At 46.1% G+C, this 115343-nt stretch carries 96 protein-coding genes (2 of these 96 only partly in view); 47 read left to right on the plus strand and 49 right to left on the minus strand.

The window, feature by feature from the left end; genetic code table 11:
• From GV64_RS13720 to GV64_RS13735, 4 genes are all read left to right on the plus strand, one after another.
• A protein-coding gene (locus GV64_RS13720) for a DUF2970 domain-containing protein (protein WP_020583496.1) crosses the window boundary here: on the plus strand, positions 1 to 105 show its 3' portion. The gene continues 99 nt to the left of window position 1, outside the view; only the last 105 of its 204 coding nucleotides appear in the window; its start codon lies off the left edge, out of view; the stop codon is at positions 103 to 105.
• A 311-nt stretch (positions 106 to 416) separates the two neighbouring features.
• Positions 417 to 2072, plus strand: a complete 1656-nt coding sequence (locus GV64_RS13725) for a nitrite/sulfite reductase (RefSeq protein ID WP_020583497.1) — start codon at positions 417 to 419, stop codon at positions 2070 to 2072.
• Positions 2056 to 2556, plus strand: a complete 501-nt coding sequence (locus GV64_RS13730; protein ID WP_020583498.1) for a DUF934 domain-containing protein — start codon at positions 2056 to 2058, stop codon at positions 2554 to 2556. The genes GV64_RS13725 and GV64_RS13730 overlap by 17 nt, the downstream gene beginning before the upstream one ends.
• A gap of 114 nt (positions 2557 to 2670) precedes the next feature.
• Entirely contained in the window at positions 2671 to 3843 is a 1173-nt protein-coding gene (locus GV64_RS13735; RefSeq protein WP_026258394.1) for a cation:proton antiporter, read from the plus strand.
• A gap of 26 nt (positions 3844 to 3869) precedes the next feature.
• Here GV64_RS13735 and GV64_RS13740 read toward each other — a convergent pair whose 3' ends face one another.
• Positions 3870 to 5021, minus strand: coding sequence for an OTU domain-containing protein (locus GV64_RS13740; protein WP_020583500.1), 1152 nt, complete (start codon positions 5019 to 5021; stop codon positions 3870 to 3872).
• Positions 5022 to 5190: 169 nt separating this feature from the next.
• Positions 5191 to 6240: a protease SohB gene (sohB, locus tag GV64_RS13745; protein WP_020583501.1), complete on the minus strand. Its 1050-nt coding sequence runs from the start codon at positions 6238 to 6240 to the stop codon at positions 5191 to 5193.
• A gap of 222 nt (positions 6241 to 6462) precedes the next feature.
• Between sohB and GV64_RS13750 the strand changes: the two genes are divergently transcribed.
• From GV64_RS13750 to GV64_RS13780, 7 genes are all read left to right on the plus strand, one after another.
• Positions 6463 to 6777 carry an SCP2 sterol-binding domain-containing protein gene (locus tag GV64_RS13750; protein ID WP_020583502.1) on the plus strand — a complete coding sequence of 105 codons (315 nt, stop codon included), beginning with the start codon at positions 6463 to 6465 and terminating at the stop codon, positions 6775 to 6777.
• A 239-nt stretch (positions 6778 to 7016) separates the two neighbouring features.
• A complete protein-coding gene (locus tag GV64_RS23840; protein ID WP_020583503.1) occupies positions 7017 to 7475 on the plus strand; it encodes a GspH/FimT family pseudopilin in 459 nt (152 codons plus the stop codon).
• 47 nt (positions 7476 to 7522) lie between these two features.
• Positions 7523 to 8074 (plus strand): type IV pilus modification protein PilV, encoded by a 552-nt coding sequence (gene pilV / locus GV64_RS13760; RefSeq protein WP_020583504.1) that lies wholly within the window; start codon positions 7523 to 7525, stop codon positions 8072 to 8074.
• Between the two features lie 27 nt (positions 8075 to 8101).
• Complete coding sequence (locus GV64_RS13765; RefSeq protein ID WP_020583505.1) at positions 8102 to 9034, plus strand: PilW family protein; 933 nt, start codon at positions 8102 to 8104, stop codon at positions 9032 to 9034.
• Positions 9035 to 9040: 6 nt separating this feature from the next.
• Entirely contained in the window at positions 9041 to 9598 is a 558-nt protein-coding gene (locus tag GV64_RS13770) for a pilus assembly PilX family protein (RefSeq protein ID WP_152554060.1), read from the plus strand.
• A gap of 70 nt (positions 9599 to 9668) precedes the next feature.
• Positions 9669 to 12974: a pilus assembly protein gene (locus tag GV64_RS13775; RefSeq protein ID WP_020583507.1), complete on the plus strand. Its 3306-nt coding sequence runs from the start codon at positions 9669 to 9671 to the stop codon at positions 12972 to 12974.
• A 23-nt stretch (positions 12975 to 12997) separates the two neighbouring features.
• Positions 12998 to 13393, plus strand: a complete 396-nt coding sequence (locus GV64_RS13780; RefSeq protein WP_020583508.1) for a type IV pilin protein — start codon at positions 12998 to 13000, stop codon at positions 13391 to 13393.
• Between the two features lie 23 nt (positions 13394 to 13416).
• On the opposite strand, the gene GV64_RS13785 is transcribed toward GV64_RS13780, so the two are convergent.
• The 5 genes from GV64_RS13785 to GV64_RS23850 all read right to left on the minus strand — a co-directional run bounded on the left by GV64_RS13785 (position 13417) and on the right by GV64_RS23850 (position 16811).
• Complete coding sequence (locus GV64_RS13785) at positions 13417 to 13767, minus strand: GFA family protein (protein WP_020583509.1); 351 nt, start codon at positions 13765 to 13767, stop codon at positions 13417 to 13419.
• Between the two features lie 118 nt (positions 13768 to 13885).
• On the minus strand, positions 13886 to 14719 hold the full coding sequence (nudC, locus tag GV64_RS23845) for an NAD(+) diphosphatase (RefSeq protein WP_020583510.1): 834 nt from the start codon (positions 14717 to 14719) through the stop codon (positions 13886 to 13888).
• A gap of 103 nt (positions 14720 to 14822) precedes the next feature.
• On the minus strand, positions 14823 to 15539 hold the full coding sequence (gene dnaQ, locus GV64_RS13795; protein WP_020583511.1) for a DNA polymerase III subunit epsilon: 717 nt from the start codon (positions 15537 to 15539) through the stop codon (positions 14823 to 14825).
• Between the two features lie 37 nt (positions 15540 to 15576).
• The gene (rnhA, locus tag GV64_RS13800; protein ID WP_020583512.1) at positions 15577 to 16017 is read right to left on the minus strand and encodes a ribonuclease HI; all 441 of its coding nucleotides are present in this window, start codon (positions 16015 to 16017) and stop codon (positions 15577 to 15579) included.
• Complete coding sequence (locus GV64_RS23850) at positions 16014 to 16811, minus strand: methyltransferase domain-containing protein (protein WP_020583513.1); 798 nt, start codon at positions 16809 to 16811, stop codon at positions 16014 to 16016. The genes rnhA and GV64_RS23850 overlap by 4 nt, the downstream gene beginning before the upstream one ends.
• A gap of 299 nt (positions 16812 to 17110) precedes the next feature.
• On the opposite strand from GV64_RS23850, the gene gloB reads away from it, so the two are divergent.
• The 9 genes from gloB (at position 17111) to GV64_RS13855 (ending at position 31342) form a co-directional block, all read left to right on the plus strand.
• Positions 17111 to 17893: a hydroxyacylglutathione hydrolase gene (gene gloB, locus GV64_RS13815; protein WP_020583515.1), complete on the plus strand. Its 783-nt coding sequence runs from the start codon at positions 17111 to 17113 to the stop codon at positions 17891 to 17893.
• Between the two features lie 42 nt (positions 17894 to 17935).
• The gene (locus tag GV64_RS13820; protein ID WP_020583516.1) at positions 17936 to 19555 is read left to right on the plus strand and encodes a lytic transglycosylase; all 1620 of its coding nucleotides are present in this window, start codon (positions 17936 to 17938) and stop codon (positions 19553 to 19555) included.
• Between the two features lie 107 nt (positions 19556 to 19662).
• On the plus strand, positions 19663 to 21537 hold the full coding sequence (locus tag GV64_RS13825; RefSeq protein ID WP_020583517.1) for an extracellular solute-binding protein: 1875 nt from the start codon (positions 19663 to 19665) through the stop codon (positions 21535 to 21537).
• A 31-nt stretch (positions 21538 to 21568) separates the two neighbouring features.
• Entirely contained in the window at positions 21569 to 23389 is a 1821-nt protein-coding gene (locus tag GV64_RS13830) for an extracellular solute-binding protein (protein ID WP_081622166.1), read from the plus strand.
• Between the two features lie 29 nt (positions 23390 to 23418).
• Positions 23419 to 25221: an extracellular solute-binding protein gene (locus tag GV64_RS13835; RefSeq protein WP_020583519.1), complete on the plus strand. Its 1803-nt coding sequence runs from the start codon at positions 23419 to 23421 to the stop codon at positions 25219 to 25221.
• Between the two features lie 136 nt (positions 25222 to 25357).
• Positions 25358 to 27367, plus strand: coding sequence for an extracellular solute-binding protein (locus tag GV64_RS13840; RefSeq protein WP_020583520.1), 2010 nt, complete (start codon positions 25358 to 25360; stop codon positions 27365 to 27367).
• 209 nt (positions 27368 to 27576) lie between these two features.
• Positions 27577 to 28665 carry a microcin C ABC transporter permease YejB gene (locus GV64_RS13845; protein ID WP_020583521.1) on the plus strand — a complete coding sequence of 363 codons (1089 nt, stop codon included), beginning with the start codon at positions 27577 to 27579 and terminating at the stop codon, positions 28663 to 28665.
• A gap of 6 nt (positions 28666 to 28671) precedes the next feature.
• Positions 28672 to 29703: an ABC transporter permease gene (locus tag GV64_RS13850; protein WP_020583522.1), complete on the plus strand. Its 1032-nt coding sequence runs from the start codon at positions 28672 to 28674 to the stop codon at positions 29701 to 29703.
• 37 nt (positions 29704 to 29740) lie between these two features.
• Positions 29741 to 31342, plus strand: a complete 1602-nt coding sequence (locus tag GV64_RS13855; protein WP_020583523.1) for an ABC transporter ATP-binding protein — start codon at positions 29741 to 29743, stop codon at positions 31340 to 31342.
• A gap of 290 nt (positions 31343 to 31632) precedes the next feature.
• On the opposite strand, the gene GV64_RS13860 is transcribed toward GV64_RS13855, so the two are convergent.
• On the minus strand, positions 31633 to 31926 hold the full coding sequence (locus GV64_RS13860; protein WP_020583524.1) for an RNA recognition motif domain-containing protein: 294 nt from the start codon (positions 31924 to 31926) through the stop codon (positions 31633 to 31635).
• A 481-nt stretch (positions 31927 to 32407) separates the two neighbouring features.
• A complete protein-coding gene (gene cysK / locus GV64_RS13865) occupies positions 32408 to 33379 on the minus strand; it encodes a cysteine synthase A (RefSeq protein ID WP_020583525.1) in 972 nt (323 codons plus the stop codon).
• A 334-nt stretch (positions 33380 to 33713) separates the two neighbouring features.
• On the opposite strand from cysK, the gene GV64_RS13870 reads away from it, so the two are divergent.
• The gene (locus GV64_RS13870) at positions 33714 to 34553 is read left to right on the plus strand and encodes an AAA family ATPase (RefSeq protein WP_020583526.1); all 840 of its coding nucleotides are present in this window, start codon (positions 33714 to 33716) and stop codon (positions 34551 to 34553) included.
• Between the two features lie 18 nt (positions 34554 to 34571).
• Positions 34572 to 35747 (plus strand): vWA domain-containing protein, encoded by a 1176-nt coding sequence (locus GV64_RS13875; RefSeq protein ID WP_020583527.1) that lies wholly within the window; start codon positions 34572 to 34574, stop codon positions 35745 to 35747.
• 52 nt (positions 35748 to 35799) lie between these two features.
• Here GV64_RS13875 and cobB read toward each other — a convergent pair whose 3' ends face one another.
• Together cobB and GV64_RS13885 are read right to left on the minus strand one after the other, a co-directional pair.
• Positions 35800 to 36507 (minus strand): Sir2 family NAD+-dependent deacetylase, encoded by a 708-nt coding sequence (cobB, locus tag GV64_RS13880; protein ID WP_020583528.1) that lies wholly within the window; start codon positions 36505 to 36507, stop codon positions 35800 to 35802.
• Positions 36508 to 36524: 17 nt separating this feature from the next.
• Positions 36525 to 37898, minus strand: coding sequence for a hypothetical protein (locus GV64_RS13885; RefSeq protein WP_020583529.1), 1374 nt, complete (start codon positions 37896 to 37898; stop codon positions 36525 to 36527).
• Between the two features lie 302 nt (positions 37899 to 38200).
• Between GV64_RS13885 and GV64_RS13890 the strand changes: the two genes are divergently transcribed.
• On the plus strand, positions 38201 to 39442 hold the full coding sequence (locus GV64_RS13890; protein WP_020583530.1) for an AraC family transcriptional regulator: 1242 nt from the start codon (positions 38201 to 38203) through the stop codon (positions 39440 to 39442).
• 76 nt (positions 39443 to 39518) lie between these two features.
• Positions 39519 to 41021, plus strand: a complete 1503-nt coding sequence (locus GV64_RS13895) for a hypothetical protein (protein ID WP_020583531.1) — start codon at positions 39519 to 39521, stop codon at positions 41019 to 41021.
• A 67-nt stretch (positions 41022 to 41088) separates the two neighbouring features.
• On the opposite strand, the gene GV64_RS13900 is transcribed toward GV64_RS13895, so the two are convergent.
• Positions 41089 to 41493, minus strand: coding sequence for a hypothetical protein (locus GV64_RS13900; RefSeq protein WP_020583532.1), 405 nt, complete (start codon positions 41491 to 41493; stop codon positions 41089 to 41091).
• Positions 41494 to 41755: 262 nt separating this feature from the next.
• On the opposite strand from GV64_RS13900, the gene GV64_RS13905 reads away from it, so the two are divergent.
• The 3 genes from GV64_RS13905 (at position 41756) to ade (ending at position 46814) form a co-directional block, all read left to right on the plus strand.
• Positions 41756 to 43111 (plus strand): NCS2 family permease, encoded by a 1356-nt coding sequence (locus GV64_RS13905; RefSeq protein ID WP_020583533.1) that lies wholly within the window; start codon positions 41756 to 41758, stop codon positions 43109 to 43111.
• Between the two features lie 116 nt (positions 43112 to 43227).
• The gene (locus GV64_RS13910; RefSeq protein WP_020583534.1) at positions 43228 to 45006 is read left to right on the plus strand and encodes an adenine deaminase C-terminal domain-containing protein; all 1779 of its coding nucleotides are present in this window, start codon (positions 43228 to 43230) and stop codon (positions 45004 to 45006) included.
• A gap of 89 nt (positions 45007 to 45095) precedes the next feature.
• Positions 45096 to 46814 (plus strand): adenine deaminase, encoded by a 1719-nt coding sequence (gene ade / locus GV64_RS13915; RefSeq protein WP_020583535.1) that lies wholly within the window; start codon positions 45096 to 45098, stop codon positions 46812 to 46814.
• Positions 46815 to 46938: 124 nt separating this feature from the next.
• On the opposite strand, the gene GV64_RS13920 is transcribed toward ade, so the two are convergent.
• Together GV64_RS13920 and GV64_RS13925 are read right to left on the minus strand one after the other, a co-directional pair.
• Positions 46939 to 47583: an ankyrin repeat domain-containing protein gene (locus GV64_RS13920; RefSeq protein WP_020583536.1), complete on the minus strand. Its 645-nt coding sequence runs from the start codon at positions 47581 to 47583 to the stop codon at positions 46939 to 46941.
• A 370-nt stretch (positions 47584 to 47953) separates the two neighbouring features.
• The gene (locus GV64_RS13925) at positions 47954 to 49792 is read right to left on the minus strand and encodes a beta-ketoacyl synthase (protein WP_020583538.1); all 1839 of its coding nucleotides are present in this window, start codon (positions 49790 to 49792) and stop codon (positions 47954 to 47956) included.
• A gap of 172 nt (positions 49793 to 49964) precedes the next feature.
• Between GV64_RS13925 and GV64_RS13930 the strand changes: the two genes are divergently transcribed.
• The 3 genes from GV64_RS13930 (at position 49965) to GV64_RS13940 (ending at position 52092) form a co-directional block, all read left to right on the plus strand.
• Positions 49965 to 50978 carry a GlxA family transcriptional regulator gene (locus GV64_RS13930; protein ID WP_081622168.1) on the plus strand — a complete coding sequence of 338 codons (1014 nt, stop codon included), beginning with the start codon at positions 49965 to 49967 and terminating at the stop codon, positions 50976 to 50978.
• Positions 50979 to 51112: 134 nt separating this feature from the next.
• Positions 51113 to 51556 (plus strand): DUF2147 domain-containing protein, encoded by a 444-nt coding sequence (locus GV64_RS13935; protein ID WP_020583540.1) that lies wholly within the window; start codon positions 51113 to 51115, stop codon positions 51554 to 51556.
• Positions 51557 to 51567: 11 nt separating this feature from the next.
• Positions 51568 to 52092, plus strand: coding sequence for a hypothetical protein (locus GV64_RS13940; protein ID WP_020583541.1), 525 nt, complete (start codon positions 51568 to 51570; stop codon positions 52090 to 52092).
• Between the two features lie 94 nt (positions 52093 to 52186).
• Here GV64_RS13940 and GV64_RS13945 read toward each other — a convergent pair whose 3' ends face one another.
• The 5 genes from GV64_RS13945 to GV64_RS13965 all read right to left on the minus strand — a co-directional run bounded on the left by GV64_RS13945 (position 52187) and on the right by GV64_RS13965 (position 57685).
• Positions 52187 to 52591 carry a hypothetical protein gene (locus GV64_RS13945; RefSeq protein WP_020583542.1) on the minus strand — a complete coding sequence of 135 codons (405 nt, stop codon included), beginning with the start codon at positions 52589 to 52591 and terminating at the stop codon, positions 52187 to 52189.
• 357 nt (positions 52592 to 52948) lie between these two features.
• The gene (locus tag GV64_RS13950; RefSeq protein ID WP_020583543.1) at positions 52949 to 53206 is read right to left on the minus strand and encodes a FeoC-like transcriptional regulator; all 258 of its coding nucleotides are present in this window, start codon (positions 53204 to 53206) and stop codon (positions 52949 to 52951) included.
• Between the two features lie 84 nt (positions 53207 to 53290).
• A complete protein-coding gene (gene feoB / locus GV64_RS13955; protein ID WP_020583544.1) occupies positions 53291 to 55624 on the minus strand; it encodes a Fe(2+) transporter permease subunit FeoB in 2334 nt (777 codons plus the stop codon).
• Positions 55621 to 55854, minus strand: coding sequence for a FeoA family protein (locus GV64_RS13960; protein WP_020583545.1), 234 nt, complete (start codon positions 55852 to 55854; stop codon positions 55621 to 55623). Before GV64_RS13960 ends, feoB begins: the two co-directional genes overlap by 4 nt.
• Positions 55855 to 56251: 397 nt before the next feature.
• The gene (locus tag GV64_RS13965) at positions 56252 to 57685 is read right to left on the minus strand and encodes a glyceraldehyde-3-phosphate dehydrogenase (RefSeq protein WP_020583546.1); all 1434 of its coding nucleotides are present in this window, start codon (positions 57683 to 57685) and stop codon (positions 56252 to 56254) included.
• Between the two features lie 296 nt (positions 57686 to 57981).
• Here GV64_RS13965 and mfd point away from each other — a divergent pair, with 296 nt between their 5' ends.
• Positions 57982 to 61452, plus strand: a complete 3471-nt coding sequence (gene mfd / locus GV64_RS13970; RefSeq protein ID WP_020583547.1) for a transcription-repair coupling factor — start codon at positions 57982 to 57984, stop codon at positions 61450 to 61452.
• 147 nt (positions 61453 to 61599) lie between these two features.
• Complete coding sequence (locus GV64_RS13975) at positions 61600 to 62424, plus strand: CsiV family protein (RefSeq protein WP_020583548.1); 825 nt, start codon at positions 61600 to 61602, stop codon at positions 62422 to 62424.
• Positions 62425 to 62470: 46 nt separating this feature from the next.
• Here GV64_RS13975 and GV64_RS13980 read toward each other — a convergent pair whose 3' ends face one another.
• The 8 genes from GV64_RS13980 to GV64_RS14015 form a co-directional block, all read right to left on the minus strand.
• Positions 62471 to 62911 (minus strand): ATP-binding protein, encoded by a 441-nt coding sequence (locus GV64_RS13980; protein WP_020583549.1) that lies wholly within the window; start codon positions 62909 to 62911, stop codon positions 62471 to 62473.
• 2 nt (positions 62912 to 62913) lie between these two features.
• Positions 62914 to 63249, minus strand: coding sequence for an STAS domain-containing protein (locus tag GV64_RS13985; RefSeq protein ID WP_020583550.1), 336 nt, complete (start codon positions 63247 to 63249; stop codon positions 62914 to 62916).
• 53 nt (positions 63250 to 63302) lie between these two features.
• Positions 63303 to 64472 carry a PP2C family protein-serine/threonine phosphatase gene (locus GV64_RS13990; RefSeq protein ID WP_020583551.1) on the minus strand — a complete coding sequence of 390 codons (1170 nt, stop codon included), beginning with the start codon at positions 64470 to 64472 and terminating at the stop codon, positions 63303 to 63305.
• Positions 64473 to 64511: 39 nt separating this feature from the next.
• Positions 64512 to 65546, minus strand: a complete 1035-nt coding sequence (locus GV64_RS13995) for a mechanosensitive ion channel family protein (RefSeq protein ID WP_020583552.1) — start codon at positions 65544 to 65546, stop codon at positions 64512 to 64514.
• 130 nt (positions 65547 to 65676) lie between these two features.
• Entirely contained in the window at positions 65677 to 66801 is a 1125-nt protein-coding gene (locus GV64_RS14000) for a mechanosensitive ion channel family protein (RefSeq protein WP_020583553.1), read from the minus strand.
• 310 nt (positions 66802 to 67111) lie between these two features.
• Positions 67112 to 68134 (minus strand): beta-N-acetylhexosaminidase, encoded by a 1023-nt coding sequence (nagZ, locus tag GV64_RS14005; RefSeq protein WP_020583554.1) that lies wholly within the window; start codon positions 68132 to 68134, stop codon positions 67112 to 67114.
• 33 nt (positions 68135 to 68167) lie between these two features.
• Positions 68168 to 68650 (minus strand): L,D-transpeptidase, encoded by a 483-nt coding sequence (locus GV64_RS14010; RefSeq protein WP_020583555.1) that lies wholly within the window; start codon positions 68648 to 68650, stop codon positions 68168 to 68170.
• Positions 68651 to 68683: 33 nt separating this feature from the next.
• A complete protein-coding gene (locus GV64_RS14015; protein ID WP_020583556.1) occupies positions 68684 to 69313 on the minus strand; it encodes a TetR/AcrR family transcriptional regulator in 630 nt (209 codons plus the stop codon).
• Between the two features lie 145 nt (positions 69314 to 69458).
• Between GV64_RS14015 and lexA the strand changes: the two genes are divergently transcribed.
• Positions 69459 to 70055, plus strand: a complete 597-nt coding sequence (lexA, locus tag GV64_RS14020) for a transcriptional repressor LexA (RefSeq protein WP_026258401.1) — start codon at positions 69459 to 69461, stop codon at positions 70053 to 70055.
• A 39-nt stretch (positions 70056 to 70094) separates the two neighbouring features.
• On the plus strand, positions 70095 to 70532 hold the full coding sequence (locus GV64_RS14025) for a hypothetical protein (RefSeq protein ID WP_020583557.1): 438 nt from the start codon (positions 70095 to 70097) through the stop codon (positions 70530 to 70532).
• Positions 70533 to 70538: 6 nt separating this feature from the next.
• Here the strand turns inward: GV64_RS14025 and GV64_RS14030 are convergent, their stop codons facing one another.
• From GV64_RS14030 to fadB, 5 genes are all read right to left on the minus strand, one after another.
• Positions 70539 to 70781, minus strand: a complete 243-nt coding sequence (locus tag GV64_RS14030; RefSeq protein WP_020583558.1) for a hypothetical protein — start codon at positions 70779 to 70781, stop codon at positions 70539 to 70541.
• A gap of 133 nt (positions 70782 to 70914) precedes the next feature.
• Positions 70915 to 71391, minus strand: coding sequence for a DUF6586 family protein (locus GV64_RS14035; RefSeq protein ID WP_020583559.1), 477 nt, complete (start codon positions 71389 to 71391; stop codon positions 70915 to 70917).
• A gap of 118 nt (positions 71392 to 71509) precedes the next feature.
• Positions 71510 to 74152, minus strand: coding sequence for a type I DNA topoisomerase (gene topA / locus GV64_RS14040; RefSeq protein WP_020583560.1), 2643 nt, complete (start codon positions 74150 to 74152; stop codon positions 71510 to 71512).
• A gap of 648 nt (positions 74153 to 74800) precedes the next feature.
• Positions 74801 to 75973, minus strand: a complete 1173-nt coding sequence (fadA, locus tag GV64_RS14045) for an acetyl-CoA C-acyltransferase FadA (RefSeq protein ID WP_020583561.1) — start codon at positions 75971 to 75973, stop codon at positions 74801 to 74803.
• A gap of 53 nt (positions 75974 to 76026) precedes the next feature.
• A complete protein-coding gene (gene fadB, locus GV64_RS14050; RefSeq protein ID WP_020583562.1) occupies positions 76027 to 78177 on the minus strand; it encodes a fatty acid oxidation complex subunit alpha FadB in 2151 nt (716 codons plus the stop codon).
• Between the two features lie 573 nt (positions 78178 to 78750).
• On the opposite strand from fadB, the gene GV64_RS14055 reads away from it, so the two are divergent.
• Complete coding sequence (locus GV64_RS14055) at positions 78751 to 79194, plus strand: universal stress protein (RefSeq protein WP_020583563.1); 444 nt, start codon at positions 78751 to 78753, stop codon at positions 79192 to 79194.
• An 89-nt stretch (positions 79195 to 79283) separates the two neighbouring features.
• Here the strand turns inward: GV64_RS14055 and GV64_RS14060 are convergent, their stop codons facing one another.
• The 6 genes from GV64_RS14060 to GV64_RS26135 all read right to left on the minus strand — a co-directional run bounded on the left by GV64_RS14060 (position 79284) and on the right by GV64_RS26135 (position 85275).
• Positions 79284 to 81185: an ATP-binding cassette domain-containing protein gene (locus tag GV64_RS14060; protein WP_020583564.1), complete on the minus strand. Its 1902-nt coding sequence runs from the start codon at positions 81183 to 81185 to the stop codon at positions 79284 to 79286.
• 120 nt (positions 81186 to 81305) lie between these two features.
• The gene (locus tag GV64_RS14065; RefSeq protein ID WP_081622170.1) at positions 81306 to 82472 is read right to left on the minus strand and encodes an MFS transporter; all 1167 of its coding nucleotides are present in this window, start codon (positions 82470 to 82472) and stop codon (positions 81306 to 81308) included.
• A 337-nt stretch (positions 82473 to 82809) separates the two neighbouring features.
• Entirely contained in the window at positions 82810 to 83259 is a 450-nt protein-coding gene (sixA, locus tag GV64_RS14070; protein ID WP_020583566.1) for a phosphohistidine phosphatase SixA, read from the minus strand.
• 2 nt (positions 83260 to 83261) lie between these two features.
• Entirely contained in the window at positions 83262 to 83579 is a 318-nt protein-coding gene (locus tag GV64_RS14075) for a DUF4389 domain-containing protein (RefSeq protein WP_020583567.1), read from the minus strand.
• A 93-nt stretch (positions 83580 to 83672) separates the two neighbouring features.
• Positions 83673 to 84722 carry an NAD(P)H-dependent glycerol-3-phosphate dehydrogenase gene (locus GV64_RS14080; RefSeq protein WP_020583569.1) on the minus strand — a complete coding sequence of 350 codons (1050 nt, stop codon included), beginning with the start codon at positions 84720 to 84722 and terminating at the stop codon, positions 83673 to 83675.
• 418 nt (positions 84723 to 85140) lie between these two features.
• Positions 85141 to 85275, minus strand: a complete 135-nt coding sequence (locus tag GV64_RS26135; protein WP_020583570.1) for a hypothetical protein — start codon at positions 85273 to 85275, stop codon at positions 85141 to 85143.
• Between GV64_RS26135 and fabA the strand changes: the two genes are divergently transcribed.
• Both fabA and fabB read left to right on the plus strand, forming a co-directional pair.
• Positions 85263 to 85787, plus strand: coding sequence for a 3-hydroxyacyl-[acyl-carrier-protein] dehydratase FabA (gene fabA / locus GV64_RS14085; protein WP_020583571.1), 525 nt, complete (start codon positions 85263 to 85265; stop codon positions 85785 to 85787). The two genes, GV64_RS26135 and fabA, sit on opposite strands and share 13 nt — an antisense overlap.
• A 96-nt stretch (positions 85788 to 85883) precedes the next feature.
• Entirely contained in the window at positions 85884 to 87101 is a 1218-nt protein-coding gene (gene fabB / locus GV64_RS14090) for a beta-ketoacyl-ACP synthase I (RefSeq protein WP_020583572.1), read from the plus strand.
• A gap of 927 nt (positions 87102 to 88028) precedes the next feature.
• Here the strand turns inward: fabB and GV64_RS25920 are convergent.
• Positions 88029 to 88253, minus strand: coding sequence for a hypothetical protein (locus GV64_RS25920; RefSeq protein WP_020583575.1), 225 nt, complete (start codon positions 88251 to 88253; stop codon positions 88029 to 88031).
• A gap of 825 nt (positions 88254 to 89078) precedes the next feature.
• Between GV64_RS25920 and GV64_RS14110 the strand changes: the two genes are divergently transcribed.
• The 3 genes from GV64_RS14110 to GV64_RS14120 all read left to right on the plus strand — a co-directional run bounded on the left by GV64_RS14110 (position 89079) and on the right by GV64_RS14120 (position 92811).
• The gene (locus tag GV64_RS14110; RefSeq protein ID WP_020583577.1) at positions 89079 to 90350 is read left to right on the plus strand and encodes an SLC5/6 family protein; all 1272 of its coding nucleotides are present in this window, start codon (positions 89079 to 89081) and stop codon (positions 90348 to 90350) included.
• Between the two features lie 232 nt (positions 90351 to 90582).
• The gene (locus GV64_RS14115) at positions 90583 to 91989 is read left to right on the plus strand and encodes an L-serine ammonia-lyase (RefSeq protein ID WP_020583578.1); all 1407 of its coding nucleotides are present in this window, start codon (positions 90583 to 90585) and stop codon (positions 91987 to 91989) included.
• A gap of 378 nt (positions 91990 to 92367) precedes the next feature.
• Entirely contained in the window at positions 92368 to 92811 is a 444-nt protein-coding gene (locus GV64_RS14120) for a hypothetical protein (RefSeq protein WP_020583579.1), read from the plus strand.
• 79 nt (positions 92812 to 92890) lie between these two features.
• Here GV64_RS14120 and htpG read toward each other — a convergent pair whose 3' ends face one another.
• Together htpG and GV64_RS14130 are read right to left on the minus strand one after the other, a co-directional pair.
• On the minus strand, positions 92891 to 94804 hold the full coding sequence (gene htpG, locus GV64_RS14125; RefSeq protein WP_020583580.1) for a molecular chaperone HtpG: 1914 nt from the start codon (positions 94802 to 94804) through the stop codon (positions 92891 to 92893).
• Positions 94805 to 94998: 194 nt separating this feature from the next.
• Positions 94999 to 95715 carry a DUF599 domain-containing protein gene (locus tag GV64_RS14130; RefSeq protein ID WP_020583581.1) on the minus strand — a complete coding sequence of 239 codons (717 nt, stop codon included), beginning with the start codon at positions 95713 to 95715 and terminating at the stop codon, positions 94999 to 95001.
• A 379-nt stretch (positions 95716 to 96094) separates the two neighbouring features.
• Here GV64_RS14130 and GV64_RS23855 point away from each other — a divergent pair, with 379 nt between their 5' ends.
• Positions 96095 to 96493: a hypothetical protein gene (locus tag GV64_RS23855; protein WP_152554063.1), complete on the plus strand. Its 399-nt coding sequence runs from the start codon at positions 96095 to 96097 to the stop codon at positions 96491 to 96493.
• Positions 96494 to 96615: 122 nt separating this feature from the next.
• Positions 96616 to 97383: a class II glutamine amidotransferase gene (locus tag GV64_RS14140; protein ID WP_026258403.1), complete on the plus strand. Its 768-nt coding sequence runs from the start codon at positions 96616 to 96618 to the stop codon at positions 97381 to 97383.
• A 61-nt stretch (positions 97384 to 97444) separates the two neighbouring features.
• Here the strand turns inward: GV64_RS14140 and GV64_RS14145 are convergent, their stop codons facing one another.
• Positions 97445 to 97813, minus strand: coding sequence for an RING-HC finger protein (locus GV64_RS14145; RefSeq protein WP_157237059.1), 369 nt, complete (start codon positions 97811 to 97813; stop codon positions 97445 to 97447).
• 131 nt (positions 97814 to 97944) lie between these two features.
• Entirely contained in the window at positions 97945 to 98616 is a 672-nt protein-coding gene (locus tag GV64_RS14150) for a hypothetical protein (RefSeq protein ID WP_152554064.1), read from the minus strand.
• 236 nt (positions 98617 to 98852) lie between these two features.
• Between GV64_RS14150 and GV64_RS14155 the strand changes: the two genes are divergently transcribed.
• From GV64_RS14155 to GV64_RS14170, 4 genes are all read left to right on the plus strand, one after another.
• Positions 98853 to 99992: an efflux RND transporter periplasmic adaptor subunit gene (locus GV64_RS14155; RefSeq protein ID WP_081622171.1), complete on the plus strand. Its 1140-nt coding sequence runs from the start codon at positions 98853 to 98855 to the stop codon at positions 99990 to 99992.
• A gap of 2 nt (positions 99993 to 99994) precedes the next feature.
• Positions 99995 to 103084 carry an efflux RND transporter permease subunit gene (locus tag GV64_RS14160; RefSeq protein WP_020583588.1) on the plus strand — a complete coding sequence of 1030 codons (3090 nt, stop codon included), beginning with the start codon at positions 99995 to 99997 and terminating at the stop codon, positions 103082 to 103084.
• 195 nt (positions 103085 to 103279) lie between these two features.
• Positions 103280 to 105166, plus strand: coding sequence for a trypsin-like serine protease (locus GV64_RS14165; RefSeq protein ID WP_081622172.1), 1887 nt, complete (start codon positions 103280 to 103282; stop codon positions 105164 to 105166).
• 159 nt (positions 105167 to 105325) lie between these two features.
• Positions 105326 to 106648 carry a hypothetical protein gene (locus GV64_RS14170; RefSeq protein ID WP_152554065.1) on the plus strand — a complete coding sequence of 441 codons (1323 nt, stop codon included), beginning with the start codon at positions 105326 to 105328 and terminating at the stop codon, positions 106646 to 106648.
• Positions 106649 to 107259: 611 nt separating this feature from the next.
• Here the strand turns inward: GV64_RS14170 and GV64_RS14175 are convergent.
• From GV64_RS14175 to GV64_RS14195, 6 genes are all read right to left on the minus strand, one after another.
• Positions 107260 to 108165, minus strand: a complete 906-nt coding sequence (locus GV64_RS14175) for an AarF/UbiB family protein (protein WP_020583591.1) — start codon at positions 108163 to 108165, stop codon at positions 107260 to 107262.
• 178 nt (positions 108166 to 108343) lie between these two features.
• Entirely contained in the window at positions 108344 to 109066 is a 723-nt protein-coding gene (locus tag GV64_RS14180) for a hypothetical protein (protein WP_020583592.1), read from the minus strand.
• 356 nt (positions 109067 to 109422) lie between these two features.
• Positions 109423 to 111897, minus strand: a complete 2475-nt coding sequence (torA, locus tag GV64_RS14185) for a trimethylamine-N-oxide reductase TorA (RefSeq protein WP_020583593.1) — start codon at positions 111895 to 111897, stop codon at positions 109423 to 109425.
• A 38-nt stretch (positions 111898 to 111935) separates the two neighbouring features.
• Positions 111936 to 113201, minus strand: a complete 1266-nt coding sequence (gene torC / locus GV64_RS14190; protein ID WP_020583594.1) for a pentaheme c-type cytochrome TorC — start codon at positions 113199 to 113201, stop codon at positions 111936 to 111938.
• Between the two features lie 218 nt (positions 113202 to 113419).
• On the minus strand, positions 113420 to 113575 hold the full coding sequence (locus tag GV64_RS24265) for a periplasmic nitrate reductase, NapE protein (protein WP_201772491.1): 156 nt from the start codon (positions 113573 to 113575) through the stop codon (positions 113420 to 113422).
• Between the two features lie 236 nt (positions 113576 to 113811).
• Positions 113812 to 114861 carry a potassium channel family protein gene (locus GV64_RS14195; protein WP_152554066.1) on the minus strand — a complete coding sequence of 350 codons (1050 nt, stop codon included), beginning with the start codon at positions 114859 to 114861 and terminating at the stop codon, positions 113812 to 113814.
• 266 nt (positions 114862 to 115127) lie between these two features.
• Between GV64_RS14195 and GV64_RS14200 the strand changes: the two genes are divergently transcribed.
• On the plus strand, positions 115128 to 115343 hold the beginning of the coding sequence (locus tag GV64_RS14200) for a multidrug effflux MFS transporter (RefSeq protein WP_020583596.1). The gene runs 999 nt beyond the window's last position; the window shows 216 of its 1215 coding nt (coding positions 1–216); the start codon lies at positions 115128 to 115130; the stop codon falls past the right edge of the window.

Raw genomic sequence — 115343 nt, forward strand, 5'->3', positions numbered from 1 at the left:
CAACAGGGTAAGCCAGCGCACTACATTATCGCTGGTATCATCGGTACAGCCTTATTTGTTGTGGTTCTAATGCTGATTGTACATGTGGTTCTACAAGGAACATGATCGTCTATTGAGTGCTTACCCAGTATATGGCAGTAACAACCACCAGAGTGATCAATGCTATAGCTGCAATCGCGTCAACAGTACTGTCTTTCATTTTGTAATCTCTCCATTCTTACCAGAATATATTTCAACTCACTCAAATTAGCGAAATCCTGACCAACCATCAACTGCTTGCTACTTTTTGAGTTATTACTTTTTCATCTACTTTTATTTAAAAATAGTAGTTTTACGTATAAGTAAAAGTCAGTATTCTTCTAACGTCCCAGGTTTCTGACCTGTTCCCTAGATGTGGCTAATCAGACGAACAATTCATGTATAAATACGATGATTACGACCAGCGTATAGTTGATGAGAGGGTCCTGCAGTTTCGGGATCAAACTCACCGTTATCTCGCAGGTGAGTTGCCAGAAGATGAGTTCCTGCCTCTTCGCCTTCAGAATGGACTTTACGTACAACGTTTTGCCCCCATGCTGAGAATTGCCATTCCTTATGGAATGGTCAGTAGCAAACAAATGCGTAAGTTGGCGCATATCTCCCGTCGCTTTGACAAAGGCTATGTTCACTTTACCACTCGTCAAAACCTTCAACTGAACTGGCCTCGTCTTGAAGATGTACCAGAGATTCTTGAAGAACTGGCCAGTGTTCAGATGCATGCCATTCAAACCAGTGGTAACTGTATCCGTAATACAACAACTGACCAGTTTGCAGGGGTGGCGCACGATGAGATTGTTGATCCCCGGCCCTGGTGTGAAATTATCCGTCAGTGGTCCACTTTTCACCCGGAGTTTGCTTACCTCCCACGAAAATTCAAGATTGCCGTTTGTGGCAGTGAGCAAGACCGGGCAGCAACTCAGGTTCATGATATCGGTATTCATGCCTTTTTGAATGAGAGTAACGAGGTACGATTTAAAGTTCTGGCTGGTGGCGGATTGGGGAGAACACCCATGGTGGGCTCAGTCATCAAATCCTCCCTAGAACCTGAACACCTCCTGAGTTACCTGGATGCAGTCCTGAGAGTGTATAACCGTTATGGGCGACGGGATAATAAATACAAAGCCAGAATCAAAATTCTTGTTAAAGCACTCACTCCTGAAGTCTTCTCAAATAAGGTGGAGCAAGAGTGGTCTTACCTGAAAGACACGAAAGCAAAACTCCCGCAGCAGGAAATTGATCGGGTTCAATCCTTTTTTACAGAGCCGGACTACCAGCAACTAACCAATATCGACTTAACGGATCTGGCGTTATCCGGTGAGCCTGACTTCCAACTCTGGCTCAAGAGAAATGTCCATCCACATAAAAAACCAGGCTATAGCGCTGTAACCCTGACACTCAAGGCGACTGCTGATGCTCCGGGTGATGCCAGCGCAGAACAGCTGGAAGCTATTTCAGACCTTGCTGACGAGTTCAGTTTTGGCGAACTCAGAGTCAGTCACGAGCAAAATCTTATTTTTGCCGATGTTGCGCAGAATAAACTTCAGGCGCTTTGGCGGAAGCTGAAACAGCTCAACCTCGCCACACCAAACCAGGGCCTGTTAACCGATATGATCTGCTGCCCGGGAGGTGATTTCTGCGCGCTGGCTAATGCCCGTTCTATCCCATTGGCAGAAAGTATTCAGCGACAATTTGAGAACATCGATTTTCTGCACGACATTGGTGAACTTGATCTGAACATTTCAGGCTGTATGAATGCCTGTGGTCATCACCATGTAGGTCATATTGGTATTCTTGGTGTTGACCGTAAAGGCGAAGAGTATTATCAGATTCAGGTTGGTGGGGCATCGGGTCATGATGCATCACTGGGTAAAATTCTTGGGCCATCTTTCAAAATGGATGAGGTACCTGGGGTGATCGGCAAGATCCTGAAGACCTATGTTGAGCTGCGAACTCCGGAAGAACGTTTTATTGATACCTGCCGACGTGTTGGCGTTCAGCCATTCAAGGAGAAGGTTTATGCCAAAGCTGCTTAAGGGTCAGCAAATCAGCAATGATCACTTTCAGATACTAGACCAGAATGAAAGTGAGGCTTCTTTACCTGAGGGCAATTTGCTACTGCACGTATCGGCAATTGATGCTGCCATCCAAGCCAATACTGATCACAACGGTCAGATCGGAATCTGGTTTGACAGTGCAGATGAGCCAGAAATGGTAGCGGATGCTCTGAATCAGTTCGAAGTTATCGCGGTTAACTTTCCAAAGTTTATGGATGGGCGAGGCTACTCCATAGCCCGCCTGCTTCGGGAACGCTTCAATTATCGGGGCGATGTGAGAGCGATTGGCGATGTTCTTGTAGATCAGCTCTACTATCTGCAACGCTGTGGATTCAGTAGTTTCAGGCTAAGAGAGGATCAGAATCCGGATTATGCAGTGGAAGCACTGACAACGTTTAGTACGGATTATCAAACTGCTGCCGATAATTTAACTCCTGTGTACCGGCTAAGGCATCAGTTGTAGCCACAGTTTGAAATCTCTTCCTTATGGAAGAGATTTACCCCTTCTGCTGCACGAAAACCAAACTGTTGGTTATACTGTTCTTTCCATAAATAATCTAAGAATGAGCCTTTAATGATGGAAAGCGGTTCCCTGCTCTTCTCTTTTTTTCTTATTTTCACAGGGGCAGCAGTACTCGCCACTGGCGCCTTATTCACCCGTCAACCATTACTGGTTGCCTATATTGCGCTTGGAGCGATACTCGGGCCGTTTGGACTGGAAGTTGTAAATGACACCAATCTACTGAATGACATTGCCCATGTCGGTATTATCTTTCTGTTATTTCTGCTCGGGTTGGATATGCAACCCAGTCACCTTGCCCATCTGCTTAAGAAAACCGCTACGGTTGGTCTGCTGAGCTCATTTCTCTTTGCACTTACCGGTTATGGGCTTGGCCTGGCATTTGGCCTGCCGCAGAATGAGTCGATCATCATTGGTGCAACCATGATGTTTTCCAGCACCATCATCGGCATCAAGCTCCTCCCGACAACAGTGCTGCACCATAAACATACCGGGGAAATCATGGTTAGCCTCCTGTTATTGCAGGATTTGATGGCGATTATTGCTCTGTTGCTACTGTATAATCTTGACCCGTCACACAGTGCCAATTACAGCGAACTGATCATGGCGTTTATTGCCCTGCCCGCTCTGATTTTCACTGCCATCATGCTGGTCAAATATCTTCTGCTGCCCTTAATGGCCCGTTTTGACCGTTTCCACGAATACCTGTTCCTGATGGCCCTGGGTTGGTGTCTCGGTTTCGCAGAGTTGGCGCACAGCTTGAACCTCTCTTATGAGATTGGTGCCTTTATTGCTGGGATCAGTATTGCCACCAGTCCGATAGCACAATACATTGCGATAAACCTGAAACCACTAAGAGACTTTTTCCTGGTTCTGTTCTTCTTTTCAATTGGTGCCAGTTTCAACCTTGATCTGTTAAGCCATGTTCTTATCCCTGCTCTTGTGATGACAGGCATCGTGATAGTCATAAAACCGGTGATTTTTGGTTTTCTGCTTCGCAAGGTCAGTGAAAAGCGTTCAACAGCCTGGGAGGTCGGTTTTCGTTTAGGCCAGACCAGTGAGTTCTCCATACTGATCGCTGCTTTTGCCAGTGGCCAGAACCTGATTGGTGAAGTTTCGGCTCATATTATTCAGGCTACGGCGATACTCTCACTGATCGTCTCTTCTTATATTGTTGTATTCCGCTTTGAATCGCCGATTGCTTTGTCAGAACGTTTGAGAAGAGATTAATACAAAAGAAAGAGGAGGTGTGTCGATTAGCTCCTCCTCTTTCCCATAAAGTGAGGACCGTCATGTACCAGAAGGACTGTATTCTGAGGAAATAGATCACGATTAAAATTCGCAGTCCAATCAATCACTTCACCATTTTCATTGACCGCTAAAGTAACATTTCCATTTATGTCAATGATAACTATGGGCCTTCTAATGACTGGGGCAGCAAAAAAAGCATCGACCTGATCAGAAAAACAGCCAGGAGTTTCTATTTCCTGTAGTCCACTAGAAATAATGTTTCCCCTATCAGGATAAAGAACGTCGTTTTGTAAGCGGGCATGGGCACTGGCTTCCAAGACTGAGAAGGTCGGGTCAGCAGCAGGATAGAGCTGCTGCCAGTTTCTGGCGTACTCAGCGACCTGACGGCGAAGCTCCCTCGCGTTTGGAGCTATTTCTGGACATTGGTGGGAAATGGAATCATAAAAGCAATTATTATCTCGACTGCTCTGGTAAAAGTGATAACCATAAGCTTCCAGCAAACGGGTGACATTATCTTCCTGGATACGGATACAGTCTTCAGCTGTAATAAGGATTTCTCCAGAACTATCAGCAACTGTAGCTGAACGAGATGGCGGCGGTGCTATCCCAGAAGTATTTACCACGGGTGGGGAAACACCAGCAGAGCTATATATCGGTGGAGGACCTGCAGGAGGAGTATAGGCCTGCGGTGGCTGTAATGTAGGTGAAAAAGCCGGTGCCATTGGTGCTGGATGGGGTTGCGTCCCAGAAAAAGAATATGCTGGTTGTGTAGACACAGCGGGTGAATAAGGCGCTGTTTGGACAGGTATCGAAGGTGGTGTATAAAGCGGCGGCTGTATAGATGCAGAAGTTTGAACAGCGGGAGGCTTTGAAGCCGTTGCAGTACTGGCATCACCGCTGTGATGGTAAAAATACCCAATCACTGCAATACCCAGTACCACGGCAACTGCTCCCGCAGCAATGATTGCTGCAAAAGGACTGACAGATAAAAATGATGCAACAGCCCCTGCAAGAGCCCCTAAGGCTAACACAGCAAGTCCGGCTACTGCTCTGACAGTCCGGGATTGTGTCCAATGCTTTGTCTGGCCAACCGTATTATCCGGTTGAGACTGGCTATGGATATAGCCAGCCGGTGCTGGTACTCCAACAGCATTCATTGCGTCATGCCTGTCTGAATAAATAGTAAATAGTCATGTATTGGACTATTTATTAGTTCTATAGTTCAAACCAAACTCGAATCAAGAAGAGACCCTAAAGCTCAGGAGTCTGTCGGCTAAGCCCGACATGCTCCTGGAATACTGTGTAAAATAGAACAATAACCACCTGTCAGGAAAAGAATCGACTGGTATTAAACCTTCCCCACCATTTCATCAGGGTATTATCCAGAGCAGACTCTGCTGCCAGTCCAAGTTTATCGGCAACACCTTTTTTCATCACATATTCAATCTGAACCAGGTCTGCCTCATCCACCTTTTGATAAATGTACTCATCACTGGTACTGATCTCATCAATCAGATTCAGTGATAGCGCTTTCTGGCCGTACCAGATTTCACCCGTAGATACCTGATCAATTTCAACAACTTCCCGCTCAGCCTTTACAAAATCTTTGAACAGTTCATGGGTATCTTCCATATCCTGGATAAACTTCTTCCGTCCTTTTTCGGTATTTTCACCCAGCATGGTTAACGTGCGCTTATATTCCCCAGCGGTGTGCAACTCAATATCAACATCGTGCTTTTTCAGCAGGCGATGCACATTTGGTAGCTGAGCCATGACACCAATTGAGCCTAATACGGCAAATGGTGCAGCAACAATATGATTAGCAACACAGGCCATCATATAACCACCACTCGCAGCTACTTTATCTACAGTTACCGTCAGTTTGATACCCTTATCCCGGATTCTCTTCAGCTGTGATGCTGCCAGACCATAGGAATGAACCATGCCTCCGCCACTTTCCAAACGAACAACCACCTCATCCCGCTCTTTATCAGCTAGGGAAAGTACGGCCGTAATCTCTTCACGCAGAGATTTGACGGCTGATGCCTTGATATCGCCGTGGAAATCGAGAACGAAAACTCTGGGCTTGATCGCTTCATCAGCCTCTTTATTTTTTTTCGCCTTTTTCTCAAGCTTTGCCTTTTCTTTCTCTTCCTTAGCTTCTTTTTTCAACTGTTCTTTATCAAATAATGCATGTTTCAGGTCATTCTGCAGGTGTTCGTAATGCTCGTTCAGGCGGGTAATCTCAAGATGTCCCTTATGCATTTTCTTTGCTTTCTGACCGATTGCGGTGACCAAGGCAACCAAAATCGCTACACCACCAATCAGCGTAACGGTTTTTGCCAGAAACAGAATAAAGTCTGCCAAATACTCCAAAAGGACCTCCTTATAAGGTGTATGAGTTCCAATATTAAAATTGCCTATAGGATAACTGATTTATCAGTGCTGGGGACTATAAAAAATCGTGAGGCAGGAAATACTTTACGCAAGTGAATTCATACAAGTGTTTGAATTGCATTGACACATTCGGCCAATACTCATAACCTTCTTTTTGTTGAAGACAGAAATGCTTAACGCCAAGAAAAAGGATAAGAGAATATGAGCACAGTTGCTGAAATCATTGAGTCCATGAAAACCCGTTTTAATGCTGATGCTGCAGCTGGCCTCGATGAGGTTTTCCAGTTTGATATTGAAGATGCTGATACCTACCATCTGGTTATTAAAGATGGCAACTTCGATATCGTTGCTGGCGTCCATGACGACCCAAGCGTAACACTGATCATGGACAGTGAAACCATGGTCGGCGTGATGTCTGGCGAAATGGATGGCATGCAGGCATTTATGATGGGTAAACTGCGCGCTGAAGGCAACATGATGTTAGCGACCAAGCTTAATGCCCTTTTCCCGAACTGATAGACGACTATTTACTGAAATATTGTCTTAAGAAAAACTCATCCCATAAAAGCCAGCCCTGTTCACTTCCCAGGCTGGTTTTTTATCCTCCAGGCCCTTGCATAATTGTGAAACGTATCTCACATCTAGGCACTACATTGCCACTTATCCGTAAATAGCGACCGTTTATCTCGAATGAAGTGAGAACTCAAGCGGGAAAAGATATACAATTCCTGACTTTTAATAACAATAAAAACACCATGGATGAAAAGATAAGAGAGCGCGTACCTGAAAAATCGGGTGGCTTTACTCTGGTTGAATTGATCATCACCCTCGCAGTGCTGGGTATACTGTCGGCTATTGCCTACCCTTCTCTTACCCAGAGTATCGCCAACAATCAGGTTCGCAGTCAGGCCGAAGAAATTCAAAGCATTCTGGCATTTGCCCGCTCAGAAGCAATCACTCGTGGTACGGATGTCGTAATTTCACCCGATAATGGCTGGGCGGGAAGTGATGGCACGGTAACCGCAAATGGCACTACCATTCTTCAACTTGCCCCCCTTTCCGGTAGCACCATCACGTCAACGGCAACCCAGTTCAGCTTTGATGCACGGGGGCTTTTCACCGGTGCCAATGTTTCTGTCAGTAATACCGATGCTTCTCATACCGCAACAGTGAGTATTGATAGCGGTGGAGCTACATCACTGTCCGTACAGTAAGTGCGGGGCTAGGAATGCCGGATACAACAATATGCAGGGAATGAATCATGAGAAGAAATAATGGCTTTACCATGATTGAAGTACTGGTGGCCATGATCATCATATCAGTAGGACTTTTAGGGATCGCTGGCCTGGTCGTCGAATCCAGAAAGAATATTGTTGAAGTACAACAGCGATCCACTGCCTTACAACTGGCTGAGGATCTCTTGGCCCGAATTAATGCCAATAATTCAGGATTGACGAGCTACAACGGCACTATTACTGCCACCCCAGTTCAGCCGGGAACGCTATGTAACGGTGCAAACTCTAACTGCACACCAGCGCAAACAGCCGCCTTTGACCTCTGGCAATGGGGCTCTGCCCTCTACGGTAATGAGGTACAGACTGCTGCAAATAACAATGCAGGCGGCCTCATTTCACCACTGGCATGCATCAACATCAATAATACCGACGTAACCCTGACCATCGTGTGGCGGGGAAAATTTACCCGCCCCGATACGCGGCCAGCGGTTACTTGCGGAGACGCTGACACTGACTATCGATCAACAGTGGATAATGATCTTCGCCGGGTAATGGTGATAGAAACCACCATCAGCTAGGTGCAGTACATGGATGCGAGGAAAGTCATGATTAAAATCTCATGGGTTATCACCAGTCATAATAGACAACAGGGGTTTACCCTGGTTGAACTGATGGTCGCTGTCACCCTGTCATTATTTCTGCTTGCGGGTGTCGCTGTTCTCTATCTGAACACATTTACTGCTCAGCGTGACAGCAGTGCAATGATTACTCTGAATGATAATGCCCGCACGGCATTGACGATCATTTCACGTGATCTTAGGTCTGCCGGGTATAACAATGGCTTACCTCCAGGAAGCATCAGTCAAAATGGTCTGACGGTTACTGATGATTGCAGCGGCATTGCTGCTGCATTAACCCCTTCCCCCGCATTTATGGCTGGCCGAGCCAGTAACGATATTTTCGGATGTGCTGCAGGGCAGACCGGTAACTATACGGCTACGGATGGCTTGCCTTCTGACTGGCTGCTTTTCAGGGGAACCGTCGGCGAATTGGTGAACACTCCTCTGACAAACACTAATTACCTGGTCGCCAATACCCAGGAAGGCCGTCTTTTTCGTTCAGCCACAGCCCCCTTGATTTCTGACGACCAGCAGGTCCGTGAATATCAGTTCAGCCTGTTTTATCTTCGGGACAATCAGTTAAAACTGACCCGTCTGGCTAATGACGCACTGGTTGAAACCACACTCGCCAACAATATAGAAGCCATGCGGGTATTTCTGGGCATTGATGATGACGGCGATGGCCAGATTAACCGTTACCAGGGAACACCGGCTAACACAAACACCTGGACTGAACAGCAATGGAATGAAGTACAGAGCATTAAGCTCTACCTGCTAACCACAACGGATCAGGTCAATAATTATGAGGACCATCGCACCTACCAGATGGGTGATATTACCGTTCAGCCCGATGGTGATAGTCGTCATCGTCGTTTAGCCAGTACCACCATCTATCTATACAACCATGCCTATCGGTGACCAGAGATGAAACAGTTCAAATCACAACAGAGCGGCATGATTCTGATGGTATCTCTGTTGTTTCTCATGATGCTGACCACGATTGCTGTCACACTGGTGAACCAATCCAGCAGGTCACCACGCATGATAGCCAATGCGGAAATAAAACTGATCACGTTTAATCAGGCGCAGGCAACGCTCAACCAGATTGCCGTTTTGGATATGACTGAATTTGACCGGGGGATCTGTGGCTCAGAACACGCTCCCTATAACCCAATCGATCCAGACAGCTCACTGACACAGGCTCAGCAGACGGCTCATACCTGTGGTGCTAATAATGCAGCACCCAGTCCAAGTATCCATTATCAGGCATCCAGCCAGACAGTACCCCGCAGTGAAGATGCCAGTGGGGTTGGTAAATACAGTGTTGAGTTTTATCAGATCCAAACGGACAGTGCGCAGTCAGGCATAACAACTTCGCTGGCCATGAACACCTATAAAGTGATGTTAGGTGAACAGGGCGGATCGGCGACAGGGGACCAGAACGTCATTGTCGGGATCTCAACGCCAGCGGCAAGTCCATAGAAAAAGATACGAATCATGTCAGGAAACTCTGACTTCAGCATAAAAAATCAATAACAAATTTGGTCGTGGAATGTGGCATAAAGAGATTTTACAACGCATCAAAATGGCAGCAATCGTTGCTGTCCTGTTACAGCATCAGCTTATAGCCAGTGCTGATGATACAGAACTATTTACCGGTGCCAATATTAACAATAATGCCCGCCCCCAAGTGATGATCATTCTTGACACTTCGGGGAGTATGGGCTGGGATGCTCCAAAGGCCGAATACAATTCATCGAATATATATCCATTGCATGACAAATATCCGGACCCTGATGCCTATTATAAAAAGCCAGATAATGCCCCGAAGAGTTCCAGTGAATGTAAAAAGAAAAATGGGAAGTGGAAGTGCCTAGGTAACTATTTAAATTGGTACAAGCAGCCTGTTGAGAAGCGAATTACATTAGCCAGAGAATCCATCAGGCAGTTAATCAACGATAATTCAAATGTTGATTTTGGTTTGGCTGCATTCATTGATGGTGATTATAGCGGTTACGGTGGTTATATTCGTCACCGTATCTCTGAAAATGGCGGTAATATTGTTAATGATTTAAACAACCTGGATCCTGATGGAGGGACTCCCTTGTGCGGCGCCTACTATGAAGTTCTGAATTTTTTCACTGGACGGGATCTGTACAGAGCACAATATACCAGTAGTCGGGACACCAGTGTTGAGAGTCAGGTTGGCAGTCAATACAAAACAACGAATGAATATGGCGATATTCCTGTAATAAAACCATGCCAAAACCTGTATATCATTTATGTCACTGATGGCGAACCAAGTACAGAATCCAGTGTTAACAGCACAATAAAGTCAGACACAGATTTAAAAATTGGTGGTACTACGCGCATTACTTCATGTGCCAAATACGAAGATAATGGCGGTGACATGAGTGAAAACTGCCTTCCGAAACTGGCTGAATATTTAGCTAACCCCGGAGCAGGCGGACTTGATAATGACACCGCTACAGGCAATCAGAAAGCATTTACTTATACAATCGGATTTGCGACTGACCAACAATTATTGAGAGATACAGCAGACAAGGGAAATGGTGTCTGTTACACAACAGTAGGAACCAATACAGACTCAACCACCGGCTGCGTTGTCGTTAATGATATAGCAGCCGCATTCCAGGGAGCGCTTGGAGAAATTCTGCAACAGACAAGCACCTTTGTGTCTCCTGCCGTTGCCGTGAACAGTTTCAAAAGAACGGAATCACTGGATAACGCTTACTATGCAATGTTCCTGCCCTCAGAATCGTCACGCTGGACGGGTAATCTCAAGAAACTGAAGATTTATAAAGGAGACTCAACAACCGGTTGTAATGCCCTTGATATTCATACACAGGGTATAGTGGTTGATCGTGGATGTGACCCAGCATTAGACGATGGCAGCAATCGTATTGCCGATGGCCGCAGCACCTACTGGAATACCATAAATGATGGCAGTGAAGTCGGCAGCGGTGGACTGGGTGCGGCACTGTTAAATGCCCGTGGGACTTTCTACACAAACATTGTTAACAACTCAGGCAATGAATATCTGGGTTCGGTGGACAATATTGATGTTTCAAGATTTGGTATTAGTGATAGCGCAAACTATACCACCGCTAACCTGATTAACTGGATCAAGGGACTCGATAATGATGGCAATACACTCAGTTGGGTGTTGGGTGACATTCTTCACTCCAGACCCGTTACTTTGAATTATGGAGATACCGACGGAACCGGTACCGAATACAATGACACCAACCCAAATTTACGTCTGGTTTTTGGTACAAACTACGGAATGCTTCATTTTATAGAAGACCAGGGTAATTCTGTTGTTGAAAACTGGTCATTCTTTGCGGGTGAAACAGCAAGCAACATTCCAAAGCTCTATGAGAACCGTGATGACGTTGGCCACCCCTATGGGCTTGATGGTCAGGTGAGTGTTATCCGCCTTGATTACAACAATGATGGTAATATCAAGCATACCGATGGTGATCGAATGATCCTCTATTTTGGTATGCGCAGGGGAGGCAACAGTTATTACGCCATTGATGTATCCAATCCGGACGGTGCCCCCACCCTGCTCTGGCGTATTGACAATCAAACTGCTGGATATTCAGAACTGGGGCAAAGCTGGTCCACTCCAGTACCTATGATTATTCCGGGTCATCGTGAAGTTATTTCTACAACAGAATCAGGCATCACAACAAACACCATTAATTACAAGTATGTACTGGCATTCGGTGCAGGCTATGACAGTACAAATGATGATGATCGTATTGGCGAAGCTTTCACAGATGCCAATGGTGATACGCATACCGTCAGAAAGTATTCTCAAAAAGGACGAGGGTTATTTTTTGTTGATGCGGCAACAGGAGCGCTCGTTAAATCGTTTACAGCACCGGATGATATCTCAACTGCAAACTCGGTACAGTACGAAAGCAGCCTTCTCAAATGGAGCGTTGTCTCATCACCTGCCCCCATGGACAGTAATGGGGATGGCCTGATTGATCGGGTTTATTTTTCCGATACTGGCGGCAATGTGCTCAGGATTGACATTGGCAAGGTTTATCTGGATGCGAACGCACCTAATGCAGAAAGCTCAATATGGTCAATGATAAAACTGGCAAAACTGGGTGCTGATGAAACTGATGTACGACCTTCACCGGATCTGAGCAGTGATCGACGCTTCATGTACCAACCGGAACTTGTCAGAACCACCTATCGTGGCACCGCTTATGATGCTGTTGTGCTAGGAAGCGGTAATCGAGCTAACCCTATGGCAACTACCAATACTGACCGCTACTACGTCATTCGCGATAGGAACATTTTTTACACTCGGTTTGGCAACTGTAATAGCTGTACCACTCCGCCCGGAGTGATTACCAATAACGACTTGTACGATGCCAGCAGTAATCTGATACAACAGGGAACTGATGAACAAAAAGCAGGAGCTCTGTCATTACTGGACACTAAAAGTGGCTGGTATATAAACCTTTCTGCTTCAGGTGAAAAAACAACAACAACGGGCGATGTATACAGCGGCCAGTTACTGTATAGCACCTATTCACCGTCATCTGCCCCTGGCGCAAATATATGTACTCCGAGTGTTGGGTCCAGTCGTTTTTATGTTTTAGATTTGCATACTGCATCAGCCATACGTGATGTTGATGGGGATAATGACAAGCAGGCTGATGATCGCTTTTCTCTGCTTTCTGTTGTTGGTACACCGGGTGATGCCACCATCGTCTCCCTTGGAGAAGGCAGCAACCTGATCGATTTGAATACCGGATACAGCGGTGCTGCTAACGAGGTTGGTATTCATCGCAATGGCTGGATCGAACAATAACAAGACAACAGGAGTACAATAACATGCGAAATGCATCAGGCTTTACGCTGATCGAATTGATTATTGCGGTGGTTATTGTCGGTATTCTCGCCTCTATTGCACTGCCAAGCTATCAGAGTTATATGCAGAATGGTCGAAGAGCCGAAGGTCAGTCGGCACTGCTGGACATTGCTGGAAGACAAGAGCAGTTTTTCCTGGATAACCATCAATACACTTCTAATTTGACCAACCTTGGCCTGAATGCTAACCCCTTTATTTCTGAGGATGGCTGGTATTCCATCAGTGCTGCCTGTGGCAATGCTGGTGATGCATTTGCCTGTACTGATGGGTTTGTCTTGATTGCCACGCCCCAGGGGGGCCAGGTATCCGATGGCAACCTGGGTCTGAACTCATTAGGCAGCAAATCGGGGAAGTGGTAAGTTTCAATATTGATCAGCTGATTTTATAGCGAAGCACCATTGAAAATTTCATACGGTATTGATAACGAATCGATGTTTTCCAGGCAGCCAATATTGATTCGGTAGTGATCTTTCTTACGCAGTGTCTGGTGAAAAGGATAGATTCCACAGGCACGGCAAAAGTAATGCCTGGCAACTCCACTGCCAAATTCATAGTGTTCAAGTAAACCCTGTTTATCGTCAATGTACATCTCGTCTGGATCCACTATAAATGCCGTCATGACGGCACCTTTGCGAACACAGATCGAGCAGTTGCACCTGAGCCCTGAGTCAATTTCCGGCCCCTCAAACTCAAAGCTGATTGCTTTGCAATGACAACTTCCTGTGTGCTTCATTTAATCTCCTCCTTTTTGTTTTATTTATCAGCCAGAAGTCAGCTTAATCTTTCATGATCAACCTGTTGCAGGATTTTGAGATAGTGCTTTATTGATTGATAAATATGATTGGATAATATCACACAAAAACATCCACCAGCTTTCTGGCGATGGTAAATTCCGGTGGCAGGTCTGGCGGGTTATCTCGATGGAACCAGCCACCAAAACAGAGCTCTTCCTCTTCGAGAATAAGTTCACCACTTTTATATTCCGCATGAAATCCCATCATCAATGAGTGAGGAAATGGCCAGCTCTGACTGAAACAGTAATGGAGGTTTCCCAACCTAAGACCCGTTTCTTCAAATACCTCTCGATGAACGGCATCTTCAGCACTCTCACCTGGTTCAATAAAACCCGCCACCAGCGTATGCATGGTCGACTCTTTACCATGGCGATGATGTCGAACCAGAAGCATTTGATCTCCCCGCGTCACCAGAACAATGACACAGGGAGAAATACTGGGGTAAGCATGGTGTCCGCATTCAGGGCAAACCATTGCCCACTCCCCCTCCTTTTCCCGCGTGTGATGACCACAACAGCCACAAAAGGCATGTTCACTACGTGATGTCAGGATTTGCAGGCCATGGCTGATAAAGCTATAAGTCGTTGAGTCTGACACGGACAGTAATGACCTGAAACTTACCGTTTCAGCTTCGATCGCCAGAGTTGTGAGTTCAACAATTCCAACGGCCTTTCCATGAATATAACCCGTGACTATCTCATCTTGTTTTATCACCGACTGAAACTTTTCAAGACGGTACCAGAGGAAATTTTCTCCAGAGCCTTCGTCATTAAGAACAACCTGCCCTTCAAACAGGACCAGCCAGCACTCAGCACTTAGTTCCGTTTTCATACCTTGCAAAGGCAAATAGTTCACGTTGAATACACCGTTATGATCATGATCCAGCTGCAAAGCTGACTCCTTGATTCCGTTCCATATATTGCAGGGTAGAAATATTTGTAGCAGGGCTATACGACCGTACTAGAATAGTCAGCCCTACTGAAGTGGCAGCCGCCTAGTCGTTAGAAAGCCAGAGGCAATTGCCAGACTGTTTCTGAATCTGTTCCAGCTTGGTTTGATGGTTCTGCAACTCAACCTCACTGGCAGAAATAACTCGAAGTCCAGGTCTGCCAGCAGCAAGACGTCGAATCTTACTGCCTCCCTCCTCCGAATCTTCATCACCATCTTCACTGTTGCTGAGAGACAGAGCGGTCTGCCCACCAGTCATCGCAAGATAAACTTCAGCCAGAATCTCGGCATCTAACAGTGCGCCGTGCAATGTCCGTGAAGAGTTATCAATAAAATAGCGCTTACATAAAGCATCCAGGTTGTTTTTCTGTCCTGGATGTTTTTTGCGGGCAAGAACAAGCGTATCAAGTACGCCACAACAATCTTCTACCTTTGGAAAACCTCGGCGAAGCAGCGAAAATTCATGATTAATAAAGCCGGTGTCAAACGGCGCATTATGAATAACCAGCTCAGCACCACGAATAAACTCAAGAAACTCATCAGCAATGGCACTGAACACCGGTTTATCTATCAGAAATTCATTGGTAATACCATGAACGTCAATGGCTTCCTGCTCTACGACCCTCTGAGGATTGATATAGACATGATAATGATTGCCCGTCAGTTTACGGCCGATCATCTCTACACAGCCTATTTCAATGATTCTGTGCCCCTGTTTGGGGTCGATACCGGTAGTTTCTGTATCAAGAATTATCTGTCGCATGGATCAACTTTTCTCAAAACGGTTTCAAAGTAGCTGCTCACTTTTTGAAAGCTTCAGCGCCCTTACAGGCCAGCTGATCTGCAATTTCATTTTCACGGTGCCCTGCATGGCCTTTAATCCAGCGCCAGTCTATGTCATGTCGTTGACTCTGCTCATCAAGCAGTTGCCAGAGGTCCTGATTTTTCACTGGCTGCCTTGATGCCGTTTTCCAGTTTTTACGTTTCCAGCCTGCAAGCCATTCCGTAATCCCCTTACGTACATACTGAGAGTCAGTGGTAAGAATAACGGTACAAGAACGCTTTAAGGCTTTCAGGCCCTCAATAGCTGCCATAAGCTCCATGCGATTGTTCGTGGTTTCTGGCTCACCACCATAAAGCTCTTTCTCAACATTGCCGTAACGGAGCAATACACCCCATCCACCAGGACCGGGATTGCCCTTACAGGCACCGTCTGTGAAAATTTCAACTGTTTGACTCAAGAAGAACTCCAGTCCTTACTAACTCTACCTGCACTGGGCCGTGAGAGAGGTTGACCAACAAACCGTCTTCTCACATCGGACCAGACCTTTCTAACTGGGGTTAACCCTGGCGTTTCACGAGTTGCAATCATCATATAAAAACCACCAACCGGCAGCTGAAATTGCTCGAGACGCTCTTCAATCAAGTCACCTCGCAACCCCGTGAAAAACTTTTTCAGAGGGTATACATAACCACCATAAACCACTTTTTCGACACTGAAATTTAGCAGTGCCAGCCAATCTCTGAGCCTGGATGGTGATATAAAATGAGCATCCCTCAACAAACTGCGTTGACCGGGTACACACCAGCGAGTGATATTACTCAGGCTGTATGGGTTAAAACCAATAATTACCAGTTTGCCATCCGGTATGATGGTATTGGCTGCTTCACTCAGCAGGCGATGAGGGCTGTCCGCAATTTCCAGTGTATGCTGCAACAAAACCAGGTCAAGGCTGCCTGGAGACACTGGCCAATAGAGAGGGTCTGCAATAATTTGAGGTCTTGGACAATCAGCAAGGTGAGCTGAACTCAGTATAAACTGCCGCCGAACCGGACTGCTGGACATAAGATCAGCTCGCCAGGACGCGGAAAACTGCCCTGCATGGAAACCAAATATCGTACTGAGTTCTCTCTCCAGAAGACTCCGTTCATAACTCACCAGAATTTTTCCGGAGTCGGTCTCCAGCCAATGCCGCAAGTCTCCAATTCGATCAGAGAGACTGCTTTTTGTCCTTTTTCCAAAACATCGAATCATGCAAATTATTGTACCAATAGAAAGCCAGCGTTTTTTCAAACCTAATGTATATAAGGGCCAGCAGAGTAATTACAGTATTCGAGCAACCTTCTCAAATCAACAGGGGCAAAACAGGCTACTTTTCATAACCATGTTTCTTCATGTTAACCTCACTGCTTCCCAGTTTACACTGAAAAAATTCATTAATGTTGGGTTAACGATGACTCCACATGATACCGACATTCTTATAGTATGTGGTTCATTCAATGACCTTCCCCGTGCAATGACGATCACAGGGATGAAAGTAAGGACATAAGGCAATGCTGATCATATCTCCGATACCTGCATTTGATGACAACTATATCTGGATGTTTCATTCACCGGATAGCAGGAATGTTTATGTTGTTGATCCTGGTGATGCCAAATCTGTTCAACAGGTACTGGACGAACGTCAACTAAACCTTTCCGGCATTTTGATCACCCATCACCACTTTGATCATACCGGAGGGGTCAAGGAACTCACCATAGGCAAAAATATTCCGGTATATGGGCCTGACAACAAGAATATTGATAGCATAACCAATACGCTGCAAGATGGTGACACCATCAACCTGGATGGAAATCTGTTCAACATTGCTGCAACACCAGGCCACACGCTTGACCATATTGTGTACTTTACAGAAACTGGTGAAAAAGGCTGCCCCGTACTTTTCTGTGGAGATACACTCTTCGCAGGTGGTTGTGGCCGGTTGTTTGAAGGGACTGCAGAGCAAATGTATGCCAGTCTGTCGCGCCTGGCAGCACTTCCCGGCAATACCCGCGTATACTGTGCTCATGAGTATACTCAGGCCAACCTGAAGTTTGCCCAGGCTGTCGAGCCTGAAAACCGGATCCTGAAGGACTATGTGGAAGAAGTAGCTGAACGCCGGTCTGAAAATCAGCCAACAGTACCATTCACACTTCAGAAGGAGCTGGCAACTAACCCCTTTTTAAGATCCAATCAGCCCGATGTTATTAAGGCTGCCTGTAACAGGGGAGCACCCTCAAATGCCGAACCCGCTGAGATTCTAAGGGTAATCCGAGCATGGAAGGATAATTTTTGATAGTGGTAAAATAATGAGCTGATAACTCTCAGAAACAGATATATGACCAAAACCCCCTACTCCAAAGGCCAGCGAAATTTTCAATTTGGCCCTACCGTTCCAAAACGTGCACTGCCAACGCTGGCCTTTTCCCTGTTTCTGACGGGTTGCCAACTGGTTAACACACCATCGACCTCGTCGACTCTCTCTTCAGAGAAAAAAACCTCAAAGCCTGTTGTAGAAAAGGTTGAAGCCCAAAAGCCGGTGAAGTTGGTCCCTGTTAAAGCACCCGTGGTGGTTGATAATCTCTGGGTTCGGATTCAATCCGGCTTAGCCATGGACCTCAATCAGAACAACAGCCGAATCCAGGCCGAACTGGAGTGGTACAAACGACACAAGTCCTACTTCAGCCAGATTTCCAAACGGTCAGAGCCATACCTCTATTTCATTGTTAAAGAAGCAGAGGCCAGAAATGTTCCACTGGAACTGGCACTGATGCCTATTGTTGAAAGCAGCTTTGATCCTTTTGCCTATTCCCATGCTGGCGCTTCAGGACTCTGGCAGTTTATGCCGGAAACTGGCGAGTATTACGGACTCAACCAGAACTGGTGGTATGACGGTCGCCGGGATGTTGTGCATTCAACACGCGCTGCACTGGATTACATGCAGAGCCTGTACAATATGTTTGGAGACTGGGAACTGGCACTGGCCGCCTTTAACTCCGGACCAGGTCGGGTTCAACGAGCCGTACGAAAGAACAAAAAACTGGGTAAATCAACACGCTTCTGGGCGCTGGACCTTCCCAGCGAGACCACAGCCTATGTTCCCAAGCTGATCGCCCTTGGAAAAGTGGTTCGAAACCCTTCGAAGCATGGCGTCAAGCTCGACCATATCCCAAACAAACCCTATTTTGCCAAGATTCAGACCAGTGGTCAGCTGGACATGGCAAAAGCATCAAAGTTATCGGGTGTTGATCTTGAGGAACTTTATCGACTCAACCCTGGACTGAATCGATGGTCCACCCCCCCTGAAGGCCCTCACCATCTGGTGGTTCCAGTAACCAATGCTGAACACTTCCGTACGCAACTGGCAACCCTGCCTCCGGAAGAACGTTTAACCTGGCATCGATACACGGTCAAGGCGGGTGATACGCTTGGCACTATTGCCATGGAGTACCGTACCAGCGTTAATGTCATAACCGATGTTAACAAGCTCAACAGTACGATCATCCGTATTGGTCAGGGATTGATGATACCAGTGGCAGCCAAAGCCTCTGAATCTTATACACTCAGTGCCAGCCAGCGCCTTGCAACCAAGCAGAACCGTGCGGTGAACGGTCGTAATAAGGTGGAGTACCGGGTGAAGTCCGGCGACAGTTTCTGGACCATTGCGCAGAAATACAATGTCGGCGTTAATGAGCTGGCCCGCTGGAACAATATGTCGCCCAGAGACACACTGCGGATTGACCAAAAGCTGGCTATCTGGAAGAAACGGAGTACCGATAATGCCGTTGTCCGAAAAGTGAACTACAAAGTTCGCTCCGGTGACTCTCTGGCGAAAATCGCCTCAAAGTTTAACGTCAATGTCGATCAGATCCGGGACTGGAATACTGATATGAATGGAAGATACATTCATCCCGGCCAGCAGGTAACATTATTTGTGAATGTAACCCGCAACTTCTGATCTTTAGCTTCCCACTGACTAGGTGAAGTCAAGTAATCCGGCTCCATCTATCTCCACCTTCCGGCAGCTGCTATCCTGATAGCTCTGCTGCCGGAAGGAACAGTTATTTGACCGATCAAAAACAACAACAAGCCTGCTTCCTCTTTCTGTTACTATTCAGCCCCTTCATGCTTGCCATCGTGCATGCAGAAAACAAAGAAAGCTCGTGGCAACATGCCTTGTACCTGTTTGATTCACCCAAATACTCCAACGGCTTTAATGCATTCGATTATGTTAATCCCAGTGCTCCCAAGGGAGGACATCTTCGGCTGGCTGTACATGGAACCTTCGACACACTAAATCCCTACAATGGCAAAGGTGTTCCGCCCTCCAAAGTAGCCGCAGTCCTCAAATACGGTTTCAGTGAATTAAATGAGCCCTTAATGGCAGGCAATGGAAGCTATGCTCCCTCTATGGATGAGCAGGAAATTGCCTACGGTTTAATTGCTGAATCAGTCCGTCTTGACAAAGATAAAGGCCTGCTGGAATTCAAGCTTAATAGAAAGGCCAGATTTCATGATGGTCAGCCAATTACCAGCAGTGATGTAGTATTCTCATTCAATCTACTGGCATCGTTACCCTATGGTCGCTTCGCAGGGTTAAATAACCAGATAGAAAACATAACAACCCCCTCCCCTTCACATGTTATTTTCCACCTGAAAAAGCCATCTCCCATCGCGCTTCCGCTCCATATTGCCGAGTTACCGGTATTGCCTGAACATTATTGGAAAAATAATGACTTTCATAAAACAACACTAACCCCCCCATTACTGAGCGGCCCTTATAAAATCAATCGCATTGCTGCAGGCCAATGGGTAGAGTTAGTCAAGGTTAATGACTATTGGGGTGAAGCGCTTTCTGTCAACCAGGGGAAATATAACTTTGACCGGGTAACACTCTACTTTTACCGTGACCTGAACATGGCCTTTGAAGCATTTAAAGGAGGTAATGTAGACGTTTACCAGGAAGTGCAAGCCAAAAACTGGGCCACAGGTTATAACTTTAATGGCGTCAAAGAAGGCAATGTCATTCGACAGGAAATACCACATAAGATGTCTTATGGCACACGCGCCTATGTATTTAACATGAGAAGGCCTTTTCTTCAGGATCGAAACGTCAGACAAGCCATCAGCCTGATGCTTGACTGGAATTGGACCTCCAAAGCCATCTTCTACAATGCCTACACTCGAACAAAGAGCTACTTCCCACGTATCCCCGAAGCTAGCCTGAGCAAACCTTCTGCTGCTGAAAGCCAATTGCTGAAGCCATTTTCTGAAACCCTTCCTCCGGAGTTGTTTACCAGCCCATTCCCTTTTCAAGAGACACCTGGAAATGGCGTTCAACACCCGCAAAGGAGGCAGGCATTAGCCCTGCTGAAACAATCAGGCTGGCAATTAAAACAAGGCAAGCTTATCCATAGCGTTACACATCAACCCATGAAGCTGGCCTTTATCCATTACGGCGATTCACAATTTGAGCGAATCATCTTCCCGTTTATTCAAAGCCTGAAAACCATCGGTATTGAGGTAACCCTGAGCCGTACGGACCTGACTCAGTATTACCGGCGTCTGAAGCAACATAACTTTGATATGACGCAATTTATCTACCCATTGCGCCACCATCCCGGTGAAGAACTGATGGATTTTTTTCACTCCAGCAGTGTCAATAACAACGATGGCAGAAGCTTGATGGGTATTAGAGACCCGGCAGTTGATTACCTGATTGAGCAAATCATTAATGCAACGGATAAAAATGCATTAGAAACTGCCACAACAGCCCTTAACCGGGTTTTGCTCTGGCAGCATTACGGAATACTGAACTGGAATGGTACTACTCACCGCATAGCCTGGTGGGATCACTTGAAAAATCCGGGAAAATTTCCACCTTATGGTTTCAGCCTGAATACATGGTGGACTGAAAAAAATAACTCAATCAGTCGATAAGCCTATCAGCATAGGCATTGAGGTTCTCCAAATGCGGTTATCATTATCAAGGCTCAAGACACCGCTGCTTCTCCGCGCGTTGCTTAACGGCATCACTCTATTCGCCATTTCAGCATCTACCATGGCTGAAACGATTAAGTTACAACATGCCATCAGCCTTTATGGTCAACCCAAATATTCCGAGAATTTCCAGTTCTTTGATTACGTAAACCCCAGGGCACCAAAAGGCGGTGAATTGAAACAAGGCGTCATTGGCCATTTTGACAGTCTAACCCCTTACATAGACCGTGGTACAGCAGCCGCTGGCAGTCACCTTATGTACGATACGTTGTTGGCCAGATCCTGGGATGAACCACTCACAAAGTATGGTTTGATTGCCGAGAAGATAGAGCTGGACCCGAAAAATGAGTGGGTGGCCTTTTACATCAATCCCCTGGCCAAATTTCATGATGGCCAGCCGGTTACTGCCGGGGATGTTAAATTCAGCTTTGATCTGCTCCGGGAAAAAGGCTCAACATTCTACAAACACTTTTACCAGGATATTGAAAAGGTCGAGGTCACCAGTAACAACAGGGTGCTCTTCATCTTCAGACACAGTCATAATAAAGAACTTCCCCTGATACTTGGCCAAATGCCAATCCTCCCAAGACATTACTGGGAAAAAAGGGATTTCTCATCACCAGGCATGGAAATACCCGTAACCAGCGGCCCATACAAACCGATACGTATAGAGCCAGGACGGTCCATTACCTTTGTCCGCGTTAATAATTACTGGGCAAAAAACCTGCCCGTCAATGTTGGCCGACACAACTTTGACCGCATTCAGTATGAATATTATCGAAATACCAATGTTCTGCTCGAAGCGTTACAAAAAGGTGAATATGACCTTAAAACCGTGAGTGATCCCCGTGTATGGCATGACCAGCTGAGAAATGAATCACTGGAAAAATATCAACTGATACGATCCTCGCTGACCAACCATAACCCACAGACGTTAACGATCACCTATAACTCTCGAAGACCCCTGCTGTCTGATCCAAACGTCAGAGAAGCACTGGGTTACGCCATCGAGTTTGAATGGATTAATCAGCACTTATTCCACAGTATGTACAAAAGAGCTGACAGCGTGTTTGCAGGGACTGAACTGGGAGCATCCGGAAAACCTTCCGAGCAGGAGATAGAACTGCTTTCAACCTGGCAATCAGAAATCCCGCAGGAAGCACTTAATCAGGTATGGGTGCCGCCCGGCAGTGAAGCAGGCATGACCCGTCGTGAGCGTAAAAGGAGAGCCCTGTCACTACTGAAGCAAAGTGGATGGAGCATCAAGAAGAACCAATTGGTCAATAGTGACGGAAAGCCACTGGAGCTTGAGATCTTATTATCTTCTCCGGAAGATGAGCGCATTTTTATTCCAGTACAAAAAACACTGCAAGGTATGGGGGTCAGACTCAATATTCGGACAGTGGATGTGGCCCAATACGTAGAAAGGGTTAGAAGCCAGGACTTTGATATGGTCATGTACACCTTTCCCCATACCCCCTCACCCGGTACAGAGCAGGCAAGCCTATGGGGCTCAAGTACTGTTGATCAGCACGGTTCAAGAAATATTGCAGGCATAAAACTGAAATCCATCGACACACTGACAGAAAAAATACCCCAGGCCAACTCCCGCAAAGAACTATTATCACTGATCAAGTCAATGGATCGAATTATTCTGTGGAATCACTATGTCCTTCCACTCTGGTATCAGCCGGACTGGTTGGTAGTCCATAAGAAACAACTGAAATACCCAAAAAATCCTGCCCCCTATGCACTGGATTTGAGCACCTGGTGGTATCAATCGGACTTGTAAGTGGTAAACCATAAAAAGGAACCAGTCATATGGCTGACTTTTTAAGAAAGGGATTTGTTTTAATAGCCCTGACATTATGGCTAAACACTCAGGCAAGCCCTATAGAAAAACACTCAACTACTGCTCATGGTCTGAGTTTTCACAATACGCTTAAGTACAGCAATCACTTTACACATTTTTCCTATGTTACCCCCAATGCACCTAAAGGAGGCATCCTCCGTAAAGGCGTCACGGGAACTTTCGATACATTCAACACTTTCGCGCCAAAAGGGATCTGGGCAGATGGCAGTTACTTTCTCTATGACTCATTAATGGTGAAATCGGGTGACGAACCCTACTCAGTTTACGGGCTGATCGCTGAACATATTGAATACCCCAATGATTTCCGGTGGGTCATTTACCACCTGAACCCTGATGCCCGATTTCATGATGGTACTCCAATCACCGCAAGTGATGTGGTATTTACCTTCGAGTCACTGAAAAAGAGAGGACCGCCTCACTATAAACATCTTTATGGAATCATTAATAAAGTGGAGGCTATCAATGCCAAAACAGTCCGTTTCAGCTTCTCAGAATCACCGGCTAAAAGTCTGGTTTTACGACTGTCTCAACTTCGTATTCTGCCCGCTCATTACTGGCAAAAAGAAGAGAATGATCTCTTTAAAGCAACCATGAAACCACCTCTGGCCAGTGGTCCTTATAAGGTTAAGGACTTTAGTCCAGGTCACTATGTCGCCTATGAACGGGTTAAAGACTATTGGGCCGCTGACCTGCCCATTAATAAGGGTCGGCATAATTTTGATATCATCAGGACCGACTACTATCGGGATGATGGCATTGCCCTTGAAGCCTTCAAAAAGGGTGAATTTGACCTGCGCATCGATGCCAATCCCCGAAACTGGTCTCAGGCGTACAAAAGAAACAATGTAAAGCACACGACATTCATTCAGGAAAAGATTTTTAACAAAAGCCTGGGAATGCGAGCCTTTGTATTCAACTTGAGAAGACCTGTTTTTGCGCAGAGAGATGTCAGAAAAGCGATATCAATGGCGTTAGACTTTAACTGGATGAATCAGCATCTCTTTTTTGGGATGTACTATCAAGCGTACAGCCTTTTCTCTAACTCAGACCTTGCTGCTACAGAGCAACCTTCTTCTAAAGAAAAAGCACTTCTGACTCCGTGGAAGTCGGAGCTTCCTCCGGAACTGTTCGACATCCCCTGGACACCGGTGGAAACGGATGGCACTGGAAACTGGCGTAAGAATAAAACCCTTGCTTTGCAGCTGTTAAAGGCTGCAGGCTGGTCCTACAAAAATAAGAAGGTACTGGATAAAGATAACAAACCGCTTAAATTTGAAATTCTTCTGACAGATCCAGACTATGAACGTTTTGTGATTCCATTCGCTCGAAATCTTCGTGAGCTTGGTATCTCTGCCACAATAAATACCGTTGATACGTCCCAATACATTAACCGCGTCAGGAAGTTTGACTTTGATATGCTCATTCACGGTTTCTACCCAAGTGTTACACCAGGCACCGAGCTGAAAAACTTCTGGAGCAGTACCAGTGCTGACAGTGAGGCAGGGCAAAATTTGAGCGGAATAAAACTGGATGTATTGGACAACATGATTGATAAAGCCATCAATGCAGAATCCAGAGAAGAGTTAATGTTGTATACCCGGGCAATTGATCGCATTGTGCTCTGGCACTATGCAGTGATTCCTCAATGGTACCTGCCCTATTGGCCGATGGTCTATCGGCCAGGCCTGAAACACCCTGATGTTGCTCCTCCCTATGAAAATGGCTTAAGCACCTGGTGGCGGGAATTTTGAAAAGCACTTAGCATAAAACCAGTCACGATTACAAAAGCATTACTGGTACTTAACAACAATCCATGGTTAAGTCTATATTAGAACGATTGCTTATAAACAAGACTCCTCAGAGATTTTAAAACACTAACGGTTTCTTATGATGGTAATGAACTCTGGCTCTCTCAAAGCGGCAACACTGACCTTGGGAGTTTTACTCTCCTTTACTGCCTATTCTTCAGGCAGTTCTTCAGCCAGATCGTCCGAAACAGCATCCGATATATTATCCAGTACTGACGCAGAAACAACGCTGGTCCTCCACGGCGATGCAAAGTACGGACAGCCGGGAACAACCTTTACACACTTCGACTATGTCAATCCTGATGCGCCAAAAGGTGGCAGTGTGCGAATGGCTGCCAGCGGTACTTTTGACAGCCTGAATCCCTATACCAATAAAGGAACACCCGTCACCGGCATAGGTCTTGTTTACGATACGCTGATGACCCAGAGCCGGGATGAACCCTTTTCTCTTTACCCTCTTATTGCAGAGTCAGCAGAAAAGGCAGCGGATAATAGCAGCATCACTTTTAACCTAAACCCACGCGCACGTTTCCACGACGGAAAAGCCATTACGGCCAATGATGTAAAATACACGTTCGAACTGCTTACTCAAAAGGGGCACCCCTTTTATCGCAGTTATTATTCCGACGTAGAATCCGTAACAGCACTTTCTGACAGCCGCGTTCGCTTTAACTTCAAACATTCTAACAACCCGGAATTACCTTTTATTCTCTCAGAGCTTCCAGTCTTGCCAAAACATCACTGGGAGCTGGAGGAAAACGATTTCTCCTCAGCCTCTCTTAAGCCGCCTCTCGGTAGCGGCCCTTATCAGGTCATGAACGTTGATGGTGGTCGCAGCATTACCTACCACAGAGTGAAAGATTACTGGGCACAAGATCTACCCGTGAATGTGGGCCGTTACAACTTTGATGAGATCAGTTATGACTACTACCGGGATGAACATGTTGCCCTTCAGGCGCTGAAAGCGGGAGAGTACGATCTGCGATATGAGAATGTGGCCAAAAACTGGGCTACTGCCTACGATGTTCCCGCTGTACACCGGGGTGATCTTATTCTGGCAACAATCCCAACCCGTAACCCTGCGCCCATTCAAGGGTTTGCTTTTAACCTGAGACGTGACTCTTTTCAGGATCCACTGGTTCGCAGAGCCATTGGTTATGCATTGGATTTTGAGTGGTTAAATCGCAACCTTTTTCATAACAGCTATATGCGCTCACGCAGCTATTTTGGTAACTCTGGAATGGAGGCATCGGGCATTCCTGAAGGCGAAGAGCTTAAGTTGTTACAACCCTGGCGCAGTCAGTTGCCTGAAAAGCTGTTTACTGAGCCTTATACACTGCCAGTTACAGACGGTTCTGGAAATATCCGCCCACAGTTGCAGAAAGCCCTGACACTTCTGAAAAGCGCAGGGTGGTCTCTCAACAAGAACAAGCTGGTTAGTTCTCAGGGCCAACCTCTTAAGATCGAGTTACTGATCGCCCAGCCTTCCCTTGAACGAGTTGCACTGCCTTTTAAGAAAAATCTTGAACAAATGGGTATAGAACTTAATATTCGTACAGTTGATCTATCCCAGTACATTAACCGTATCCGGGACTTTGATTATGACATGATCGTTGTGGGCTATGGTCAGTCTGCATCTCCAGGGAACGAACAGACCGGTTTCTGGGGCAGTAAAGCAGCCGACACCAAGGGCAGTAGAAACTATATGGGCATTCAAAGCCCAGTCGTTGATGCCATGATTGACAATGTTATTAACGCCGGTAGCCGGGAAGAACTGACCACTGCCGTTAAAGCGCTGGACCGTGTCTTGCTCTGGGGAGAGTACCTGATCCCACAATGGTATTACCCTTACGACCGGATTGCGCACTCCAGCAGATTGTTGAGACCAGAAACAGACCCATTGTACAGTACCGATATTTATACTTGGTGGATCGACAATACAACGTCACCAAAGAATGCGGTAAAGGTGAAAGATGCTCCAGACTCTTCCGCAAGTTCACCACAAAGCAACATCCCATGGCATTATTCAGGTCTGATATTGCTGGGCCTGATCCCGCTCTGGATGTATCGACGTAGAAAAAACGGTTAAATTCACCAATTAGCGCCAGAGAGCCGTGAGGCTCTATAACTAGAGGTTTTTTAGTTACAAACAGGCGACGCCCTGGAGCTTAGACAAACTAAGTGACCGGGCCGGGCTGGTGCTCCAGTCAGTGACTGGAGCCAACGCAGTAGTAACGTCAAAGCCGACGTGTATAAAGAAAGTCTAGGAGAATCACCAATGCATAACAGGAAGTCTCCATGAGCAGTTATATATTGCGACGACTTGCTTTGATGATCCCGACCCTGCTCGGGATCATGCTGGTTAACTTTGCCATTATTCAGGCAGCACCCGGTGGTCCGGTAGAGCAGATGATTGCCAAGCTTGAAGGTTTTGAAGTCAATGCGATCAGTCGTATTGGTGGTTCCAGTAATGCGGAAGTCCAACAGATGAGCCTGGATGAAAGTGGTGAGTACCGTGGACGCAGGGGGCTTGATCCTGAACTGATCAAAGATATTGAGAAGCTCTACGGTTTCGATCAGCCGGCCCATGAACGCTTTCTGAAAATGATCAAAAATTATCTCTCCTTTGACTTTGGAGACTCCTTTTTCAGAGATGCCAAAGTTATTGATCTCATCAAGGAGAAGCTACCGGTTTCCATCTCTCTTGGACTCTGGAGTACCTTGATTATCTACCTGATTTCTATCCCCCTGGGTATCCGCAAAGCCATTAAGCACGGCAGTCGCTTTGATATCTGGTCCAGCGCCATCATTACCACGGGTTATGCCATTCCCAGCTTCTTATTGGCTATTTTATTGATCGTACTGTTTGCCGGCGGCAGTTACTGGAACTTCTTCCCACTCAGGGGGCTGGTATCAGATAACTTTGAAGAGTTGAGCTTTTTCGGCCAGATCTGGGATTACATCTGGCATATGATTCTGCCTGTTATCTGCATGGTCATCAGCGGTTTTGCCACGCTGACGATGCTGACCAAAAACTCCTTTCTGGATGAAATCCATAAACAGTATGTGCAAACTGCCAGAGCAAAAGGCCTTGATGACCGGCGGGTGCTTTACGGTCACATCTTCCGAAATGCCATGCTTCTGGTCATTTCCGGTTTTCCCGCAGCCTTGATTGGCATCCTGTTTACCAGCTCCCTGCTTATTGAGATTATTTTCTCTCTGGATGGTTTGGGTCTTCTTGGGTATGAAGCAGCAATAAACCGTGACTACCCGGTGGTTTTTGGCTCCCTCTACATTTTCACGCTATTAGGCATGCTGATTAAGCTGGTTGGCGACCTGACCTATGTAGCAGTTGATCCCCGTATTGATTTCGAAGCCAGGGACTGACGTTGAATGATCAAGTTTACTCTTAATCCGCTGAACCAGCGTCGCTGGCAAAACTTTAAGCAGAATCGACGTGGCTATATTTCACTCTGGGTTTTCTCCATCCTCTTTGCCATCACCTTGCTGGCAGAAGTGGTTTCCAATGATAAGCCACTGCTGCTCTGGTTTGATGGCAGCCCTTACTTTCCAACTTTTGTCACCTATCCTGAAACCACCTTCGGTGGTGAGTTTGAACTGGAGATGGATTACCGTCAGGACTTTGCCAGAGAATTGATCGAGCCGAAAGGCTGGATGCTATGGCCCCCCATCAGATACAGCTATGACACCATCAATTATGCTCGAATTGCCCCCGCCCATCCGACTCTAGACAACTGGCTGGGTACTGATGACCAGGGACGTGATGTTCTGGCCAGAGTGATTTACGGCTTCCGAATCTCGGTACTGTTTGGTCTTGCCCTGACATTGTTCAGCACCATTATTGGTGTCGCTGTCGGAGCACTACAGGGGTTTTATGGTGGAAAAATTGACCTGTTTGGTCAGCGTTTTATTGAAATCTGGTCAGGTATGCCTAATCTCTATCTCCTGATCATTCTGTCCAGCTTTGTTGAGCCCGGCTTCTGGTGGCTATTGGGAATCATGCTGTTATTCCAGTGGATGGCATTAGTAGACGTGGTACGTGCAGAGTTCCTGAGAGGTCGAAACCTGGAGTATGTGCGAGCGGCAAGAGCCCTGGGTATGACCAACGGCCGCTTGATGTACAGGCATATATTACCCAATGCAATGATCGCCACTGTTACCTTTATGCCCTTTATTCTGACAGGGGCCATTACCACCCTTACCTCTCTGGATTTCCTGGGTTTTGGCCTGCCTGCTGGCTCGCCATCACTCGGAGAGCTGATTGCCCAGGGTAAGAACAACCTTCAGGCTCCCTGGCTGGGTATCACTGCATTTCTGGTTATGTCCATCATGCTCACTTTACTGGTTTTTATTGGTGAAGCCTGCAGAGATGCCCTGGATCCCAGAAAATACTATTCCAACTAACGAACCTCCATTAAGAGCCCCAGATAAGAGAAACGTTATGGACAAACCGTTACTGGCAATTAACGATCTGAAAATCCGTTTCCAACAGGGAGACAGTGGTGTTGATGCCGTTAAGGGGGTTACTTTTTCTGTCAATGCAGGGGAGACCGTCGGACTGGTGGGTGAGTCAGGTTCTGGCAAGTCCATTACGGCATTGAGCATTCTGCAGCTACTCCCAGAGAATGCCAAATGCTCAGGTACTGTTCAATTTAATGATGAAGCTCTGCAGGACTATTCAAAGTCACAAATGCGGAAAATCCGGGGCCATAAAATCAGTATGATTTTTCAGGAGCCCATGACGGCATTAAACCCTCTGCATACCATCGAAAAACAGATATGCGAAGTACTGGGTATTCATCTTGGCCTTAAAAACAGCGAAGCAACGGCGAAGGCTCTTGAGCTTCTGGAACTTGTTGGCATTCGGGATGCAAAAAATCGCTTAAAGGCCTATCCCCATGAATTGTCGGGAGGGCAGCGGCAACGGGCAATGATAGCCATGGCCCTGGCTTGTGAACCCACACTGTTAATTGCCGATGAACCAACAACCGCCCTGGACGTCACCGTTCAACGACAGATCCTCAGTCTGCTGGCCGATCTGCAGAATAAACTCGGAATGGCCATCCTGTTTATCAGCCATGACCTGAACTTGATTCGGCACGTTTCCGATCGCATCTGTGTTATGAAAGATGGGGCCATTGTTGAACAAGGGCCAACAGAAACCGTCTTTACCACGCCTCAGCACCCTTACACCATAGACTTGCTCAATGCCGAGCCTTCCGGAGAACCTGAACCTCTAAACGAATGTCCGATAGAATTAGTGTCAGGTGAAAACATAAGAGTCTGGTTTCCTATCAAAAAAGGCTTTTTCAAAAAGACGGTTGGCTATGTCAAAGCCGTAACCGACCTTTCTCTGGATATTCACCAGGGTGAAACCCTGGGTATTGTCGGAGAGTCCGGTTCTGGCAAAACGACATTAGGAATGGCACTGCTTAAGCTGCAAACTTCAGAAGGCCTGATTCAGTTTGAAGATCAACGTATAGACTGCATGAATCAGAAGCAGTTTCGCCCACTTCGTAGGGAAATGCAGATTGTCTTTCAGGACCCTTTTGGCAGCCTTAGCCCTAGGATGACCATTGCTGAGATTGTGGGCGAAGGCCTTGATATCCATAAACTAGCCACTGAAAAGAACCGGGAGCAGATGATCATCTCTGCCCTGACTGATGTAGGTCTGGATCCCGAATGCCGTCACCGTTACCCCCATGAATTCTCTGGTGGTCAACGTCAACGCATATCCATTGCCAGAGCTCTGGCTCTCAAGCCAAAGTTGATTGTTCTGGATGAACCTACGTCAGCACTGGATAGAACCGTCCAGTCGCAGATTATCGACTTATTGAGAACATTGCAGCAAAAGTACAATCTCAGCTACATTTTTATCAGTCATGATCTTGCTGTGGTCAAGGCAATGAGTCATCGCATCATAGTAATGCAGGACGGCAAGATCGTAGAACAGGGGCTTACAGGGCAAATTTTTAATCAGCCTAAAGAAGCGTATACCCAGGAACTTATTAATGCTGCTTTTGAATCTCGACAGCATGCATAGGACTTATAACAATCGCATTTTCTAAATCCCTATTGCGTTGCCTGCCTCGAGGGTAATCCTACCAGTCATGCTCATAACGGATTTAGAAAATTTGATTGATATTAATTAAATATCACGCCACAACCCATGGATGGTAATTTTAACAATCAAATGCAATTATCAAACAAATAGCAGCCAGGGAGATTAAGTTTCTCATTTTAAAACTCAAAAAAATCTTTTAACACTATTTATCGGATAGTGTTAACCAGTGAGTACCTGTACGCTGTTACACGGTAGCTCTGCTTAAACAGCTATTGATTAAAACTGTTAAAAGACTTTTGAGACTTTCCAGTAGATTGCTTCTGACGAGCGTCATTCACTCGTATTGGGCGGCCAGCAACTTCCTTTCCATCCATTGCTCGGGCAGCTTCTGCTTCAGACTCTTTTTCAAAAGTAATAAATGCAAAACCTCTTGAACGATCAGTCTCCCGATCTCTCATCAACTTGATATCTTCAATGACACCAAATGATTCAAAAGCCTGTTCAAGATCTTCCTCAACTGCGGTATAAGCGAGGTTGCCGATGTATAAAGTCCTTTTTTGCATGGAAAAACTCTGATTTTTCTCTTGTTTACACGCAAATCCTTGCGTAGTCAGGGTTAAATTACCTCAATGAATACATCCATGTTCAGATTCTCACATCACATAGTTGTTGTCCACTGGCTTATCGGCAATCCGCTGGTGTTCATTAATATCTATGAAAGGTAGACATTAAGCATCTATCCATTAATTTCTTTGAACCACGAAGCACACGAAGAGCAGAAAGGAAAAGAAAAGCTTTTCTCAGTCCTCTTTATGTGCTTCATGGTTCCAATTGAAGTGCCTGCAACACGTATCAAGCAACATGTCTGCACCCGTTAAAAAGCCAAAGAACGAGGGTAGAAGCAGAGGCAGAGAAAACAAAACCCTTTTATTTCTACCCTAAGAATATCTATTAACTGGGCATAGTATTTAACGTACGAAGCACACAAACAAAAAGATAGAGTCATTCCTTTGTGCACTTTGTAATTTCAATGATTCAAATTAACTATTGAACACTTTCATTTTCCGAGAAGACACCTTCAAACAGTACCGTTGAAAGGTAACGCTCACCAGAGTCAGGCAAGATAACAACTATGGCCTTACCTCTATTTTCAGGCTGCTCAGCAACTTTCAGTGCAGCACTGACAGCTGCCCCGCCGGAAATACCAGCAAGAACCCCCTCTTCACGCATCAAGCGATGAGCCATCTCTATTGCATCTTCATTGGACACCTGTTCAACCTGATCCACCAGCCTCAGGTCGAGATTCGCCGGGATAAAGCCTGCGCCAATTCCCTGAATCTTATGAGGTGCAGGCTTTACTTCTATACCTGCCAAGGTCTGACTGATAACCGGTGAAGCACTGGGCTCGACGGCAACGGATGTAATTTTCCTGCCCTGAATTTCCTTGATATAACGGGATACACCGGAAATTGTGCCGCCAGTACCGACACCAGCTACAAAGATATCAATGTTTCCATTAAGGGCGTTCCAGATTTCCGGGCCGGTTGTCTCTTCGTGAATCCGTGGATTAGCTGGATTCTCAAACTGCTGAAGCAACAAATACTTCTCAGAATTTTCTTCGGCCAGTTCTTTTGCCTTTGCAATAGCCCCTGGCATTCCTTTAGCAGGCTCGGTAAGAACAATGTTCGCCCCGAGAGACTTCATGACTTTACGACGCTCAATACTCATGGAGGCAGGCATGGTCAACGTCAGTGGAATCCCTCGGGAGGCCGCTACAAATGCCAGCGCGATACCCGTGTTTCCGCTGGTTGGTTCAACCAGCTCCATACCAGGTTTCAACTTGCCAGAACGTTCTGCATCCCAAATCATACTGGCGCCAATACGGCATTTGACACTGTTCGCAGGATTTCTGGATTCTATTTTTACGTAAATCTCATGGCCTTTTGCCAGACGATTCAGTTTAACCAGTGGCGTATTACCAATAGCCTGAGAATTATCCTGATAGACCTGCGTCATAAAAGTCCCTTCCTTAATCTTCTGTAAATAATTATGTTCCTGTTTAAGGCATAATCATTGCCTTGAACTTTCTTATAGCGTGAGACTATCTCGTTCAATAATATTTCGTAAAGTAATTTAAAATTATAGAGTTATATAAAATATCTATAACATTGAATTATCTACTTTTCAGCAAGGTCCCATCACCCAAGGGCCTCAAATGGCTACCCATTATCCTCCCTTTTGAGTTACCCTTACCCGCAACTCAATTCCCCCAAAGACATAAACGAAATACGTCTGCTTTAACGAGTAATCAGTTAACGCCCTGTTTCATAATAAAAAAGACAATTGACCTATGAGCTTCGAAAGTACCGACCAGTATATTGCTACAGAAGACCTGAGAATGGCCGTCAATGCAGCAGTAACATTGCAACGCCCTCTTCTTATTAAAGGTGAACCCGGCACCGGTAAGACCATGCTGGCAGAACAGGTGGCCCGTTCACTGGGGAAAGAGCTTCTGCAGTGGCATATCAAGTCAACCACCAAAGCCCAGCAGGGACTCTACGAATACGATGCTGTCTCCCGCCTGCGGGATTCTCAGCTGGGTGATGAGCGTGTTCACGATATCAGCAACTACATTGTGAAAGGCAAGCTCTGGGAGGCCTTTGAGTCACAAGAGCAGTCCGTTTTGCTGATCGATGAAATAGATAAGGCCGATATCGAATTCCCCAATGACCTGCTGCAAGAGCTGGATAAGATGGAGTTCAATGTTTACGAGACCCAGCAACAGATCAAAGCCAGACAACGCCCTATCGTCATTATCACCAGCAACAACGAGAAAGAGCTGCCCGATGCCTTTCTGAGACGGTGTTTCTTTCATTACATCAGCTTTCCTGATGCAAAAACCATGAGAAAAATCGTTCAGGTTCACTTTCCAAACCTGCAACAAAAACTGGTGGATGAGGCTCTGCAGGTATTTTTTGAACTCAGAGAGATTCCGGGCCTTAAAAAGAAGCCCTCTACTTCAGAGTTGATCGACTGGCTGAAACTGCTCAACTCAGACGACATTCCTGCAGATATTCTGCAAAACCGGGATACCCGAAGTGCCATTCCCCCCCTGCATGGTGCACTGGTAAAAAATGAGCAGGATGTTTACCTGCTGGAGCGCCTGGCCTTTATGAGTCGACGTGGTTAACCGGCCCGAGGAACCACCATGCTGACCAATTTTTTTGAAACCGTTCGGGCATTTGGTGTACCTGCCACCACCCGTGAGTACCTTGACCTGCTGGCGGCGCTGGATGCAAAACTGATCTATGCCGATCAGGAAGGCTTTTATCAGTTATCTCGAACCATTCTGGTCAAGGATGAGAGGCATTACGACAAGTTTGATAAAGCCTGTCAGGCATTTTTCAACGGCCTTGAGTCCATGGACGACATGCTCGAAGGCATGATTCCGGAAGAATGGCTGAGGCAGGAGTTTATCCGACAGCTTTCCGATGAGGACAAGGCAAATATCCAGGGCATGAAAAACCTCCAGGAGTTGCTCGAGACGTTCCGTCAGAGAATGGAGGAGCAGAAAGGTCGTCACCAGGGCGGTAATAAGTGGATTGGCACCGGTGGCACCTCACCTTTTGGGGCATATGGCTATAACCCCTCAGGGATTCGGATTGGCCAGAATGAATCGAGACATCGTAAAGCCACCAAAGTCTGGGATAAACGGGAATTTAAAAACCTGGATAATGACGAGCAACTCGGTAGCCGCAATATGAAAATGGCCCTTCGCCGATTGCGCCGATTTGCCCGTCAGGGAGCAGCAGACCAGCTCGACCTTGATGACACGGTTCGCTCAACCGCCAGCAAGGGTATGCTGGATATCAAAATGGTGCCGGAACGCCATAACGCCGTGAAAGTACTACTGTTCATGGATATTGGCGGCTCTATGGACGATCACGTCCGCCTGTGCGAAGAGCTCTTTGCCTGCTGTCGAACCGAGTTCAAACACCTTGAGTTCTATTACTTCCATAACTATCTCTATGAAAGTGTCTGGCAGGATAACCGTCGCCGCCAGCAGGAGCGTATTAACCTCTGGGATGTTATTCATCGCTACGGCAAAGACTACCGGGTTATTTTTGTTGGAGACGCCGCCATGTCTCCCTATGAAATTACCTCACCCGGTGGCAGTGTTGAACATTTCAATGAAGAAGCTGGGCATGTCTGGATGTCACGGGTGAAAGCCCATTTTGACCGTGTCGCATGGTTGAACCCCACACCGGAACATGCCTGGCAATATACTTCTTCAACACGGCTGATTGATGAGCAGATGGAAGGCAAAATGTTTCCCCTGACCATCAATGGGCTGGAAGAAGCGATGAGCTATCTTGCTGGATAACTGAATACCCGATAGGCAACACTTGGTGTTGCCTGCCAATAGTATAAGATCACTACTTGAGTGAACTGAAGAACCGCTCAACCACTTCGGTAGCTGGCCCGTAATGCTGTTCATCAAACAGTGAGCCGTGATTCCCAGGCTCAAGGTTTAATTCAACGGTCTTTGCTCCTGCCGCAGCCGCCTCCTGAACGAAACCTGCCGCTGGATACACATTTCCAGAGGTGCCAATGGAAACAAAAAGATCACAGTTTGACAGTGCCTGATAGATCTCGTCCATCTGTAAAGGCATCTCACCGAACCAGACAATGTGTGGGCGGAGATTTCCCGCAACACCGCAGCATTCACATTGAGTATCAACGGTAACATCCTGATCCCAATGAAAAACCTCCTCGGTGTCCTGACAGTGAACTTTCAGCAGTTCACCATGCATATGAATCAGACGGGTGCTCCCCGCTCTCTCATGGAGATCATCAACATTCTGAGTCACCAGAAGAAAGCTTCCAGAGAACTGACGTTCAAACTCAGCAAGTGCCTGATGAGCACGGTTTGGTTCGACTGAGTTCAGCTGACGCCTTCTATCGTTGTAAAATCGTTGTACCAGTGAGGGGTTTCGAGCGTACCCTTCAGGTGTTGCCACATCCTCAACAGGGTGATTTTCCCAGAGTCCGTCGCCGGCCCGGAATGTTCTGATTCCGGACTCAGCCGAGATTCCCGCACCGGTCAGTACTACTATGGATGAATAGGGGGATGAACAGTGCAAGCAAACCTCCTGGTCAATCAGCGACGATATTTAGCAGTAAAGTGTATAATTTTCTGGGTACCGGCAGAAACCTCAACACGAAGCTGATCCATTTTTTCCAGTGTTGCACCCTTAACACTCTCAAGCTTAATCAGATTAGGATCACGCTCCTTTATTAGCAGTGTAATGCTGTCTTCCTGATCATTTGAGACCGTCGCCTGCCATTTAACCACCAGCTCTTTGTCACTCTTCTGTTCAACGTCCAGTCGTGTACGCTCAACACGCACAGCCAGCGCTTCTCCCATGGTCAACCAGGCGTGATCACCCGCGGTTGTTTTGGGCAACCATGAGTTACCACTGATGATATAGCCGCCATCCGGGTCCTGTTCATACATACGAACCTGTGCTGGTGGAAGGTCCAGCGGTGCCTCAAACTTCCAGGTCAACCTGGGACGCTCAGCCATGGAAGTTCTGCCACCGGTCGAACGGCCATACACGTCAAGGGTGTATAGCTTTTCAAGGTGCAATGCTTCTGAAAAAAGATCAATCAGCTGCTTGCTATTGGCAGGCAGGACGGTGTCCTTTGGCAAAGTAGAAAGCAATACTTCACCGACACGCTCACCGTAGTCACCCGCATCAGCCACCACCGATGCTTCAAGCATCCGGTTCTTACGGTAAAAGCCAGGAACACCACCCTCGCCACCGGCAACCAAACGAATTTTTGCCTGATTGAAATTGATATTGGAACTGTTGGTCAGCAGTGTTTTTAATTCCAGACGTCCCTGGTTCTGCGATAAAAGCGTTAAACGATAATGGCTGTCATAGCTTAACTGAGGGGTGATATAAGTAAGCTTCAGAGGCCCACTGACCGGTTGCTGGCCAAAATCCGCCGTCAGGTATTTGAGACTTTTACCCTGAGTCTCCGAAGAAACCCGTGACAGTATCCTCAAGCCCTGGGGGTCGTGATAATCGATAAAATACTGACGGCCATTACTGCCTTCCACCAGCCCGATTCCCTGCTGATAGCTGACCAGTTTACCCTGAATGGCTACGTTCAGGCCGCCACCAAACACTTCAACATTTTTACCCACCAGATTCCGGTAGTAATTATCCCGGTCCAGACCTCCCTGGTACCAGAAGATTTCCTCAGGCCGGTAAACGGTTTCACCATTAACGTATTCAAGGTTCAGACTGCCATCAAGCCGGTTGATTGGCAGACCGGAAATCTCAAGGCTGCCCTTTGCATCGGGTCGGGAATTGAACGTCTGACTGATCAGGGCCTTATCACTGTAGAGCGTCACTACTGTCGACTTTGGCTGCTCAACATTCAGCTTGCCAGGTAATGCCTCGCCCGAAGCCTTGGCCACCATAAATCCGGACACCAGCAGAACCAACAATGAGTGCTTAAACATATTGGGCTCCTGTAAACCACCACTGAATCGCTTGTTTTGCGACAACTGTAAAACGAACAAAGAGGCTTGTCTTCCAAAACATCAAAAATCAAAGCATCATTCTGAAAATGATGCGGAGCGTGAGGGAATTTCGAAATTTTTTGTGGAATATCACAAGAAATCTGCAACCTCTATCCGGTGTGTAATTTGTTTCAATAAGCAGGTATCCTATTGAAACTTAACTATCTATCAGCCGACAAAAACACAAAAACCGTCAGCATCCAACACAATCAGACAAAAAAGATCAGGATCAGGATACGCGAGTGAAGTATCTACTTTGGGGCACATTCATCACCGAGTTTATTCTCTTATTTTCTCTCTTTATCAGAAGTAGTCGACAAGACAGCCTCAGGTTAATCGACCGCTTTCTTTGCCTGCCAGTATTGGTGAGCATGCTGCATCTGGTTATGTATATCGCCACGACAGGTAACCACCAGGGGCAGATTATCGCCAGCACCAGCTATCTGGTTTTACGATCTTTGCTTCACCCGATTTTATTCCTGACAACACTGATATTAGTGAATCATCAGAAAAAAACTGAACTCCGGGATATCGTTCACTTCTGTCCTTTTCTTCTTCTACTGATCGTCGCCCTGGAAGGCAGTTGGATCCAGCAACTGATCCCAACCCAGGAGTGGCATGCCTTTATACCCGTACTGGCACTGCCTCCCATGGTGAACCTGGCGTTACTGTTAATGCTGAGTATGATCTTCGCAGGTTACCAATGGGCCACACTGAAACTCGCATGGCCCTCAATCACCACCGTTTGGCAGGACACCACAGAGCACATCGGCTTACGCTGGGTCTGCTTTTTCTCAATATTCAATATCTTATTTACAGTGCTTGCATCACTTTTTTACGTGGGAACTCGTATCAACCACCCCGACAGTGCGCCCGACTCGGGAGGCGAGGTTTACACGCTGCTCTCCAGCCTGTTTACTCTGGCCTTCTGTCTGTTTTACCTGAAATCGACAGCACTAATAGTGATAGAAGATTCTCCGAAGGAAAGCGCGGTAAATCTGCCCGACGATGACGACGATACCGAAGTAACTTCGGACTGTATTAAATATCGACACAGTGGACTGAGTGATACGGAGTCCATTCACTATTTTCAAATGGTTGATGAGCTGCTGCGCAACAAAAAATTGTATCTTGAACAAAACCTGAAAGTCGCAGACCTCTCCAATGAGCTGGGGCTTGGCAGTTCATACATCAGCCAGGTGATCAATCAGAATACCGGCCACTCTTTTAATGACTATATCAATCAATTCCGGGTTGAAGTTGTCAGAGCCAAGATAGAGGCGTTGGCCAATACGGGGACAAGGCTGCTTCCCAAGGACCTTGGCTATGAAGCAGGGTTTGGTTCGGGCTCAACCTTATACAAGGCGTTTCGACAAATCACCGGATCAACCCCCAAACAGTACCTGGTTTCCTGTCTAAATCTGGAAAATAAAAAATTACAAAATCCTGAAAATTCTTTGCAATCTCTAGAACCGGTAGATTAGAAAATCTTTTTTGACTGAATATGGCTTCCGAACCGGGCTTTACCAAAGCTCGAGAATAAAAATGAGGAAGTCGACAATGAAAAGAAAAATACTGGCCAGTGCCGTTGCTTTGGTCATGGGGACAATGGCAGCCCATGCCAGCACTATTCTTGATGGAACAAAAGATCAGCTCCGTGCAAATGGTATGATTGTACAGGACAGAAACAGCATGTCCGCCTATGTGGATTGCCTGGTTAGCGATGCTGAAGTTTGCCAGAACTACGCTAACACATCTCTGCTCTACAGTGGCAACCTCTTTCCCTGTGCGGTTGATGGTTGTAATGAAGCAGGTCCTGGGATGCCCATAGAATTACCCGGCAGCGAGCCAATTGAGTTCAAGGCTTCCGCCACCTGGACCATAGAAACCAACGAGGCCATGGTGATGTATGGCATTCTCCCTCCAGGTGTCACCCACTTTGGCTATGAAACTCTGGTTTATGAGCGTTCAGAATCTGAAATTCCTAACCCAGGTGGCAAAACGCCATTACAGGAAGGCGAGAACCCACCGGATAAAAAACGAGTCAATGGTGTCATTATTGATGCTGCGGTTGGCGAAACACGCAATGAATTCACCATGAAAAATGTTCCTAACCCCGATGCATTGGGTGAAGGACAGGTGTTTGTTCATATTGCTACCCCAAACCAGCTGCTGGCGGCCAAAATCAAGCAGGCCTTCATCGATAATGGCTATCCTGAAGAAGGCATCAATATCAAGGGGTTACCTGAAAAGCACTTTACTTTCAGTAATGATCCAGCCATTGGTGATAGCTTCAGAACCATTGGCCGGTTTGCCCGCCCATTTGAAAGTGAAGATGCTGTTATGGACTGGACCAGTAGCAAGCCGGTTCAACTGATGCGCGTCACCGCCAATGAAGATACCGGTTATATTCCATTTCCTGTAGAAGAGGAAATTGATCGCCTGACAGGACGACAGGAGTTGAAGCCCTGGCAAAGAGACAACTATCGCAAATGGCTCAGAGAAACCAAGCATGAGTACGGAAGATATGATGCCAGTGCCGTCATTAAGGCGAGAGATTACAGTGCAGAGCACTGCATTGAAACTGGCAGCTACTGCTGGGGCAATAACCTGGATGCGTTATATGTCGACATCAATGACCCTGAAACCGATAAAATGATGATTGTGGATTTCAGTAATCCTGATAGCCAGCTGGTCATTACCGGTGTTGATCATGTTGCTACAAACTATGCCAAATTCTGGAACTTTGGCTTTTATCACCCCGAGACTGGCAGAGCTATTGCGACCATTGATTTTGACAAGGTGCAGCTTCAGGAATACGACAACAGAAGGCCTAACCCGAGAAAGCCAGTCACTTTCATAGAGCGGAGTGCTGACAAGAACTTCTTCCGACTGGCAGTTAAATCCGATTGTACCGGTGTCAATAATTGCTTTGAAGTTGATACCAGCCAGAGTGATGGTAAGTTCAAAATCATGATGCGGACTTACGTAAATCCTCAGACTGGTACCGGTCCTGACTTCTCTGAAGTTGTTAATCCTGAGTTCTGGGTTTATAAGAACTGATATTTAGTCCAATAGGAAAACAATACGAACTGGCTGAGGTCTGTTCGTATTGTTATAAAATGAATGGCTAGTACATATCATCAGGCCCCAGCCTGTATGGTTTTTCATCTTTCACTGTGGAAGGCTCCTTTCCGTAGGCTATATCACCAGATTGCGGCATTGCACTGTCTTGATTTTCATCCACTTCATTAACCTTTCCGAAAGTCACATCCCCTGATAGAGGAACAACAAGGGGCTTAGAATCATTGCTGAGTTTTATGTCTCTCTTACACAACCCTTCACAAAACTCCATTCCGTAGCGATTATGTTTGCTCTCAAAGTATGAAAAGGCGTTATCGGCGGAAATAACGACTGATTTTCCGAAAAACATTCGGAGCTGATTAAAAAAACCAATCGATTGATTCTCATTTTTATAATTTACAGCATCCTGCCCAGTAATTTTTACATGTGTCGATCCATGTCGCTCAATCATGCTTGATTCTCCTTAATCATCAAGTCTCCTATAACTCTATCTGTCACACCCTCTAGCTACTGCTTGACCGTATTTTTTTAGAACTATAGCACCCATAAAAATTTGAACTATGGACAGCCAAGCACGCAAAATCCACCTACAGCTTTAAGTAATTTACGTAAGTTATTGTTTTTATGGATGCAATTAATTTGCACGATCGTATAATAATTTTGAACGGAACGATCGTTCATTATCATCCATCGATTTCCCATCCGAGTTTGTAATGACTACTGCGGCTATTGAAGCATCCCGTCATATTACTGAATCCCAATGCCCTCCACCGGAAAAGACCGGATGGATAGACCGTCAGTTTCAGCTTCAGGCCAAAGGCACCCATATCCGTCAGGAAGTCATGGCCGGCATAACCACCTTCCTGACCATGGCCTACATCATCTTTGTAAACCCGCAGATTCTTTCCGCTGCGGGTATGGATGCTCAGGCCGTGTTTGTCACCACCTGCCTGATCGCCGCCATTGGCAGTATTGCCATGGGTCTACTGGCTAACCTGCCCATTGCCATGGCACCGGCTATGGGTCTGAACAGCTACTTTGCTTTTGTTCTGGTGGGCGGTATGGGACTGGCCTGGCAGACCGGTATGGCCGTGATCTTCTGGGGCTCGTTACTGTTTGCGGCGGTTGCGGGGTTTCGTACCTACATCATCACCAGTATTCCCTTAAGCCTGCGCATTGGTATTGCCACTGGCTGTGGTCTGATGATTGCTCTGGTGGGCCTGCACAATGCCGGCATTATTGTGGCCACGCCAAGCACCATGGTGACCATCGGTGACGTTCGCTCCATCCCGTTTGTTCTGGGTTGTGCCAGCTTTCTGCTGATGATGGTTCTGGTTCAACGTGGCTTTAAAGCGGCAGTTCTGATCTCAATAATCGCCATTACTTTTGTTGGCTGGTTACTGGGTGATGTGGAATACCAGGGCATCGCTTCATTACCGCCCAGTATTGCACCAGTCCTTGGCCAGCTTGACCTGATGGGCGCTCTTGATCTCAGCCTGATTGGGGTCATTATCTCCGTTATGCTGGTCAGCCTCTTTGAGTCTGCTGGGACCTTTGTTGCGGTAACGGATAAAGCCGGGCTTGCGGACGAAACCGGCAATTACCCGAACGCCACAAAATCCCTGTTTGTGGACAGCCTCAGCTCTGCTGCCGGTGCATTTATGGGTACGTCTTCCGTCTGCCCGTACGTTGAAAGTGCAACCGGTGTCGTTGAAGGCGGCAGAACCGGTCTGATGGCTGTAGTGGTTGGTCTGCTATTTTTGATGGCCATTTTCTTCTCACCCCTGGCCGCGATGATTCCAGCTTATGCCACTGCAGGCGCCCTGATTTATGTTGGCCTGCTGATGACCTCCGAGTTAACCCGAGTTCAATGGCACGATCTGACCGAAGCCGTTCCTGCCTTTGTGGCCACCGTGATGATTCCCTTCAGCTTCACGCTGACCGAAGGAATTGCCACCGGCTTTATCACCTACACCGTAATCAAACTGGCGTCTGGCAGAAGACATGAAGTCTCGCCCGTATGTGCCTTATTAACTGTGGTATTTCTGGCTCGATACGCCTTTTTATAGACCACTGTTTTAGAAATTTGTAACACGCGGCCGTTTGCGTCATCAGGTAATGAAACCAGAGACCACCACCTTAAAAAGCCGTATTGAAGACCATTATTTGAGTTGAGTGAAACACAATGATTAAAGAAAACCTGCGCGATCTGATTGACGCTGGCGCTGCCCGTATTCCTGCTGACCTGGTGATCAAAAACGGTCAACTGGTGAACGTCACCTCGGCAGAGATCTACCCTGCTGATATCGCCGTTTACCGTTCAAGAATCGTTGCCACTGGTGATGTTGAAGCCTACATCGGTGAAAACACCCAGATTATCGACGCTGAAAACAAATACCTGGTTCCCGGTCTGATCGACGGCCATCTGCACATTGAGTGCAGCAAGATGTCCATGACCAGCTTTGCCAAAGCCGTGGTGCCCTGCGGTACCACCAGCATTGTCTCTGGTCTGGACCAGTATCTGGTGACTGCAGGTCTGGAAGGCGTTCGCGAAGTTCTTGACGAAATCAGCCAGGGACCACTGAAAGTGTTCTGGGGCCTGCCGTTTACCGCGCCTTACACCCTGCCAGAATCCACCGTTGGCTTTAACGTGACCCCGGAAGTGCACCAGGAAGTTCAGAAGTGGCCTGAAGTCTATGGCGTCTGGGAAACCGTTTCCGAGTTTGTTGAAAACAAACACGACGGTGTGATGAAGGCCATCGAGCTGGCCGGTGAAAACAATCTGCCTATCTTTGGTTGCGCACCCATGACCACAGGTACACGCCTGAACTCGGTTCTTTGTGCCGGTGTCCGTCTGGACCATGAAAGCTATGACCACAACGAAGCCATGGAAAAAATCCGCAAGGGCATGTTCCTGCTGATTCGTGAATCATCCATCTCTCACTTCCTTAATGAAAACATGAAGGTCGTGACGCATATCAATCCGCGTGTGGCCCGTCGTGTCAGCTTCTGTACTGACGACGTGATTCCATCAGAAATTCTTGAAAACGGCCATATGGATAAACTGATCCGTATGACCATCGCGGCGGGTGTTGACCCGATCACTGCCATCCAGATGGGTTCCCTGAACAGTGCCGAAGCCTATCGTATTGATCACCTGGTGGGCTCTATCTCTCCAGGAAAAATCGCCGACATTTTGCTGGTGGAAGACCTGCGCAAGTTCAATATCGATAAGGTCATCGCCAAGGGCAAACTGGTGGTTGATGGCGGCAAGATGGCGATTGACCTGCAACCACCAGCACGCAGTGAAATTCTATCTTCCAAGCTGAGAATCCCATCCATTACCCCTGCTGACATGAAGGTATACACCGACCTCACAGCAGACAAGGTGAACGTACTGTCCATGGAAGTGGATTTTGATGTACCTTTCGTCCGTCGCCGCCGAGATGTTCAGCTCAACGTTGAAAATGGTGTGGTGCTGCCGGATGTTGAAAACGATGTTCTCTACGCCACAGTGGTTGAGCGTTTTGGCAAGAATGGTAATAAGCCAGTGGCCTTTGTTTCCGGCTGGAAGCTAAAAGCCGGTGCCATGGCCAGCTCCAAAGCTCCGGATGACAACAATATTGTCTGTATCGGTACCAACTCTGAGGATATGTCCACTGCCATCAACTATCTGGCTGAAAAAGGTGGCGGTCAGGTGATTGTGAAAGACGGCGAGATCATTGATTTCATTCACCTGCCAATCTGTGGTGTTACTTCCGATATCAGCCCAGAGGAAATGGCCGCAGCAGAACTGAATATGAAGGCAATTGCAAGAGAACTGGGCTGTGACCTGCCTGACCCTGTTTTCTACATGTGCTGCCTGGAAATCACAGCCATCCCTGATTACGCCATGACCGATCTGGGTGCCGTGTGCTTTGCTACCCAGAGCGTCTTTGATCCGGTGTTAAGTGCTGCTGAATAACGCACGCTGAAAGACAAGTGATTGCATGAGTCATCGACCGGGCACCCTGCCCGGTCTTTTGCCAGATAGTTTACGAGTAGCCTTAACGTATGAAACAACTGATTGATATGGCCGCTGGCCGCATCCCCGTAGATACACTGATTATCAACTGCAAAGTCGTTGATGTTTTTAACCAGCGCCTTATTGATGGCCCACTGGCCCTGGGGATGGGCAAAGTCATTGGGATTGGTGATTATGAAGCGCGTGAGATCATAGATGCCAATGGCGGTATTGTGATGCCAGGCCTGATCGACAGCCATGTGCATATCGAGTCGTCGTCCATCACGCCACCTCAGTTTGCCCGTATTGTACTGCCTCATGGCACAACCACTGTTATTGCCGACCCACACGAAATCGCCAATGTCTGTGGTCTCGATGGCATTCGTTATATGCTGGATGCATCAAAGAACCTGCCACTGAATGTGAAGATCATGCTGCCCTCCTGTGTACCCGCGACACCCTTTGAGGAAGCTGGGGCCAAATTGATGGCAGAAGACCTGGCCGAGCTGATTAGCCACCCGGATGTCCTGGGCGTTGGGGAAGTCATGGACTTCCCTGCCGTCATCAATGGTGATGAAGCCATGCTGGCCAAAGTCAAACTGGCACACGACCATGGCTATATTGCTGATGGCCACAGCCCCGGGCTGAAAGGATTGGATCTTCAGGCCTATGCCATGGCGGGCATTAAAACCGATCATGAGTGCTCCAGTATTGAAGCGATGCTCGCACGTATCCAGATGGGTATGTACATTCAGATCCGTGAAGGCTCCGCCTGTAAAGATCTGCTGGAACTGGTGAAAGGCGTCAATGCCGCAAATGCCAGCCGTTGTCTGTTCTGTACCGATGACCGAGAGCCCAAGGATATTATCAATGGCGGTCATATCAATAAGAACCTTCGCCTTGCGGTTGAAGCCGGCATTGATCCGATCATGGCCATTACCATCGGCACCCTGAATGCTGCGGAGTGCTATGGCCTCAAAAAGAAGGGAGCCCTGGCGCCCGGTTATGATGGTGATGTGGTGATTGTTGAAAACCTGCAAAGCTTCAAAGTACGCCGTGTGTTCTGTGCGGGTCAGGAAATCTCACGAAATGGTGAATTGCTGGTCGATATTCAGGACTATCACTGCCCTTCGGTACTGAACACCGTGAACCTGGCTCCCCTGAGCATTGAGAATTTCCACCTTCCACTGACTTCCGATAAAGCAAGAGCAATGGGTGTATTGCCCGGTGGTGTTTTAACCAAAGCTTTGGAGGTCGATGTTCAAGTCAATTCGCACGGTTTATTTGACCCTCAGCTCAACCCTGGCCTGAATAAGCTGGCAGTGATTGAACGCCACAAAGCGTCTGGTAATATGTCGCTCGCCATACTCGCTGACTATGGACTGACTGGCGGGGCTATCGCCACGACGGTTTCCCATGATTCACATAATATTGTGGTGGTGGGTGACAATGACCAGGACATGTTAGCTGCCGTTAAACAGGTGGAATCCATCGGTGGTGGGTTTGTTCTGGTCCATAATGGCGAAGTGATTGGAGAGCTGCCTTTACCGATTGCTGGCCTCATGTCTGACCAGAATGCTGAAACCGTTGCAAAGACGATGGGAGACCTTTTAGGCAAGGCACGAAACACACTGGGCGTGAATACCAATATTCAGCCGTTGATGACGCTGGTCTTTATGAGCCTGCCGGTGATTCCTGAGCTAAAGCTGACATCGAATGGATTGTTTGATGTCAGAGCGTTTTCTTTTACTGACACCAGCATTATTTGAAATTTTATACATCTGGCAATGATTAATCATTGTCAGATAACAGTTTGTATATAGAATATCTGATATCACAGTTTTACTGATTCAATTTTTTCCTCTGGGTTTATTAACGCTTTCAAGGCACGCGTTAAAAATATACCTCTTCCAAATTTTCTGGTCTACTCGCATAGATCTTGTTTCTGACAACCTCTTCAGACAACCCCATGCTCTTGGCCAATTCATCCAGTTTCGCACCATTTTTGATTAAATATTTGCAGCACTCTATGTGACCATAATTATAAGCATAATAATTTGCGTTATTCCCTGAGAGATCATTATGATGGATATCAGCATTACTCTGGACAAGGATTTCTACAACCATGTAATGACCATTTGCCGCGGCCTGAATCAATGCTGTTCGCCCATATTTATTAACATGATCCACTTTTGCATGAGCTTGAAGAAGCATTCTAACACTGCTTAATTCACCTAATTCAGCTGCATAGATAAGTCCGGTAGAACCATGATAATCATAAGCATTTATCATCACTTTGCACTGAATCAAGTGATCTACTACTCGGGGAAACCGACTACACACAGCTTCATGCAGGGCTGTCCTTCTGAAATCATCCGCAGCATTAATATTACTGTCATGCGCCACTAACAATGCTACCGTATCAACATGACCTTTCTGTGCAGCCAATATTAACGGTGTTCGCCCCATGAACCCGACAACGTTTGGATTCCCCCCCTGATTAATAAGTGAATAAATTTTTTCATTTTGACCCAACATTGAGGCTTTGAGTAGCTTTCTAGAAACTGGGTTATCAATACACTTTATATAAGGGGAGACTGTAGCAGTGGAACTTCGTCTAAGTCCCTCAGTAAATGAAGTATTTACATTGCAAGTTTCCCTGCAACCAAATGAGAAACCTGCTGAGGTAGTTCTAGAACTTATACCCTCAAGATTCAAGGCAGCGAGAAAAGAAGATAGAAATTGAGATGAGGTACTTCTATTTGGAAACATAATTTGCAATGAACGTCTAATCGAAGGTCATAAAAAGATCTCCTGAAGTCATATAAAGTTCCCAAAGAAATTCAAAAAATATTTTGATAAATAGAACTTCAGGCATTGCAGGTCACAATGCCTGAGCTTATTTCGATTAAAACTCCCAGAAAGGGTTTTCCATCTCCAAGTTTAAAGCCTTTCCATAACCCGGGACTTTAACCTGTTTTTCAGTAAACTCCAGGTCAGAGCCATCCAATACACCTTCTCCAAACTGATAAATAGGGCTCACTTCACCTGTTTTACAGAGCCCCTCGTAATTATCCTGCTGACGAGCAACTGACTCGTTTTTCTGCTGCCACTGAGTCATGGCTTTACCACCATGACGCACCGTTAGCATCTTCCGTGTCATTTCAGGGCTAAGTAACAGTGCTGTAGCATTATTGCCACCAAAGCCCTTGGCATTGACCAAAGCAAGATCCATTTGATCGGAACCAGTTTCAAAGTGATTGAGCAGAATATTCAGACGCTCTGAATGAACATCTTCTGCCAGACCTTTAATTGTCTGAATTCCTGGAATCACACCATGCTTCCAGACACCCAGCGTCGCCATAATCTGATCACCACCAGCAGCACCAATGGAGTGACCAACATAGCTTTTCACCGCGGCAACAGGCCAGTTTTCAATACCAAACGTTTTAGCTGTTTCGCTGAGGATCTGCGACTCAGTCACCCGGTTCTGAGGTGTTCCTGTACCATGGGCCTGGACAAAACTGCGATAACGAAGGGCATCATCACCCGCGATGGCTCTGCCAAGTGCAGCTGCTCGCGCTACAGTCAGGTGATTCCCAGCGCCAGGAGCTGAAATGGATTTTTTGAACCCATCCGCATTAATGAACACATCAGCCACGGCTCCCATAATCTCAGCGCCACACTCAAGCGCGAGTTCATCATCCATCAGTACCAGAAACTGACTGGATTCAGCAATGGTAAAACCGGCATTATCGCCAAATGGGCGGCAAGCTCTTCGCCAGTCGGGATTATCCGAATCTGATAGTCCATCCAGATTTCTCAGCGCTGCATCCGTGGTTAACGCCCCCATCGTGGAATAACCTTCCATGATTTCAGGTGTTATTGGTGCTTCACTGTTACCCACTATAACCAGACGTCGCCGACCACTGCGAATCTCAGATGCTGCCTGCTCAAGATTATAGAGCATCGTGGCGCAGGCTCCCATGCCTGTACCCGTTCCACCCAGCGAGCCAAGTACATAAGCATTGATGAAATCTGCAGACATTTCTGCAAAGCCTAATGGACACTGTTTGGAAGTAACTCGCTTACCCAGCAAACGGGCCTGCAGCATACCGCCATTTCCGTTGTAATCCATCTGGCTCATTGCACTGCCAGCGTAAACAGCTATCTCCTCAGGGCTCAGCTTCTGCTTGATAGCATTCCAGTCCATACCTGAAGAAAAAATGGCATCTGACGCACCAAAGACAGTCATTGCCAGTGATCGGGGATGATTTCGGGACTGATAAAGTTGCTCCGGTGAAAACCCTGTAGGAAGCTGACCTGCCGAACTTACCAGGGATTGCCTGGTTGCTGGCACCATCAGCTGCTGACTACCCTCGATACGGACTTTTACACGGCCATCTTCCAACTTTTCCAGCTGCCAGCCTGTGGGTAATGGGTCGGGCAGGCGGCGCCCTCGAAGAATGATTTCAGTTCCATGCTCAGCTTGAATCATCTGATGTACAGGGATCGCCTGACTGTCAAAGAGGTTTTTTTCCAGCTGCCGAATAAGTGTGCCCGAGAGAATATCATCCCGGCTGCTGTCAACCGGCAAGTTTCTCAGTGTTCGAAGCGCTGAAAGCGTATCACGCTGGGACTGGTCATCCAGACATTCAAGAACCAAACGACGATAGCCATGAAAACCAGAAGTTCTTCCAGCCGAGCTGACCCCACCTTGAGCAACAATAACGGGTAATCTGGACAAACCACACTCCTGTATAACAGCATCACCTGCTACTCAGATTTTGAGTTCAAGTCGATGGTCATGAATGCAAATTAAGAATTAAACGAAGTTGGCACTAGTTTAATGATTTCGTGATAAAGTAAACCAGATTAAAAAGACATAAATCCAGACAGATAAGACATACGTTTGAATAATGTTTAGACAACCCCCCCCATTAAAGCTGAACCGGGTGTTAATACCTATGGTGGAGCATATGATCAGCACCAGCGTAACATTGCCGCTGGAAATGCTTGAAGCAGCAATGACTTATACTCGCCTAACGAGCACAAAGAAAACTATTGAGGTTCACTTTTGCGCTCTGAAACCAGAACCTGTGACCACCACCGGTGGGTTGCGACTCACACCGGATCGGACCTTCAAGCAAAGTGGCATTGGCGATTTGATACTGATACCAGCGCTCTGGCGGAATCCGATCCCGGTCGTTAGAAAGCACCCGGATATTATTGAATGGATCAAACTGCAATACGATGCAGGCGCTGTATTTGCAGCGGCTGGAACCGGCGTAACCTTTATGGCTGCTGCCGGCTTGCTGGACAACAAGCCCGCCACTACCCATTGGTTCTACATGGAAAAGCTGCAACGTTTCTTTCCGGAAGTCGATTTCAAGCCGAATCACCTGATCACACGGGCTGATCGTATTTATTGCGCGGGCAGTGTTAACTCGGTTGCTGATTTGATGGTGCATCTTCTGGGTGTGTCATTGGGAGAATCGGTTGCCCAGAGGGTTGAACAGCAGTTTTCCCATGAAATCAGAAAGCCCTTTAAAGACACCCACTATGCAGATGACCACACCACTGCCCATCAGGATGAAATTATCGTTTCGCTTCAGGACTTCATTCACCATCAGTTTGTCAGTGATATTTCTATTGAAGACATGTGCAGACTATCAGGCCTGAACACCCGAACACTCAATCGCCGCTTCCAGCAGGCCACCAGCTCAGCCCCTATGGAGTACGTTCGCAAAATCAGACTTGATCAGGCGAGAGACCTATTAAAGAATACAAATCTGAGTATTGCCGAGATTGCCTTGCAGGTGGGTTATTCTGACGCCGATTATTTTTCCAGACTGTTTAAACGTCAATACCAGCTCACGCCTTCTGAATTTCGCAGAAGTGTTCGAGGCAAATTGTTTTATCTTAATGATTAGGAATTGCTCTAATTACAGCAGCAAGGTTATTCTGTATTGGATTTATCATGGATGAGCACAATAGCTGCCCAGTCAAGATTGCTCAATAAATTTTATAAACACTGGAGAAACCGGTGTATTGGAGATCGACTCTCATGTTCTTGAAAAAACGCACCCTGGCAGTTAGCTTGCTTGCTGCGTGCCTGTCATCTGCTACCTTTGCATCCTCCCCGCTGGGTATCTGGAAGACAGTTGATGACAGTTCTGGTGAAGCCAAAAGTTATGTCACAATCTATGAAGAAAATGGCAAAGTATCTGGCAAAGTGACTCAGATCCTTGACCCTGCCAAACAGGACAGTATCTGCGACCAGTGTAAAGGGGATCTGAAGGATCAGAAAATTCAGGGTATGACGATCCTTTGGGGTATGGAAAAACAAGGCAGTAAGTACGACGATGGTAAAATCGTTGACCCAGAGTCTGGAAAGGTATACAGCGCTAATATGAAAGTTCTTGAAGATGGCAAAAAGTTAGAAGTCCGGGGCTACATCGGATTCTCTTTGATTGGCCGCTCACAAACTTGGGAACGTGTTGAAGAGTAAAGTCTAATCCATTGAATTCACTAATAATTACAATAACTCTTATGATTTCAGCCGGCCTGATCGCCGGCTCTATTATTTTCTGGTCTCTCAAACTCGGGATTGGCCCCACCCCCACGTCCAGCAAGGTCAGATCCAGTATACGAAGAATTATTCCTGATGACGTGTCTGGTGAGATTATCGAGCTAGGCTGCGGCTGGGGACATCTCATTCCAATATTAAGAGAAAAATACCCTTCAAAAAAAATTCACGCTTGGGAGCGCTCACCAATACCAGCCATATTTACACAGGGAGTTTATAGGATTGAAGTGAAGAGAGATGATTTCTTTAAAGCCAACTTTGAAAAAGCAGGATTTATTATTTGTTACCTTTTTCCAGGGGCGATGGAGAGAGTCGAAAAAGAAATAATTCCTCAATTACCGCCAGGTTGCTGGATACTCACTCATACATTCAGCTTATCGAAAAGAGTCCCGGTAAAGACCTTAAAGGCTAACGACCTTTACCAGACACAAGTCTACCTTTATCAAACTCCCTTGTAATATCGATCACAAAAGATACGAAAAATCCTTGATGACTTCTAAACCTCTATGAAGAAAATAGTTAGTGTAAGCTGAACCTATCTGCTCCTAAAAATTAATCCGCTATAGTTGAGTTCTTCATTTCTGTACCCGCATCATCAGCACTTCCAACAAAGTATGTCAATAAAGCGCCAGATATTATGGCCCAACCTCGTGTGAAGACACCTTCTTCAGGGTTGCCAACGGGCCTGGCATCATACAATGCAGCAAATACCTCAGGATCATTATTTCTCAGATCCATAAGCTCTTTTCTGCTCAGAACCTTAACAAAGCCATTATCATCTGTCTCCTTAAAAAGAACAGAATTCATCTCTTGTGTTGCACCTAAAACTGGGCCAGCTTCTTCTCTTTTTTTAACGCTTAACCCAAATACACTTCCAGTATTCTTACCGGCAGGCTTTGAAACTTGATTCACCTGATTAAACTGATGAACCGAAGTCAATGTGTTTTGCGTATCCATAGTTCTTACCTCCCTTAACAACATACTTTCTGAGAAAGCAACAAAAAAACTTAGATTTATCTTGAATATCAACCTATTAACAACAACTTCGTCGATCAAGAACTGTTAATTAGTTAATAATAAGACCAACGTATGTTTTAAAAGTTCCAGATAGGATCATTCTCGCAGACAATATTGAACATCGTCAGAAGTTAACTCAGCCAAAATAAGTGCAATGAAATAGATTGGGAGGCGACCTCAATTAGCTATGAGATCTCCCCAAGAGAAATGAGTGGTTTCGCAAGAAATTGTAAGGAAAGTGAACGGTAGAATGTATCACCCCGTATTCAGCGGAAATGGGGTTAGTATTTTTTAAAATCAACCTGCAGCACACAGCGGAATAAGTTGTGACTTGCCTTGCCAGCGATATATTTCCAGCTCCGCTGGGTCACAGGAAACACATCCCTTTTTACAGGCTACAAAACAACCTGGCTGCTCACAACTTAATTGCCCTTTCCTTAGCCAGTGAGAGAGCATCCCTCTCATAGCTTCAGGGGTTGTGTTGAATTTCACACTAAGATCTGCCAGAGAACAGATTTTCTGCTGTTTCAAATAATCCCGAATTTTGATCAGCACAGTCAGCTCCAGTCATATCCAATTTAAGGCTCAGGCCAAAGGCTAGAGAACCTTCCTTTGGCCACACAATCTCCTTCCACTAAGTCACTGTGTACTTACGTCCATTCGACCCTGAAGTACCGTTGCCCCCATCCGTTTCATCATGCTAACCACGATAAACATCATAAGGGTTACAGAGACAACCCATACCAAAGTTTCACCCGGTTGTACGGACAGTAGTGACAATTGATAGTAAATCGTTGCAACTGCATATCCAAGAAAGAATGTCCAACCCGCAATGAATAGGGTCCAGCCTAAACTGGTTTCACGATAAATAGCCCCAAGCGCCGCTACACAAGGTGTATACAGAAGGATCATCAATAAGTAGGCAATGACAGCCGCGTTACTTGGGAACAGGCCAGCCATAACGGAAAACGTACTGACAGTGACGGCCTGCTCTTCAGCAACAGCATCCAGATCTGTAAGATCTCCAACCTGGACACCCAGAGGGTCAGTAAGCGCACCACCCAAGCCACTCAAGTTTGCAGGAATAGTAGCAACTGCCTCTTTTAAACCAGCCACCAGATCAAAAGAACCTTCAGTCTCAACATCCGAATTTTCAGAAGCAGCGATGGCACCGTACATAGAGTCCAGAGTACCCACTACAGCCTCTTTCGCCAGAATGCCGGTAAAGAGCCCAACTGCTGCTGGCCAGTTTTCCTCGGTCATACCCATGGGTGCAAATGCAGGCGTAATGGTTTGGCCGATCTTGCTGAGCATCGAGTCTTGAGTATTCTGATGCCCGAATGAACCATCAGTACCAATCGCATTCAAGGTGTTCAGTACGACAACAACCATAACGATCGCCTTACCGGCACGTAATATAAAAGACTTCAGGCGATCCCAGGTACGTAATATCACTTGAGTCACAGATGGCATGTGATAATTGGGCAACTCCATAATAAATGGCGAACTGTCACCGCTTAAAATGCTTTGCTTCAGTATCAGTCCGGTAAAAATAGCGGCCAGAATACCCACCAGATACAGAACAAATACAACATTCTGACCTGACTCTGGGAAAAAGGCGGCGGCAAACAGTGCATAAACCGGTAAGCGGGCACCACAGGACATGAAGGGCGCCATGGAAATAGTTAACAGTCGATCTTTCTCATTATCCAGCGTTCTTGCCGCCATAATGGCCGGCACATTACAACCAAACCCCACCAGCATGGGTACAAACGCTTTCCCCGGCAGCCCCAGAAAGCGCATCAGTCGATCGACGACAAAAGCTGCACGGGCCATGTAACCCGAGTCTTCCAAAATAGAAAGAAACAGGAACAGAAAGGCAATGACTGGAATAAACGTAGAAACCGTCTGAATACCGCCACCAACACCATCTGCTAATAACGTAACAACCCAGGCAGGCGCACCAATGGAACTCAACCAATGCCCAACACCATCTACCAGTAGCGTACCTGTAAAGATATCGAAAAAGTCGATAAAGGCACTACCAAAGTTGATCGTGAACATAAACATCAGGTACATGACCCCCAAAAAAATGGGGAAGCCAAGAACCCGGTTCAATACCACACGGTCAATGGATTCAGTAAGGTGATGACTCGCCACACCTCGCTCACGAATGACAGATTCCATCACATGACCAACCACATCATACCGGCGACTGGCCAGTATAATATCCAGATCTTCTTCCAGCGCAGCTTCAATTATATGCCGCTGCTGTGTGGCTATATTAACCACCTGCCAGGTCAGTTCCGGCAGAGGAACGTTGTCACCTTCCAGCAATTTAAGGGCATACCAGCGCTGAGACAGGGGGTTATCCAGAGCAGTTGACTCCTTAAGGGCCGACTCAATAGTGGTAACCGCCTGTTCCAGCTGATCACCCAGATTCAATGCAGGAGCAATGGAAACCCCCTCATTCAAAAAGACATTAACATCTCTCAAAAAGCCCTTGATGCTTCCTGATTTACTGGCCACCAGAGGCAATACCGGACAACCCAGTTCTTCAGAAAGCTTGTCAACATCAATATCCATGCCCTTTTCTCTGGCAACGTCCATCATATTGAGTATGACGATAACCGGAGCCCCCATATCCAGTAGCTGAGTCGTCAGATAAAGGTTTCTTTCAATATTGGAGGCATCAAGAATATTGATTATCAGGTCGGCTTCACGCTTAAGGATATAGTCACGGGCAACCTTTTCATCCAGAGAGACATCACTATCAACAACATCAAGGCAGTAAGTACCCGGAAGATCGACAACTTCTACGGAGTTATCATCAAAGGTATAAAACCCACTACGCTTCTCAACGGTTACACCAGGCCAGTTACCAACACGCTGGCGAGCGCCGGTTAATGCATTGAATAGAGTGGTCTTCCCGCAGTTTGGGTTTCCTACGATTGCAACAATATGTTTTTTCATACTCTGGAAACCTCAACGACAGCAGCTTCATCCCGTCGAATAGTTAATTGAAAACCTCGAACCTCCAATTGAATTGGATCCCCCAGGGGAGCAACACGACAAACCGTGAACCGGGTTCCGGGGGTCAACCCCATAGCCAACAGTTTTCGCCGATAGGAACTGCCTGCATCCAGAAAAGCCGCTACCCGGCCGCACTCACCGGTTTTCAGCTCACCCAATGTCACCTTCATCTACTGCTCTCCACTGGCATCAGGGGTCGATCTCAGAAGCCATTTTACCTGCTCTTCAGGTATTCACTCCCATACAGCGACCAAAACAATTTGGATCTACATCTTGTGCCAGGAATAAAGCCTATTATTTTTAGGGTCTTTAGTATGAAATTGTTGGAGCCTGGCAAATTTTCAACTCATCTGAATATATACGCAAATGAGAATGGTTACAATTTAGAGGACCACTAACTATCCATGCCATTGATCAGTGTCAATTTGCGTCAATAGTACGTATATAGATGTAAGTTGAGATCAGGTTGGATCAACTCAAAAGTTAAGCAGTGTAGACCGGCTGATTAGAAGGACAACTAATCAGCCAGTTTTTTCAAGAAAAGGAATTGCTAAAGGACTGGTAATTTTATGGGACAGATGGGTACATCGCACCCGACATAAACTGCAGAATCCGGTTTACCTGACAACTGTAACCAAACTCATTGTCATACCAGACATAGAGAACGCAGCGCTGGCCATCAACAATCGTAGCCTGACCATCCACAACACCTGCCCGACGGCTACCAACAAAATCACTGGAGACCGCTTCAACCGAAGTCACGTAATCCACCTGTTTCTGAAGGCTGGAATACAGTGAAGTCTCCCGAATATAGTTATTGAGATCTTCAACCGTTGTAGCCTTTGCCAGAGAAAGATTAAGAATTGCCAGAGAAACATTTGGCGTCGGTACCCGAATAGCATTCCCTGTCAGCTTGCCCTCAAGTTCAGGTAGCGCCTTGGCAACCGCTTTGGCAGCCCCCGTTTCGGTAATCACCATATTCAGGGCTGCGCTGCGTCCACGACGCTCACCTTTGTGGTAATTATCAATCAGGTTCTGGTCGTTGGTATAAGAGTGGACAGTCTCAACATGACCATGCTCAACACCAAACTCATCATGAATTGCCTTAAGAACCGGGGTGATTGCGTTGGTAGTACAGGAGGCGGCCGATAGAATCTGATCATCCTGCTGAATATCTTTATGGTTAACGCCATAAACAATATTCTTGATATCCCCTTTCCCAGGTGCTGTTAACAAGACTCTGGATACGCCATTTGATTGCAAATGAAGCCCCAAACCCTCTTTATCACGCCACTTACCGGTATTGTCGACAATGACAGCATTTTGAATACCATACTGCGTGTAATCGATAGAATCCGGGGAGTTCGAGTAAATAACCTGTATAGCGACGCCATTGGCGTAAATAACTTTATTCTCTTCATCTACAGAGATTGTGCCCTGAAATGAGCCATGGACAGAGTCACGACGAAGCAGGCTGGCACGTTTTTGAAGGTCATTTTCTGCACCACCGGGTCTAACGACAACGGCCCTGAGGTTTAGACCGGAGCCACCGCCCGCACGCTCAATCAGGATTCTGGCCATCAGACGACCAATGCGCCCAAAGCCGTAAAGCACAACATCCTGACCAGCACCGAGTTTCTGCTTGTGACCGTTGGTCACCGATGCCACTTTCTGAGTAACGTACTCTTTAAGTGACTGGCCTTCACCTTCGCTTCGGTAACCAACAGCCAGCTTACCAATATCAATACGAGATGGTCCCAGGTCCAGGCCGCTTAGAATGTCCAGAACCGGGTAAGTCTCGCGAACAGACAGACCATTATCTTCAATCTGCCTGACAAATTTATGCGCTTTAAGGAGGTTAATAACTGAGCGGTTAATGACGGGACGCCCAAAAACGGACGTGACAACATTGTGATTTCGATATAACTGGCCAATCAGGGGGATCATTGACTCAGCCAGCGCTTCACGCTCTTTCCAGTCCTGAAAACGGTCTGCTACCACGATAAATTCCCGTTTATTATGTCTATTTTAAATCGAGCCCCTTCACTGGGACTAATGTTTCGGGGCTATTATCCTTCCTGAACGGCTTCAGTGCAACAAAGAATACCAAACTTTAACACCCTGGATTATCAGGATTATTTCTTCTGTCACAACGCATTTATCGGTGGGAATGCTGGGACAAAGGGGCTACAAACGCTACAATTCTCCTCCTGTAGCCATCTTGGCATCAAAAACAATCCATACTGCAAGGTTATCTCATTGTCTTTGGGGTACTCAGGAGGACGTTCAGAATATTCATGTTTCAACTCACCATCCCTCTGCCTAACCACCCCGGCGATAAACTGGAGTGGGGAAATCTCTCACAAGCAGGACCTGCATTTGTTATTGCCAGCGCAGCACAGGCTGACAATCACCCTCTGATGATCATTACCCCAGACAGTGCCTCAGCAAACCGTCTCGAAGAAGAGCTTGCGTTTTTTCTGGCGGGTAATGAATCAGTCAAGCTCCAGCAAATGCCTGACTGGGAAATCCTCCCTTATGATACGTTTTCCCCTCATCAGGATATTATTTCCCAAAGACTGTCCACGCTTTACCAGCTACCCACATCGGGTAGTTCATCGATAAAAACGATTCTGATAGTCTCGATCAGTACTTTACTGAACCGACTCTGCCCAAAGAGCTTCCTGTTAGGCAGTTGCCTTTCGTTACAACCTGGAACCCGGTTTATCATTGATGATCGCCGCAACCAGTTTGAACAGGCTGGTTATCGCTGTGTTGACTCAGTAATGGAACATGGTGAATTTGCCATACGGGGTTCTATTGTTGACATATTTCCTATGGGGGCTGATATCCCCTACCGAATTGACCTGTTTGATGATGAAATTGAGTCGTTAAGAACGTTTGATCCGGAAACGCAACGTTCAGTCACGAAGGTTCCAGAAATACAGCTATTACCAGGCCATGAATTCCCAATGGACAAACAGGGACAGGAGCGCTTCCGTAGCAACTTCAGGGAAACCTTCGATGTAAACCATCGTGATTGCCCTCTCTACCAGGACATTGGAGAAGGGATTGTCAGCCCGGGGATTGAGTATTACCTCCCCCTCTTTTTTAAAGAAACCGCAACCCTTTTTGACTACCTACCTGAAAATACCCGTGTGCTTGTCTATGACACGGTGAATGCGGCATTGGACCATTACTATGCTGATGTAAAAGCACGCTATGAAAACCGGAGGGTCGACCCGCTCAGACCCATCCTACCACCATCGCAGGTGTTAATGCCCCCTGAGGAGCTATACAGCAGACTCAATGATTTCCCAAGAGTGACACTGTTTGACCAGCCGGTTCCAACCAAGGCTGGACGATTTAACCTCAGTAGAGCAGACCTGCCGGAACTTACCATCAATGCCCGACTTGAACAGCCGTTGAGCCACCTCAGGTCATTTATTGATGATGTCAGCAATGTCTTGCTGGTAGCAGAGAGCCCTGGCCGGCGGGAAGTCCTTCTGGAACTATTGGCTCAAAATGATATTTTTCCGGAACTGTGTGACAACTGGTCAACCTTTGTAACCGATAAGATAACTGAAAAGCCAACGCTGGCCATCAGCATCGGGTTATTGGAGAACGGCCTTTACCTTCCCGACAATCATCTTGTGATCATTCCCGAAGCACTCCTGCTAGGTCAACGGGTACAACAGACCCGTCGCCGCAAGAGCGGCGAGGAGCAAAGTGCTGATCAGGTTATCCGTAATCTGACGGAGCTGAGAATGGGGGCGCCTGTGGTTCATATTGACCATGGCGTGGGGCGTTACCGTGGATTGGAAACACTGGCAGTAGATGGCCAGACCACAGAATTTCTTTCGCTGGAGTATGCCAACGAAGCCAAACTCTATGTTCCGGTTGCTTCGCTCCATCTAATTTCCCGCTACACCGGTGCTGATGACGACCTTGCCCCGCTACATCGTCTGGGCAGTGAACAATGGAGTAAAGTTCGTCGCAAAGCCGCAGAGAAGGCTCGAGATGTTGCGGTGGAACTGCTCGACATTTATGCCCGCCGTGAAGCAAGAAAAGGATTTCCTTTCGAAAAACCGGAGCAAAATTATCTGGCGTTTGCTGCGGCGTTTCCCTTTGAAGAAACGCCTGACCAACAGCAAACAATTGCCTCTGTTATTCGCGATATGTGTGCACCTAAACCAATGGATCGACTGGTTTGTGGCGATGTTGGCTTTGGTAAAACAGAAGTCGCAATGCGAGCAGCCTTCCTCGCCGTTCAAAGCGGGAAACAGGTGGCTATTCTGGTACCTACGACACTGCTGGCACAGCAACACTATGAGAGTTTTCGAGACCGGTTTGCTGACTGGCCCGTTGAAATTGAAGTCATCTCCCGCTTTAAATCTCAAAAAGCTATTGATCACATTAAAGAGCGCCTGCCTGAAGGCAAGCTGGATATCATCATTGGTACCCACAAAATTCTTCAAGGTGATCTCAACTTCAAAGACCTTGGACTGCTGATTATTGATGAAGAACATCGTTTTGGCGTCCGCCATAAGGAAAAGTTGAAATCCCTCAGATCAGAAGTCGACATACTCACGCTAACAGCAACACCAATCCCAAGAACACTCAATATGGCCATGTCTGGAATTCGGGATCTTTCCATCATCGCTACACCACCGGCAAGGCGCCTTTCCGTTAAAACATTTGTTCGCCAATATGACCAGCCCTTGGTTAAAGAGGCCATTCTCAGGGAGCTCCTCCGTGGAGGACAGGTTTATTATCTGCATAATCAGGTTGAAACCATTGAAAAAACAGCCAGCGACCTTCAGGAATTGATTCCAGAAGCACGGGTGATTACCGGGCATGGCCAAATGCGTGAGCGACAACTTGAACAGGTGATGTCTGACTTTTATCACAAACGTTATAATGTTCTGGTCTGCACCACTATTATTGAAACTGGCATCGACATTCCCAATGCCAACACTATCATCATTAATCGCGCTGATAAGTTTGGCTTGGCACAATTACACCAGCTTCGTGGCAGAGTTGGCCGCTCTCATCATCAGGCCTACGCCTACCTCCTGACACCTTCTCCAAAGGCAATGACGGCTGATGCGGTAAAAAGGCTTGAAGCAATTACTGATGCTCAGACACTTGGGGCTGGATTCATGCTCGCATCCAATGATCTGGAAATACGAGGTGCAGGTGAGCTACTCGGTGAGGGACAAAGCGGGCAAATTCAAAGTGTTGGTTTTACGCTTTACACCGAAATGCTTGAACGGGCGGTTTCATCCATTCGCAATGGCGAAACCCCGAACCCGGATCAACCCTTAAACCATGGAACGGAAGTCAACCTGCGACTCCCCGCTTTGTTGCCTGAAGATTATATTCATGACGCTCACAATCGTTTGATTCTATACAAGAGAATTGCGGCTGCTACCAATGAAGAAGGTTTGAAAAACCTGCAGGTTGAACTGATCGATAGATTTGGCCTATTGCCCGATCCAGCCAAACACCTCTTTCGCCAGATGAAGTTAAAACTTCACGCTCAAGAGCTGGGTATCAAAAAGCTTGATGCTGGTAGTAAACAGGCCCGCATTGAGTTTGAGGAACAACCCAGCGTTGATCCTATGGTCATTATTAACCTGATTCAATCAAGTCCCCAACAGTTCAGGCTGGAAGGAAGCAGCATCTTAAAGTACATTGACACAATGGAAACTCCGGAACAGAGGTTTACTGCGACAGAAGCGCTATTGAGTAGACTGGCTCGTTAGATACCTTCCTAACATCAATGCAAGCTGGTGAATTTTCAGACAGCATTTCGTTACAATGCTGTTTGGAAACGGCTGAACTCAATTTGAGTCCACTGCTTGAATGTATATGGCCTCTGCTTTTGGATTGGAATACCCTAGGAATCCCGTATGAAAAAAGTTCAGCTTATCGCACTGTCGATAGCGCTATTTTTTAATTTTTCGCTTTCTGCTTCAGAAAATGAGAGCAATCCAAGGCCAAAGGATCAATGGTACCAGATTGATCTTGTGGTATTTCATTACGCCAAGAATGACAGTGGTGAAGCATGGCCTCCCGTTACAGAGTATAGAACGCCTGCAAATGCCATCAGACTACGAACGCTAGCTGGAGAGCATAGTGAAAACAGCCCTCTATTTGAAATACCGGAATCTGGCAACCCACATTTGAGTTATCATGACATTGTACGTGATGCCTACATCTCTTTACCTGTGAGCGAAATGATACTGAATAAACAGGTTGCCACTCTGGAGAAAAACCGAGGCTATCAGGTTCTTGCTCAGAAAGCCTGGCGAATGCCTTTAAATCCCGGAACACCAAAACACCCAGTTGAAATTCGGGCTGCTATCAGCGGGCAGGATAGCCTATTACTTGATGGTACAGTCACTGTCAGTGAAGAGCGGTTTCTTCATGTAGATATTGATTTATGGCTGAATAAGCTAAGCCCAGAATCACTGTACTCGACACTATCAGGCAAGACGTACAATCATGGGCCGAGTTCATCTGATGTTCTTACCTCCAATAGAGGCTCAGATAATTTAATCAGACTTCATGATGGCTCCCCCCCTCTTCGAATAACTGAAAACTTTCAGGTAAAACAGAGGAGAAGGATAAAAAACACTAATGAGATTCAATACTTTGACAGCCCGGAAATCGGAGTAATCTTAAAACTGACTCCGTATCAGCGCCCAAATGCACTGGTTGAGACCGGCGTCTGACTTTCAGAAGAAAGTAGCTAAAGGCGGGGTTGAATGAGTAAGCAGATTAACTCCTGATCTGCTTACTCATTATGAAGCTGTTTTTATCATCAACACTTTGATACTCAACTTTATCCATCAGGCTCTGAACGATTGGCAAACCTCTACCACTGCATAGCCATGCAGCGGGGTCATCCGCATCAACAGGGAAATTTTTGTCTCCCAGCTTTCCCTCATCCATTGGCTTACCCCAGTCACTGATTGTGAGCGTTAAGTAGGATTTCAGAAGGTTAACACTCACCTCAACCTTATGCCCTTTTTCACTACCATAGGCATGTTCAATTGCATTATTAACAATCTCAACAACACACAACTCCACACGGTTTACTTCGACCGGTGACAGAGTTGTCATAGCGCAAAGACCGCGAACAGCCATAGCAACCAGGGTTGTATTAGCCAGCTCACTGTCAATTTCCAGCCTGACCGTCTGGCCTTTTTCATCCATCATGATTACTTCTCCTCAATGGCCTCTGTCACTGTAGGGAGAATGGTAAACAACTTATCCATAGAGGTAAGATTGAAAAGATCCAATACCGCGGGCTGTGCAGCCGCCAGTTTCAGAGTGCCTTCGCCACCCATCTTTTTCAGGGTTGCAACCAGCGCCCCCAAACCACTACTGTCCATAAAACGAACCAGAGATAAATCAATCACCATCATGTTGTTTGACCCGTTTTCAATCTGATCAAACAGATAAACTCTGAACGGCTCAGAAATAGATGCATCAAGCCGGGTTTCATCAATAGATACGATGGTATACCCAGCTTCGCTTTTTGATTCAAATGGCATGTCGCGCTCCTTGCGTCATTAATTTTTTAATAAACAGGTTGCCATATTTAATTCTATGGCTGCCACTCTAATACTAAATAATTTACATCATCTTCAAAAACATCGGCTTCCGTCCAGCTGTGTATACCCTGATCAACGAGACTGATTATGCCTTCAATTGAATTATCAAAAGTGTTTTCCAGCAAAGACTCCAGTCTCGCCTCCCCAAACATTTCACCTGTACTGTTTTCACATTCTGTTACCCCATCGGAATACAGAAAAAGTCTGTCCCCAGGTTGAAGCTGAATAGTTACATTCTCATAGGTCATACCAGGCATCATGCCTATAGGAACCCCACCACTGGAAATCTTCTCAACCGTTTTTGAATGGCTCTTAAGCCATAATGGAGATGGATGTCCTGCTTGCGAAACAGTCACCGAACCTGTGCGACTGTTAATTATCCCGTAAGCTATGGTGAAATAGAGCATCGCCTCAGGTTTGGCCTGGAACTGCTCATTGAGGCTAACCAGCACTTCATCAGGACTTTTAACACGATAAAAGGGCGGCTCGTTAAAAGACTCCTTAACTAAAGAGTTACTGCCATCCTCACGAAGAATATTATTAAGAGAAAAAGAGAATAACGCCGATGGAATTCCGTGACCGGCTACGTCCAGCTGATAAAAGCTAAGGGTTTCTCCATCAAGCGCCTGGTAGCCAAACATGTCCCCACCAAGAAAGCGGCTTGGCTTGAAATACCAATTAAAATCAACATGTTGAATTTTGGCAGGTTCAGAAAGAAGGCGAGCCTGAGTCTCTGCTGCAGACTCCAGATCTTTCTCAATCGTATCAATTTTGTTTTCAAGAGCAGCCTTCAATTCAATAATGCGAATGCCGGCATTTAAACGGGCACTAAGCTCATCAAAATCAATAGGCTTATTAATAAAGTCATCAGCACCACGGTTAATCCCTTCAACCATTGCCTGACGATCAGATTTGCCTGTTAACAGCATGAAGTAAACATAGTATCCAATATGGCTCTTTCTAATAGCTTCACAGAGCGCTATGCCATCCATATTGGGCATCATCCAGTCACTGATAACAATTCTGATATTAGGATGGCTTTCTATAATATTCAGTGCTTCATATCCATCTGATGCTTCAAAGACACGGTGCCCCTGCTTTTTCAAAACCACAGCAAGCATCATTCTCTGATCACGTGCGTCCTCAACGATCAATATATCCATCAGTATTCTTATCAGTCTGCATTATATTGAATATAGCTACTATGTTATCGGCCCATTCGACAAAATCCTTCGAGTCGGGTAGGCAAATGATGCACCAGCCTCAGTTACAGCCTTTGCTATTAATAGAAGAATAGACTCTTGAACTTTGAGAAAACCAACACGGTCTGTTCTCGTGATATGAGCCCGAACCTGACAAAGCAAAGCAGAATCGTCATAACGAATGAACACCGCGTAATGTGGCTCTTTATTATCAACCTCAGAAACCAGCTGAAGAAGTTCATCTATACGTCTGAGGATATTAGGTATTTTTTCAAAATCTTCATAACGAAGATAAAAATTTTCAACCATGCGTCGATTGCGCATACGAGTGGCATTTTCGACAACAATGCCTGTAAAAATTGAGTTAGGGACATAGATTGGTCTACGGTCAAAAGTCCGAATCTTTGTCAACCTCCACCCTACTTTTTCAACGTGTCCCTCAATCGCGCGATCTGGAGAACGAATCCAGTCACCTTCAGTAAATGGGCGATCCAACATTAGCATCAGCCCGCCAAAGAAGTTAGCCAACCAATCTTTGGCCGCTAGACCAAGAATAATTCCACCAATACCACCAAAAGCTAAAAGCGTCGAAAGCCTGTATCCAAAGACTTGAGCGAGGCTCAATAACGTAGTGATAACGATAAGCAATTGAATGGATCGCGCAATAACTGAATAGGATAGCCTCCCCGCCCAACGACCATCCGCAGTATTCAGCAGCCCTTCCATATTCAAACTGACTTCCCAGATAAACCAGGCTGGATAGACGACAAGAAGAATTTTCTGGATCAGTATTAGTGATTCATTAAACTCTGAGCTTTCAAGTCCTGGCCAGAAATGCGCTGAATACAAAATAAAAAACAACCAGGGAATCGTCAGCACGGGCCTGCGAAAGGTATTCGCCACAAGAGGCCTTATGCCTGCCTGTTGTTCAGCTCGCCACCTCATGATCAGCCACTTAAGCCCATAGAACGCAACGGCTGCGAGTAAAAAAGCGATTAAAAGGTGGTAGTAAAAAGTGATAAATCCAGTATTCATTCCAAAAACTCAACAGCCAGCTTCAACTTATATTTTAATAAATTGTAGCTGGACTGATTTTCAGAGCCTTTTTATAAACACCAGAAGTAGAGAATTAAACAAAAAAAAACAATATAATTGATTGAAATACCTAAACTTTAGCACCTTCCTGGATAGATGTTTTAATTCGATATTCAAAAGATTCCTGCTCTTTCTTAGTCTCTACAGGAACATCGAGGGTACGTGTCGGAAAGGCAATATCAGCGCCATTACGATGAATAATCTGAACAATTTCCAACAAAACTTTTTCCTGTATCAGAAGGTAAGTCGCCCAATCCGTCGTTTTAGTGAAACAATATATCTGACAATCAAGACTGGAAGCACCAAAACGAATAAAGTTGACCATAATAATCTTGTCCTGATCGATACCATCGTGCCTCTGCAGATAACTTCTAACCTCTTCAAGTATGGGTCCAACGTTTTCACTGTCACAGTAACGTAATCCAAAAACCTGTTTAATTCTGCGGTTCTGCATTCTGGACGGGTTTTCAACCGAAATATTCATGAACGTTGCGTTTGGAACGTAGAGAGGCCGCCGTGAGAATGTCAGAATTCGGGTTTGACGCCAACCAATATATTCAACCGTCCCCTCTATGTTTTTATCCGGAGAGCTAATCCAGTCTCCCACCCGAAATGGCTTATCAACATAGATCATCCAACCGCCAAAGAAGTTGGCCAGCATATCCTTAGCGGCAAAACCAACAGCAAGCCCGCCAACACCACCGAATGCCAGAATACCTGACAAACTGTATCCCAGCGCCTGCATTGCAACCAGAACACCTGTGATTATCACGGCAACCCGCATAAGCCGCCCCAAAGCAACGACCGATGTTTGATCCAGTTTCTTTTTATGCTCAACCTGTAGGTAACGATACTCTAATGCTTTGATAAATGAGATAAAAACCCAGCAGAAAAGGATGATAACCAGTAGATCCCGAAAACTGAGCAACTTTTCAAAAATAGTATTGCCTGTCCCTTCCCATATTTCTTCTGCTGACCAACTAAGTCCAGCAACCCAAATAAAAAGATAAACTGGCTTTTGGCCTGCAGAGAGCAGTGCGTCATCCCAGAAATTCTGAGTAGCTTCTGCTTTCGTCATCAACTTGCTAAACAACTTGCCAGTAAGAAATCGGATAACTGCAGTAAGAATGACAGCAATTACAGCCTGAAATAGCCATTCAGGAGTGTTACCTGCCATAAGTGAAGAAAAGTCCATTGTTACACCATAAATCGTAATGGAAAACCTTAAAGAAATGGGATGGAGCAGTGACAGAAGCCTAATGGGAAATGCTGAAAGTAATATAAAACGCTAAAAAAATTAAAGTTAATTTTATGCTATTGAGACGCAGCCAGTAATAACCATGAGCTTCCACATAACAAATGTCTTTAAGTACCCAACAAGTCAAATCATATTTCCTGAGACACTGAACAGCCGCTCTCGACAACTGCTCCTGCCATTGAGCCTTGCATAACAACTGTCCAATAAGCCAGAAATGTTCGATTTCATATGCTGGGTACTTAACACCTTAGCAATGATGTGCACTATTGATTAGTAACTGCTGAATATCCTGATAACGACTGGATGAAACAAGCTGTTCCCAGTCAGGATAACGACCAGGCATCAAATGAAATGGACCCGGACCTTTCAACTTAAGGGGTTCCAAACCATTCAACACATCCAGAACACCTTGCCGATCACAAACAATCAATAAATCACAGCCAGCCTCCAGAGCTGCTTGAGCACGTTCGGAATAGCCACCAAGAGCGGCCGCACCTTCCATGGAAAGACAATCACTCATGATCAGGCCATCATACCGAAGTCGACCTCTCAAAATAGTTTGCAACCACTTTGATGAAAAACCGACAGGCGCTTCATCAATAGCGGGAAAAAGTATGTGAGCAGGCATCACTGCCTCAACCCCCCCCCTGTCAATCATGGCTTTAAACGTTTGCAAATCTGTCTGTTCAATTAGTTCAAGCGAGCGTTGATCGACAGGTAAACTCAGATGAGAGTCATCATCAACATTGCCATGTCCCGGAAAGTGTTTAATGACCACAGACATTCCTGCATCATGAACACCATCAATCCATGCCGCAGCCAGCTTAACAACTTGTTCATGAGAATGACCAAAAGCCCTATTCCCCACGATATCGGTTCGACCGTGGTCAATATCTAGAACCGGGCCAAGACATAGATCAACACCACAAGCAAGAAGTTCCGACGCCATCAGCCACCCTGACTCAAGGGCAATTTCCTGTTGAAGGTATTGATCATACTGACTGTATGCCATTGCAGGTGGAAGCCGTGTAAACCCCTTAATAAAGCGCTGAACTCGTCCACCTTCCTGATCTACGCATATCAAGATGTCAGGACGTAACTTACGTATTTCACTGGTCAGGCTGATTAATTGCCCCCGACTTTGGTAGTTTCTCGAGAAAAGCACTACACCTGCGATACTTTCAAGAAGCAGTAACGATTCTTCTTCTGTCGTTAACTGTGTCCCCTCAAGATCAACCAGAAGAACACCTCTGTTTTGCCCTTCAGGCATCAGAGCCTCCTGCGAATACGTATAATAAGGGTATCAGGTAAGCTGTATATCGATTTTAACGCCTGCATCAATACGATCATACAAATCAAGAATATCTTTGCCATGCATACGAATACACCCCCGGGAGCCTGGTTCACCCATAACTGCAGTATCCGGAGACCCGTGAATATAGATATACCGCCGCATAGTATCGACATTTCCATGCCGGTTATACCCGGGCTCCAGACCACTGAGCCATAATATTCTGGTTAATATCCAGTCCTTTCTTCCAGGGTACTGTTTTCGGAGTTCAGGCGAATAAATCTCACCTGTAAAACGGCGACTGACAAACACTGAGTTAACAGGCAGCCCACCACCAATTTTGGCCCTGATAACATGAAGTCCAAGAGGGGTTTGCCAGCTACCCTCCTGCTGCCCGGTTCCTTTGCTCGCTGTAGAAATAGAATAAACACTGCGCTTGCCGTCCTTCTCGTGAAGCACCATCTCCTGGCTGGCAATATGAACAGTAAGATGCATCGGTTATAAACTCTCTTATCGCTAAATGATATGTCAGGTGTGTGCCCTAAGGCCTGCTGCCATGAAAGGAACCATCTTCCTCATGATCTCTTCCAGCTCATAGTCGACTCCGTAATCACTTTCAGCGATAGCTCGCAGCGCATTTGCCCCTGAAAGGGTAAAAACGGCTGACCCGAGTATAAAGTAAACTCTCCAGAACAAGTCACCCATTGGTAAATCCGGACATGCTTTTACCAACAACTGAAGATAGGCTTGGAATACTTCCCCGTAGACCTCTCGCAAATATTTTTTCAGATGACCCTGCCCCTGGGTGTATGCCAGCCCAATGAGTCGCATACAGACTGAAAGATCTTCTGGACTACGTGGCTTAACGGCCATGATCTGATCCACCAGCAAATGGAGAATTTCTTCCAGATCAATCGCATCGTTATTATCCTGATATTTGACCAGTGCCTGGGAAAGATTGCTGACAAAAGGATCAAGAAACCTGGAAAAGACTGCCTGAATGAGGGATTTTTTTGAACCGAAGTGATAATTAACAGCGGCCAGGTTAACACCAGCCTTACTGGTAATTGAACGCAGGGAGGTCTCTGCAAACCCATGCTCAGCAAATAACTTCTCTGCAGCGTCCAGAATCCTGTCTACTGTCGCTGACTGTGACATGCCTGAATAACCTCCATTGTAAACATTTGTTTAAAACTAACGTTTGCCAACTGAAACATCAAGTTAGATTAATAAGTTCTGATAGTTGCAGCCAACAAAATACTGTATATAATTACATGTACTGTATAAAAACACAGACCTAAACATGTATAAATTGACCAAGCGCCAGACTGAGATCCTAGAACTGATCAAGTCACATATAGAAGAAACCGGTTTTCCTCCAACTCGTGCAGAGATAGCACAGACATTCGGTTTCAAATCGCCCAACGCTGCGGAAGAGCATCTCAGAGCCCTTGCCCGCAAGGGAGCCATTGAAATCACCCCTGGAGCATCAAGAGGTATTCGTGTGCCTGGCACAGAACTCTCTGGCCTCCCTATTGTAGGACAGGTTGCAGCAGGAAGTCCCATTCTTGCCCAGGAACATATAGAAGACCACCTGTCAATCAATCCCGATTTTTTTTCACCAAAAGCAGACTTCATGCTGCGCGTCAAAGGCATGAGCATGAAAGATATCGGAATCCTTGATGGCGACCTACTGGCCGTCCATAAAACATCAACAGCATCCAATGGTCAGATTGTCGTAGCCAGAATTGAAGATGAAGTCACCGTTAAGCGTTTCGAACAAATCAAGAACAGGGTTTACCTTCACCCGGAAAATGAAGAGTTCCAAACGATTGAAGTAGATCTCAGCGTTGATGCCTTTGCCATCGAAGGGCTGAGCGTGGGGGTTATCAGGAACTAGAGCTTTGTCCCTAACGATCCCTGTTGTAGAGGACCTGACATGCAAGCATTAACATCATCATTCAACCAGAGCGGAAGCTGCGCCTTCCTTGACAATGAGCCTGCAAGCTTTATTGATGAGCTGATTCTCTCAGGGCCACCATGGCAGTCAGGACGTTTTTTAAAGTCAGTTCTGAATGAACTGGCCAATGATCAGGATCAGCGCTGGCTTACTTTGATATTGTCCAGTGAACAGGCCAGAAGCACAATAAACTGGCTGAAAGCTTCCGGCATCAGCCGACATCGTCTACAGGTTCTCAACCCTTCTGCACAATCAGATCCGTTAAAACTCACACGCAAGGCTCTGGCCTCAGGAACCAGTCATACTGTAGTCAGTTGGATTAACCAAATGGATAGCACAACACTCTCCGAGCTGGAGTCCGCTGCCCGCTCAGGTCGCTGCCAGGGTTTAGCTATCCGAAACAGGGGACAGGGTTAAGGCAGATTAATGAAGAATACGGTTTTCAGGGATGTGTTCTTCAGCTTCAGCTTCTGTTTTTCGTCCTACTTCAGCAATACAGGCATCCAGCATTGCTCTGGCAACCTCTACCTGATCACCCTGAAGAAAATCAAGGAGTTCCTGAGAAAATGACATAGTCACTAGTGGCTCAGCGCTCTCTTCATCGCTGCGACGCAACACGATTTCACCTGAAGGTAACTCAACAATTTCAAGAAACGACGCTGACATAGTTAGTGACACCAGAATTATGTGATTAGCAAAAAAGCATTGTGCATGAGCCTTTAGTGGCTTTCAAGACACTGAGCAGGATCTGCATTTGAATATCAACTGGCAACAATAAAACCAGCATCTTTACCGCAATTCACCACTCAAGACTGAAGTTACGGCTATAGGTGACCAGCTCTTTCAGGAATCCAAGTACAGAAAGAAAACCCTCTGGCTGATCAAGCCGGACACTATTGGCATTGAAGAGCGGAATTTCATTACAATTGATACTCTTACGCTGGATAGGCATCGAGCACTCCTGATGATTCTTCAATAAAGCCGATAACCAGGAATCATGCTGTTCAAGCTTCTCAATGTACTGTAATTCAGAAGAAACCTCTCCTTTATGGTGAACACTATTTATCGCTTCATCCAGGGTAGGTAGCTGGTTTACCGGTAAACGGTAACTAGTCATGATTTCAGCAAGCAGTGACTGATAAGCCTGAACCATAGCATTCAGACACGCTTCACGAAACGCAGGTTTGGCAAGCTCATCAGCATCCTCCCAGGCTTCCATCAACAAACGGGAGTGAAAGAGCATTTTATTGGTATATCCCTGCCAGTTGTTTGTCATAACCAACTCCAGCAATTTACCGGACACACTTTCGAGCAGCCCGGCAAACAGTTAACAACAGCCATAGTACAACAGGGCTTAATAGCCCTGTCTGATGAATCAAAAGTTTGAGATAAATCTAACTGGATTGACGCTTTTTGGTCTGCTTTTCATTCCACCTACCATCCTCATAGGTAGCACTCCAGCCGGTAGCCTTACCCTCTACTTCAGACATAACATATTGCTGTTTTGTCTTACGACTGTATCGAATAATTGAAGGGTTACCATCAGGGTCCTGGCGGGGAGCATCCATAAGATAGCCATATTTAGGATCAATCATAGCCTGATGAGGCAATAGCTCAGCAACAAGAGGTGCCCGGGTTTCCCGATTCTTGGGAAACTGACTGGCAGCCAGGAACAGGCCAGAGGCTCCATCCCGCAGGATATAGTGATCTTCAACCTTGACACACTTAAGCTCTGGCATTGGAACAGGCTCCATTTTAGGTGGAGCTGCTTCACCACTTTTAAGTAGCTTCCGCGTATTTTTACACTCACTGTTAGTACAGCCAAAGTACTTGCCAAAACGGCCTGTCTTAAGCTGCATCTCACTACCACACTTATCACATTCGAGAATTGGACCATCATAGCCTTTCAGCTTATAACTACCCTGCTCTACATCATAACCAGAGCAATCGGGGTTATTACCACAGACATGGAGCTTACGATGTTCATCAATAAGGTAACTCTCCATGGCAGTAGAGCATTTCGGACAACGATGCATAGCACGCAGAGCATTCACTTCTGCATTTTCATCATCCGCATCTTCCGCTTCTTCACCCGGAACCAGATTGATGGTCGTTTTACAGCGCTCTTTCGGAGGCAAAGCATAACCAGAACAGCCCAAAAACACACCAGTAGAAGCAGTGCGAATCATCATGGGGCGACTGCAGGTCGGACATTCAATATCCGTCAGGGAGGGTTCATTAGCCCGCATCCCACCGTCAACCTGTTCAGCCTGCGCCAGCTGAAGGGTAAAGTCAGAGTAAAAATCATCCAGGACCTGCTTCCAGTTTTTTTCACCTTCAGCGATATCATCCAGCTTTTCTTCCATCCGAGCTGTAAAGTGATAATCCATAAGCTCATGGAAAGACTCATTCAAGCGGTCAGTAACGATATCCCCCATCTTTTCTGCGTAAAAGCGGCGATTTTTAACCGAGGCGTAACCACGATCCTGAATAGTTGAGATAATGGAAGCATAAGTCGATGGTCGGCCAATACCCTGCTTCTCTAACTCCTTCACAAGAGCGGCTTCACTAAACCGAGCAGGTGGTCGGGTGAATAGCTGCTTCGGGTCGATCTTCTGAAGATCAAGAGGAATACCTTTTTGAAGGTCCGGCAGGATAGTATCCTCTCCCTTACGAGCCATTGGCTTCTGTACCCGGGTATAACCATCAAACTTCAGGGTTCGCCCCTTAGCCTTAAGCTGAAAACCTTTAACATCGACAGTCAGTGAGGTACTGAGATACTCAGCTGGCGTCATCTGGCAAGCTACAAACTGGCGCCAGATAAGGTCATAAAGCCGCTCAGCATCACGCTCCATCCCGGAAAGGCTATCTGGCTGTAATGTAACACTGGATGGACGTATGGCCTCATGAGCCTCCTGAGCACCCTTTTTACTGCTATAGATGTTCGGATTATCAGGACAATAGTGCTCACCATACTGCTTGGTGATAAAAGAACGGGCACTGTCCACAGCATCCTGACTCAAATTGGTGGAATCCGTTCTCATATAGGTAATATACCCAGCCTCATAGAGGCGCTGGGCCAGCATCATCGTCTTTTTGACACTGAATCCAAGTCGGGTACTCGCAGCCTGCTGCAGAGTTGATGTGATAAATGGGGCAGAAGGTTTACTCTGTGTCGGCTTATCTTCACGGCTTGTCAGGGAGTATTGACCCTGCTCAAGCAAAGCCAGCGCTTTATCTGTTTCAGCCTTATTGGTTGGCCTGAAGTTAACCCCATTCTCTTTCATTACCTGAAAGCGAACAGCATCTTTCCCTGCTGCAGAAAGGTCTGCGTAAACTTCCCAATACTCCTCTGGAACAAAGCTACGAACTTCTCTCTCGCGTTCAACAATCAACTTAACAGCAACAGACTGAACCCGCCCTGCAGACAACCCCCGGGCAATCTTTGCCCAGAGAAGCGGAGAAACCATATAGCCAACAACACGATCCAGGAAACGGCGTGCTTGTTGGGCATCAACACGATCCTGGTTTAGCTGACCGGGGGATTCAAACGCAGATTGAATGGCTTTCTTGGTAATCTCATTGAAAACAACACGCCGAAAACGCCCTGGCTCTCCGCCAATAGCCTGCTGCAGATGCCAGGCAATCGCTTCTCCCTCCCGGTCCAAATCCGTCGCAAGATAAATGGTGTCGGCACCTTCAGCCAAACGAGTCAGCTCATCAACCACCTTCTCCTTGCCAGGTAGAACCTGATAGTGTGCTTCCCAGCCCTTATCAGGGTTAATACCCATGCGTTCAATCAACTGCTCACGGGCTTTAACCTTTTTACGACGCTCACGTTCCTCAGGTGAGAGCTTCTTTGACTCAGCAGCAGCCTTCGCCCTGGCCTTTGCATCCACGGTTTTTTTAGGACCACCCGCCGTTGGCAAATCCCGGATGTGACCCACGCTGGATTTGACAACAAAGTCTTTGCCCAAATATTTGTTGATGGTTTTCGCCTTGGCTGGCGACTCCACAATAACTAGCGATTTACCCATGCTGCCTTACACGTCCTGTCATCTGTTCCAATGTTCTGGCTGGTCAGATCTGCGAGCAGATAAATCGCCCATCATACTGAATATTCAGATCTGCTGAAATAGAGCTTATCGCCAGAACAAGAAAAGCCGGGATAGAAATTGCTTCAATATATAAGGCGAAGTCAATAATCGGTCAAGGAAAACCATCAACCTCTTTCCCGTAAAGCTCTGGGTTATTCCTCTGGAAGAATCCAGAGAAAGCCTTGTTTCTTGCACGCTGAAGCCAATATCCAACTCGAATTTTCCGCTGACATTTTAATCAAACCATCCTCTGCACAAATGGTCTGCCAACAAGTAATTCCACCAATCATCACATCAAAACTGCTTACACGTGATAATATTTTCTTGATAATCAGTAGCGGCAGAAGCCATTAAACGCTTAGCATGAATTTACAAGACTCTCAACCATAGGAAAAAATCCGCTTTTTTCCAATACAATCATTGTCATTCATTAGCTCACAAATCAAGCACCTTAAACCAATGAAAGCAAAAAGATGATTCAATGAGTCGATAATGAAACGAAAAAGCCCGGGAAACCCGGGCCACAGATTCAGTGTTGTTGAGGTCATGAGAAAAGAGTCCCCGACCTCAACTCATCCATCTGAAGTATCAAACGCGCTCAAAAATGGTTGTTATACCCTGACCAAGGCCTACACACATGGTTGCCAGTCCCAACGTTCCACCATTTTGCTTCATGACATTCAGCAGTGTTCCGGATATACGTGCCCCAGAACAGCCAAATGGATGCCCAAGTGCAATAGCACCACCATTCAGGTTTACTTTTTGATCCATTTTATCGAGTAGCTTCAGATCTTTCAGCACAGGCAATGCCTGTGCTGCAAAAGCCTCGTTTAACTCAACCTGATCAATATCGTCAATGGTCAGCCCCACACGTTTCAATGCCTTTTTACTACTTGGAACCGGACCATACCCCATGATCGAAGGATCAACACCCGCCACTGCCATAGCTCTGACCACAGCCATGGGTTGCAGGCCGAGATCTTTTGCCCGCTGTGCAGACATTACGATCATACAGGAAGCACCATCAGTAATCTGGGAAGACGTTCCAGCGGTTACTGTACCTTTCGGGTTAAATGCTGGCTTAAGCTGAGACAAACCTTCTGCCGTAGTCTCTGGACGAATAGTCTCATCCTGCCTGAAAAGACTAAGATTGCCATCAGCATCGTGCCCTTGCATTGGAATAATCTCATCTTTGAAATTACCGGCCTCAGTCGCTGCCCAGGCCCTCTGGTGTGAACGAGCACCAAATTCGTCCTGTGCCTGACGACTAATACCATGCATCGTTCCGAGCATTTCCGCCGTCAGCCCCATCATGCCTGCAGCTTTGGCGCCATACTTAGAAAGTCTCGGGTTTGGATCAACACCATGCATCATGCCCACGTGTCCCATATGCTCGACACCACCCACAACAAAAACGTCGCCGTTATTGCTTTGAATGGCTTGCACGGCTGTGTGCAGAGCACTCATGGATGAACCACACAGACGGCTTACGGTCTGGGCACTTGATGTATGAGGGATGGGTGTCATCAACGACGCCATCCGGGCGATATTCCACCCCTGCTCCAGAGTCTGGTTAACACAACCCCAGATAACATCTTCCACTTCAGCAGGGTTCAACTCAGGATTTCGGTTAAGCACGCCAGTAATCAGCTCTGCAGATAGAGTATCTGCCCGCACATTACGGTACATCCCACCCTTGGAACGCCCCATCGGGGTACGCCCATAATCAACAATTACAGCATCTCTTGGATTCAGGCTCATGGTATTCTCTCTCTTATATTCCCTGAAAATGGTTCAAAATCGTAGAAGAAGGCCTATTGACCGTAAAACGTCCTGCCTTCACGAGCCATTTCCCGAAGCTTGTCAGTCGGTGCATACAGTGGACTGATGTGAGCGTACTTATCTGCCAGCTCAACAAACTCGGCAACGCCCATACTGTCCATATATTTCAATGCACCACCCCGGAAGAGAGGGAAGCCAATTCCCATAATCAGTGCCATATCCGCCTCTGCCACCGATTCAACAATACCATCCTCAAGCGTCCGTACTGTCTCCATGCAAAGAGGGATCATCATACGGGCAATGATTTCCTCATCATCAAAAGCCTTGCTCTGTGCACAGACTTCATCCAGCAAAGCATAAACCGACTCATCAACGACCTTCTTCGGTTTACCTCTTTTATCCTGCTCATACTGATAGAAACCAGCACCATTTTTCTGGCCAAAACGCTTATTCTCAAACATCACATCCAGTGCCGTTTTGAAGTCACGCTTCATTCGGTCCGGATAGCCTTCGGACATAACCCCTTCAGCATGAATACCCGTATCAATACCCACCACATCCAGCAAATAGGCAGGCCCCATTGGCCAGCCAAAGCGCTCCATGACCTTATCAACCTGTTTAAAATCCGCACCATCACGAAGCAAGGCAGAGAACCCACCAAAGTATGGAAAAAGGACCCGGTTCACCATAAATCCTGGGCAGTCATTGACAACCACCGGTGTTTTGCCCATTTTCCGAGCGTACTCTACAACGGTCGCGACAGACGCTTCACTGGTTTTCTCACCACGAATCACCTCAACCAGAGGCATAGCATGAACAGGATTAAAGAAGTGCATACCACAGAACTGTTCCGGCCGCTTCAGATCACTGGCAAGTTCAGTAATTGAGATGGTCGAGGTATTGGATGTCAGCACGGTATTTTCTGAAACCTGGCTTTCAACTTCTGCCAATACCGCTTTTTTAACCTTGGCGTTTTCAACAACAGCCTCAACCACCACATCGACGGAGCCAAAATCGCCAAACGACAATGTAGGCACAATGCTATTAAGCACTCCCCCCATCTTACCAGCATCCATACGGCCTTTAGCCACCCGTTTGGAAAGCAGCTTAGTGGCTTCAGCAAGTCCCAGATCAAGGCCATCCTGATTGATGTCCTTCATTAAAATAGGCGTACCTTTCAGGGCTGATTGATAGGCAATACCACCACCCATAATACCCGCACCAAGAACAGCAGCCTTATTGGTTTCACCGGCCAGCTTTGACGAAGCCTTTGCTTTTTTCTTCAACTGCTGGTCATTAAGGAACAGGCCAACCAGCGCATCACATACAGAAGATTTAGCGAGCTTGATAAAGCCTTTCGCCTCAGCTTCAAGCGCTTTGTCACGCTCCATAAAAGCATGCTTCTGAATCGTTTTGACGGAAGCAATGGGTGCAAGCATATGTGGCCCCGCCTGCTGTTTAACCACAGCAGCGGTTGTTTCAAATACCATCATCGCTTCAACAGGCGGCAGTTTCAGCTTATCTTTCTTCTCCTGCTTCCGGGCTTTGTAATCCAGCTCCCCGGCGATACAGCTGCGAATCAGGGCAACAGCTGAGTCTTTCAACTTCTCCGGAGCAACCACCCCATCAACAGCCCCGACCTTCAGAGCTGAATCAGGACGGTATTCCTTACCACTGGCAATCCATTCCACCGCATTATCAGCACCAATAATACGTGGCAGCCTGACAGTACCACCCCATCCCGGGTAGATGCCCAACTTGACTTCAGGCAATCCAACTTTTGCGTCTGTTGAAAGTAACCGGTAGTCCGCACACAGGCAAATCTCAAAGCCGCCACCCAACGCTATACCATTGACTGCCGCAACGGTCGGCATATCAAGATCTTCAAAACTGGAGAATACATTATTTACCGACATCAATTCGGCAAATAATGTTTCATCATCTTGCTTGAACGTCTGTGTGAACTCATTGATATCAGCACCAACGATAAAAACGTCCTTGCCACTGGTGAGTATCAGACCCTTTATACCCTTATCAGCACGAATGGCATCCAGTGCCTCGGCAAGGTCCTCAATGGCAGAACGGCTGAATTTATTGACACTTTCACCGTCGAGATTGAACTGCAGTTCGGCGATACCATCTTCCACAGGCAGAACCCTGAACGCCTTCCCCTGGTAGATCATGAACTTCTCCTTTCGGATTTGAAGATAGATAGACAAGCCACATGCCTGTATGAGAGCAGTTTTTTAATCCCCTCAAACCTTTATATGACATTAACTATGGCAGCTATCTGATTATTATTGCTTTACTTCCTGACTTTACACGGGAGCCTGACGGACTTGAGACTGTCCTACTGACCCTGGGCAGAAACAAAGTTCCTTCATGCAAATTCATACGCTTGTTTGAATTCAGTGCTTACCTTCTGTGAAATGGTGTTTAAAGTCAAGCCTGAAAGCCTATGAAGATGCCGCATTTTCCCATACTTACACAAGACTATACACACAGGAACGTTGAGATTCAGAATCTGGATCATTGTTTCTGATAATTACCTGACAGAGAGCGAATAAAACCATGAATAAAACCGCAATTGGCCTTACAATAGAAATGCCATGGCTTGAGAAGCTTTCACACAAACGCTGAAACATTCAAGCCATTCGACTGATTGTACTGAGGAAATCGCGACAGCGGTCTGGCCATCCAGGTGTTAGAAAACGGGCGGATCACTTTTTGCATTTATTGAAGAAGGAAGACAGCTTATGAGCCTTTACAAGCACATTCTGGTTGCGATTGATTTGTCCGACGAAGCCGACGAGGTGCTCGATAAAGCCAAATCCATTGCCGAAAAAAACCAGGCCAGGCTTACCATGGTTCATGTGGTAGAACCACTGAGTGTTGCTTATGGCAGTGACATTCCCCTTGATCTCACAACACTGCAAGATGAGATCACTGAGCAGGCGAGAGAGCGTATTGCCCGTCTTGCGGACTCAATCCATCTAAAGAAAGGTGAGCAACACGTCGTTTATGGACGACCAGAGCGTGAAGTTCATCGAATTGCAGAAGAGTCTGATGTTGACCTGATTGTCGTTGGTAGTCATGGTCGTCATGGACTGGCTCTTATTCTTGGCTCTACTTCAACCAGTATTCTTCATGGTGCCAACTGTGATGTGCTGGCAGTAAGAGTTGGCAAAAATCAGAGTTAACCCTTTTCCACCGTTTTTAGGACCACTGTAAAATCAGAAAAAAGCCACGTAGATCAAGAATAATCTCCGTGGCTTTTGGCTAAAGGGCGCTACATATTATCCAGCTCTTCCCAACGCTCCATTTTCTCTTCGATCAGTTCATTTATCTCTGCAAGTCTGTTCAGGACATCCTGAACCTCGCCTTGATCTCCCTGATAGAAAGCCGACTCAGCCGTTTTAGCTTCCAGCTCAGTCAACTCCTCTTCAAGCGTTTCAATTTCACCCGGCAAAGCATCCAGCTCACGCTGAAGTTTATAACTGAGCTTCTTTTTAGCTGGTTTGTTTTCAGCGCCTGATGGCGCAGGCACAGATTTTGTTTTTTCTTCTTTTTTACTAACTGCAGTTTCAGCAACCAGCCGTGAAATTGCACCACCCTGTCGCAGCCAATCATCAAACCCACCGACATAATCACTGACATGACCACCCGGCTCAAACACCAGTGAACTCGAAACTACATTGTCCAGGAAAGTTCTATCGTGGCTCACCAACAACATTGTGCCAGTAAATTCAACCAGTAATGATTCCAACAACTCCAGAGTTTCAATATCCAGATCGTTAGTCGGTTCGTCCATCACCAACAGGTTGGCCGGTTTACTAAACAATCGCGCCAACAGCAGTCGGTTACGCTCCCCTCCGGATAACGCTTTAACCGGAACACGACAGCGCCCGGGCGGAAACAAGAAATCGCCCAGATAGCTAATAATATGACGACTGGCACCGTTAATGGTGATGCTCTCCCGTCCTTCAGCCACGTTATCAATCACCGTTTTCTCAAGATCCAGCTGATTTCTCAACTGATCAAAGTAGGCCACTTCAAGCTTGGTTCCCATTTTGACAGAACCCGACTCAGGACTCAGATTACCCAGAAAAATACTGAGTAACGTTGACTTTCCCGCCCCGTTTGCGCCAATCAGGCCAACTTTGTCACCACGCATAAGACGAAGACTAAAGTCTTTGATAACCGTATGATTATCAAATGACTGGGAGATATTCTTCGCTTCGAGTACTAACTTGCCAGAAGACTCACCCTGCTCCAGCCCAAAGCTGGCATTACCCTGAACTTCACGACGCTGACTACGCTCTGCTCTGAGCTTTTCCAAGTCACGAACCCGACCTTCATTACGGGTACGACGGGCTTTAATGCCCTGGCGTATCCAGACCTCTTCCTGTGCCAGCTTTTTATCAAACAACGCATTCTGCTCAGCCTCAACCTCAAGGGCATGGGCTTTGCGTTCCAGGAAAGTGGCATAATCACATTCCCAACTGGTCAATTGTCCCCGATCCAACTCGATAATACGTGTTGCCAGAGACTGTAGGAATGAGCGGTCGTGAGTGATGAAAAGCAATGCCCCGGAAAAATCTTTCAGTTGCTTCTCAAGCCAGTCAATGGCGATGATATCCAGGTGGTTAGTGGGCTCATCCAGTAACAAAAGATCGGGGTCGCCCACCAAGGCTCTAGCCAACTCAACTCTGCGCCGCCAGCCACCAGATAACTCTTTCATCTGTTTTTCAGCAGGCAAGCCAAGCTTTTGAATGACGGTATCCACTTTCAGGCTCAGACTCCAGCCATCCACTGATTCCAACTGCTGCTGAACTTTTTCGAGAGCTTTCATATCAGCATCGGTGCTGATATTCATAGACAGGCTATGGTAACGGCTGATTAAATCACCAACTGCTTCCAGGCCAGAAGCCACCACATCGTATACCTTCTTCTCATCCTGATCAGGAAGATCCTGATTAAGAACCCCAACCTTCAGCCCCGGCTTCCTCCATAACGTGCCATCATCTGGCAAGATAGCCCCAGATACCAGCTTCATCATGGTGGACTTACCCGCGCCATTACGCCCCAGCAAGCAGACTCTCTCACCTTTCCGAATCTGAAACTCCGCATGATCAAGCAGAGGCTGGTCACCATAGGCCAGACTGACTTTTTCGAATCTAAGTAACGGCATTATCCATCCAAGAGGTACAACCCTTCGCCAGTTAAGCGTTCTGGCGAAGGTTTATAAGCTGAAAGCATTGAATAAAAAACGGGTTAGGATAGCGCCAACCACCAGCAATGGGTAGAAGAATTACTGTTTTTTCAGGCAAACCGCTACGATCAGCGCCAGCAACTGACAGAGCAATAAAGGAACAAAGGCCAGTTGATAGTCCTGAATTGATAAAGCACTCAAACCATCATGTCCAATTCCTTCCAGAATAAAGCCAATCAATAGCTGCATAACAGGGCCCGCCAAGAGCATGGAACCATTGGTGATCGCCAGCAAGACCCCCACCCGTTCAGCTGGACTAATACTTTTGACAACAGAGAATGCCAGCATATACCCTCCACTGCTGATCCCGCACATAAAGCAAATGAGCGCCATAACCAGCATTGAACACTGGCAAAAAATCAGCATACTGAAGAAAATCGGAGAAATGACAGCACACGCCATCATCACTTTTCGTGTAGAGCCCACTTGACAGGCCAACCAGCCTAACAAGGGAGCACCAATAGCAGCACCGACAAAAACCAGGGCAACCATATCAGCAACCGCTTCCTGCTCACCTGGAAAACGCTCATAAAAGAACGGTATTCCCCACAACCCACCAAAGCTGGTAATGACGGCAAAAAGCCCAAAACCATACATGCAACACAGTGAAAAAGAGACTCGATCAAATGGAGATGTATCCACCTTCTCGATCTCAAGGTCAGCCCCGCATGTTACTTCGTGCAGTCTCACATCACTAACGGATACAGGCGGAGTACTTTTAACAAAAATGGCGATCATGGCCGCAAGAACGACACCAAATATTGCCGCTGCCTGCATAGCACCCTGCCAGCCAAATGCCTCCATGAGATTAGGCAGAATCAGGGGACCAAGCCCACCGCCCGCTAAAGCAAAAGCCTCTATCAACCCTGCCAGAGTTGGAAAATAGCGTTCCGGAAACCAGCGACTTGCCAGGGTCATACAAACCACAATAACGGGTGAAGTTACCACCCCCATAAACGCACGGGATGCACTGGCAGATAACATGGTTTCAGAAATACTGAACCAGTAACAGGCAACAGCCATCAATAAACTGCAAATAACCAGCAATGCGCGTGCATTGCAGCGATCAGCCAGATAACCGCCGGGCACTTGAAAAATCAGGTATAAACAGAGGAAGCTACTGGTTAGCCAGCCAATATCAGCCACATCCAAATCGAATGCAGTCATCAGCTGAGGAACCATAACGGATGGAGCCCCTTGCAACATGAATTGATATGAGCAGAATAAGGCTGCTATTGCGCAGACCAGAATGCCTCTGAGGCTTATAAAACTTGTCGCCACCGTACTTTCTCCCTATCTATCCCTACACTCTTTCCCTGTCTAAAGCACCAGTAACATGGGACACGAGCATCATTAGATTAGATGGCAAAAAGAAAGTTCATTAATAAATCAACAGACAGCCAATAGATTCAAAGCTATCGCCCAACACAGTGTTAAATGAGGAGATAAATCAACTTATGTACTGCGGGAAACAACTGAATTTCCCGCAGAAAAACCAAAGACTAATGGCGCTGAATTTTTTAATGGCTAAGCAAATTGTGACTTACAACTGAGGTATTATGCGCTCAAGGACTCGGGCCATCCCGGGAGCCACAATATCCATCTCCAGGATCAGCGCCATTCCCGTTTGAAAGGATGGACCAGACTGGGGGACTCCCTCGCAAAGCAGACCCGAAAGATAACCAACCATGGGCATATGACTGGCCAGCAGGACAACTCCCGTCTCAGGCAACACCTGCAGTAAAGCCTGAGGGCTACCCTCAGGCTCCAACTCAGCAAGTGTTTCTACACCACAGCCAAAAGCCTCTGCAGCAATCCGGGCAGTTTGCTGGGCCCTGAAATAAGGGCTGGAAAAAATTCGGTCAACCTTCTGAGACGCCAGAGATGCAACCGTACTGGACACCTCTCGAGCACCCTGTTCAGTGAGTGGTCGTTCCCTATCAGATGGTGCCGACCATGAAGCCTGACCATGGCGCATAATGATAAGTTTCATGCTTAATCGTTACCCGGCTCGTTGACAACCTTACCTGCGGAGTTCGATGACTGAGGCCAGTCCGAGAAAGGATAGGGCTTAACATCAGAGTTATAGGTCAGGAACCCGGCAATCTGATAAATAAACCGGTTAACGCCAGCACTGAATGTTAAAAGACGCTCATTTGGCTCACTCATAACAAAACCGTGCACGGCCTGTATAAGAGCAATCAACATAACGAGGAATGCCGCAAGGTAGGCGACAACTCCAAAGACAACCATAAACACAAGTCTTAACCAGCGAGACTCCGATTTTAGATTATTAACGACTTTCTCATCCATTGATCTTCTCCACTCTTCCACACAGAATTGTAAAAACAAAGTTGTCAAAACAAAGCCCAGAATCTGACTCAACAGCCATGATCTTGATATAAATCATCTGGACATAAATTCCACATCTGTTTTCTGTTCCCTGAGCATCATCCCCTTTACGAGAACTCCAATGGCATTACCTTCAAAAATAATGCTGTATAAACTACCCACCAGAGGCATGTATACCCCCAGTTCATCGGCCTTTTGCTTCACCTGTTTAAGTGTATTAACCCCTTCAGCAACCTGCCCTAACTTGAGCTCTGCATCTTCTAGCGAATCTCCTTGACCAAGCGCATAGCCCACCCGGAAGTTACGACTTAAATCAGAAGTACAGGTAGCTACCAGATCACCAACACCGGCCAACCCCAGAAAAGTCATGGGGTTAGCCCCAAGCGTTACTGCAAAACGACTCATTTCTGCAAGACTCCGGGTGATCAACATACTTTTTGTATTTTCACCCATTCCCAGAGCTGCACCCATTCCAGAAACAATCGCATAAATATTCTTTAAAGCACCTGCCAGCTCAACACCATACACATCGCTGTTCGAATAGACCCTGAAATAGTCGCAGTGCAATACAGACTGAATGGTCTGGCATAACTCATCATCTTCACTGGCAATCACAGTAGCAGTCAACGCTTTGGCTACGATTTCACGGGCAAGGTTGGGGCCACTGAGCACACCAATTCGAGCATCATTGACCTCCTCTACCAGAATCTGACTCATCAGATCAAAGGTAACAGGCTCAATACCTTTAGTCGTACTAATCACTATCTTGCCTGAGAGCAATCCACCGGTTTTTTTCACCACTTCTCTGAACGACTTACTGGGAATTGCAATAAAAACGATATCAGCGTCCGAGACCACAGCAGCAAGGTCCGTGTCAGCGGTGACTGATGGATGAATCTGAAACTCCGGAAGGTATCTGGCATTAACATGATTATTGTTAATGCTGCCAACCTGCTCAGCATCTCTCATCCAGAGTTTTACCCGGTGCCCATTGGCTGCAGAAATATCAGCAAGGGCCGTACCGAAACTGCCACCGCCAAGAACGGCGATCGTATATTCACTGGCACCACCATTGTCAGCCGTGCTATCTGGCCTGTCTGTCATGCTGTTAATCCTAGTTTACAAGCTCAAAAATAACTGGCACTAAATTGCCATGAGCAGCTTTATAGTAAAAATCTTATTTAATCACACTCGTCGGCCCCGTTGCACAGTTCTGACACACCTGAAACAAAAAAAGGGATTATCGTCTGCAATTACCCTCACCTAAGGTATCTGCTCATAACTAGCAAACCATTCCCGACTGTATTACCTTTAACTTTTGCGAACTATGCCAGTTTTACAACATGCCTAATGGTAATAAAACGCTACGAAAATTATCATTGCCTGCCTTTTCGGCGATGCAGTGTTGTCTTTTTGTTACAAACAGGCCAAGAGCACTATGACGGACAAAAAGCAATGGTATAGTTCAACTCCGGAACGATAGTAATGCATTTTGCAAGACTGTTAGGATTAAGTGGGGTCATCAGACCCTGATGTGAACGCCGCGTATCGGCAGGGATGTCCCGATCAGAGTATCGACTTCCCGGGTGTCATCACTGGCCTGATGCCATGCAGGTGCTGGACCTTCCAGGAACCAATAAACTAATGAAGCAACCATTTAAACAAGACTCCTTCAGCAAAGAAGATTTGTTACTCTGTTCACAGGGCGAACTCTTTGGTGCTGGCAATGCGCAGTTACCAGCTCCTAATATGCTGATGCTGGATCGTATTGTTCGTATTTCTGAAGAAGGTGGCGCCTATGGAAAAGGCGAAATCATTGCAGAACTGGATATAAACCCAGACCTGTGGTTCTTCTCCTGCCACTTTCCAGGCGACCCTGTTATGCCAGGATGTCTCGGGCTTGATGCCATGTGGCAGCTGGTTGGCTTCTATCTGGGGTGGATGGGCAACCCCGGCCGTGGACGCGCTCTTGGCAGTGGTGATGTAAAATTCACCGGCCAGATTCTGCCCACTAACAAAAAAGTAACATACCGTATTGATATTAAACGTATCATCGCACGCAAACTGGTTCTGGGTATTGCTGATGGAACAGTCAGTGTTGATGATCGGGAAATTTACACAGCGGAAGGGCTGCGAGTCGGTCTTTTCCAGAATACCGATTCTTTCTGACTCTCTTTTCCCTTGCTCTTACATTGTAAAAGAGAGCGAGATTGAGAGTCTGACTCTGATTTTTCTGACTTAAACGGGCTATTCAGGTTGACATCAATGAAACGTGTTGTAGTTACAGGGATTGGCATCACATCCTGTCTGGGCATTACCCAGGACGAGGTAGCTGAGAGCCTTAGACATGGGCGCTCCGGCATTCGCTTTAATGAAAGCTATAAGGAGCATGGTTTCCGCAGCCAGGTATCCGGCACAGTAGACATCGATTTCGAGCAGTTTATTGACCGCAAAACCCTGCGATTCATGGGTAACGCTGCAGCCTATGCCTATATTTCCATGAAACAGGCAATCGAAGATGCTGGTCTTACTGAAGATCAGGTATCCAACCCCCGCACAGGGCTGATCGCTGCATCCGGGGGGGCTTCATCAGAAAACATTGTTGATTCTGCAGACATCATGAGAGAAAAAGGTGTCAAACGAGTCGGACCCTATCGCGTCACCCGCACCATGGGTAGTACGGTTTCTGCCTGCCTTGCAACCCCCTTTAAAATCAAGGGTGTTAACTATTCCATCACTTCTGCCTGTGCAACCAGTGCACACTGTATTGGCAATGCTATCGAGCAAATTCAGCTGGGTAAGCAGGACATCGTATTTGCTGGCGGTGGTGAAGAAGAACATTGGACACAAACTGGCCTGTTTGATGCCATGGGCGCTTTGAGCACCAAATACAACGAAACACCTCAACAGGCTTCACGTGCCTATGATGCTGACCGTGATGGTTTCGTCATCGCTGGCGGTGGCGGTATGATCGTTGTCGAAGAGCTGGAGCATGCCAAAGCCCGTGGCGCTAAAATTTATGCTGAAATTACCGGCTATGGTGCAACTTCGGATGGCTACGACATGGTTGCCCCATCCGGTGAAGGTGCCGCACGCTGCATGCGCATGGCAATGGAGGCCCTTAAAGAACCCATTGATTACATCAACACTCATGGCACCAGCACCCCGGTGGGTGATGTTGCAGAGCTGAAAGCACTTATTGAAGTATTTGGTGATCAAATGCCTCTGATCAGCTCTACCAAATCACTCTCTGGCCACTCTCTTGGCGCAGCAGGCGTTCAGGAAGCCATTTATTGTCTACTGATGATGAAGCATAACTTCATCACTGCCTCTGCAAACGTGCAGAAGTTGGATGAAGCGGCAACAAATCTGCCAATCCTGGTCGGCGAAGCTCGTGAACAAACCCTGAACCGGGTAATGTCCAACAGCTTTGGTTTTGGTGGCACGAATGCCTGTCTGGTATTTGAGCGTTACCAGCAATAATTGGGTATTTAGCAATAAAAAGCCGGCACTCATGTCGGCTTTTTATTATTACCTTCAATATATGAGAGTCACGTTGCCGTAATAGCTCTAAGATACCCAAGGGCATTTCTGGTAAGAACGAATTGATGTACTTCCGCCCTGGTGGGCCTATCCTCTGGTCGTTTCCATTGAGTCAATATACCTTCAAGAGTAACTCTCTCTGGGTGAAGCTTAAACATCTTTCTGACATACATAATGCCAGTGATTAAGTCCCTACAGAGCTTATCTTTTGCGTCCTTTGAATAGCCAATTGCTTCTGGGGACACTTTCTCTAAATGCTGATGGTGATCATCAGCCCTTCTAAGCATCATTAAAACCCTTAAAAGGAAATCATGAACTTTATTATCAAGCAATAGCTTATCTGGAAAATGGCAACCATCCTTAAGATAGCTTTTATCTCTCAGAGAAAAATATAGTTTCTACATAGAATGCAAATTCAACAACGCCTCACCATAGAGTGTAACAACTAGCAGCTTAGTCGTTTCAGAATCTCGACGATAATCTATTTTTTCAACAGTCTTCACACTTGGGTTTCCTTTCTGAACAGCGTCAAGAAAATCAAGCAAATAAACATGCATCGACATCTACAGCCCTGCCTCCATACAGCCAATTTTAATCAAAAAAGCATCAGGTATTTTTACGTTACAAGAACCGGACCTTTTCAAGTCTGAACACCAAGATCAACACCATATTGTTTATTTATATCTGCGAGAAACTGGTCAAAATGAGACAATAGTAAAGCAATTGATACGTCTTCCTAATAGACAATCTGCAATGGAAAGTCACCAAGAAATATACCGGCAACACTATGCGCAGAACCTCCGTAAAGAGCAAGATCATCACTACAAGACATATTTGCTGCTTCTATAGAGCGATACCTAGCCTGCTTTAAAATTTTTCAAACCGACATACAGGGGCTGCAGCATTTACTTTCCATAAATTCACGACTGGCTTTGTATTTTCTGGTATATTAACGACAACGACAGGAATTTCAGCACCGGTAGCACCAGCTTGGATAAATCTCACAGCCCCAGTATTAACAACAGCATCAGCTATATGGCTTTCCTTAACAACCTCAACAGCAACAGCATCTTCAACGCGCTGCTCTGCCACATGCGATTGAGTCTCAGCAGGAGCTTCGCTGTATTTCTAACCCCTAGCCGGTAGAGATCCCACATAAAGCGACCTTCATTCAATTTTGAATAACGAGAGTACTCATCAATAACTTGATCAGCTGTAGGAGGGCTGTGTGAAGAACCGTAATGCTTTTTATTCCAATAGCATTCTTCAAGCTGTTTACCAATATGTTTTGAATAAAAACCTGATGCATTACTGTGATCAGGGACTGTTTTCCTTGTCACAACACTTGAATGAACGCTTTTTGCAAAGTGAGGTTTACCCTTCAACCCTTGAGTCAATCGACTATCACACTTCTGTCTATCAGTTTCATTCAATTTATTAGATACAGAGGCATTACCTCTAACAGCACTTGCATCCATAAAACAATCCAAAATATATCGAACAGGAAGAATTATTTTTTATTTAATAACAACAATCAAAAAAGCATAGCCCTAAAGATTCATATATTACAAAGGGAATAACATTGAGAAAAAAACCTTTATACAAATTATAATCTATACCTACCCACTAACACCCTACGATTTTCAGGTTTAGATAAAGCAGAACCAAAAATAATTCATCTGTCTACACCAATACCCACTTCTGAATAAATCGTGACTCCCCCCTCCTGCAAGTAAATTTCCGAAGCAACAGACACTCAAATATAGGTTTTAACCGAAACCAGCAGTGCAATAGAAAAAAAACCGTCTAATATACCATAAATCAAAAAATAATCATTGTGATCTGAATCAAAACACGAAAAGCACAAAATCTGTACAGTCCGCGACAACTGATTAATTAATGACCGGATAACACCACATGTCACAAACCTTTACTCAATCCATTGCTGTAAATGAAGCCTCGACGGGCGGTTGGGAGAAACGTGATACTGAATGGATGCTGACACTGTTTGGCACAGCAATTGGTGCCGGCGTTTTATTTCTACCAATTAATGCGGGCCTTGGGGGTATCTGGCCTCTGATTCTGATGACCGTACTGATCGGCCCAATGACATTCCTGGCTCACCGCGGCCTGAATCGTCTTTGCCTGTCTTCCAAAAACCCCGGAGCCAATATTACCGAAACTGTTACCGAACACTTTGGCCAAAAAGCGGGCAGCCTGATCACTCTTGGCTACTTTGCTTCCATCTACCCGATTCTTCTGATCTATGGCATCGGTATTACCAACACTGTCAGCTCTTTGATGGTGAATCAGTTAGGCATGGAAGATCCAAACCGGGCCATCTTGAGCTTTGTTCTGGTTGCCGCCATGGTCAGTGTTATGGTCGCTGGTCAGAAGACGGTTTTGAAAGTCACCAATGCCATTGTTTACCCTCTGATCGCCGTACTTTTTGGAACCTCTTTGTACCTGATCCCACAGTGGAATACAGCGCAGTTTGAAGCCTCTATTTCTGCCGGCGATTTCCTGAAAACCGTTTTCCTGACCATTCCAGTTCTGGTCTTCGCTTTCAATCACTCTCCAGCGGTCTCTTCTTTTGCTTCTACGTATCGCAAAGAGCTGGGTAATGACGCAGAACATCAGACCAGTAAAACCTTGAAGCGGACCACCATGATGCTGGTTGGTTTCACCATGTTCTTTGTTTACAGCTGTGTTCTGACCCTGTCTCCAGCAGAGCTTCTGCAAGCAAAGGCTGCCAACCTGCCGATTCTGTCCATTTTTGCCGAGCGCACTGACAACCAGATTTTTGCCTGGCTGGCCCAGGTGGTAGCGATTGTTGCCATCTCTTCATCCTTCTTTGGTCACTACATGGGAACCCGCGAAGGCTTGCAGGGCATGATCGTTAACCGCGCAAAAGCCAAAGGAAAACAGGTTAACCTGAAAGCCATTGATAAAGGCATTATTGTCTTCATCACACTGTCTGTATGGGCTGTAGCTTATGCCAACGTCAGTGTAATGGGCATGATCGAGTCTCTGGTTGCACCAATCCTGGCCATGATCCTCTTCATTCTACCGGTTTACGCAACTCATAAAGTTCCTTCAATGGCACAATACCGTTCTAAGGCCAACATCTTTACGGTGGTGATGGGACTGATTGCCATTACCGGCTTTATTACCTCCCAACTGATCTGATTACCGATCAGTGATACAGCAGTCCGGGACAGTTCGCACAGAACATACGGAAAACCGGGAGTGCTTATGGCACTCCCGTAATATCTGTCCAGGGCAAATAACGGCACAATAGAACAAGAACTTTTCATACAAAGAATGCCTCTAACAGCCATGAGCAATAAATGCCAAAGCACTGAGAGAGCATTCCTGAACTCTTTCTCTGTTCAAACTATCAATAGAGCCCGCAATTACTATGCTCAGTATTTTTGATATTTTCAAAACGGGCATTGGCCCATCCAGCTCACACACTGTTGGCCCAATGTGGGCAGGACACCGTTTTTTAAATGAGCTTGAAGAAAAAGGCATTCTGTCCAGCATCACTTCAATTCGTGCCGGACTTTATGGATCTCTAGCTCTGACAGGCGTTGGTCACGGAACCGATAAAGCAACACTTTTAGGGCTGGCAGGCTATCGCCCGGACACCATAGACCCTGATGAAGCGGACAAGATCTTTGAAAATATCAAAATCAATAAAACCATCAAGCTGGCTGGCAACCATCCCATTGAGTTTGACTACGATACACACTTGATTTTCCATAATGGGGAAACGCTACCAGAGCACCCTAACGGCATGCGAATCTTCGCATCAGACAAGAACGGCGTTGTTGTTTACTACAAATCGTATCTTTCCATTGGCGGCGGTTTTGTAGTCAGTTCCGATGAGTTCAATCAGCCTGAAGCAGCCAATAGCTCAGAAGATAACTGCCCAATCCCCTACCCATTCAGAACAGCAGCTGAGCTTCTCGATCTTTGCCATGAGCATAACCTAACCATTGCTCAACTTAATATTGAGAATGAGATTGCCCGCCATAATGGTGATATCGAACTGGTGAATACTAAAATCGATGGCATCTGGGAAGTCATGCACGCCTGTATAGAGCGCGGCCTCCGTATGGAAGGAACGCTTCCTGTCAGTGGCCTTAAGCGTCGCTCAGCAGACATGCATAAAAAACTAACCAGCAACCCGGAGGCCATGTTGATGGATCACTTTGCCATCATGGACTGGGTTACCCTGTTTGCCATGGCCGTGAATGAAGAAAATGCCTGTGGTGGTCGTGTGGTGACAGCGCCTACCAACGGTGCTGCAGGTGTGATTCCGGCAACGCTGGCTTATTACACCCGGTTTATTTCCAGAAATAACCAGCAGGGTATTCGTGACTTTATTGCCACTGCCGCAGCTATTGGCTCGCTGATTAAAATGAATGCCTCCATTTCCGGTGCTGAAGCCGGATGCCAGGCTGAAGTGGGCTCCGCCTGTTCAATGGCAGCGGCAGCTCTGGCCGCTGTTCAGGGGGCAACCATGGAACAGGTTGAAAATGCTGCAGAGATCGGCATGGAGCACCATCTAGGCATGACCTGTGACCCCATTGCCGGGCTGGTGCAAATTCCGTGCATTGAGCGCAACGGCATGGCTGCCATCAAGGCGATCACGGCATCCCGCCTGGCCATGCGTGGCGATGGTGATCACGCAGTTTCCCTGGATAGCTGCATTGAAACCATGTACCGCACAGGACTGGACCTTCAGGCTAAATACAGAGAAACATCTCTGGGCGGTTTAGCTGTCTATGCAAAAGCACAGCCCATTAAATTAGTTTCTTAAATTACAGACTGTTACCCGTCAGGTGCTATTTCGTGCAGATTCTTATTTAGCACCAGGGATTTGACGGGTAACTACTGCCATCCTATGAAACTTAATATTAAACAATACTTTATATTTCTCCTAACACCTTCTGGGGGGACAGAGGTTGATTATTATTAAAATAACCCTACACCATCTGTAATCAAAAAACTCATCATAATCATATGATTTTATTTAGAAATATACTCATCAACACCCCACTCAACAGCAACAATACAGTCAATAATGAAACAAGCTGTTAGCCCCGCTGACCTCAGCGTTATTGAACGATTTCGATGCAAACACTATAAAATGACTTCAACGAAAGCATTACAACCCAACAATTAAAAGGAGTTAATCATGGGACTTCGAGTTAGTGAATTAGTAAAAAATGGCCAATTTAATCCGCAGAATGATCAGACCAAAGCAGTACCTTCGAGCAGAGAAAGGTCGTCTGGAGGAAACGGTATTAAAAAACTTCTTGGGAAAAACCGTGAGTTCATCCCTTTTAACGACACTGCAAAAACTTCTTCCGGGAGAGTGGTGAGTTCTGACTATGCAAAAATACGCCTTATTACAACAAATGAATTCATAAAAAAACCTGAGCCTGCAATAGATCGAGTATTTGAGCAGGTAACAGTAATTAGGGAGACGGTAACTCCTAAACTAGCTGAATCAGGGGAAACCATTACGACAAGCAGCACACAGCAGGCTACTGAACTTACAGAAAACAAGCTCCTTTCAGAGAAACCAGTAAGAAATCACAATCTGCTATTAACCGTTTATGGATATCCAAAAAAATAGAGTTAAATCAATTTAAAATAAAAAATAACTCAATAACAAGCAAAGGCAATACAGTATGTATCGCCTTTGCTTTTTCTTATTAAACCACCATTTCCAGTAGCAACTTGTTCAATCGTTGAACATAAGAGGCTGGATCATCCAGCTGACCACCCGCAGCCAGGCTGGCCTGATCAAACACCACTCGAGTCAGATCGGCAAAGCGATCTTCATCCGCTTCTTTATCCAGTCGACCAATCAGTGGGTGCTCAGGGTTAATCTCAAAGACAGGTTTCGACTCCGGCATACTCTGGCCTGCGGCTTCCATAATACGGCGCATCTGCATGCCCATATCATTCTGCCCTACCACCAGACAGGCAGGAGAATCGGTCAGGCGATGAGTAACCCGCACCTCCTCAACATCAGCACCCAGAACATCTTTGATCCGCTTAACCAGATCTTCATTTTCTTTGGCTGCTTCTTCCTGCGCTTTCTTCTCATCTTCAGAGTCCAGCTTGCCGAGATCCAGGTCACCACGACCAATGTCTACAAATGAGTTGCCGTCAAACTCGAACAGGTGCGACATCAACCACTCATCAACTCGGTCAGAAAGCAGCAGAACTTCCAGTCCCTTCTTACGGAATACTTCCAGATGCGGGCTGTTGGCTGCCGCTTTAGGAGTCTCTGCCGTAATGTAGTAGATCTTGTCCTGATCTTCCTTCATACGTGAAACGTAACCTTCCAGCGACTGATCCTGATCAGTTCCAGTGCTTTCGGTTGATGAGAAGCGCAACAGTTTAGCAATACGCTCTCGATTGGCATAATCTTCTGCAGGACCTTCTTTGAGAACCTGACCAAACTCTTTCCAGAAGCTGGCATACGCTTCAGGCTCTTTCTTGGCCAGCTTTTCCAGCATATCCAGTACACGTTTGGTCAGCGCTGTCTTCATGCTGTCAACTGCTGGATCTTTCTGCAAGATTTCCCGGGAAACGTTCAGAGAGAGATCATTAGAATCCACCACACCCTTGATAAAGCGCAGATACATAGGCAGGAACTCATCCGCCTGATCCATGATAAACACCCGCTGAACGTAGAGCTTCAGCCCTTTCTGCATATCACGGTTATACAGATCAAATGGCGCTTTGCCTGGAATATAGAGCAGACTGTTGTATTCCAGTTTGCCTTCTACCCGATTATGGCTCCACTTCAGTGGATCGGTATGGTCATGACTGATGTGCTTGTAAAACTCTTTATACTCATCATCCGTGATCTCACTTCGGGAACGAGTCCACAAAGCCTTAGCGGTATTCACGGTTTCCCATTCAGGCGTTGCATCCTTAACGTCTTTTTCCTCATCATCGCCTGCAGGCATCTCTTCCTTGCGCATCAGGATAGGCATGGAAATATGATCAGAATATTTGCGAATAATATTACGCAGACGCCAGCCATCGGCGAACTCTTCAGCTTCCGGCTTTAAATGCAGGATAATGGTGGTACCGCGTTTTTCCTTGTCAATAGGCTCAACAGTGAACTCACCAGAGCCATCAGACACCCAGCAAACGCCTTCTTCTGAACCGGCCTTACGGGTCTCTACAGTAACCTTATCAGCAACAATAAAAGCTGAGTAAAAACCAACACCAAACTGACCAATTAACTGGGAGTCTTTCTTCTGATCGCCTGTCAGCGTACTCAGAAAGTCCGCAGTCCCTGATTTGGCAATGGTACCGAGGTGTGCGATCACATCTTCACGGTTCATACCAATGCCGTTATCAGCAATAGTGACGGTCTTGGCGTCTTTATCGAAATCCACCCGAATCTCAAGATTTGGATCACTGTTCAGCAGCGCACTATTATGGAGAGCCTCATAACGCAGTTTATCCGCCGCATCGGACGCGTTGGAAATCAACTCCCGCAAAAAAATCTCACGATTGGAATACAAAGAGTGGATCATGAGGTGTAAAAGCTGCTTCACCTCAGTTTGAAAACCCAGAGTCTCTTTTTTCGCTTCGACCGTCATTTGAACCTCAATCTCGGTTAATCATCACATTGAGTATTTTGATGATAAGGAGATATGGGCAGAGAATAGAATTTCAAGCCTCCAAACAGCCATAAGCGGAATATACAACTCACTCCAGAGTATGAAAATCGCTACAGAGCCTGAAATAACCGCACTTGCACAGTAAGAAGCACAGCTCAAAATTAAGACAAAAATCAGGAAAAATCGTCAGGAAGATTGTAACCGGCCAGTACTTTTAGCACCTTGGAATGGAACTCCCGGCTGTACAGAATCACCACCACCAGAATTGCTGAGGCCATCAGAAGCTTTGGATCGATAAACCAGCTCAAGGTTGCCAGCGCAAAATAATACGCTCGAAGGCCAAAGTTAAAATGTTTAGCCGCAAGCGTCATTATAAAACCAGAAGCTTTTGCATAATGGAGCTGCTCTGATGACTTATGCTCAACTTCCCGGTAAAGCGGTGCACTCCCCATAACAACACACCCGAAGTTATAGAGCCGCAGACTCCAAGTGAATTCGAAAAATGAATAGACAAAAATAATCACCATCACCAGCATTTTCAACTCCCATAACTCACGGGTTGTGGTACTGACAAATGGTATGGTTGAAAGAACACCAACAGCCTCTTCAGATGCAGCAATTCCGGTAATCAAACCCGCCAGAACAAGAATCGATGTGGAGGCGAAAAAGCTGACGCTGGCTCTAAGGCTGCTCAGTAAACTGGCGTCGGATGTCCGATTTTCTCTGGCTATAATCCGAACCATCCAGTCCTGTCTGTATCGAGCCAGAACACTGGAAAGACAGACGGCATTGCCCGCTTTATAACTGGCATAACACGTGTAACCAATCCAGCTGGTCAACAATGTTGCCAAAGCCAGCCAGTCCTGGAAACTACCCGCACTTAAAAACATTGGGATCCCGCCTTTTCCATATTTGTCTCAAACTCTTCCCGGACCTTCCGGCACATCAGTGGATTTACCGGAAGAATGGCGCAGTTTGCCTGCCGGAGCTGTTTTTATTGCTCATTACTCTGACCGATTACCTAACAGGGCATTCCAGATACAACATTATGAGTATTAACAGCATTTTTATAATTAAAGGCTGTTTTCATCTGATGCCCAATTGATGCAAAATGCACCTCTGATGGTTATTTAATATAGCCCAGTGCATTATTCTAGCCTGCAATACCATTTCCGCCTTCTCACATGGAGAGCAATAAAGCCTCATCAATGAAGGGGAAAGCGACATTATATTTCTGCCATTCATTATAGGATGGTTGTTGGAGAATCGATGACGGAAACGCAATATCTATTGGGCTGGGCTGCTTACCTGACAGGAGCAATCGGCTGTCTGCTAAGCCTTTGGTTTATCATCCGTAAGTGGCATCCGAGACTTAAACGCCCGTTAATGATGATTTTTGCTGTTCTTTTTTTCCTGCCCGGAACCATTTACCCCGAGCAGGATTTCCTCGGCCCTGCGTTCCTGGTCAGCTTATTTGATGGCTTAAGCCTGGGTGTTGATGCCATGTGGCGCAGTGGTCAGGCCGTTGCTTTAACAGCCGGCGTTGCTGCCATGGTGGGACTATTACTGCCCGTTAGCAAAACCAAAGCCAGTAATGGCAAAAAAAAGACGCAGAAAACCAAAAGAAACGATAGCTCTCAACGTCAAAGAAAAGAGCCCACCTGTTGAAAAACTGTAGCAATAAGGAAAGTACTCTACTCCACCTTTTTATATACCACTTTCTTATATAGAAAGAGTGGAGCAATGTATTTTTCACCAAACTATGCAACCTAACGACGACTATTAAGCGCATGTGTGAACTTCTCGGAATGAGTGCCAACACTCCAACAGACATTGTTTTCAGCTTTAGCGGTCTGATGCAACGTGGGGGTAAGACAGGGCCCCATAGCGATGGCTGGGGTATTGCCTTCTATGAAGGTAAAGGGTTAAGGGAGTTTCGCGATCCGAGCCCCAGCTGCGATTCTGAAATCGCCAACCTGGTTTGTCGCTACCCGATTAAAAGTAACATTGTCGTCAGCCATATTCGACAAGCCAATGCCGGTAGAATTGCCCTGGAAAACACCCATCCATTCACGCGGGAGCTTTGGGGAAAGTACTGGACTTTCGCGCACAATGGCCAGTTAAAAGGCATCAAGAAATATCCATTGAAACATTATTTTCCAGTGGGTACTACAGACAGTGAACATGCTTTTTGCTGGATCATGGATCAGATCAGGGAGCGCTTCCCCAGACCACCAAAGCGGACAAGCACGATCCAGAAGTTTATTCAGAAACTCTGCGATCAACTCTGGGAGCTTGGTGTATTTAATATGTTGTTGACCGACTCCCGCTATTTGTTTTGCTACTGCAGCACACGGTTGAACTGGATTACCCGAAGAGCCCCTTTTGATCAGGCCAGTCTGAAAGATGCCGATATCACTATAGATTTTGCCAAAGAAACCACTGAGAACGACGTGGTTACGGTCGTTGCTACTGACCCTTTAACTATCGATGAAACCTGGCAAGCGATGAATCCTGGCGAAATGGTCATGTTTGATCAGGGGGAACTGTGTAAATAGCATCATAAAACCAGCCCTAATTGCATTCTGTACAGTATGGATGAGGGCTAACCTTCAAAGATTAACTCCAGTAAACGTCCATACTTTTCTCTTTAACCTCTCCACGACAAACAGGGCACTCTTTTAGTTCTTCTGCACACCCGCCACAGACCACCAAATGATGGCATTTGGCAAACACTACATTTCTATCATTTTCCATACAGACCGTACACTCTAGCTGGCTTGATTTCTCCTCGAGTTTCCTGGTCAGAACAGCATTTTCTGCTCTCAGTTTTTCAACCTCTATTCTGAGCCCTTCCATCTCTGCAACCGAAGTAGTAGTTTGTACTCTTGGTAATGAAGCACTGTATGAATCTTCATCCTTATTATGCGGTGTAACATGCAACATTACACCGTCTTTCAACCCATAAACACCCAAAATGTCTTTCACATTACTATTCTTTTGACAAATCAGCGTTATTCCAGCTCCAAGGGAGAGGCTTCGAATATGTTTATTACAACAACTTAAAGCATCAACCCCCTTTTCATCATATATTTCTGATGCCGCGGGAGGAATCATGACTACATGTGGTGAAGGTTCCCCTCCTGACGCACCTTCGGATTCAGCTTTGCTGCAGCATGTAGATATTGGTCATTAAGGCTTTCAGTAGTGGTTACTTTCTCATCCAACGGAAACAAAATTACCGTTTCAATTTTCAAACGGTTTTCAGGCAAGTTCAATAAAATCACCTGATTTAACTTTTCAGGCATCCCTCTTCCTGCCTGATCAAGCATTTGTGATAAATCAAACTCGCAGTCTTTCAATAAAGCAGAGGCAGTTTCTAAGGCTTTCCCAGTTCTGTTATGCCAATTCAATGCATTGCTGCAGGGCAATATCAACACTCTTTTATCAGAGCCAGTTTTATTGCCAAGCACACTCTTCAGCCCACCTTCAATAATGGTGAGTGTGTCCGGTCTGGTTAGCTGAGCCAGAGGCTCTGAAGGTGCCTGCACACGAGCCAAAAAATTTTCAACATCCTGCTCTCTGACATATCGACTACTGATGTCCACAGAGTGATATCGAAAATAATCCAACAGAAAACCTGTCTTTTTTGTGAATTTTTTCCCAGTGTGGCTAATGACTACTTTCTCACTTTTTCCATCAATGCCATACAACACACCCTGACCTTTATAGTCCTGATATTTATCGGATAACTGATGACAGAGACCAGGAGATAAAACACTAAAGTCCATAATAACAAGAACACCTTTAGAATCATTTAACCACACCTGGAAAAAACGAGGGATTCCAACGCAAACTCTCATCTCTTTAAGACATTATTATTGATCTCAGGTTCCATAACTCAGCGATACAAACTGTAGATTTGATACAAGTTGCGACAATTTCACTAACTTTCCGCTATATCCTCAAGCTAACCAATCGATATAATCACGCCATTTCAATATTTTCTAATAGAGACCTCCCGGCCATGACAGTAAGACCTTTCTATACACAGCCAGGGGTGGTGATAGCTCCATTACTACCGGCCATATCCAAAGCACTTTTACTGATTGTTTTCAGTTCAATAACAACATTATCGATAGCTTCACAAAAAGGACAGGCCCCTAAGGTGACTGCGTTCCCGGTAATGGAAACCACGCTGCAGCAGAAACTCACAGCATTGGGTAATCTCACTGCCAACCAATCCGTCGATATTACGCCACAGATCAATGGCCGCATTGTAGGACTCAGTCTGACCGATGGCGGGAACATCAAATATGGAGAACGGCTGGTTGAGCTGGATGATCGCGAGCAGTCGGCCATTGTTGCTCAGGCGCGCATCGCTTATGAAGATGCTCAACGTCAACTGGAGTATATGGAGACCCTGATTAAGCGAAAAGCAATCTCGGTTGATGAGCTCAAAGCACAGCGAGCTACGGTTGATCGTCTTGAAGCCGCTCTTTTGGCAGAACTCGCCATTCTGGATTACTACACGCTGGAAGCACCTTTCGGAGGAACCCTGAGCTTTCATGAACTCAGTGTTGGCGCACTGATTAATGCAGGAACGGTCATTACTACGCTGGATGATCTCAGTGCCATGAAACTAACATTCGATCTGCCGGAAAGCAGCCTCAGCCATGTAAGCAAGGGGGCCCGAATAACAGCAACCACCGATGCCTGGCCCGATAAAACCTTCACAGGCACGATCGACAGCATCAGCCCTCGGATTGACCCTGCCAATCTGACCTTTCAGGTTCGTGCCGTTCTTGAAAATCCACAAGCACAGCTTCGTCCCGGCATGCTGATGCGCACCTCTATTGAACGCCCGGGCGAGCAGCAACTGGTCGTTCCTTCCCGCAGTATCCTGTTTGATGGCAATCGACGTTTTGTTTTTGTTATTGACGAGCAAAGTAAGGTTGAACGCCGGCTCATTACTACCGGGCAGACCGTTGACGAATACATTGTGGTTCTGTCTGGACTCAGTGCTGGAGAAATGGTCGTCAATGAAGGTGCGGTTAAAGTCACCGATGGACGTCAGGTGAAAGTGATGACAGAGGATCAACCCACCCTCTCTTCCTCTTTCTCATCAACAGCCGGAAAGCCTATGGCTACTGATGGAATCCTCTGACCATGATACTCTCTGATTTATCCATCAAACGCCCGGTATTTGCAACGGTCGTCAGCCTGCTACTAATTACGTTTGGTGTCGTCTGTTTCACCATGCTGCCAGTCCGTGAACTGCCAGATATTACGCCTCCTACCGTCATGATCTATACGGGTTATGATGGGGCTTCTGCTGAAGTTATAGAAAGCAAAATCACCAATGTCATTGAAGATCAGCTGGGCGGTATTGAAGGCGTTCGTTTTATCGAAAGCACCAGCCGTAATGGCACCTCACGTATCAATATTGAGTTTTCTCCCGACCGGGATATGGAAACTGCGGCGAATGATGTCCGCGAAGCGATGTCCCGGGTTATCTGGCGCTTACCAGACGAAGCTGAGTCACCCATTGTCTGGAAGAATGATGGCAGTGGTGAGACCATTCTCAATATCAGTCTGCAAAGTGACACACTGTCGCTGATAGAGCTGACGGACTATGCAGAACGTACTCTTCAAGACCGCCTCTCTCTCGTTGATGGTGTCAGTTCCGTTGATGTGATGGGTGCCAGAGAATACGTCATGCGCATTGAGCTTGATGCAGAAGCCATGGCGGCCCGGCAAATCACCACCAGTGATGTTCGCAGTGCCCTGCGCCGCGATAACGTTGAGCTTCCTGCAGGAGAAATGACAGACACTCTCAGAACATTGCCTGTTCGAGTGAACCGGGACTATAACACCATTAATGATTTTCGCCGCTTGCTCATTCGTCAGGATGGCAGCAGTAAAATCTATCTGGAAGATATCGCCTCGATTCGTACCGAAGCCAAAGAAATTGAGACCCTGGCAAAAGCCAATGGACGTAATGTACTGAGCCTGGGTATTGTCCCACTTTCTCAGGCTAACCCACTTGAAGTCATCCAGAATGTGAAAGATGAAGTAGAAGCTTTCACGCCCTTCCTTCCGGAAGGCACGTATATGACCACCACCCGGGACTCTTCTATTTATATCCAGTCTGCCATTGATGAGGTATACGCTACGCTGGGCATGACCATTGCCCTGGTTATTCTGGTACTTTATATCTTTCTTGGTAATGCCCGGGCTACATTAATTCCGGCAGTCACCGTACCGGTTTCATTAATCAGTGCCTTTATTGTCATTCACCTGCTAGGGTACTCCATTAACCTGCTGACTCTGCTGGCGCTGGTACTGGCCATCGGATTGGTGGTAGACGATGCGATTGTCGTTCTGGAAAACATCCACCAGCATCTGGAACGTGGCGAGCCGCCGCTGGTCGCCGCCTGGAAAGGCGCCCGTGAGGTCAGTTTTGCCGTAATAGCAACTACGGTTGTTCTGGTCATGACCTTTGTCCCCATCGTGTTTATGGAAGGCTCTGTCGGCAGACTGTTTTCCGAGTATGCCATGACACTGGTTGGTGCGGTCGTCTTCTCCAGTCTGATTGCCTTGACCCTTTCACCCATGATGAGTTCTCAGCTGTTGAAGCTGAATGTTAAACCCTCAAAAGCCAGTCAACTGATCGAAAAAACACATCAGCGCCTGACCAATCTCTACCGGAACGCATTGTCACAACTGCTGATATTCCGGTGGGCTGGCCTGGTTTTGCTACTGGCTTCGCTGGGTATTACCGCACTGCTTTATCCGATGATTCCCCAGACGTTCACTCCTTCTGAAGACCGGGGAGAATTCATTGTTATTGTTAAAGGACCTGAAGGTGCCAATTTTGACAGCATGGAAGAGAGCATGCTGAAACTGGAATCCAAACTTCTGCCCCATCTGGGCCAGGGTGTTTTGAAATACCTTTTTGTCCGCTCCCCAGGCTGGGGTGGTAACAGTGGTAGTAATTCCGGCATCCTGATTGGCACCCTGGAAGACTGGGATGATCGTAATGTCAGTGCTGCTGAGGTAATGGGTCAGGTAAGGCAGCTGATGGCAGGCATTCCCAATGTCCGTGCCATTCCAGTGATGCGCTCCACCATCGGCGGTCGCTCTGAGGCACCGATACAGTATGTACTCGGTGGAGGGTCATTTGATCAACTGGTCGAGTGGGCAGATATCATTGCAGAAAAGGCCCGTGAAAATCCGGGACTTCGAGATGTCGATATCGACTTCAACCAGAACCAACCCCAGCTTGAAATCACCATTGACCGGGACCGTGCTCAGGAGCTGGGGGTTTCTGCAGAAGAAATCGGCGCAACACTGGAAACCATGCTGGGAGGTGTCACAGATACCACCTTTATGGAGCGTGGTGAAGAATATGATGTATTCCTTCGGGCCAAGGAAGAGGCCTTTACCAGCGCGCTGGATCTGGCCTCATTGTATGTTCGCTCTCATACTACCGGTTCATTGATAAGACTTGATAACCTGGTCACGGTAGAAGAAGTGGGCAAAGCCGCCATGCTTAAACACTATAACCGTAATCGGGCTATCACGATTTCTGCCAGCCTCGAGGGTAACTACTCCATCGGTGAAGCATTGGCGTATCTTGACCAGCAGGTCGTCGACCTACTGCCACCAGAAGCCATAGTAAACTATAAAGGCGAATCACTGGATTACCGCTCCAACCAGAGCGCTATCTTCTTTGTTTTTGCCATGGCAATGCTGGTTGTTTACCTGGTACTGGCTGCACAGTTTGAAAGCTTTGTTCACCCACTAATAGTGATGCTTACCGTACCTCTTGGCATTTCCGGTGCCCTGTTCGGCCTTTACATAAGCGGTGAAACACTGAATATCTTCAGTCAGCTGGCCATGATCATGTTGATCGGGCTCTCTGCCAAGAACGGTATTCTAATAGTGGAGTTTATAAACCAGCTCAGGGATCAGGGGATGGCCTTTGACGAGGCAGTACTGGAAGCCTCAGCCTTACGACTGAGGCCTATATTGATGACTGCGTTAACCACTGTGGTCGGTGCCATTCCTCTGCTGCTGGCAACGGGTGCTGGTTCAGAGTTCCGATTCTCCATAGGTGTTGTTGTCTTTGCCGGGGTGACTGTCTCAAGCCTGTTAACACTGTTTGTGGTGCCATCCATGTATGCACTGGTGGCAAGGAAGACGACGTCCCCTGATCATGTTTCAAGGAAGCTACAAGAACTAATGAACAGCTAACAACATCATATCTCTTTAACCCTGCGGGATATTAACATTCCTCTATATGGACTTGTTAATATCCCAGAGATTAAACCCAATATTTTAAACCTAAATTGAGTAACTCAAAATAGAAGCTATGATATAGACGAATTATTTCTATCGACATCTGTCGGATTTCTATAGTTACAACTCTAATAAATTGAGAACTTCAATATGGGAATCAATGTCAGTGCCCCAACAGGTTCGAGTCTGACTAAATATCCACTCCAGACATTAGCCAAGCATACTAAGACAGAAACTTTTGCACCGCGATACTCCAGTCTTTTAAATCGCTGCTGGACCTATATAAAATCTCCAAAAGCTATGCTTAGCATTGGCCTGCTCCTTTTATTAACGAAAGCAGATTCTGCTGAATCAAAATCACTGGCTAATAGGAAAGTTGATCTTGGCCTTCGAGACAATCTAATAAACCATACGCTACCAGATCAAAAAGGGAAAACTAACAGGCTCCGAGATAATGCAAACCGGCAAGCTGATACAGGCAGATCTTTTCAACCTCCCCGTCTTCCGTTATCTGATTACACAAGAAAAGACATTCCTGATTGGGTTTACAATGAACCTCTGCTCGAAACAGCCAATGAAGGTGTGGAATCTGGAGAAATAATGAGAGCCTTGTTTAACGAAACAGTACACCTGCAATCTCAAGCTCTATCAACCAGCAAAACAGAGATAGACGATAAAAAGCCTATAGAGTATGACCAAGTAGGTCGAGCAAGGGCAAAACGATTTTCGGGTGATTTAATTCCAGAAGAAAGTGGAACCGATGAATTTATTGTTAAAGTTTTCTCACCAACATTTAGTTGTTCTGGAAGTATTCTATCTAAAAGAAAAGTTCTAACGGCTGCCCACTGCACCGAGAAAGGAGGAAAAACAGTTTCCTTACAAGTTGCTTTTAACGGAAAAAACTACCCTGTTAAAAATATTAGGCGGTGCCCAAACTACCCAATGGGTGAAAATAAGGCATGCATGAATGATATCGCACTTCTTTCATTATCCTCCCCCCTTCCTAAATCAGCACTAAGACTTAAAGTCAACCTTAATTACAAGATGGAGAACGAACAGGCATACCAAGGAAGAGTCGATTATCCATATTCTGAAGACAATGAGCCATCTGTAGACAGTTGTTATGAGCTTATCAGCAATAACGCTCCACCTGGAGAAAGGTTCCCAGAATTCATAGGCATCGGCCTTGGAAGGCATGGACCCTCATGCGAATATTCTGATGGGGTCCCGAGAAAAGGGTTCTATCAAAGATCATATAAATATGCTGGGCATTCTACCCCAAACCCTCAATACTGCCAAAAATCCATTAATACAGAAAAAATTTACACCGATTTTTATGACTGTATGTCTCAATACAGTTGCTATTTTAATGGCGTATTCAATGAATTCACACTTAAAAATAAAAAAGGTGAATACTATAGAACCTGCCCCGGTGATTCAGGCTCGCCATTATTAGCATTCAACCAAGATAGTGGCAGGTATGATCTAATTGGTGTGTTGTCAGGCGGATCACAGTATTCATACCTAAATGATCATAAAGCTTGGTTTGAAAAATATTTTAGTACATCAAGGATAAATCCATTAGAAGTGTATGACACAGGAATGGATAGAAATCTAAAAATCCCCGTTCAAAGTGGAAAATGGCCAGTACCAAATACTACACTTCAACAAGATCTTAATATTACATTACATAATCAATTATCCACAGGCCCATGGTTCTGGAGCAGTCAGTGGTCAAAACTGACATTAGATATTCATGATTTAATCTTTGGACTAAGGCGGACAGCATACTGCTACTCATGGAATGGTAACTCATGTTCCATTCCATTACTCAGGGGAGCCGAGAAGCTATCCATGACTTTAGGTTTAGGCCCAGTCACACAGAACTATGGATATCAGTTCAATATTACCCGTCTGAATGAGCGAAAACAAAACATCACTTTTACTGTATATGAAAATAGAAATCTCGTTGTTTCATTCAAAGTAGAACCTGATGATATTTTTCAGCCTTATGATCTATGGTCAGACTATGGCTAACTCTTTTACACGACATAATAAGAATGCTATCTATTAATACAAAATCACATCACACAAATCTTCACAGGCATTTACTATTTATAGACACAAACTTTTACAGCCCCAAACAGAAGTAATCAATAACAAAAAAATTTAATGTATTTTTTTGGAGATACTTTTATGGATATAGCATTATCCACAGGATTTATTGCAAAAATTAGCTACACACATAGTTTAGCCCCCAATAAATTAGTATTTTCATCTAGATCGAATCGTTCGAGAATTTCAATAACACAATGTTCAGGAAAAAAACCAACTCTACCTAATAGCTCAGAAGAATTTAAGAAAAATAGTCCAGAAAAAAGAATCGCTGATAGAGTTTCTAATAAGAGACTGCGTTCTGAAATTTTAAATACTGAAAAAAACCACTCTACTTCTAGTACATCTTCACTTGTCAAAGAAGAATCGGTAGAAATCTCATGCTTTGATCAACGTTTTCAGAACACTGACATAAAGCCAGAACCTTCCTTCCCCCTCGACATTGATAGTTACCACACGCTTCAACATGATCATGATTATGCCAAAAAAGTTCAACCTGAAAGTAACTCTGAAAGTGTTTACCCTCTCTTTCTATTTAAGCACTCTGGTGTTTCTCATCACCTTACAGGAGGGGAATCCCAATCATTACAACAAGCTGAAAGCAATAATAGTAACATTGGGTCACCGTATGAGATGGATGAGGAATTACCTCTGTTTCAATGTAATTGGCTAAAAAGGAAAAGGGCTGGTGATGCAGGAGAAAATGGATACCGTTGCGTCATATTGGACTGTAAACAGAAAGATGGCATTCAGCGCCCAAGCTTTACCAGCCACAGAAACTGGCATGACCACATGATCAGCAAACACGGTAATGGTTATCCTGACCCACGAAATGAAGATAATCCATTAACTAACAGCCATGCTTTTGGAGAGAGCATTCTTGCAATACAAAACAATATCGTCTGTAAAGTCAATGGATGTTACGAGTTCCCGTTCGGTTCCTTTAAAGAGTTAGGTATGCATTTAAAAACCCAGCATAAAGACGTTCTTGATTGCCAACCGTTTAATTTAACCTGGAAACCAGGAGTCAGGAAAACAGAGACTGATCGTTTCTTGTCCCAGTTAAACAATGATCACTATCTGGGCAAAAGATACCAGACGCGTCACGGTAATGGCTTTCTTTGCTTTGATCCCCCCTGTTACCCCGTCAGACAAACGCCAGAAGGTCTATGCGATTACTGGCTTGATAGTCATGTTGGATTTCGATCATTATGCCCAATACGTAGTTGTACATTTGAGCGCGGTGAACTATTAGGATTCCGAGATTACAAAGGACTCTACCAGCATATGAAAAGCCAGCATCCTGAACCATTAAACAACGAGTCTCTGGATTTTTCACCATTTACGAGCGCGATTCTTAGCTCTTTTCAGGCCCTTCCTCTATTAGTTAGCACGAATACTTGAAGGCATAGAAAACGAACTACAACATTTTACCAGGTCCTTGATTCATGGTTTATCAGAACGACTGGAAGGCCTCGACAAGAGAATTATTAGTTATGATGACCAGATACAGGTAATAACCTGTAAAGGATGATAGTTACCAATTATTGATGACGATATTTGATATCGTCATCAATAATAGCTCGAGCCTCGGTAGCTAATATTGGTAATCCAAAAATCTTTAATTCAGAACATCATCTATCAGCATGGCTGATTTTTTTGCCCAGACAACATGTAACTGTAAGCAGACCAAAACTACTGGAGATCAGCAAGTACGAAGACAAATATTTGTGAACACTGTTGATTCCAAGTATCAGATCAGTACTGTACCTCCTGAACAATCAAGATGATCACTGCAAGATGTGTGAAACTCAGCTCAATACACGTAGCCAGCGAAACTAACGGTAGCAGGACTTTAATAAATAGCTCGTATTGTCTGGTCAATGTTAACCAAAGCATAACGCTATAGACAGCCTGATTAAAGCAACTACAAGCAGGATTGATTGAAAAATGTGACTCAAAATTGTGAGTTGCCTTCGCCAATCACTAGCCCGTCCTGCTCTGAATTATCAAATTTAAGCATAAACTGGCATTGGTGGAGGAACATAAATATTGGGTTGCCCCGCTCCACAGTGATATGGAGGGTATGTCGAAGGTGCTGGCACAGGTGACGGAACTGCGGCTCCCATCATTGAAGGCGCAGCACTTTGGTATATGTTAACAAGAGAAGTAATAACTCTATCCCATGCTGCCTTGTCTGCTGTTGTTAGATCTCGCTGTGTATCAATCAACAACTTCGCTCTGAACAAAGCCACGATTTCTTTCGGAATTTTGACATGACATGGATAGGCAAGATTGAATAAATCAATGACTTTCTTTTCGATGGGTCCAGAAGAGCCAGAAGCCATTAGAGCCTTAACGTCCTGCTTGAGCTTAGCCCAGTTTGCTTTTTCAGGTTTATAGCTCCCCATAACCTGTAGGTTATTAATGACGATATCAGCATATTGCTCTCTCTGACTTTCATCCTGAGCATCCCGCAGTGCTTCCATAGCCCCAAGAATCGTATAGGTGGCCTTAACGGTATCTCTGGACACTCTTTGAGCATTACCCAAATCAATAAAGTAAATACAGAGCTGACCATTTTCTACAGCGACCATAACATTACCGTCATGCATATCAGCATTAAAGAAGCCGGTCTGAGAATAGCAGTAAGCCCAGTGCTGAAAGGCCAGATTTTTCAAATAAAATCTGAATATTTTCAAATGATCATCAGTAATCAACGACGAATCAACAGCAGAACCAAACAGCTGGATAAGAATATCGCGAAGTTTACCCTGATCCTTTTCACTCAACGTTACGCCGTTAACCTTGTCCATGGACAAGGTCCGTGATGTTGCATGTTCACCTGATACATTAGGAACCTTGTAATTAACGGGCAACCTGACAAGGATCTGACCGGTAGTAGGGTCAGGAATGGCCATACCAATTTCCTGCATTGGTAAACGCACGGCACAGGGAGGAAGTTCATCGTTTGTAATGTGATATAAATTATTATTATTAACAGCTTGAAATGCGTATTGCTGTTTCTGCGTTCTCTGCGCTTCATTAATAAGGTTTAACTCTTCTTTGACACTATCAAAGAATTCATAAACTGCATGTTTAGTTCCGGCACCAAGAACACTTGGTTTGAAAAACGAAATCAGCCCTAGAGCAAACCTCAGAACTTTTTAGATCTGAGTACACTCGGGTTTCACTTGATGGACTAACCACCTTTACAACCTGTCGCCCACCTCCCTGCATAACAATCTCATTAACTTCACCAATTGAACCTGTACCCAGGTTAACTCTTTCATCCAGTTTAGATGGATCGTATGGAATTCCAGCTTCTTTCAGGCAATGCTCAAGCTCACCTTTTGTCATTGGTTTATTACTGGTGGTGACGTGAGATAAGGCATCAATAAATTTCTGATGATCATCACCAAACATATCCTTGGCAATTTCAGGTGAACTGCAGGCAAATTGAATAGCCTTTACAAGAATACCCCCTTGTGATTTGGCAGCTGCTTTTTCAATACTGTCAACACTTGCCCCGTTCCACCAAATACTGAAGAGTATTCCCATCATCTTAAAAGTTCTAATCATGCTGGCAAAGCCGTTCTTAACAGCCTCTCCCAGCCATTGGATCGCTGACAGTGTACGAGGTTGTCTTCCAACTATTAACTGGTCATCTGGAACTTTAGCAGGGTCAAAATTCGGATCCATATTTTGGACAGGGGGTACTGCCTGAACACTCTGAAAGCCTGGATCCACAGGAGAAACGGCAGGATAAAAATTTGTTAGAGGCGGATTAAAGTTAACCGAACTATCTGGACCAGACGGCATTATCAGAGCTCCATATTATTATTTGATCAACCCAGTTGTAGGTTGTAATGGAATACAATTCGTTTTTTTAATTACACTAGGTATTAAAAACACGAAAAACAGCCAAAGAATTAGAAACTAAGACTAAAGCAAAGAACTTAAGTTCATTTTTATATTTATCTAGCAAAGCCCAACAAACAAACAATTAAAAATCAGCATTTGCTAGCAACTACCACCCAAGACAGAAATAAAAAAAGAAATATCCTCTTATGCCAGACACATATATCCAAAAACTTTATATTTTATCAATCAATTAAATTATGAATATGACAGGAGCAACTTGCCCCTCCATATTTAACTATTTTCCCAATAAATCTTTAAACTTCAACAACCTTTGGACCACCAAAAGCGGTAACCTTTGGTGCAGTTCCCCGCCACTTTTCAATCTCAACAATGCAGGTAAAGGCTGAACAACATTGAGCTAGGTCTGAAGTACCAATATCAAGTGTCACAGTATTAGGGTCTCCGTAAGTGTCAACCGAGCCTATCTCTGCATTAACAGGTGCGTACCAGGCACCTTCATGGATACGTGCCACGCCGGGTGAATAGCGTTCTGAGACTCTGGCACCGGCAATCAATTCGCCCCGATCATTAAACACCCGAACCAGATCACCATCGTTAATCCCCCGCTTTTTGGCATCTTTTGCATTCATATATACCGGTTCACGGCCTTGAACGGTGTATGTCTCACGAAGCTCTTTAGAATCGCACAGCTGCGAATGCAAGCGTTTGTTTGGATGGCAGGATTGCAAGGCTATTGGAAACCGATCAGAACCGGGACCACCATGACTGCGCTCTTCCTTTTCCATCCAGACCGGGTGTCCTTTACAATTGCTGTAATCGTAACGGGCAATCTTGCGACTGTAAATTTCAATTAACCCGGAAGGCGTGCCAAGCGGGTGGATTTCAGGGTCATCTCGAAATTCAGCGTGCCGAACCCAGGGCTTACCTTCGCCAAAATCAAAAAAACCCTGCTGCCAGAATGTCGGAAAGTCTGGCATTTCAAACTTGCCTTTATTTTTGGTACGGCAGCCATCGTATAAATGGTTAAGCCAGGTAAACTCATCCCGCCCCATGGTATATTCCTGATGTCGCCCAATACGGGCACTGAACTCCCGCCAGATATCCCAGTCCGAGCGGGACTCGAAGAGTGGCTCCACCAGTTTTTGCATGGCAAGGACTCCCCGCTGGGCATACGAGCCGTATAGATCAAGGTCATGCCGTTCAAATTGCGTGCAGGCAGGAAAAACGATATCTGAGAATCGGCAGGTCGGATTCCAGGCATAATCAACGGTCACCACACATTCCAGTTTGTGGAATGCCTTTTTCATCCGGTTTTTATCCTGATGATGGTGCCAGGGGTTATTGCCGGATATCACGATCATTTTCAGATCCGGCAACGTCACCTTACCGCCGTTATAGTTAATGACTTTCCCTGGTTCGAGAATCGCATCAATCCACCGGGCAACGGGAATCACCTTCGAGTAACCGTTGAAGTCATCATTATCAAAAATAGGTTCAACACCTTCGGGAGGGTTTAATGGAAATGCATTAGGCCCTGAACCACCTGAAGACGGTGTTCCTATCGATGAATAATGGTGCCCAAAACTGATACCACCACCAGGCAGGCCAATCTGCCCAATCATGGTGGCCAATACCACAGCCATCCAATACGGCTGTTCCCCATGCTGTTGTCTCTGAATACACCAGCCCATCATGATCTGCACCTGACCGGTAGTCAGAATACCGGCCAACTCTCGAATTTTGGCCTTTGGCACCCCGCAGATTGGTTCGGCCCATTCCGGTGTTTTAGGCGTCTTATCCGTATCCCCCATCACATAGGCTTTGAATTCTTTGAAGCCCAGTGAGTATCCCCGAATAAACTCAGCGTCATAAGATTTATTGACAATCATCTCATGGGCAATGGCCAGCATCAGTGGGACATCGGTTTGAGGATTCACATAGACCGTTTCTATACCCAGAAAAGCAGCTGTCTTGGTAACGGTAGGATCAATACTGATGGCACGAATTTTCTTTTCCTGGATTTTGGCCTTCAGCTGCTTCAAATAACCAATGCCACTGTGAGTTTCGCAGTTCCAGCCTACTTGAAGGTTCTTCAGCGGATCATTCGCCCAGAATACAATAGTGTTTGCATTTTCCAGGATCAGGTTCCAGGAGGTGCCCTGCGAGTACACTTCTGTGGAGCCAATCACATAAGGCAAAATAACCTGTGCCGCTCCCGTGGAATAATCACCAATTTTCCGAACATAATTGCCATGCAAGGCAATAGCCCGCTGCATATGGTTAGTACAGGAATGAAACTGCCCGGTAGCACGCCAGCCGGTCTGCCCGGCATACAAAGCCCAGGGGCCATACATGGTTTGAACACGATTTAACTCACGGATTAACAGGTTATAGGCTTCCTGCCAGGTGACACGGACATAACGATTATCACCCAGTGTTGAGCGGTCAGATTTGTAACCATTTTTCAGGAAATCCAACCGCACCATGGGGTAACGAATACGGGAAGCGCTGTAGATTGAACCCTGAATGCCTTTCAACATCTCTGTGGGGTTTCTGTCCAGCTCAAAGGGACGAACTTCTTTAACAACACCATTTGCTCTGTATGCCTTGAAAGCACCAAAATGGGAGCCTGTTACTCTCCAACCATCATCCAGAATACCATTTCCATCATCACTGTCTTCCGCCGCCTTTATCATTGAAAAAGGCAACATACCCGCCGATGAGCCAGCCAGTATTCCCTGAAGAAAACGACGGCGTTTGATGGTCATAAACAATCTCTCCTCATGCAACTTTCAGGTTCTGCTGACTACTGTCGTTTTGCCAGTGGCAATGCTGTTTCAGGACTCTTTGCACTCTGATTATGTTGATCATCTATCTGCGCATGTGATCCGGCATAGGTGGATGAATGCAATTGGAGATATTTCAATACCAGGTTCTGGGTATCGTCATCCATATTCACAAAGGCAATCATGCCATTGAACATGCCTGGCCAGGTATTGGCATCAAAATGGGCGACTTCAGGCTGGCTATGGCACTGGCTGCATGCTTCTCGATAGGTTGTGCTGGCAAACTCCCACATACCGGATACGTTATCCGTCAATTCACTATCATTCGTCCACAAATCAACCGTCACCTTCTGCCAGGTAAGGCCAGTCACATCATCAACCTTTTCCTCCAGAACTTTCACCACAGCATCGGATTGAGCTGCCCCTTTTGTGAGCTCAGCTTCTTTAATATTGATCCCAAAATCCTCATTAATGATTCGACCGGTACCAATACGTTTCCGCCAGCCCTCCAGCCGGAACTTAACCCGCCCGTCACTCTTATCCGTCACTGCAATCTCCGTTGCAATATTCAGCATGCCCGCCTCTTCTTTACTGGTGGCATTCATGAAAACAGGTTTCTGGAGTACTACGTAATAATTTTTCCCGACCTCAGGCACACTGATATTAACGGCAGTGAGTAATTGATGAGATCGACCATCCGTTGATGGCAGGTGATGGGCAATACCCTTATGACAATCGATACAGCTCTGATCTCTTTCTGCCGCCGCTTTCATCTGTTTTGCGGCAAGGGGTGACATATCCTCCCATTTCATAGATTTGTAGCTATGACAGTTTTTGCACTCCAGTGACTTGTTAGCAGACAACCTTGCCCATTCACGGGAGGCCATTTCCAGTCGCTTGGCTTCAAATTTTTCAGGCGTGTCAATCGTTCCAAAAACTGCACCCCATACTTCTTTGGATGCCTGCATTTTCCGAGCGATCTTATGAGTCCAGTTATGCGGCACGTGACAATCAGGACAGGTGGCACGAACTCCCGAGTGGTTACTCCAGTGAACCGTACCCTGCAATTCCGGATACACGGTATCTCGCATACTGTGGCACGATATACAGAAAGCCTCGGTATTTGTCGCTTCAAGTGCAGTATTAAAGCCACCCCAGAAAATAATCCCCATAACAAAAGATGCAATAGCAATCGTTCCCAGACTCAAATACTGAGCTGGTCGGGATAGCGTTTTCCAAAGCGATTTTAGAGGCCTGATAACATTTTGAATGAGTCTACGAATCATAATCCTGCTGACATCAATTTGCGTGACTTCAGTAGCTCGTAAAACCAGCAACCGCAAGCGTCGCTAGCCCATGTCCAAGCACGCGACGAAGACAACAAAAGACAAGAGGGCTAGACAACCCTAGAGACAACTCTGATAAGTACGGCAATACCTGATTTTGGAAGCATACGGCATAATTAAACGACAGCGTCTATTCGATACCGTACTGATGAGGCATGTTATCCGTGCCCAGGGGGGCCAAGGAGGAGTTGAGAGAACCAGACAAGAAACCCGTAGCTACTGATCAGCATGATAGTTAACAGGGGGAAAAATACGACGATAACCAAAGCCAACGCCTTATACTCCTGACGACGGCTGACAGAGCTGTCATTCACGACCTGTACCCTCAATTAATCTGAAAATCCATGGCCATAGTTTGAAAGCAACTGGTGTATCAGTATGAAGACAACAGACAGACAAATTTTAACGAACCAATAGGCTCAGCCACGGTAAAAAGCATTAAGCGTCACAAATCTACAAGAGCAGTAACGACAAATTTATTCTACCGCAGCAGTATAGGACAGATTTTTTCCTCCGTGAAAAAACAGGCTGTCAAAACCTGTCGCCCATTTTACAGTTGTTCCCATTGAATTTCATTTCTGTGGATACGCTGGGCTGACATATAGTAGATAACCTGACCCGCATTGACGATCTCTGCACTACCTGGGTTCAATCTAAGGTCATTTCCCGTCGCTGAGTCCGCAACGCCCAGGGCAATTGCTTCATGATTGACCTTAAAAAACTCCAGCAGACGACCAAACGTAGTACCGGCAAAGTTCTCTGGTACACGAACACTGTATTGTGTGGGTCCAATGAGTGTCGACAGCAGTTGCTGCTGCAGGCGTGATGACCCCGGATCCTGGGCTGAACGAACCAGCAATTCCATGGAAATATTACTGTGGCATTCAATTTGTGGACAGTGGGAGTGCAGCAGGTTAACCATCTGGTCACTTTCAAACCAGGCCACAATATGCGCCTTCGTTCGAGTTGCGGCGATAGTAAGGCAGGTGGCCAGCGTCTGATCATCCGTATCACGAAAGACAATAACCCTTGCGGCATTTTCAATCCCCGTCCGCTGAATCAGCGCGGGATCATTAAGGCTTTCTCCACGAATAAATAACACTTGTTCCGGAAAGGGATTCTCCATCTCTTGGCTTGTACAAAGCAATACCTTGCGATTCTCCCGGCGAGTATCACCAAATATCAGTTCAATCATTTTTGGCGTTTGATTACGGTGCCAGCCAAATATAACAATGTGGTTTTCCAACCCTGAGAAATCTCCCCTACCCTGCATTCCTTTTCTCCATACCGTAATAAAAAAAGATGACAGTTTCCCTAGTACCGCCGCCAGGAAAACAACACCACCTGGCAGAATAAACAGTGCAGCCAATACCCGCCCCAACTCACTGCCCGGGCTAAGATCGCCATAACCGACAGTGGTCGATGTCGTTACATAAAAATAAAGCCACTGCGCGGGACTCAGTAAGTCCACTTCCCCAGCCAGCCACATCAGGCTCCAGGAGAAAGCAAAATGTCCAAGTAACACCAACAGCAGTGCCAACCAGCTCAATTTAAGAAACTGGTTATGAAAAAAACGCATTGTTGTTTTAAGAAAATCCAAGTTACTCACTCCATGAATTATCTGGGCGAGATAGTAACATATCCATATATAACCAGACCGGATAATAATGCAGTTATTCACTAACAACTTTTTGCTAAAACACAGCTACTCTTAGAATAAGTAGGCGGTGTTGATATATATGTGGTGTTTTTGGATAGAAAATCGGCATAAACACGGATTGTTCATATAGCGGACATATCGCATTCTCCCACTCCACTTTTTCATCGCACTTTTCATTTCACTCTTTCTCTTAAGAATGGACCATCATGCGGCACCTGAATCCTGATAAATACCCCGCTTTTGTATTGATAATCCTGACGCTGTTTGCGGTGGTAGGACCTGTGTCCATTGATATTTTCACGCCATCACTCCCGGCGATTACCGAATATTTCGGTACAACTTCTGCAATTGCTCAGTGGAGCGTCGGCCTGTTTATGCTGGGCTTTTCTCTGTCCATGTTGATCGTAGGGCCACTGGCTGAT

The organism is Endozoicomonas elysicola, assembly GCF_000710775.1.
GTDB classification, from domain to species: Bacteria; Pseudomonadota; Gammaproteobacteria; order Pseudomonadales; family Endozoicomonadaceae; genus Endozoicomonas; species Endozoicomonas elysicola.

What these genes read in the sequence shown, in the direction of transcription:
- GV64_RS13725 (WP_020583497.1), top strand. Translation starts at nt 417, where the DNA reads ATGTATAAATACGATGATTACGACCAGCGTATAGTTGATGAGAGGGTC.
- GV64_RS13730 (WP_020583498.1), top strand. Translation starts at nt 2,056, where the DNA reads ATGCCAAAGCTGCTTAAGGGTCAGCAAATCAGCAATGATCACTTTCAG.
- GV64_RS13735 (WP_026258394.1), top strand. Translation starts at nt 2,671, where the DNA reads ATGGAAAGCGGTTCCCTGCTCTTCTCTTTTTTTCTTATTTTCACAGGG.
- GV64_RS13740 (WP_020583500.1), bottom strand. Translation starts at nt 5,021, where the DNA reads ATGAATGCTGTTGGAGTACCAGCACCGGCTGGCTATATCCATAGCCAG.
- GV64_RS13750 (WP_020583502.1), top strand. Translation starts at nt 6,463, where the DNA reads ATGAGCACAGTTGCTGAAATCATTGAGTCCATGAAAACCCGTTTTAAT.
- GV64_RS23840 (WP_020583503.1), top strand. Translation starts at nt 7,017, where the DNA reads ATGGATGAAAAGATAAGAGAGCGCGTACCTGAAAAATCGGGTGGCTTT.
- pilV (WP_020583504.1), top strand. Translation starts at nt 7,523, where the DNA reads ATGAGAAGAAATAATGGCTTTACCATGATTGAAGTACTGGTGGCCATG.
- GV64_RS13765 (WP_020583505.1), top strand. Translation starts at nt 8,102, where the DNA reads ATGATTAAAATCTCATGGGTTATCACCAGTCATAATAGACAACAGGGG.
- GV64_RS13770 (WP_152554060.1), top strand. Translation starts at nt 9,041, where the DNA reads ATGAAACAGTTCAAATCACAACAGAGCGGCATGATTCTGATGGTATCT.
- GV64_RS13775 (WP_020583507.1), top strand. Translation starts at nt 9,669, where the DNA reads ATGTGGCATAAAGAGATTTTACAACGCATCAAAATGGCAGCAATCGTT.
- GV64_RS13780 (WP_020583508.1), top strand. Translation starts at nt 12,998, where the DNA reads ATGCGAAATGCATCAGGCTTTACGCTGATCGAATTGATTATTGCGGTG.
- GV64_RS13785 (WP_020583509.1), bottom strand. Translation starts at nt 13,767, where the DNA reads ATGAAGCACACAGGAAGTTGTCATTGCAAAGCAATCAGCTTTGAGTTT.
- dnaQ (WP_020583511.1), bottom strand. Translation starts at nt 15,539, where the DNA reads ATGCGACAGATAATTCTTGATACAGAAACTACCGGTATCGACCCCAAA.
- GV64_RS23850 (WP_020583513.1), bottom strand. Translation starts at nt 16,811, where the DNA reads ATGATTCGATGTTTTGGAAAAAGGACAAAAAGCAGTCTCTCTGATCGA.
- gloB (WP_020583515.1), top strand. Translation starts at nt 17,111, where the DNA reads ATGCTGATCATATCTCCGATACCTGCATTTGATGACAACTATATCTGG.
- GV64_RS13820 (WP_020583516.1), top strand. Translation starts at nt 17,936, where the DNA reads ATGACCAAAACCCCCTACTCCAAAGGCCAGCGAAATTTTCAATTTGGC.
- GV64_RS13830 (WP_081622166.1), top strand. Translation starts at nt 21,569, where the DNA reads ATGCGGTTATCATTATCAAGGCTCAAGACACCGCTGCTTCTCCGCGCG.
- GV64_RS13835 (WP_020583519.1), top strand. Translation starts at nt 23,419, where the DNA reads ATGGCTGACTTTTTAAGAAAGGGATTTGTTTTAATAGCCCTGACATTA.
- GV64_RS13840 (WP_020583520.1), top strand. Translation starts at nt 25,358, where the DNA reads ATGATGGTAATGAACTCTGGCTCTCTCAAAGCGGCAACACTGACCTTG.
- GV64_RS13845 (WP_020583521.1), top strand. Translation starts at nt 27,577, where the DNA reads ATGAGCAGTTATATATTGCGACGACTTGCTTTGATGATCCCGACCCTG.
- GV64_RS13850 (WP_020583522.1), top strand. Translation starts at nt 28,672, where the DNA reads ATGATCAAGTTTACTCTTAATCCGCTGAACCAGCGTCGCTGGCAAAAC.
- GV64_RS13855 (WP_020583523.1), top strand. Translation starts at nt 29,741, where the DNA reads ATGGACAAACCGTTACTGGCAATTAACGATCTGAAAATCCGTTTCCAA.
- GV64_RS13860 (WP_020583524.1), bottom strand. Translation starts at nt 31,926, where the DNA reads ATGCAAAAAAGGACTTTATACATCGGCAACCTCGCTTATACCGCAGTT.
- cysK (WP_020583525.1), bottom strand. Translation starts at nt 33,379, where the DNA reads ATGACGCAGGTCTATCAGGATAATTCTCAGGCTATTGGTAATACGCCA.
- GV64_RS13870 (WP_020583526.1), top strand. Translation starts at nt 33,714, where the DNA reads ATGAGCTTCGAAAGTACCGACCAGTATATTGCTACAGAAGACCTGAGA.
- GV64_RS13875 (WP_020583527.1), top strand. Translation starts at nt 34,572, where the DNA reads ATGCTGACCAATTTTTTTGAAACCGTTCGGGCATTTGGTGTACCTGCC.
- GV64_RS13885 (WP_020583529.1), bottom strand. Translation starts at nt 37,898, where the DNA reads ATGTTTAAGCACTCATTGTTGGTTCTGCTGGTGTCCGGATTTATGGTG.
- GV64_RS13895 (WP_020583531.1), top strand. Translation starts at nt 39,519, where the DNA reads ATGAAAAGAAAAATACTGGCCAGTGCCGTTGCTTTGGTCATGGGGACA.
- GV64_RS13900 (WP_020583532.1), bottom strand. Translation starts at nt 41,493, where the DNA reads ATGATTGAGCGACATGGATCGACACATGTAAAAATTACTGGGCAGGAT.
- GV64_RS13905 (WP_020583533.1), top strand. Translation starts at nt 41,756, where the DNA reads ATGACTACTGCGGCTATTGAAGCATCCCGTCATATTACTGAATCCCAA.
- GV64_RS13910 (WP_020583534.1), top strand. Translation starts at nt 43,228, where the DNA reads ATGATTAAAGAAAACCTGCGCGATCTGATTGACGCTGGCGCTGCCCGT.
- ade (WP_020583535.1), top strand. Translation starts at nt 45,096, where the DNA reads ATGAAACAACTGATTGATATGGCCGCTGGCCGCATCCCCGTAGATACA.
- GV64_RS13920 (WP_020583536.1), bottom strand. Translation starts at nt 47,583, where the DNA reads ATGTTGGGTCAAAATGAAAAAATTTATTCACTTATTAATCAGGGGGGG.
- GV64_RS13930 (WP_081622168.1), top strand. Translation starts at nt 49,965, where the DNA reads ATGTTTAGACAACCCCCCCCATTAAAGCTGAACCGGGTGTTAATACCT.
- GV64_RS13935 (WP_020583540.1), top strand. Translation starts at nt 51,113, where the DNA reads ATGTTCTTGAAAAAACGCACCCTGGCAGTTAGCTTGCTTGCTGCGTGC.
- GV64_RS13945 (WP_020583542.1), bottom strand. Translation starts at nt 52,591, where the DNA reads ATGGATACGCAAAACACATTGACTTCGGTTCATCAGTTTAATCAGGTG.
- feoB (WP_020583544.1), bottom strand. Translation starts at nt 55,624, where the DNA reads ATGAAAAAACATATTGTTGCAATCGTAGGAAACCCAAACTGCGGGAAG.
- GV64_RS13960 (WP_020583545.1), bottom strand. Translation starts at nt 55,854, where the DNA reads ATGAAGGTGACATTGGGTGAGCTGAAAACCGGTGAGTGCGGCCGGGTA.
- mfd (WP_020583547.1), top strand. Translation starts at nt 57,982, where the DNA reads ATGTTTCAACTCACCATCCCTCTGCCTAACCACCCCGGCGATAAACTG.
- GV64_RS13975 (WP_020583548.1), top strand. Translation starts at nt 61,600, where the DNA reads ATGAAAAAAGTTCAGCTTATCGCACTGTCGATAGCGCTATTTTTTAAT.
- GV64_RS13980 (WP_020583549.1), bottom strand. Translation starts at nt 62,911, where the DNA reads ATGATGGATGAAAAAGGCCAGACGGTCAGGCTGGAAATTGACAGTGAG.
- GV64_RS13985 (WP_020583550.1), bottom strand. Translation starts at nt 63,249, where the DNA reads ATGCCATTTGAATCAAAAAGCGAAGCTGGGTATACCATCGTATCTATT.
- GV64_RS13990 (WP_020583551.1), bottom strand. Translation starts at nt 64,472, where the DNA reads ATGGATATATTGATCGTTGAGGACGCACGTGATCAGAGAATGATGCTT.
- GV64_RS13995 (WP_020583552.1), bottom strand. Translation starts at nt 65,546, where the DNA reads ATGAATACTGGATTTATCACTTTTTACTACCACCTTTTAATCGCTTTT.
- GV64_RS14000 (WP_020583553.1), bottom strand. Translation starts at nt 66,801, where the DNA reads ATGGACTTTTCTTCACTTATGGCAGGTAACACTCCTGAATGGCTATTT.
- nagZ (WP_020583554.1), bottom strand. Translation starts at nt 68,134, where the DNA reads ATGCCTGAAGGGCAAAACAGAGGTGTTCTTCTGGTTGATCTTGAGGGG.
- GV64_RS14010 (WP_020583555.1), bottom strand. Translation starts at nt 68,650, where the DNA reads ATGCATCTTACTGTTCATATTGCCAGCCAGGAGATGGTGCTTCACGAG.
- GV64_RS14015 (WP_020583556.1), bottom strand. Translation starts at nt 69,313, where the DNA reads ATGTCACAGTCAGCGACAGTAGACAGGATTCTGGACGCTGCAGAGAAG.
- lexA (WP_026258401.1), top strand. Translation starts at nt 69,459, where the DNA reads ATGTATAAATTGACCAAGCGCCAGACTGAGATCCTAGAACTGATCAAG.
- GV64_RS14025 (WP_020583557.1), top strand. Translation starts at nt 70,095, where the DNA reads ATGCAAGCATTAACATCATCATTCAACCAGAGCGGAAGCTGCGCCTTC.
- GV64_RS14030 (WP_020583558.1), bottom strand. Translation starts at nt 70,781, where the DNA reads ATGTCAGCGTCGTTTCTTGAAATTGTTGAGTTACCTTCAGGTGAAATC.
- GV64_RS14035 (WP_020583559.1), bottom strand. Translation starts at nt 71,391, where the DNA reads ATGACAAACAACTGGCAGGGATATACCAATAAAATGCTCTTTCACTCC.
- topA (WP_020583560.1), bottom strand. Translation starts at nt 74,152, where the DNA reads ATGGGTAAATCGCTAGTTATTGTGGAGTCGCCAGCCAAGGCGAAAACC.
- fadA (WP_020583561.1), bottom strand. Translation starts at nt 75,973, where the DNA reads ATGAGCCTGAATCCAAGAGATGCTGTAATTGTTGATTATGGGCGTACC.
- fadB (WP_020583562.1), bottom strand. Translation starts at nt 78,177, where the DNA reads ATGATCTACCAGGGGAAGGCGTTCAGGGTTCTGCCTGTGGAAGATGGT.
- GV64_RS14055 (WP_020583563.1), top strand. Translation starts at nt 78,751, where the DNA reads ATGAGCCTTTACAAGCACATTCTGGTTGCGATTGATTTGTCCGACGAA.
- GV64_RS14060 (WP_020583564.1), bottom strand. Translation starts at nt 81,185, where the DNA reads ATGCCGTTACTTAGATTCGAAAAAGTCAGTCTGGCCTATGGTGACCAG.
- GV64_RS14065 (WP_081622170.1), bottom strand. Translation starts at nt 82,472, where the DNA reads ATGTTGCAAGGGGCTCCATCCGTTATGGTTCCTCAGCTGATGACTGCA.
- sixA (WP_020583566.1), bottom strand. Translation starts at nt 83,259, where the DNA reads ATGAAACTTATCATTATGCGCCATGGTCAGGCTTCATGGTCGGCACCA.
- GV64_RS14075 (WP_020583567.1), bottom strand. Translation starts at nt 83,579, where the DNA reads ATGGATGAGAAAGTCGTTAATAATCTAAAATCGGAGTCTCGCTGGTTA.
- GV64_RS14080 (WP_020583569.1), bottom strand. Translation starts at nt 84,722, where the DNA reads ATGACAGACAGGCCAGATAGCACGGCTGACAATGGTGGTGCCAGTGAA.
- fabA (WP_020583571.1), top strand. Translation starts at nt 85,263, where the DNA reads ATGAAGCAACCATTTAAACAAGACTCCTTCAGCAAAGAAGATTTGTTA.
- GV64_RS26135 (WP_020583570.1), bottom strand. Translation starts at nt 85,275, where the DNA reads ATGGTTGCTTCATTAGTTTATTGGTTCCTGGAAGGTCCAGCACCTGCA.
- fabB (WP_020583572.1), top strand. Translation starts at nt 85,884, where the DNA reads ATGAAACGTGTTGTAGTTACAGGGATTGGCATCACATCCTGTCTGGGC.
- GV64_RS14110 (WP_020583577.1), top strand. Translation starts at nt 89,079, where the DNA reads ATGTCACAAACCTTTACTCAATCCATTGCTGTAAATGAAGCCTCGACG.
- GV64_RS14115 (WP_020583578.1), top strand. Translation starts at nt 90,583, where the DNA reads ATGCTCAGTATTTTTGATATTTTCAAAACGGGCATTGGCCCATCCAGC.
- GV64_RS14120 (WP_020583579.1), top strand. Translation starts at nt 92,368, where the DNA reads ATGGGACTTCGAGTTAGTGAATTAGTAAAAAATGGCCAATTTAATCCG.
- htpG (WP_020583580.1), bottom strand. Translation starts at nt 94,804, where the DNA reads ATGACGGTCGAAGCGAAAAAAGAGACTCTGGGTTTTCAAACTGAGGTG.
- GV64_RS14130 (WP_020583581.1), bottom strand. Translation starts at nt 95,715, where the DNA reads ATGTTTTTAAGTGCGGGTAGTTTCCAGGACTGGCTGGCTTTGGCAACA.
- GV64_RS23855 (WP_152554063.1), top strand. Translation starts at nt 96,095, where the DNA reads ATGACGGAAACGCAATATCTATTGGGCTGGGCTGCTTACCTGACAGGA.
- GV64_RS14140 (WP_026258403.1), top strand. Translation starts at nt 96,616, where the DNA reads ATGTGTGAACTTCTCGGAATGAGTGCCAACACTCCAACAGACATTGTT.
- GV64_RS14150 (WP_152554064.1), bottom strand. Translation starts at nt 98,616, where the DNA reads ATGGACTTTAGTGTTTTATCTCCTGGTCTCTGTCATCAGTTATCCGAT.
- GV64_RS14155 (WP_081622171.1), top strand. Translation starts at nt 98,853, where the DNA reads ATGACAGTAAGACCTTTCTATACACAGCCAGGGGTGGTGATAGCTCCA.
- GV64_RS14160 (WP_020583588.1), top strand. Translation starts at nt 99,995, where the DNA reads ATGATACTCTCTGATTTATCCATCAAACGCCCGGTATTTGCAACGGTC.
- GV64_RS14165 (WP_081622172.1), top strand. Translation starts at nt 103,280, where the DNA reads ATGGGAATCAATGTCAGTGCCCCAACAGGTTCGAGTCTGACTAAATAT.
- GV64_RS14170 (WP_152554065.1), top strand. Translation starts at nt 105,326, where the DNA reads ATGGATATAGCATTATCCACAGGATTTATTGCAAAAATTAGCTACACA.
- GV64_RS14175 (WP_020583591.1), bottom strand. Translation starts at nt 108,165, where the DNA reads ATGGCCATTCCTGACCCTACTACCGGTCAGATCCTTGTCAGGTTGCCC.
- GV64_RS14180 (WP_020583592.1), bottom strand. Translation starts at nt 109,066, where the DNA reads ATGCCGTCTGGTCCAGATAGTTCGGTTAACTTTAATCCGCCTCTAACA.
- torA (WP_020583593.1), bottom strand. Translation starts at nt 111,897, where the DNA reads ATGACCATCAAACGCCGTCGTTTTCTTCAGGGAATACTGGCTGGCTCA.
- torC (WP_020583594.1), bottom strand. Translation starts at nt 113,201, where the DNA reads ATGATTCGTAGACTCATTCAAAATGTTATCAGGCCTCTAAAATCGCTT.